At 59.6% G+C, this 111,055-nt stretch carries 114 protein-coding genes (2 of these 114 running past the window's edge); 55 read left to right on the top strand and 59 right to left on the bottom strand.

Annotated features, from left to right (window positions below; genetic code table 11):
* From R6X40_RS21605 to R6X40_RS21590, 4 genes are all read left to right on the top strand, one after another.
* Positions 1-883: the 3' portion of an ABC transporter ATP-binding protein gene (locus R6X40_RS21605; protein ID WP_318415917.1), read on the top strand. It extends 119 nt beyond the left edge of the window; the window shows 883 of its 1,002 coding nt (coding positions 120-1,002); its start codon lies off the left edge, out of view; its stop codon occupies positions 881-883.
* A gap of 239 nt (positions 884-1,122) precedes the next feature.
* A complete protein-coding gene (locus tag R6X40_RS21600) occupies positions 1,123-2,397 on the top strand; it encodes an efflux RND transporter periplasmic adaptor subunit (protein WP_318415916.1) in 1,275 nt (424 codons plus the stop codon).
* Positions 2,398-2,408: 11 nt separating this feature from the next.
* Positions 2,409-5,546 carry an efflux RND transporter permease subunit gene (locus tag R6X40_RS21595; protein ID WP_318415914.1) on the top strand — a complete coding sequence of 1,046 codons (3,138 nt, stop codon included), beginning with the start codon at positions 2,409-2,411 and terminating at the stop codon, positions 5,544-5,546.
* A gap of 47 nt (positions 5,547-5,593) precedes the next feature.
* The gene (locus tag R6X40_RS21590) at positions 5,594-6,235 is read left to right on the top strand and encodes a TetR family transcriptional regulator (RefSeq protein ID WP_318415913.1); all 642 of its coding nucleotides are present in this window, start codon (positions 5,594-5,596) and stop codon (positions 6,233-6,235) included.
* 6 nt (positions 6,236-6,241) lie between these two features.
* Here the strand turns inward: R6X40_RS21590 and R6X40_RS21585 are convergent, their stop codons facing one another.
* Together R6X40_RS21585 and polA are read right to left on the bottom strand one after the other, a co-directional pair.
* Positions 6,242-7,225, bottom strand: a complete 984-nt coding sequence (locus tag R6X40_RS21585; protein WP_318415912.1) for an isopenicillin N synthase family dioxygenase — start codon at positions 7,223-7,225, stop codon at positions 6,242-6,244.
* Between the two features lie 84 nt (positions 7,226-7,309).
* The gene (gene polA, locus R6X40_RS21580) at positions 7,310-10,330 is read right to left on the bottom strand and encodes a DNA polymerase I (RefSeq protein ID WP_318415910.1); all 3,021 of its coding nucleotides are present in this window, start codon (positions 10,328-10,330) and stop codon (positions 7,310-7,312) included.
* Positions 10,331-10,759: 429 nt separating this feature from the next.
* Between polA and aspT the strand changes: the two genes are divergently transcribed.
* The 4 genes from aspT (at position 10,760) to R6X40_RS21560 (ending at position 15,890) form a co-directional block, all read left to right on the top strand.
* Entirely contained in the window at positions 10,760-12,433 is a 1,674-nt protein-coding gene (gene aspT / locus R6X40_RS21575; protein WP_318415908.1) for an aspartate-alanine antiporter, read from the top strand.
* Between the two features lie 465 nt (positions 12,434-12,898).
* Positions 12,899-13,330: a MarR family transcriptional regulator gene (locus R6X40_RS21570; protein ID WP_318415907.1), complete on the top strand. Its 432-nt coding sequence runs from the start codon at positions 12,899-12,901 to the stop codon at positions 13,328-13,330.
* Between the two features lie 85 nt (positions 13,331-13,415).
* Complete coding sequence (locus tag R6X40_RS21565) at positions 13,416-14,825, top strand: dipeptidase (RefSeq protein WP_412178437.1); 1,410 nt, start codon at positions 13,416-13,418, stop codon at positions 14,823-14,825.
* A 102-nt stretch (positions 14,826-14,927) separates the two neighbouring features.
* Positions 14,928-15,890 (top strand): lysylphosphatidylglycerol synthase domain-containing protein, encoded by a 963-nt coding sequence (locus tag R6X40_RS21560; RefSeq protein WP_318415903.1) that lies wholly within the window; start codon positions 14,928-14,930, stop codon positions 15,888-15,890.
* Between the two features lie 13 nt (positions 15,891-15,903).
* Here R6X40_RS21560 and R6X40_RS21555 read toward each other — a convergent pair whose 3' ends face one another.
* Both R6X40_RS21555 and R6X40_RS21550 read right to left on the bottom strand, forming a co-directional pair.
* Positions 15,904-16,392, bottom strand: coding sequence for a hypothetical protein (locus R6X40_RS21555; RefSeq protein WP_318415902.1), 489 nt, complete (start codon positions 16,390-16,392; stop codon positions 15,904-15,906).
* 244 nt (positions 16,393-16,636) lie between these two features.
* On the bottom strand, positions 16,637-16,846 hold the full coding sequence (locus R6X40_RS21550) for a cold-shock protein (RefSeq protein WP_056338617.1): 210 nt from the start codon (positions 16,844-16,846) through the stop codon (positions 16,637-16,639).
* Between the two features lie 390 nt (positions 16,847-17,236).
* Here R6X40_RS21550 and R6X40_RS21545 point away from each other — a divergent pair, with 390 nt between their 5' ends.
* Positions 17,237-17,392: an entericidin gene (locus tag R6X40_RS21545; RefSeq protein WP_318415897.1), complete on the top strand. Its 156-nt coding sequence runs from the start codon at positions 17,237-17,239 to the stop codon at positions 17,390-17,392.
* 77 nt (positions 17,393-17,469) lie between these two features.
* Here the strand turns inward: R6X40_RS21545 and R6X40_RS21540 are convergent, their stop codons facing one another.
* The 3 genes from R6X40_RS21540 to R6X40_RS21530 all read right to left on the bottom strand — a co-directional run bounded on the left by R6X40_RS21540 (position 17,470) and on the right by R6X40_RS21530 (position 18,372).
* Positions 17,470-17,664, bottom strand: a complete 195-nt coding sequence (locus tag R6X40_RS21540) for a hypothetical protein (RefSeq protein WP_318415895.1) — start codon at positions 17,662-17,664, stop codon at positions 17,470-17,472.
* Positions 17,665-17,783: 119 nt separating this feature from the next.
* The gene (locus R6X40_RS21535; protein WP_318415893.1) at positions 17,784-18,110 is read right to left on the bottom strand and encodes a hypothetical protein; all 327 of its coding nucleotides are present in this window, start codon (positions 18,108-18,110) and stop codon (positions 17,784-17,786) included.
* 115 nt (positions 18,111-18,225) lie between these two features.
* Complete coding sequence (locus R6X40_RS21530; protein WP_318415891.1) at positions 18,226-18,372, bottom strand: hypothetical protein; 147 nt, start codon at positions 18,370-18,372, stop codon at positions 18,226-18,228.
* Positions 18,373-18,782: 410 nt separating this feature from the next.
* On the opposite strand from R6X40_RS21530, the gene R6X40_RS21525 reads away from it, so the two are divergent.
* A complete protein-coding gene (locus R6X40_RS21525) occupies positions 18,783-21,029 on the top strand; it encodes a transglycosylase domain-containing protein (protein ID WP_318416040.1) in 2,247 nt (748 codons plus the stop codon).
* 67 nt (positions 21,030-21,096) lie between these two features.
* On the opposite strand, the gene R6X40_RS21520 is transcribed toward R6X40_RS21525, so the two are convergent.
* From R6X40_RS21520 to R6X40_RS21510, 3 genes are all read right to left on the bottom strand, one after another.
* The gene (locus R6X40_RS21520; RefSeq protein ID WP_318415890.1) at positions 21,097-21,465 is read right to left on the bottom strand and encodes a hypothetical protein; all 369 of its coding nucleotides are present in this window, start codon (positions 21,463-21,465) and stop codon (positions 21,097-21,099) included.
* Positions 21,466-21,554: 89 nt separating this feature from the next.
* Entirely contained in the window at positions 21,555-21,923 is a 369-nt protein-coding gene (locus R6X40_RS21515) for a hypothetical protein (RefSeq protein WP_318415888.1), read from the bottom strand.
* Between the two features lie 3 nt (positions 21,924-21,926).
* A complete protein-coding gene (locus R6X40_RS21510; protein WP_318415886.1) occupies positions 21,927-22,586 on the bottom strand; it encodes a hypothetical protein in 660 nt (219 codons plus the stop codon).
* Positions 22,587-23,087: 501 nt separating this feature from the next.
* Here R6X40_RS21510 and dnaK point away from each other — a divergent pair.
* The 4 genes from dnaK to R6X40_RS21490 all read left to right on the top strand — a co-directional run bounded on the left by dnaK (position 23,088) and on the right by R6X40_RS21490 (position 27,909).
* Positions 23,088-25,010, top strand: coding sequence for a molecular chaperone DnaK (gene dnaK / locus R6X40_RS21505; RefSeq protein WP_318415884.1), 1,923 nt, complete (start codon positions 23,088-23,090; stop codon positions 25,008-25,010).
* Between the two features lie 150 nt (positions 25,011-25,160).
* Positions 25,161-25,694, top strand: coding sequence for a GNAT family N-acetyltransferase (locus R6X40_RS21500; protein ID WP_318415883.1), 534 nt, complete (start codon positions 25,161-25,163; stop codon positions 25,692-25,694).
* 244 nt (positions 25,695-25,938) lie between these two features.
* Positions 25,939-27,066, top strand: a complete 1,128-nt coding sequence (dnaJ, locus tag R6X40_RS21495) for a molecular chaperone DnaJ (RefSeq protein ID WP_318415882.1) — start codon at positions 25,939-25,941, stop codon at positions 27,064-27,066.
* A 123-nt stretch (positions 27,067-27,189) separates the two neighbouring features.
* On the top strand, positions 27,190-27,909 hold the full coding sequence (locus tag R6X40_RS21490) for a glutathione S-transferase (protein ID WP_318415880.1): 720 nt from the start codon (positions 27,190-27,192) through the stop codon (positions 27,907-27,909).
* 5 nt (positions 27,910-27,914) lie between these two features.
* Here R6X40_RS21490 and R6X40_RS21485 read toward each other — a convergent pair whose 3' ends face one another.
* From R6X40_RS21485 to R6X40_RS21475, 3 genes are read right to left on the bottom strand one after another with little or no spacing between them, the layout of a single operon-like run.
* A complete protein-coding gene (locus tag R6X40_RS21485) occupies positions 27,915-29,456 on the bottom strand; it encodes a DHA2 family efflux MFS transporter permease subunit (RefSeq protein ID WP_318415879.1) in 1,542 nt (513 codons plus the stop codon).
* A gap of 5 nt (positions 29,457-29,461) precedes the next feature.
* Positions 29,462-30,664 (bottom strand): HlyD family secretion protein, encoded by a 1,203-nt coding sequence (locus R6X40_RS21480; RefSeq protein ID WP_318415878.1) that lies wholly within the window; start codon positions 30,662-30,664, stop codon positions 29,462-29,464.
* Complete coding sequence (locus R6X40_RS21475; RefSeq protein ID WP_318415876.1) at positions 30,657-31,118, bottom strand: MarR family transcriptional regulator; 462 nt, start codon at positions 31,116-31,118, stop codon at positions 30,657-30,659. The genes R6X40_RS21480 and R6X40_RS21475 overlap by 8 nt, the downstream gene beginning before the upstream one ends.
* A 216-nt stretch (positions 31,119-31,334) precedes the next feature.
* Between R6X40_RS21475 and recF the strand changes: the two genes are divergently transcribed.
* Genes recF through R6X40_RS21460 form a run of 3 tightly spaced genes read left to right on the top strand, consistent with a single transcriptional unit; the run spans position 31,335 to position 33,699 of the window.
* On the top strand, positions 31,335-32,459 hold the full coding sequence (recF, locus tag R6X40_RS21470) for a DNA replication/repair protein RecF (RefSeq protein WP_318415875.1): 1,125 nt from the start codon (positions 31,335-31,337) through the stop codon (positions 32,457-32,459).
* 11 nt (positions 32,460-32,470) lie between these two features.
* Positions 32,471-33,232 carry a molybdopterin-synthase adenylyltransferase MoeB gene (locus R6X40_RS21465; protein WP_318415873.1) on the top strand — a complete coding sequence of 254 codons (762 nt, stop codon included), beginning with the start codon at positions 32,471-32,473 and terminating at the stop codon, positions 33,230-33,232.
* Positions 33,229-33,699 (top strand): GNAT family N-acetyltransferase, encoded by a 471-nt coding sequence (locus R6X40_RS21460; RefSeq protein ID WP_318415872.1) that lies wholly within the window; start codon positions 33,229-33,231, stop codon positions 33,697-33,699. Before R6X40_RS21465 ends, R6X40_RS21460 begins: the two co-directional genes overlap by 4 nt.
* 4 nt (positions 33,700-33,703) lie before the next feature.
* Here R6X40_RS21460 and R6X40_RS21455 read toward each other — a convergent pair whose 3' ends face one another.
* Positions 33,704-34,708 carry a D-glycerate dehydrogenase gene (locus R6X40_RS21455; RefSeq protein WP_318415870.1) on the bottom strand — a complete coding sequence of 335 codons (1,005 nt, stop codon included), beginning with the start codon at positions 34,706-34,708 and terminating at the stop codon, positions 33,704-33,706.
* A 197-nt stretch (positions 34,709-34,905) separates the two neighbouring features.
* Between R6X40_RS21455 and R6X40_RS21450 the strand changes: the two genes are divergently transcribed.
* Complete coding sequence (locus tag R6X40_RS21450; protein WP_318415869.1) at positions 34,906-35,445, top strand: SH3 domain-containing protein; 540 nt, start codon at positions 34,906-34,908, stop codon at positions 35,443-35,445.
* Between the two features lie 51 nt (positions 35,446-35,496).
* On the opposite strand, the gene R6X40_RS21445 is transcribed toward R6X40_RS21450, so the two are convergent.
* Positions 35,497-36,489, bottom strand: coding sequence for an adenosine kinase (locus R6X40_RS21445; protein WP_318415867.1), 993 nt, complete (start codon positions 36,487-36,489; stop codon positions 35,497-35,499).
* 117 nt (positions 36,490-36,606) lie between these two features.
* On the opposite strand from R6X40_RS21445, the gene R6X40_RS21440 reads away from it, so the two are divergent.
* Both R6X40_RS21440 and R6X40_RS21435 read left to right on the top strand, forming a co-directional pair.
* Positions 36,607-37,251, top strand: coding sequence for a TetR/AcrR family transcriptional regulator (locus R6X40_RS21440; RefSeq protein ID WP_318415866.1), 645 nt, complete (start codon positions 36,607-36,609; stop codon positions 37,249-37,251).
* A gap of 102 nt (positions 37,252-37,353) precedes the next feature.
* Entirely contained in the window at positions 37,354-38,523 is a 1,170-nt protein-coding gene (locus tag R6X40_RS21435) for an MFS transporter (protein ID WP_318416038.1), read from the top strand.
* A gap of 7 nt (positions 38,524-38,530) precedes the next feature.
* Here the strand turns inward: R6X40_RS21435 and R6X40_RS21430 are convergent, their stop codons facing one another.
* The gene (locus R6X40_RS21430) at positions 38,531-38,956 is read right to left on the bottom strand and encodes a VOC family protein (RefSeq protein WP_318415864.1); all 426 of its coding nucleotides are present in this window, start codon (positions 38,954-38,956) and stop codon (positions 38,531-38,533) included.
* Between the two features lie 83 nt (positions 38,957-39,039).
* Here R6X40_RS21430 and R6X40_RS21425 point away from each other — a divergent pair, with 83 nt between their 5' ends.
* Complete coding sequence (locus R6X40_RS21425) at positions 39,040-39,618, top strand: TetR/AcrR family transcriptional regulator (protein ID WP_318415863.1); 579 nt, start codon at positions 39,040-39,042, stop codon at positions 39,616-39,618.
* Here R6X40_RS21425 and nth read toward each other — a convergent pair.
* Positions 39,611-40,375, bottom strand: a complete 765-nt coding sequence (gene nth, locus R6X40_RS21420; protein ID WP_318416036.1) for an endonuclease III — start codon at positions 40,373-40,375, stop codon at positions 39,611-39,613. The genes R6X40_RS21425 and nth overlap by 8 nt on opposite strands.
* 22 nt (positions 40,376-40,397) lie before the next feature.
* Between nth and R6X40_RS21415 the strand changes: the two genes are divergently transcribed.
* Both R6X40_RS21415 and R6X40_RS21410 read left to right on the top strand, forming a co-directional pair.
* Positions 40,398-40,895, top strand: coding sequence for a DUF2244 domain-containing protein (locus R6X40_RS21415; RefSeq protein ID WP_318415861.1), 498 nt, complete (start codon positions 40,398-40,400; stop codon positions 40,893-40,895).
* 64 nt (positions 40,896-40,959) lie between these two features.
* Entirely contained in the window at positions 40,960-41,832 is an 873-nt protein-coding gene (locus tag R6X40_RS21410) for a bifunctional helix-turn-helix domain-containing protein/methylated-DNA--[protein]-cysteine S-methyltransferase (protein WP_318415859.1), read from the top strand.
* 56 nt (positions 41,833-41,888) lie between these two features.
* Here R6X40_RS21410 and R6X40_RS21405 read toward each other — a convergent pair whose 3' ends face one another.
* The 6 genes from R6X40_RS21405 to mepA form a co-directional block, all read right to left on the bottom strand.
* Entirely contained in the window at positions 41,889-42,524 is a 636-nt protein-coding gene (locus R6X40_RS21405) for a 2,3-bisphosphoglycerate-dependent phosphoglycerate mutase (protein ID WP_318415857.1), read from the bottom strand.
* Positions 42,525-42,552: 28 nt separating this feature from the next.
* Entirely contained in the window at positions 42,553-43,371 is an 819-nt protein-coding gene (dapB, locus tag R6X40_RS21400; protein WP_318415855.1) for a 4-hydroxy-tetrahydrodipicolinate reductase, read from the bottom strand.
* Between the two features lie 16 nt (positions 43,372-43,387).
* Positions 43,388-45,199 carry an ABC transporter ATP-binding protein gene (locus tag R6X40_RS21395; protein ID WP_318415853.1) on the bottom strand — a complete coding sequence of 604 codons (1,812 nt, stop codon included), beginning with the start codon at positions 45,197-45,199 and terminating at the stop codon, positions 43,388-43,390.
* A 103-nt stretch (positions 45,200-45,302) separates the two neighbouring features.
* Positions 45,303-46,328 (bottom strand): glucokinase, encoded by a 1,026-nt coding sequence (locus R6X40_RS21390; protein WP_318415851.1) that lies wholly within the window; start codon positions 46,326-46,328, stop codon positions 45,303-45,305.
* A gap of 48 nt (positions 46,329-46,376) precedes the next feature.
* Positions 46,377-46,757 carry a methylglyoxal synthase gene (locus R6X40_RS21385; protein WP_318415848.1) on the bottom strand — a complete coding sequence of 127 codons (381 nt, stop codon included), beginning with the start codon at positions 46,755-46,757 and terminating at the stop codon, positions 46,377-46,379.
* Positions 46,758-46,871: 114 nt separating this feature from the next.
* Complete coding sequence (mepA, locus tag R6X40_RS21380; protein WP_318415846.1) at positions 46,872-47,936, bottom strand: penicillin-insensitive murein endopeptidase; 1,065 nt, start codon at positions 47,934-47,936, stop codon at positions 46,872-46,874.
* Between the two features lie 225 nt (positions 47,937-48,161).
* On the opposite strand from mepA, the gene R6X40_RS21375 reads away from it, so the two are divergent.
* From R6X40_RS21375 to R6X40_RS21355, 5 genes are all read left to right on the top strand, one after another.
* Positions 48,162-49,988 (top strand): extracellular solute-binding protein, encoded by a 1,827-nt coding sequence (locus tag R6X40_RS21375; protein WP_318415844.1) that lies wholly within the window; start codon positions 48,162-48,164, stop codon positions 49,986-49,988.
* A 246-nt stretch (positions 49,989-50,234) separates the two neighbouring features.
* Complete coding sequence (locus R6X40_RS21370; RefSeq protein WP_318415842.1) at positions 50,235-51,320, top strand: microcin C ABC transporter permease YejB; 1,086 nt, start codon at positions 50,235-50,237, stop codon at positions 51,318-51,320.
* Positions 51,320-52,477, top strand: coding sequence for an ABC transporter permease (locus tag R6X40_RS21365; RefSeq protein ID WP_318415840.1), 1,158 nt, complete (start codon positions 51,320-51,322; stop codon positions 52,475-52,477). Before R6X40_RS21370 ends, R6X40_RS21365 begins: the two co-directional genes overlap by 1 nt.
* A gap of 8 nt (positions 52,478-52,485) precedes the next feature.
* Positions 52,486-54,114 (top strand): ABC transporter ATP-binding protein, encoded by a 1,629-nt coding sequence (locus R6X40_RS21360; protein ID WP_318415838.1) that lies wholly within the window; start codon positions 52,486-52,488, stop codon positions 54,112-54,114.
* 11 nt (positions 54,115-54,125) lie between these two features.
* Positions 54,126-55,085 (top strand): glyoxylate/hydroxypyruvate reductase A, encoded by a 960-nt coding sequence (locus tag R6X40_RS21355; protein ID WP_318415837.1) that lies wholly within the window; start codon positions 54,126-54,128, stop codon positions 55,083-55,085.
* Here the strand turns inward: R6X40_RS21355 and R6X40_RS21350 are convergent, their stop codons facing one another.
* The 4 genes from R6X40_RS21350 to xseA all read right to left on the bottom strand — a co-directional run bounded on the left by R6X40_RS21350 (position 55,086) and on the right by xseA (position 58,567).
* Positions 55,086-55,940, bottom strand: a complete 855-nt coding sequence (locus R6X40_RS21350) for an NlpC/P60 family protein (protein ID WP_318415836.1) — start codon at positions 55,938-55,940, stop codon at positions 55,086-55,088.
* Between the two features lie 6 nt (positions 55,941-55,946).
* Complete coding sequence (locus R6X40_RS21345; protein ID WP_318415835.1) at positions 55,947-56,297, bottom strand: MarR family winged helix-turn-helix transcriptional regulator; 351 nt, start codon at positions 56,295-56,297, stop codon at positions 55,947-55,949.
* An 85-nt stretch (positions 56,298-56,382) separates the two neighbouring features.
* A complete protein-coding gene (locus R6X40_RS21340; protein ID WP_318415833.1) occupies positions 56,383-56,973 on the bottom strand; it encodes an NAD(P)H-dependent oxidoreductase in 591 nt (196 codons plus the stop codon).
* A 1-nt stretch (position 56,974) separates the two neighbouring features.
* Positions 56,975-58,567, bottom strand: coding sequence for an exodeoxyribonuclease VII large subunit (xseA, locus tag R6X40_RS21335; protein WP_318415831.1), 1,593 nt, complete (start codon positions 58,565-58,567; stop codon positions 56,975-56,977).
* Between the two features lie 196 nt (positions 58,568-58,763).
* Between xseA and R6X40_RS21330 the strand changes: the two genes are divergently transcribed.
* Entirely contained in the window at positions 58,764-58,997 is a 234-nt protein-coding gene (locus tag R6X40_RS21330; RefSeq protein ID WP_318415830.1) for a hypothetical protein, read from the top strand.
* Positions 58,998-59,069: 72 nt separating this feature from the next.
* Here R6X40_RS21330 and R6X40_RS21325 read toward each other — a convergent pair whose 3' ends face one another.
* Complete coding sequence (locus tag R6X40_RS21325) at positions 59,070-60,056, bottom strand: Gfo/Idh/MocA family oxidoreductase (protein ID WP_318415828.1); 987 nt, start codon at positions 60,054-60,056, stop codon at positions 59,070-59,072.
* A 173-nt stretch (positions 60,057-60,229) separates the two neighbouring features.
* On the opposite strand from R6X40_RS21325, the gene R6X40_RS21320 reads away from it, so the two are divergent.
* Both R6X40_RS21320 and R6X40_RS21315 read left to right on the top strand, forming a co-directional pair.
* Positions 60,230-61,180 (top strand): aldo/keto reductase, encoded by a 951-nt coding sequence (locus R6X40_RS21320; RefSeq protein WP_318415826.1) that lies wholly within the window; start codon positions 60,230-60,232, stop codon positions 61,178-61,180.
* Between the two features lie 20 nt (positions 61,181-61,200).
* Entirely contained in the window at positions 61,201-61,644 is a 444-nt protein-coding gene (locus R6X40_RS21315; protein WP_318415825.1) for a GNAT family N-acetyltransferase, read from the top strand.
* On the opposite strand, the gene R6X40_RS21310 is transcribed toward R6X40_RS21315, so the two are convergent.
* Positions 61,641-62,258, bottom strand: coding sequence for a hypothetical protein (locus R6X40_RS21310; RefSeq protein ID WP_318415824.1), 618 nt, complete (start codon positions 62,256-62,258; stop codon positions 61,641-61,643). The two genes, R6X40_RS21315 and R6X40_RS21310, sit on opposite strands and share 4 nt — an antisense overlap.
* Positions 62,259-62,408: 150 nt before the next feature.
* Between R6X40_RS21310 and R6X40_RS21305 the strand changes: the two genes are divergently transcribed.
* Positions 62,409-62,768: a nuclear transport factor 2 family protein gene (locus R6X40_RS21305; RefSeq protein WP_318415822.1), complete on the top strand. Its 360-nt coding sequence runs from the start codon at positions 62,409-62,411 to the stop codon at positions 62,766-62,768.
* Positions 62,769-63,429: 661 nt separating this feature from the next.
* Here the strand turns inward: R6X40_RS21305 and R6X40_RS21300 are convergent.
* The 7 genes from R6X40_RS21300 to infC all read right to left on the bottom strand — a co-directional run bounded on the left by R6X40_RS21300 (position 63,430) and on the right by infC (position 70,879).
* A complete protein-coding gene (locus tag R6X40_RS21300) occupies positions 63,430-64,620 on the bottom strand; it encodes a TCR/Tet family MFS transporter (protein ID WP_318415820.1) in 1,191 nt (396 codons plus the stop codon).
* Positions 64,621-65,182: 562 nt separating this feature from the next.
* A complete protein-coding gene (gene pheT, locus R6X40_RS21295; RefSeq protein ID WP_318415818.1) occupies positions 65,183-67,609 on the bottom strand; it encodes a phenylalanine--tRNA ligase subunit beta in 2,427 nt (808 codons plus the stop codon).
* Positions 67,610-67,644: 35 nt separating this feature from the next.
* Positions 67,645-68,274, bottom strand: a complete 630-nt coding sequence (locus R6X40_RS21290) for a 3'-5' exoribonuclease domain-containing protein (protein ID WP_318415816.1) — start codon at positions 68,272-68,274, stop codon at positions 67,645-67,647.
* Positions 68,271-69,356: a phenylalanine--tRNA ligase subunit alpha gene (gene pheS / locus R6X40_RS21285; protein ID WP_318415815.1), complete on the bottom strand. Its 1,086-nt coding sequence runs from the start codon at positions 69,354-69,356 to the stop codon at positions 68,271-68,273. Before pheS ends, R6X40_RS21290 begins: the two co-directional genes overlap by 4 nt.
* Positions 69,357-69,463: 107 nt before the next feature.
* The gene (gene rplT, locus R6X40_RS21280; protein WP_113245493.1) at positions 69,464-69,868 is read right to left on the bottom strand and encodes a 50S ribosomal protein L20; all 405 of its coding nucleotides are present in this window, start codon (positions 69,866-69,868) and stop codon (positions 69,464-69,466) included.
* 38 nt (positions 69,869-69,906) lie between these two features.
* A complete protein-coding gene (rpmI, locus tag R6X40_RS21275; protein WP_112644609.1) occupies positions 69,907-70,110 on the bottom strand; it encodes a 50S ribosomal protein L35 in 204 nt (67 codons plus the stop codon).
* A gap of 232 nt (positions 70,111-70,342) precedes the next feature.
* Positions 70,343-70,879, bottom strand: coding sequence for a translation initiation factor IF-3 (gene infC / locus R6X40_RS21270; RefSeq protein ID WP_113245492.1), 537 nt, complete (start codon positions 70,877-70,879; stop codon positions 70,343-70,345).
* A 218-nt stretch (positions 70,880-71,097) separates the two neighbouring features.
* Here infC and R6X40_RS21265 point away from each other — a divergent pair, with 218 nt between their 5' ends.
* Together R6X40_RS21265 and R6X40_RS21260 are read left to right on the top strand one after the other, a co-directional pair.
* Positions 71,098-71,901: an alpha/beta hydrolase gene (locus R6X40_RS21265; RefSeq protein WP_318415812.1), complete on the top strand. Its 804-nt coding sequence runs from the start codon at positions 71,098-71,100 to the stop codon at positions 71,899-71,901.
* Between the two features lie 223 nt (positions 71,902-72,124).
* Positions 72,125-72,745 carry a transglutaminase-like cysteine peptidase gene (locus tag R6X40_RS21260; protein ID WP_318415810.1) on the top strand — a complete coding sequence of 207 codons (621 nt, stop codon included), beginning with the start codon at positions 72,125-72,127 and terminating at the stop codon, positions 72,743-72,745.
* 65 nt (positions 72,746-72,810) lie between these two features.
* On the opposite strand, the gene R6X40_RS21255 is transcribed toward R6X40_RS21260, so the two are convergent.
* Both R6X40_RS21255 and mbfA read right to left on the bottom strand, forming a co-directional pair.
* Entirely contained in the window at positions 72,811-73,203 is a 393-nt protein-coding gene (locus R6X40_RS21255; RefSeq protein ID WP_318415809.1) for a glyoxalase superfamily protein, read from the bottom strand.
* Between the two features lie 142 nt (positions 73,204-73,345).
* Positions 73,346-74,329, bottom strand: coding sequence for an iron exporter MbfA (gene mbfA / locus R6X40_RS21250; protein ID WP_318415808.1), 984 nt, complete (start codon positions 74,327-74,329; stop codon positions 73,346-73,348).
* Between the two features lie 148 nt (positions 74,330-74,477).
* On the opposite strand from mbfA, the gene R6X40_RS21245 reads away from it, so the two are divergent.
* Positions 74,478-75,314 (top strand): lipo-like protein, encoded by an 837-nt coding sequence (locus R6X40_RS21245; protein ID WP_318415806.1) that lies wholly within the window; start codon positions 74,478-74,480, stop codon positions 75,312-75,314.
* Here R6X40_RS21245 and R6X40_RS21240 read toward each other — a convergent pair.
* On the bottom strand, positions 75,309-76,550 hold the full coding sequence (locus R6X40_RS21240; RefSeq protein WP_318415804.1) for a cyclopropane-fatty-acyl-phospholipid synthase family protein: 1,242 nt from the start codon (positions 76,548-76,550) through the stop codon (positions 75,309-75,311). The two genes, R6X40_RS21245 and R6X40_RS21240, sit on opposite strands and share 6 nt — an antisense overlap.
* A gap of 85 nt (positions 76,551-76,635) precedes the next feature.
* Positions 76,636-77,502, bottom strand: a complete 867-nt coding sequence (locus tag R6X40_RS21235; protein ID WP_412178436.1) for an EamA family transporter — start codon at positions 77,500-77,502, stop codon at positions 76,636-76,638.
* Positions 77,503-77,735: 233 nt separating this feature from the next.
* Here R6X40_RS21235 and R6X40_RS21230 point away from each other — a divergent pair, with 233 nt between their 5' ends.
* Together R6X40_RS21230 and R6X40_RS21225 are read left to right on the top strand one after the other, a co-directional pair.
* Entirely contained in the window at positions 77,736-77,987 is a 252-nt protein-coding gene (locus tag R6X40_RS21230) for a GlsB/YeaQ/YmgE family stress response membrane protein (RefSeq protein WP_113314651.1), read from the top strand.
* A gap of 21 nt (positions 77,988-78,008) precedes the next feature.
* On the top strand, positions 78,009-78,338 hold the full coding sequence (locus R6X40_RS21225) for a hypothetical protein (RefSeq protein ID WP_318415801.1): 330 nt from the start codon (positions 78,009-78,011) through the stop codon (positions 78,336-78,338).
* A gap of 75 nt (positions 78,339-78,413) precedes the next feature.
* Here R6X40_RS21225 and efp read toward each other — a convergent pair whose 3' ends face one another.
* Entirely contained in the window at positions 78,414-78,983 is a 570-nt protein-coding gene (gene efp / locus R6X40_RS21220) for an elongation factor P (RefSeq protein ID WP_318415800.1), read from the bottom strand.
* A gap of 193 nt (positions 78,984-79,176) precedes the next feature.
* On the opposite strand from efp, the gene epmA reads away from it, so the two are divergent.
* On the top strand, positions 79,177-80,247 hold the full coding sequence (epmA, locus tag R6X40_RS21215; protein ID WP_318415798.1) for an EF-P lysine aminoacylase EpmA: 1,071 nt from the start codon (positions 79,177-79,179) through the stop codon (positions 80,245-80,247).
* Positions 80,244-81,302, top strand: coding sequence for a lysine-2,3-aminomutase-like protein (locus R6X40_RS21210; protein WP_318415796.1), 1,059 nt, complete (start codon positions 80,244-80,246; stop codon positions 81,300-81,302). The genes epmA and R6X40_RS21210 overlap by 4 nt, the downstream gene beginning before the upstream one ends.
* On the opposite strand, the gene R6X40_RS21205 is transcribed toward R6X40_RS21210, so the two are convergent.
* The 3 genes from R6X40_RS21205 to R6X40_RS21195 all read right to left on the bottom strand — a co-directional run bounded on the left by R6X40_RS21205 (position 81,299) and on the right by R6X40_RS21195 (position 84,208).
* Entirely contained in the window at positions 81,299-82,396 is a 1,098-nt protein-coding gene (locus R6X40_RS21205; protein WP_318415795.1) for a helix-turn-helix transcriptional regulator, read from the bottom strand. The genes R6X40_RS21210 and R6X40_RS21205 overlap by 4 nt on opposite strands.
* 187 nt (positions 82,397-82,583) lie before the next feature.
* Positions 82,584-83,249: an OmpA family protein gene (locus R6X40_RS21200; protein WP_318415794.1), complete on the bottom strand. Its 666-nt coding sequence runs from the start codon at positions 83,247-83,249 to the stop codon at positions 82,584-82,586.
* Positions 83,250-83,419: 170 nt separating this feature from the next.
* The gene (locus tag R6X40_RS21195) at positions 83,420-84,208 is read right to left on the bottom strand and encodes a DUF4394 domain-containing protein (protein ID WP_318415793.1); all 789 of its coding nucleotides are present in this window, start codon (positions 84,206-84,208) and stop codon (positions 83,420-83,422) included.
* A gap of 240 nt (positions 84,209-84,448) precedes the next feature.
* Here R6X40_RS21195 and R6X40_RS21190 point away from each other — a divergent pair, with 240 nt between their 5' ends.
* Both R6X40_RS21190 and R6X40_RS21185 read left to right on the top strand, forming a co-directional pair.
* The gene (locus R6X40_RS21190) at positions 84,449-85,000 is read left to right on the top strand and encodes a sigma-70 family RNA polymerase sigma factor (RefSeq protein WP_318416032.1); all 552 of its coding nucleotides are present in this window, start codon (positions 84,449-84,451) and stop codon (positions 84,998-85,000) included.
* Entirely contained in the window at positions 84,997-85,725 is a 729-nt protein-coding gene (locus R6X40_RS21185) for an anti-sigma factor domain-containing protein (protein ID WP_318415792.1), read from the top strand. The genes R6X40_RS21190 and R6X40_RS21185 overlap by 4 nt, the downstream gene beginning before the upstream one ends.
* Before the next feature lie 58 nt (positions 85,726-85,783).
* Here R6X40_RS21185 and R6X40_RS21180 read toward each other — a convergent pair whose 3' ends face one another.
* From R6X40_RS21180 to R6X40_RS21170, 3 genes are all read right to left on the bottom strand, one after another.
* A complete protein-coding gene (locus R6X40_RS21180; protein ID WP_318415791.1) occupies positions 85,784-86,161 on the bottom strand; it encodes a hypothetical protein in 378 nt (125 codons plus the stop codon).
* 159 nt (positions 86,162-86,320) lie between these two features.
* On the bottom strand, positions 86,321-86,851 hold the full coding sequence (locus R6X40_RS21175) for a GNAT family N-acetyltransferase (RefSeq protein ID WP_318415790.1): 531 nt from the start codon (positions 86,849-86,851) through the stop codon (positions 86,321-86,323).
* 5 nt (positions 86,852-86,856) lie between these two features.
* The gene (locus tag R6X40_RS21170) at positions 86,857-87,432 is read right to left on the bottom strand and encodes an XRE family transcriptional regulator (protein ID WP_318415788.1); all 576 of its coding nucleotides are present in this window, start codon (positions 87,430-87,432) and stop codon (positions 86,857-86,859) included.
* A gap of 218 nt (positions 87,433-87,650) precedes the next feature.
* Here R6X40_RS21170 and R6X40_RS21165 point away from each other — a divergent pair, with 218 nt between their 5' ends.
* From R6X40_RS21165 to R6X40_RS21150, 4 genes are read left to right on the top strand one after another with little or no spacing between them, the layout of a single operon-like run.
* Positions 87,651-88,931 carry an MFS transporter gene (locus R6X40_RS21165; protein WP_318415786.1) on the top strand — a complete coding sequence of 427 codons (1,281 nt, stop codon included), beginning with the start codon at positions 87,651-87,653 and terminating at the stop codon, positions 88,929-88,931.
* 58 nt (positions 88,932-88,989) lie between these two features.
* Positions 88,990-90,816 (top strand): translation elongation factor 4, encoded by a 1,827-nt coding sequence (gene lepA, locus R6X40_RS21160; protein ID WP_412178432.1) that lies wholly within the window; start codon positions 88,990-88,992, stop codon positions 90,814-90,816.
* A 56-nt stretch (positions 90,817-90,872) separates the two neighbouring features.
* A complete protein-coding gene (locus R6X40_RS21155; RefSeq protein ID WP_318415784.1) occupies positions 90,873-91,103 on the top strand; it encodes a type II toxin-antitoxin system CcdA family antitoxin in 231 nt (76 codons plus the stop codon).
* Positions 91,103-91,402 carry a CcdB family protein gene (locus R6X40_RS21150; RefSeq protein WP_318415782.1) on the top strand — a complete coding sequence of 100 codons (300 nt, stop codon included), beginning with the start codon at positions 91,103-91,105 and terminating at the stop codon, positions 91,400-91,402. The genes R6X40_RS21155 and R6X40_RS21150 overlap by 1 nt, the downstream gene beginning before the upstream one ends.
* Here R6X40_RS21150 and R6X40_RS21145 read toward each other — a convergent pair.
* From R6X40_RS21145 to R6X40_RS21135, 3 genes are all read right to left on the bottom strand, one after another.
* Positions 91,399-91,860, bottom strand: coding sequence for a GFA family protein (locus R6X40_RS21145; protein ID WP_318415781.1), 462 nt, complete (start codon positions 91,858-91,860; stop codon positions 91,399-91,401). The two genes, R6X40_RS21150 and R6X40_RS21145, sit on opposite strands and share 4 nt — an antisense overlap.
* A 115-nt stretch (positions 91,861-91,975) precedes the next feature.
* Positions 91,976-92,671, bottom strand: coding sequence for a pentapeptide repeat-containing protein (locus R6X40_RS21140; protein ID WP_318416030.1), 696 nt, complete (start codon positions 92,669-92,671; stop codon positions 91,976-91,978).
* Positions 92,672-92,859: 188 nt separating this feature from the next.
* Positions 92,860-93,606: a type 1 glutamine amidotransferase gene (locus tag R6X40_RS21135; RefSeq protein WP_318415778.1), complete on the bottom strand. Its 747-nt coding sequence runs from the start codon at positions 93,604-93,606 to the stop codon at positions 92,860-92,862.
* A gap of 188 nt (positions 93,607-93,794) precedes the next feature.
* Here R6X40_RS21135 and rbfA point away from each other — a divergent pair, with 188 nt between their 5' ends.
* The 9 genes from rbfA (at position 93,795) to R6X40_RS21090 (ending at position 102,334) form a co-directional block, all read left to right on the top strand.
* Entirely contained in the window at positions 93,795-94,199 is a 405-nt protein-coding gene (gene rbfA / locus R6X40_RS21130; protein WP_318415777.1) for a 30S ribosome-binding factor RbfA, read from the top strand.
* Positions 94,199-94,654: a hypothetical protein gene (locus tag R6X40_RS21125; RefSeq protein ID WP_318415775.1), complete on the top strand. Its 456-nt coding sequence runs from the start codon at positions 94,199-94,201 to the stop codon at positions 94,652-94,654. Before rbfA ends, R6X40_RS21125 begins: the two co-directional genes overlap by 1 nt.
* A 3-nt stretch (positions 94,655-94,657) precedes the next feature.
* Entirely contained in the window at positions 94,658-95,593 is a 936-nt protein-coding gene (gene truB, locus R6X40_RS21120; protein ID WP_318415773.1) for a tRNA pseudouridine(55) synthase TruB, read from the top strand.
* A gap of 161 nt (positions 95,594-95,754) precedes the next feature.
* Complete coding sequence (locus R6X40_RS21115) at positions 95,755-97,479, top strand: sensor histidine kinase (protein ID WP_412178431.1); 1,725 nt, start codon at positions 95,755-95,757, stop codon at positions 97,477-97,479.
* Positions 97,480-97,537: 58 nt separating this feature from the next.
* Complete coding sequence (locus R6X40_RS21110; protein WP_318415770.1) at positions 97,538-97,870, top strand: SH3 domain-containing protein; 333 nt, start codon at positions 97,538-97,540, stop codon at positions 97,868-97,870.
* Between the two features lie 178 nt (positions 97,871-98,048).
* Positions 98,049-98,318, top strand: a complete 270-nt coding sequence (rpsO, locus tag R6X40_RS21105) for a 30S ribosomal protein S15 (protein ID WP_318415769.1) — start codon at positions 98,049-98,051, stop codon at positions 98,316-98,318.
* 362 nt (positions 98,319-98,680) lie between these two features.
* Positions 98,681-100,813 carry a polyribonucleotide nucleotidyltransferase gene (gene pnp / locus R6X40_RS21100; protein ID WP_318415768.1) on the top strand — a complete coding sequence of 711 codons (2,133 nt, stop codon included), beginning with the start codon at positions 98,681-98,683 and terminating at the stop codon, positions 100,811-100,813.
* 169 nt (positions 100,814-100,982) lie between these two features.
* Positions 100,983-101,999 carry a class I SAM-dependent methyltransferase gene (locus tag R6X40_RS21095; RefSeq protein ID WP_318415767.1) on the top strand — a complete coding sequence of 339 codons (1,017 nt, stop codon included), beginning with the start codon at positions 100,983-100,985 and terminating at the stop codon, positions 101,997-101,999.
* 95 nt (positions 102,000-102,094) lie between these two features.
* Entirely contained in the window at positions 102,095-102,334 is a 240-nt protein-coding gene (locus tag R6X40_RS21090) for a hypothetical protein (RefSeq protein ID WP_318415766.1), read from the top strand.
* 4 nt (positions 102,335-102,338) lie between these two features.
* Here the strand turns inward: R6X40_RS21090 and R6X40_RS21085 are convergent, their stop codons facing one another.
* The 6 genes from R6X40_RS21085 to fabA all read right to left on the bottom strand — a co-directional run bounded on the left by R6X40_RS21085 (position 102,339) and on the right by fabA (position 107,597).
* Positions 102,339-102,734 (bottom strand): type II toxin-antitoxin system HicB family antitoxin, encoded by a 396-nt coding sequence (locus tag R6X40_RS21085; RefSeq protein WP_318415765.1) that lies wholly within the window; start codon positions 102,732-102,734, stop codon positions 102,339-102,341.
* 2 nt (positions 102,735-102,736) lie between these two features.
* Complete coding sequence (locus tag R6X40_RS21080) at positions 102,737-102,919, bottom strand: type II toxin-antitoxin system HicA family toxin (RefSeq protein WP_318415764.1); 183 nt, start codon at positions 102,917-102,919, stop codon at positions 102,737-102,739.
* Between the two features lie 91 nt (positions 102,920-103,010).
* On the bottom strand, positions 103,011-104,897 hold the full coding sequence (gene htpG, locus R6X40_RS21075; RefSeq protein WP_318415763.1) for a molecular chaperone HtpG: 1,887 nt from the start codon (positions 104,895-104,897) through the stop codon (positions 103,011-103,013).
* A 102-nt stretch (positions 104,898-104,999) separates the two neighbouring features.
* Positions 105,000-105,806, bottom strand: coding sequence for an enoyl-ACP reductase FabI (fabI, locus tag R6X40_RS21070; RefSeq protein WP_318415762.1), 807 nt, complete (start codon positions 105,804-105,806; stop codon positions 105,000-105,002).
* Between the two features lie 4 nt (positions 105,807-105,810).
* Positions 105,811-107,034, bottom strand: a complete 1,224-nt coding sequence (gene fabB, locus R6X40_RS21065) for a beta-ketoacyl-ACP synthase I (RefSeq protein WP_318415761.1) — start codon at positions 107,032-107,034, stop codon at positions 105,811-105,813.
* Between the two features lie 47 nt (positions 107,035-107,081).
* Positions 107,082-107,597 carry a 3-hydroxyacyl-[acyl-carrier-protein] dehydratase FabA gene (gene fabA, locus R6X40_RS21060; RefSeq protein ID WP_318415760.1) on the bottom strand — a complete coding sequence of 172 codons (516 nt, stop codon included), beginning with the start codon at positions 107,595-107,597 and terminating at the stop codon, positions 107,082-107,084.
* Between the two features lie 320 nt (positions 107,598-107,917).
* Here fabA and irrA point away from each other — a divergent pair, with 320 nt between their 5' ends.
* A complete protein-coding gene (gene irrA, locus R6X40_RS21055) occupies positions 107,918-108,337 on the top strand; it encodes an iron response transcriptional regulator IrrA (RefSeq protein ID WP_318415759.1) in 420 nt (139 codons plus the stop codon).
* A 35-nt stretch (positions 108,338-108,372) separates the two neighbouring features.
* Here the strand turns inward: irrA and R6X40_RS21050 are convergent, their stop codons facing one another.
* From R6X40_RS21050 to R6X40_RS21040, 3 genes are all read right to left on the bottom strand, one after another.
* A complete protein-coding gene (locus R6X40_RS21050) occupies positions 108,373-109,008 on the bottom strand; it encodes a trimeric intracellular cation channel family protein (RefSeq protein ID WP_318415758.1) in 636 nt (211 codons plus the stop codon).
* A 94-nt stretch (positions 109,009-109,102) separates the two neighbouring features.
* The gene (locus tag R6X40_RS21045; RefSeq protein ID WP_318415757.1) at positions 109,103-109,891 is read right to left on the bottom strand and encodes a YdcF family protein; all 789 of its coding nucleotides are present in this window, start codon (positions 109,889-109,891) and stop codon (positions 109,103-109,105) included.
* A 154-nt stretch (positions 109,892-110,045) separates the two neighbouring features.
* Positions 110,046-111,055 carry the 3' portion of a TMEM43 family protein gene (locus R6X40_RS21040; protein WP_318415756.1) on the bottom strand. Its footprint extends 175 nt past the window's final position, so only the last 1,010 of its 1,185 coding nucleotides appear in the window; the start codon falls outside the window, past its right edge — the gene reads right to left on this strand; it ends in the stop codon at positions 110,046-110,048.

The raw sequence follows: 111,055 nt of genomic DNA, 5'->3' as shown, positions 1-111,055 counted from the left end.
CGGCAAGTCGACCCTTCTGCGCGTCATCGCTGGTCTTGAAGACGCGACATCCGGAAGCGTCCAGATCGACGGGCAGGAAGTGGTCACCACACCGCCGGCCAAGCGCGGTATCGCCATGGTGTTCCAGTCCTACGCGCTTTATCCGCACCTGACGGTGAAGGACAATATGGGCCTCGGCCTCAAGCAGATGGGCGCTCCGAAGGCCGAGGTTGACGCCAAGGTCGGCAAGGCATCCGCGATGCTGTCGCTGGAACCCTATCTCGCCCGCCGCCCGGCCGAACTGTCCGGCGGCCAGCGCCAGCGCGTCGCCATCGGCCGCGCCATCGTGCGTGAACCAAAACTGTTCCTGTTCGATGAGCCGCTGTCCAATCTTGACGCAGCACTACGCGTCAACACCCGTCTCGAAATCGCCCGGCTGCATCGCAGCCTGAAAGCGACGATGATTTATGTAACGCACGATCAGGTCGAGGCGATGACGCTTGCCGACAAGATCGTCGTCCTCAATGCCGGCCAGATCGAGCAGATCGGTTCGCCGATGGAGCTCTATAACAAGCCCGGAAACACCTTCGTCGCCGGTTTCATCGGCTCACCGCAGATGAATCTCGTCGAGGCGGGCAAGCTTGGAGATACCGAGGCAAAGACCGTCGGTATTCGGCCGGAGCACATCACGCTCTCGCGCGAAAACGGCGACTGGAAGGGCAAGGTCATCCATGTCGAGCATCTCGGTGCCGACACGATCCTCTATCTGGAAACCGAGGTCACCGGCCTGCTCACGGTTCGCCTGTTCGGCGAACACAAATACGATGTCGATGACATCGTCTACGCGACCCCGGACAAGGCTTCGATGCACCGTTTCGGTGCCGACGACCGGGTTCTTCGCTGACCCGATAAGGCCTTTTGTTTCCGAACGATGACGAAAGTTGTCGTTCGGTAACGTTTTATTGTGCGCTGCATCATCGCCTTGCGCTGCTTCCGGTTTTAACATACGTATCTGTTTGTATAATTGATACGTTGGCGGTTCTGTCCCGGAAATCCTTCGTATCACATTGATTTTCATGAACTTCCAGCAGCAGCTGATCTCTTTGAAAAAAAGATGATCGGTCGTGCGGCTGGACTTTGCGTATGGAACCAAAGATGCGGATGAACCGACCGATATTGGCTGCAACAGCGGCTGCTCTGATGATTATTTCGGGGTGCCAGAAGGAAGACAGCGAGAAGCAGGCGGCTCCGTCCTACCCGCCGCCGCAGGTCTCGGTAATCACAACGAAGACCGAATCTCTGCCGATCACCAACGATCTGCCGGGGCGTATCGCTGCGACCCGTATCTCGGAAGTGCGTCCGCGCGCCACCGGCATCGTCATCGAGCGCGTGTTCGAGCAGGGCTCGCATGTGAACGCCGGCGACGTGCTCTACCGGATCGATCCGTCGTCGTTCAAGGTTCAGGTCGAAAGCGCCGAAGGCACGCTGCGCCGCGCAAAGGCGGTTCAGCTGCAGGCCAAGCAGGCGGCTGATCGCCAGGAGCAGTTGAAGAAGTCCGGCGTCGCCACCGGCCAGACCTATGATGATGCGATTGCACAGCTGGCGCAGGCCGATGCCGATGTGGCGATTGCAGAGGCGGGCCTCGCTGCCGCCCAGCTCAATCTGCAATATACCAACGTGACGGCGCCAATCAGCGGCCGGATCGGCCGGGCGCTGATCACCGAGGGTGCGCTTGTCAGTGCCAACGGGTCTGAAAACCTGGCAACGATCCAGCAGCTCGATCCCGTCTATGCCGACTTTACTCAGTCCGCGACCGACCTCATCCGTCTGCGCAAGGCGCTGCAGGATGGTGCGCTGGCGGGCAACAAAGATGAAGCCAAGGTCAATCTGATTATGGACGACGGTAGCGCCTATCCGCATGCCGGAAAACTGCTGTTTTCGGAGGCCGCTGTCGACGAGACCACCGGCCAGGTCACGTTGCGTGGCGAATTCCCCAATCCGGACGGCGATCTGCTGCCTGGTATGTATGTACGCGTGCTGGTGCAGCAGGGTGTCGAGAAGAACGCCATCGCGGTGCCGACCCAGGCCGTGCAACGTGACACATCGGGCAATGCGCAGGTCTATGTCGTCAAGGACGACAAGACGGCTGAACTGCGCACCGTGTCTGCCGGTCATGTTCTTGGCGATCAGTGGATCATCCGCAACGGCCTGAAAGCTGGCGAGAAGGTCATCGTCGAAGGCTTCCAGAAGGTTCGCCCGGGTGCGCCCGTTGAACCAACAGACTGGAAGGCCGCTGATGCCAAGCCTGCAGCCGACGTAAAACCGGCGGATGCGAAGCCTGCCGCTGAAAAGACGAGCACAGACGGTGCCGCTGCAAAGCCGGCGGAAGACGCCAAGCCTGCCGAACAGGCTAAGTGAGGATCTGATCGATGCCTAGTTTCTTTATCGACCGGCCGATCTTTGCGTGGGTCGTCGCGCTTTTCATCATGATCTCCGGTATCATCGCGTTGCCGCTGCTGCCGATTTCGCAGTATCCGAACGTCGCACCACCGCAGATCTCCATCAACACCAGCTATCCCGGCGCGTCCTCGGAAGAAACGTACCAGAGCGTGACGCGGCTCATCGAAAATGAGCTGAACGGCATCGAAGGCATGCAGTATTTTTCGTCCACGTCCAGCGCCGCTGGCAGTGTATCGATCAACGTGACCTTCGCTCCGGGCACGGATTCCGGCGATGCCTCGATCGACGTGCAGAACCGCGTTCGCCGCGTTGAAGCCCGTCTTCCCGATTCCGTGCGCCAGCAGGGCATCGAGGTTGAGGAAGCCGGCTCCGGCTTCCTGATGATCATCGCGCTCACATCCACGGACGGGTCCATGGATGCGGTTTCGCTCGGCGACTATCTCAGCCGCAACGTGCTCAACGAAGTCCAGCGTGTCGAAGGCGTTGGCCGGGCACAGATGTTTGCCACCGAGCGCGCCATGCGTATCTGGCTCGATCCGGACAAGATGCGTGGCCTCAACCTGACGGCCGCCGACATCAATGCGGCGATCACTGCACAGAATGCCCAGGTTGCCTCCGGAAGCATCGGCGCCCAGCCGAACCCGATCACCCAGCAGATCAGTGCCCCGGTCCTCATCAAGGGCCAGCTCACCTCGGCTGAAGAGTTCGGGGCGATTATCCTGCGTGCCAATCTCAACGGCTCCGCCGTCCGCCTGCGCGATGTCGCCCGCATCGAGATCGGCGGTCAGGATTACAGCTTCTCGACACGCCTGAACGGCAAGCCGTCCGCCGCTATTGGTGTGCAGTTGACGCCGACCGGCAACGCGCTTGCCACCTCCACGGCCATCAAGGCACGCATGGATGAACTGGCAACGTTCTTCCCGCCGGGCGTCGAATATTCCATTCCGTACGATACGTCACCGTTCGTGGCGATCTCCATCGAAAAGGTTCTGCATACGCTGCTTGAAGCAGTGGCGCTGGTGTTCCTGGTGATGTTCCTGTTCCTGCAGAACATTCGCTACACTATTATTCCGACGCTTGTCGTTCCCGTCGCGCTGCTGGGCACGTGTGCGGCCATGCTTGCCATGGGCTTCTCGATCAACGTTCTGACCATGTTCGGGATGGTGCTCGCCATCGGTATTCTCGTCGACGACGCGATCATCGTCGTTGAAAACGTCGAGCGCATCATGTCCGAAGAAGGGCTGACGCCGAAGGAAGCGACACGCAAGGCGATGAAGCAGATTACCGGTGCCGTTATCGGCATCACGCTGGTTCTGTCTGCCGTGTTCATTCCGATGGCCTTCTTCCCCGGCGCCGTCGGCGTCATCTACCAGCAGTTCTCGCTGACCATGGTGGTCTCCATCCTGTTCTCGGCGCTGCTTGCCTTGACGCTAACGCCGGCATTGTGCGCTAGCTTCCTCAAGCAGGTTCCGAAGGGCCATCATCACACCAAACGCGGCTTCTTCGGCCTGTTCAACCGTGGTTTCGACAAGACTTCGCACGGCTATAGCGGCTGGGTCGCCAGCATGGTCACGCGCACAGGCCGCTTCATGCTGATCTATGTCGTGCTGCTCGGTGGGCTCGTTTATCTGTTCATGCAGTTGCCGTCCTCCTTCCTTCCGGATGAAGACCAGGGTTTCGTCATCGTCAGCATGCAGTTGCCGTCGGAAGCCACCGGAAACCGCACGACCGAGGTTATCGAGCAGACGGAAGCGATCTTCAGCAAGGAACCGGCTGTCGAACGTATCATCGCCATCAGCGGCTTCTCGTTCTCCGGTACTGGTCAGAATGCCGGCCTCGCGTTCGTGACGCTGAAGGACTGGTCGGAACGCGGACCAAATGATGTTGCCTCCGTCATCGCCGGCCGGGCATCGGGCGCCATGTCCCAGATCAAGGATGCGATCAGCTTTGCGCTGTCGCCGCCGCCGATCCAGGGCCTCGGCACGTCCAACGGCTTCGAGTTCCGCCTGCAGGATCGTGGCGGGCAGGGGGCTGCGGCACTTGCGGCAGCGCGTGATCAGCTTCTGGGCCTTGCGGCGCAGAGCAAGCTCATCTCCGGTGTGCGTGTTGACGGCCTGCCGGATGCGGCACAGGTCAACCTGCTCATCGACCGTGAAAAGGCCAATACGTTCGGTGTTGCCTTCGCAGACATCAACTCGACGATCTCGACCAATCTCGGCTCGTCCTATGTCAACGACTTCCCGAATGCCGGGCGCCTGCAGCGTGTGACGGTGCAGGCTGACGAGAACCGGCGCATGCAGACGGCCGACCTTCTGAAGCTCAATGTGCGCAACAGCAATGGCGGCATGGTGCCGTTGTCGGCCTTCGCCAGCATCGAGTGGACAAGCGGTCCGACGCAGACGGTCGGTTATAACGGCTATCCGTCCGTCCCGATCAGCGGCCAGGCCAATGCGGGCTATTCTTCCGGTGAAGCGATTTCCGAAATGGAACGTCTCTTTGGAGAGCTACCACCTGGCTTCGGCTATGAGTGGACAGGCCAGTCCCGTGAGGAAATCGCGTCGGGCACACAGGCGCCGCTTCTCGTCGCGCTGTCATGCCTGCTGATCTTCCTGTGCCTTGCAGCTCTCTATGAAAGCTGGAGCATTCCGGTGGCGGTGATGATGGTGGTGCCACTTGGCGTCATCGGCGCTGTTCTGGCCGTGATCCTGCGGGACATGCCGAACGACGTGTACTTCAAGGTCGGCCTGATCGCGATCATCGGGCTATCGGCGAAGAACGCCATCCTGATCATCGAGTTCGCCAAGGAGCAGATGGAAGCAGGCAAACCGTTGCTGGATGCCACTATCGAGGCGGCGCATCTGCGCTTTCGCCCGATCCTGATGACCTCGCTGGCCTTCACCCTTGGCGTGCTGCCGCTGGCGATTGCCACCGGCGCAAGCTCGGGCAGCCAGCGCGCCATTGGTACCGGCGTCATGGGTGGCATGATCTCTGCGACGGTGCTCGCCATCTTCTTCGTCCCTGTCTTCTTCGTGTTCGTCATGAAGCTGTTCGGGAGAACGACGTTGAAGCCGATCGGCGCGGAAACGACCGCCACGCCAGCGGAATAGTGGAAGCGGCCCGCCGGAAGGCGGGCCTTTTCTTGGGGGAATAGGCGATGCGTAGAACCAAGGCGGAAGCGGAAGAGACCCGCAACAGCATTCTCAGCGCGGCAGAGCGAGTGTTCTTCGAAAAGGGCGTGGCCAACGCATCCCTGGATGATGTCGCCAAGGCAGCCGGTGTGACGCGCGGTGCCATCTACTGGCATTTTTCCAACAAGACCGATCTGTTCCTCGAACTCTACAACACCGTGACCTTGCCGCTGGAAGACATGATTGTTCGCGATACCGAACAACCGGCCGGCGAGGTGCTCAGTGTTATCGAGAAATCGGCCGGCGATTGGCTGGAGGGACTGGCTGCCGACGAGCATCGTCAACGTATCTTCACCATTCTTCTGCGTTGCCCCTATGGCGACGACCTGCTTCCGGTTCTGGAAAAGCAGCAGGAAGTGGATGACCGCCACACCGTCATGCTTGACAATGCTTTTGCCAAGGCAAAGAGCGAGGGTTTCCTCAACGGAAACTGGACCGCACAATCCGCAACCAAGGCCCTGCGCTGGATGATGGAAGGTCTCTGCAGCGAGTGGCTTCTTTTCGGCCGCCGCTTTGATCTGGCGGCCGAAGGCAAGGACGGACTGAGGCGGCTGTTCGGCAGCTTCCAGCCTGTACCCGAAAGTGTCAGCGCAGCCGCCGTTAGTTGAGAAACATCACGCCGCAGTCGCCTTGAATTTGCTCATCAGGTAAGGTCCCGAAAGTACAGGTCCGTATTTCGCGGTCTCGCCCTCATTCAAGCAGGCGTCGAGCACGTTGATTTCCGCGTCCCAATTGGGTTGGTGGAAAAAGGCCAGCGATTGCCGCCGCGCCATGCCGCCTTCCTCGGGCGAAGGATTGACGACGCGGTGCAGCGTTGAAACCCAGCGGTCATTCGTCCAGCGGGCCATCAGGTCACCAATATTGATCACGAAAGCGCCGGGGATCGGCGGCACGGGCGTCCATTCGCCATCCGGCGTGATCAGCTCCAGCCCCTTTGATCCGGGCTGCGGCAAAAGGATCGTCAGGCTGCCATAATCGGTATGGGCACCCGCGCGCAATTGGCCCGGTTTTGGCGGCACATGCTGTTCTGGATAATTGAGTGCGCGCAGCGCGCTGACCGGCGTGTCGATGAAGCCTTCGAAATAGGTTTCCGGTAGATTCAACGCGACGGCGAAAAGCCGCATGATGCGCGCGGCGAGATCTTCAAGCGATGCGTAGTAAGCCTTCCAGGCATCGACAAAACCGTCGGGCCGCTCCGGCCAGATGGTTGCCGCATAGCAGAAGGCCAGCGCTTCAGGATCGGTGATCGAGGCAGGCTGCTTGAGCGGGCCGCCATTGAAGCTTTCTTTCAGGTCCGGAGGGCTATCGACATCGCGTGATTTTGCCAGCGCTTCCAGCTCAGGCCCCAGATAACCATACGGATAGCCCTTGTAAGGCGCCCGGGCATTTTGCTTTTCTTCGGGCAGCAGGTCGAAAAACGCATGCGCCTTGGCCCAGACCGCATCAATAACCGCTTGCGGCACACCATGATTGCTGATCGCCAGAAAGCCGGTCGTTCTGCAGATTTCGTCGACCTGCTTACCCAATTCCCGTTTCCCGGCGCCATCCGTTTTTTCGAAGGCGCCGAGGTCGAAAACAGGAAATTGTGACGGGGACATATCAATGACTCCAATGCGTTATGAGGATCAAAAAACCCATCATGCAGCCGGAGAGCCGCAGTGCCAAGTCGCGGCTTCTTGCCGTCAGTGCGCTTCGTCCCAATTGTGGGCAGCACGAGCATCGACCTTCAGCGGAACTTTCATATCGAGCGCCGGCATCGCGGCGTTCTCCATGATAGAGACGACCAGCGGGATCGTCCGCTCGACATCGGCATCCTCGACCTCGAAGATCAATTCGTCGTGCACCTGCAGGAGCATACGTGCACGCTGTGACAGCCCAGCCTGCTCGAGTGCCGGTTCCATCTTCACCATCGCCCGCCGGATGATATCGGCGGCCGAGCCTTGGATTGGCGCGTTGATCGCGGCGCGCTCGTTGAAGGCGCGGTGCGAGGGGTTGGACGAACGGATATCCGGATAATGCGCCCGGCGGCCGAAGATGGTTTCCACATAGCCGTTTTCGCGGGCGAAAGCCTTGGTGCTTTCCATATAGTCGCGGATGCCCGGAAAACGTTCAAAATACTTCTTGATGTAATCGCCGGCTTCCGAGCGCTCGATCGATAGCTGGTTGGCAAGGCCGAAAGCCGAGATGCCGTAGATGATGCCGAAGTTGATCGCCTTGGCGCGGCGGCGGATTTCGCTGGGCATGCCTTCGACCGGGACGCCGAACATTTCCGATGCGGTCATCGCGTGGATGTCGATGCCATCGGCAAAGGCTTGCTTCAGCTGCGGGATCTCAGCCACATGGGCAAGCACGCGCAGTTCGATCTGGCTGTAGTCGGCCGAAACCAGCTTGTGGCCCGGCGTCGAGATGAAGGCCGTCCGGATTTTGCGGCCTTCGGCGGTGCGCACCGGAATGTTCTGCAGGTTAGGCTCGGACGAGGAGAGGCGTCCGGTGGTCGTGGCGGCCAGCGCATAGGACGTGTGGACGCGCTTCGTCTCCGGGTGCACGAAACCCGGCAGGGCGTCGGTATAGGTGGACTTGAGCTTGGTCAGCTGGCGCCAGTCGACGATCTTGCGCGGTAGCTCATGGCCTTCCAAAGCGAGCTCTTCGAGGACCTGCGCCGAGGTTGACCATTGCCCGGTCTTGGTCTTGGCGCCACCCGGAAGGCCGAGGCGTCCGAACAGGATATCGCCAAGCTGCTTCGGCGAGCCGATATTGAAGCTTTCACCGACGAGGCCGTAGATTTCGTGTTCGAGACCGGCGGCACCCTGCGCCAGTTCGCCGGACAGCCGCGACAGGATCTGCCTGTCGATGGTGATGCCCCGTTCTTCCATCCGCGCCAGAACCGGCACCAGCGGCCGCTCCAGACGCTCATAGACGGCATTCAGGTTCTTGGCGGCGAGGCGAGGTTTCAACACCTGCCAGAGCCTGAGCGTCACATCGGCGTCCTCGGCCGCATAGGCAGTTGCCTTGTCGATATCGACATAATCGAAGGTGACCGACGATTTGCCGCTACCAGCGACATCTTTGTAGGGGATCGGCTGATGGCCAAGCCATTTTTCCGACAGCGAATCCATACCGTGCGTTCCGGCGCCGGCATCAACCACATAGGACATCAGCATCGTGTCATCGAAGCTGACAATGCTGACGCCGTGGCGTTTCATCACCAGGTAATCGTATTTGAGATTCTGGGCGATCTTGAGAACCGATGGATCCTCGAGCAGATCCTTCAACCGCTCCAGTGCGGCGGCGGCCGGGATCTGGTCTGGTGCGAGTTTCACTCCGTCGCTGAAGAGATCGTTGCCGCCGGTCTTGTGGAGCAGCGGCACATAGGCGGCGCGGATATCGGTGCCGGACGGGTTTTTGCTGTTGTCGGCGATTGCAAGCGAAAAGCCGACGAGTTCCGCCTGCATCGCATCAAGCGAGGTGGTTTCCGTGTCGAAGGCGACAAGGCCAGTCTCGCGGGCGGCGGCAATCCAGGCATCGAGCGTAGCGATATCGCGGATGGCGATATAGGAACTGCGGTCGATTTTTGCTGCAGCGAAAAGCTCGGCGCGCGATTGTGCCAGGGTTTGCGGCGTCGCGAGCGCGGGGCCGCCATCCTGAACGGTGGAAAGCGAGGCGGCCGCTTCGGCAGCGCTGCCAAGCGCCGGTGATTTTGCCGATGACAAGGCCGATGGAGCAGAAGAAGCCTCGCCTTTGTCGAGATCAGGCCCACGTGCTTGTGCGCCCCATTCAACAGGAACCGTGGCCGGGTCCACAGCGTCCGCATCCGTCTCGGTGGCGGCGGCAACGCGACGGGTCAGCGTGGTGAATTCCATCGTCTTCAGGAAGGCGACGAGTTTCGGTCCGTCCTGCGCATGCAGCTCGAAATCGTCAAGCGGCACGTCGATCGGCGTGTCGGTCTTCAGCGTCACCAATTGGCGCGAAAGACGGGCAAGCTCGGTATTGGCAATGATGTTTTCGCGGCGCTTCTGCTGCTTGATTTCGCCAGCGCGGGCAAGCAGCGTATCGAGATCGCCGAATTCTTCCAGCAGCTGTGCTGCGGTCTTCGGGCCGATGCCGGGGATGCCGGGCACGTTGTCGGTTGAGTCGCCGGTCAGTGCCTGAAGGTCGATCATCTTCTCCGGTGGCACGCCCCATTTCTCGATCACTTCCGGGATCGAAATCTGTTTGTCCTTCATGCTGTCATACATCGACACATTGGCCGTCACGAGCTGCATCAGGTCCTTGTCGGAGGAGATAATCGTGACATCGGCACCCGTCGCCTCCGCCATCCGCGCATAGGTGGCGATCAGGTCGTCGGCCTCGAAACCTTCCTTCTCGATGCAGGGCAGGTTGAAGGCGCGGGTGGCGTGGCGGATCAGCCCGAATTGCGGGATCAGGTCTTCTGGCGGCGCGCTGCGGTTCGCCTTGTACTGATCGTAGAGTTCGTTGCGGAAAGTCTTCGACGAATAATCGAAAATCACGGCAAAATGGGTTGGTGTTACCCCGACGGAGGTGTCGCGCGCATCGGTCAAAAGCTTCCACAGCATGTTGCAGAAACCAGAGACAGCATTGACCGGCAGACCATCCGATTTGCGGTTGAGCGGCGGGATGGCGTGGAACGCCCGGAAAATGAACCCGGAGCCGTCGACGAGGAAGAGATGATCACCTTTTTTCATGGCGACAAGGGATAGCGCGGGCCGCGGTGGCCGTCCATATTTCATTCCGGAGCGACGAGAAATTTTACACCGGCCGCCAATGCGGCCTCCTGATTGGGGATATCGTCCCATCCAATCGCGATCAAACGCGGTCTGCCGCGAGGGTGGGAATGAGTAATCTGCAAGGTTGCGATCGAAGGCGTTGTTTCATGCGACGGGCAGGAGCTTGACGTGGAACGCGCAGAGCTTAGTGTACCCGTAAGCCGTGTATTATACGCCACTTCAGGAGTTTTTGAGGCGCAAATATAATGTCCATCCTGACCGCAATGCCGTCGCTGCTTTTGCCTGACAAGAGCTGGTACGGCACCTTCCGATTGGTTTTGTAGCCTCGTTTCTCAATTTTGACCGCATGTCTCCAAGTCCCCTCGCTCACAGGCACTGGATCTGTTCATGTCGTTGCTCTCCGATCCCATCATCGCCTTGTTCGTATCGCTCTCGCTTGGCTTTCTAATTGGCAAATTGCGTGTCGGTCCTATCCAGCTTGGAGGGACGTGCGGAACGCTGTTTGTGGCCCTGGCGATCGGTCAATTGGGGGTGCAGATCGGCCCTGATCTCAAAAACGCGGCATTCGCTCTTTTCATCTATGCACTTGGCTTCTCAGCTGGACCACAGTTCTTCACCAACATCCGCGGCGGATGGCGTTATGGTATTTTTTCGATCATCGAAGTTGTCTGCGTCCTCGCGCTGATCGCCATCGCTGTGCTTATTTTTCATTTCGACGTCGGCACGGCCGCAGGGCTTTTCGCGGGAGCCGCGACAGAATCGGCCGTTGTTGGCACGGCATCAGAGGCGATTGCCCGCCTCGCGCTTTCCGGGCCAGAGATCCAGCAGCTGCAGGCCAATATCGCAACGGCCTATAGCCTCACCTATCTCTTCGGACTCATTGCGATCGTGGTTTTCACAACGCAGATTGCCCCGTTGCTGCTGAAAATCGACCTGCGGAAGGAAGCGCAAGACCTCGCGCGTAAACTGGGGGCGACCGATGACGATGAAGAGCAGGCGGAAGGCCTTCCGGCATTTGTCGGGCGCGCTTTCCGTGTCGGGGGTGCCGCAGGCCAAACAGTGGGCGAGTTCGAAAAAAGCCGGGGTTGGGCGGTTGCGATCGAGCGCCTGCAGCGCGGCGGCGACATTCTTGAAACGACGCTCGACCTGCTACTGCAGCCCGACGACATCGTGTTTGTCCGCGGACGCCGCAACGCGGTGATCGCCGTCCGGGATCGCCTCGGTGACGAAGTGCCGGTCCCGCAAGGAACAAATTTCGCGCTCGCAACCCGGGATGTCGTTCTGGTGCGAAAGGACGTTTTTGGGCGACAAATCCGGCAACTGAGACAGCTGGCCTCGCCTGAACTGCAGCGCGGCATATTCATATCCCATGTTCGGCGGATGGGACAAAATATCCCTGCTTTGTCGGGTACGATTTTGCAGCACGGGGATATCGTCACGCTTTATGGCCCGGAGCAAGCCATAGAGCGTGCCGCACACGAACTCGGCAAGCCCGTGCCTCCGGGCGAACGTACCGATTTCATATTCCTCGGCCTTGGCCTCGCACTCGGGCTCGTGATTGGGCATTTCCATCTGAAGATTGGCGCCCTTGAACTGGGGCTTGGCGCCGGTGGTGGCGCGTTGATCTCCGGACTCGTCTTCGGTTGGTTGAATATGCGCAACCCGACGCGTGGTGGGCTGCCACCGGCCGCTGCCGATTTTGCCAAGGACTTTGGCCTTGCAACGTTCATCGCATCGATAGGCCTCAGTGCCGGCCCCGACGCCATCAAACTCATCAAGGAATACGGGCTGATCCTGCCCATTCTCGGATTGCTGGTTTCTTTTCTGCCAGCCGCCGTTTCGCTGTTTGTCGGCACGAAGCTGATGAAGATCGAAGCGCCGATTCTTCTCGGCGTGATCGCCGGGCAGCACTGCAGTACTCCCACCATCAGCGCGCTCGTCTCCCAAGCCGGAAACTCGACGCCCGTGATCGGCTATACGGTCACATACGCGATCTCCAACGTTTTACTGCCGCTAATGGGGCCTGTTGTGGTTGGTTTGGTCATGGCCCTGACAGGATAGTTTGTGGTCGATCAGTCGTATATTCCAAGCTGTCGACCGGGAAAAAAGTAGACAACGAGAAGGCATCTCCCTCCTCGAAACCGCCGGTTTAAGCTGGCAAGGATTCCCTGAGGCTTAATATTGAGGGCCCTCACAGGAACGTTACCAATTTGTAATGCGACCGTCAGGCAGAGTCCCTTGAAAAGCCACATTTGGAACCACAAATACCAATCAACGGCACCTGAACAAGCCGTCATCTGGTCAAGGCCTGTCCCCCGCCGACGCCAGATGTAAGGACAAAGGCCTATCCCCCCTCTCCGGGCCTTTGTCCAATTTATAACAAGAACCGCCGTGGCCCCGCCTCCGCCATGGCGGTTTTTGTTTGTGCATCCGGCGAGCATCACATCCGTGTGAAAACCCATTGTCTGCCGGTCCATCGCTCGCAATGTAACTTGTGTTCCAGCTTGGGGAGAGGTACCCATAGACATGGCCTTCGACCGTATGGATTCAGCAACATACCTGTCCAGCCTTCTGGCGAAAAGCTTCTCCCGCGCCCTGCAGGAGAGAGGCCAGAAACTCGGCTTTGCCCCCGGCCAGTTTCCAGTTCTTCTTGAGCTGTGGAGCGAGGAGGGGCTGACCCAGAAACAGTTGCTCGACCGCCTCGACATCGAGCAGGCAACGATGGCCAATACTTTGGCCAGGATGGAGCGGGACGGACTGGTCCTGCGGAAGAAGCACCCGACCGATAAACGCGCGCAGCAGATTTTCCTGACCACCAAGGCGAAGGAGATGGAGGGCGAGGCGAAGGAGGCAGCGCTTGCCGCCGATCAATCCCTGTTGTCCGGCTTCCGTCATTTCGAACGGGAACTCATGCTCCAGTATATGCGCATGGCGATCGCCAATGGCGCCCAGAGCTGACGGCTTTTGCCATTCCGGCGTGGTCATGATCCATCAATCAAAATATTTTGCTTAAAGCGGCGCCAATCTTTGTCTAGGTTCCGGCCTGACAACGAAGGATTCGGACATGACAGACACGGCCAGCATTCTCACCCGCGCGGACGACAATCTCCCCAAGAGCCTCGATCGGCTATTCGATCTGGTCCGTATCCAGTCGATTTCCACCGATCCCGCCTACAAGGCGGAATGCCGCAAGGCGGCGGAATGGCTGGTCGCCGAGTTGACGTCCCTGGGGTTCGAAGCGTCGGTGCGCGACACGCCCGGTCATCCGATGGTGGTTGCCCACCATGCAGCCGCCAAGGCTGGTGCACCGCACGTGCTGTTCTACGGTCATTACGATGTTCAGCCGGTCGACCCGCTCAATTTGTGGGACACGGCTCCGTTCGAACCGTCGATCAAGGAACTTGATGGCGGCCGCAAGGTGATCACCGGGCGCGGAACCGCCGACGACAAGGGGCAGTTGATGACCTTCGTCGAGGCCTGCCGTGCGTTCAAGGACGTGAATGGTGCGCTGCCTTGCGAAGTGACCATCCTGTTCGAGGGCGAGGAGGAGTCCGGCTCGCCGTCCCTGAAGCCGTTCCTGGAAGCGAACGCGCAAGAACTCACGGCCGACTATGCGCTGGTCTGCGACACCAACATGTGGGACCGCGATACCCCGGCAATCTCGGCGGGCCTGCGAGGCCTCGTCGGCGAGGAAATCGTCATCACCGCTGCCGACCGCGATCTGCATTCCGGTTATTTTGGTGGTGCCGCCGCCAACCCGATCCATATCCTGTCGCAGATTCTCGCCGGGCTGCACGACGAGACGGGCCGGGTCACCCTGGACGGGTTCTACGAAGGTGTTGAGGAAACCCCGACGCAGATCAAGGCTGCCTGGGACACGCTGGGTATGACGACGGAAAAATTCCTCGGCGAAATCGGCCTTTCGATTCCATCGGGCGAAAAGGGACGGTCGGTCATGGAGCTCACCTGGGCGCGGCCGACGGCAGAAGTCAACGGCATCTGGGGCGGCTACACCGGCGAAGGCTTCAAGACCGTCATTGCGGCGCAGGCGTCTGCCAAGGTTTCGTTCCGTCTGGTTGGCGCACAAAGCCCGGAAAAGATCCGGGATGCCTTCCGCGCCTATGTTACCTCGAAAATCCCGGCCGATTGCTCGGTCGAATTCCACAAGCATGGCGGCTCGCCGGCAATCCAGCTCCCTTACGACTCTGCGCTGCTGAACACTGCAAAGTCGGCTTTGTCAGACGAATGGCCGAAGCCTGCGGTTCTGATCGGCATGGGCGGTTCGATCCCGATTGTCGGTGATTTCCAGAAGATGCTCGGCATGGAATCGCTTCTGGTGGGCTTCGGCCTGTCAGACGACCGGATTCATTCGCCGAACGAGAAATACGAGCTGCAGTCCTTCCACAAGGGCATCCGTTCCTGGATACGGATTCTCGACGCGCTCGCGGTTTAAGGAACGCCGTTAACGGTTAGCACCCTTGACCGGGCCGGTCGGGGGTGTTCTTTTCGGCCAGATGACATTTTGCCAGTTACAGATTTCAAGAATACTTGCCTCATGAAAACAGTACGCAAACTTGCCTGGCCGGTAATCGGGCTCGCCGCGATCGTGTTTTCGCTTTATGGCCTCTATCATGAGCTTCACGGCCTTTCGGCCGCCGATTTCATGGAGAGCCTGAAAGCCGTATCGCTGAAGAGTTGGTTATTGGCCGCCGCCGCAACGCTTGCCGCCTATGCGGCGCTGGCAGCTTATGATCACTTGGCGCTCGAGCATCTCGGCCACAGGATTTCGCTGTGGTTCATCACCGTCTGCTCTTTCACAGCCTATGCGTTGTCGCATACGGTCGGGGCCTCGGTCTTTTCAGGTGCCGTCGTACGTTACCGTGCCTATGGATCGAAGGGGCTCACTGCCGGGGAAACCGGCATTCTCGTCGCGTTCTGCTCTTTCACATTCGCGCTGGGCACGTTGATGCTGGCAGCCATCGTGCTTTTGGTCGAGCCGGAAATCACCGCCCGCTTCGCTGCTTTCCTGCCAATCGGGGCTTCCATCTCGACTGGACTGATCATTTTGGCGCTGATCGCGCTTTATGTCGTCGGCAGCCTCGTCGGGTGTCGGCCTTTGAAAACCCGCTGGTTCCGGCTGGAATATCCGAAACCGTCATTGGCGCTGCGCCAGCTGGTGATCGCTCCCGTTGAATTGATTGCAGCTGCCACCATCATCTATTTCGCTCTGCCGGAGGCCGGTAATCCTGGTTATATGGTTATCCTAGGGGTGTTTCTCGCATCGTTCTCGGCAGCCCTTCTCTCGCATGCACCGGGCGGCCTTGGCGTTCTGGAACTGGTGTTTATCGCGGCACTGCCTGAAATGGATCCGGCCGGTGTTCTCGCGGGTCTCGCCATCTTCCGCCTGTTCTACCTGATCATCCCGTTCCTGATCGCGCTCACTGTTGTGGTCATTTTCGAACGCGGCCAGTTTCTCGCCGGACGCAAAGCCGAGACGGGCGAAAACAACAGCGGCTGATCCTGCCCTTGCACTATGACGGTGAATGGCAGACTTTCGGTAGCGCTTTTTCCAGAGGGCCTGCGACCTTTTCAAGCTCCGCGCTCTCGATCTGCAGCGGCGCGAATGGCGGCTCCTGAATGGCGGCATTGACGATGCGGGTGATGTAGCAGCCGGCGAAGATCTTTTCCTTGCCGCCCTTTTCCGTCGATTTGATTGCGACCGGAACCGGGGCGTAGATACTGCCGGCAGCCCCTTCCTGCGTCACGGTACCGATCAGCACCTGAACATCCACAGTCTTCTCATAGCCCTTTACGAACGTGTCGTAGCTATCGGCCGGTTCGCTGAAATAGCTGTAGGCGCGGGCATATTCGTGGCGATTGATGGCATTGTAGAGCGAGCGGATGAGAGCCGGTCCGTCAGAACGCTCATCGATATAGGCCGCTTGATCCTGAGCACCGGCGTGAAGGGCCGAGCTCGTTATAACCGCAACCGTGGAAAGAAGAATGAGAATGGCTTTCATGCACACAACTCCTGCTATTTACAGTGAGTTTCATTGTGGATGAGGCGATTTGAAGGTGCGGGACCGTTTCAGCCAAACAAAACTGCTTGGCCATTAGTCCGCTGCTGGAAAAGTAGAATCCGGAAAAACAAAAAGGCCGGGAAAACCCGACCTTTCACAACACGCTTCGACACTTTCGCCAGTACATCCGTGGTCAACCGCGGAAGCGCGTTTCTCCGGCGCGGATTATCGCGCCAGATTTATATCAAGCAGCCTGCAGGTTGTCTGCAGACATCTTGCCGGACTTGCGGTCCTTGACGAGCTCGAAGCTGATCTTCTGGCCGTCATTGAGGCCACGCATACCAGCGCGCTCAACAGCAGAAACGTGTACGAAAACGTCCTGGCTGCCGTCGTCTGGCTGGATGAAGCCGAAGCCCTTTGTGGAATTAAACCATTTTACTGTGCCAGTGGCCATAACGATCCCTTTCTCTAGCAAATTATGTTGAACCATCCCGTAAAACGTTACGGAAAAGCTTTTGTTCGAATCTGAAGGAAAGTTCGTCCGATTGCGCACAAGTCGCAAAAACCAAAGTCATCTAACAAATATCGACCAAAGCTCAAATAGGTTACCGAGGCCCGTCAGTCAAGTTTTATTATTCTCATTTCGCTATATTCACTGTTTTCATTAGGTTTTATAAGGCGAAATTGCGTGTTGGGACGCGCTCTTTTTTGATTCAGCAGCGGAAATTATTTGTCGCGATGATGATCTGCGGAATAGATATAACGTATTTTCCGGGCTCCCGGTTGATTTATCTGACCGCAGCGTCATGTCCTGTTTATCACTGTTTTGAGTGGAGGACCGAGAATGCCGAAGTTCGTTATCGCTGCCGTGTGTCTGGGCCTATTTGCCCTTTCCGGATGCGCCAACACCGTCCAGGGTATGAAGCGCGATGGTGTGCAGACCAGCCATGCGCTGGACGATGCAACCCACCGCATTGCGCGTCGTGCCAACGCAAACTGACGGAAGACACTCTACGGCAAGCTCATCATGCGGCCGCGACCAATTGCGGAAAAATAGTCGTGTTCTGCTACCGTTGTTCAGTTTTGTGCGCCTTGGGAAATGGGAACAAGCAGTCCGGCAAGCGCTTTCAGAACAGGTCTGCGGCGGGGCGCTTCCGGCACGTCGCGAATATTTCTCAGTATCGCCTGACGGCGTGCAGAGATATCGAACGCTTTTTCCGCCTCGGACAAAAGCTCGTCATTTTCCGAATTGAGATGATAAATCTGGCCCATGGTAATCCACTATTTGATGTCCGGATAACCGGAATCGAGGGAAAAGGTTCCGGTTGTTTCAAGAAAAAGGCCCCGAAAACGGAGCCTTTTGACTGTGCTGTTGATTGCCGGTCCGTGCGCTACCAATAGCGGCGGCGTGGCGGCTCCGGGGCCTGCCGGGATACGCTGCCAAGCAAAAAGCCGATCGCTCCCCCGACAAGTAGCGCGAGGGTCAACGCGCTTCCCGCTGCAGCCGGATGCTCTCTTGCGGTCTGTGCGATGGCGCTGCCTTCCGCGCGGGCGACGTTCGCCGCTTTTCTGGCTGCGGGTGCTGCAGCGTCGATGACACTGGATGCCCGGTCGCGAACATCGCTATAGGCCTGCGCGCTTTGGGCGCTGACGATTTTGGAAAGGCGCGCCACTTCGGCCCGCAATGATTCAATATCGCTATTGGTTGTTTCTGCCATCACTGGTTCTCCTGTTGCCGCCTGCCAAACGACTTGGCCGGCGGAATGGTTCCCGACAATGGAAAGTCTGTTGTGCGGCACGTCAAATCAGCAGTGCCGCGCAATGTGTGAAGACTTAAACGCTGACGCGTCTCGCATGCTTGTCCGCAGCCTTTTTATCGCCGCTCGCCTGGTCGAGGATGTCGCGGGCATCTTCAACGGATATCCGGTGCTTCTTTGCGAAAGAGATCGGTTCGTAGGGCTTGTCTGCTATCGTCGACATTGATGATCTCCTTGGATCGTTGTTTGAAACCGCTGAAACGCTGCCAGTCACAACCGTGGCTTTCCCACTGTTGGGACGGTTTCGCTGAAGAGTTGGCGGGCTGGATCAGAAAATTAAGGACATGCCTGTCGCATGTTCCAAGAAACTGGCGAGCGGATTCGAGTTGGCCGCGCTGAAGCGATGTAAATGCTTCAGGCATCGCAGTCGGTGCCGGATCATTACATGGCCATTCTTGCCACATTAAGCAAGTGCAGCCGCGCGCCCGCGCTCTGGCGCGCCCAAAAGCTTGAATTTAACGCCCCCTTAAATCGCCGCATTTACACTTCATCGCACGGTGCGAAATCGTGCGTTGCGGTAAAGGTGCCGTCTGCGATCCTCAAAACGCCCAGCTGGAGCAGACCCACCGCGACATGGCAGGAAATCGGACATCAGGGCAGAGGATAGAACCTTCCTTCGAAGGTGGACGCAGTCGCGATGACGGCGATCTGAGCATGAATGCGGGCGAACGTGTCAGCGGCGGCGGCGGCAAGAAATCCGGCGGTTCGAAGCCATCAGCGAAGAAGACCAGCGAGCGGAAAACCCGCAGGCGGGGCGGTTCGCGGGGCGGGGGAGGCCTGACGGGCCTGATCCGGTCACTGGTTTACTGGTGCGTCGTTCTCGGAATCTGGGGTGCCATCGGTGTCGGCGGACTGGTGCTCTACTACGGATCGCGCATGCCGAGCGCGACCACCTGGGCCATTCCGGACCGGCCGCCGAACGTCAAGATCCTTGCCGTCAGTGGCGACATCATCGCCAATCGCGGCACCACCGGTGGCGAGGCGCTGTCGCTCGAAAACATGTCGCCCTATATTCCGCAGGCCGTCATCGCCATTGAGGACCGGCGCTTCTATTCGCATTTCGGCGTCGACCCGCTTGGTCTGGCGCGGGCAATGCTGACCAACGTCACCACCGGGCGCATGGTGCAGGGCGGCTCGACAATCACCCAGCAGTTGGCCAAGAACCTGTTCCTCTCGCCGGAGCGTACGCTCGAGCGCAAAGTGCAGGAAGTGCTACTTTCCGTTTGGCTGGAGCAGAAATACACCAAGGACCAGATCCTGGCGATGTATCTGAACCGGGTGTTCTTCGGGTCCAATGCCTATGGCGTCGAAGCAGCCTCGCGGCGTTATTTCAACAAATCCGCCCGGGATGTGAACCTGGGCGAGGCGGCGTTGCTCGCAGGACTGTTGAAGGCGCCGTCGCGCCTGTCGCCGGCGCGTGATCCGAAGGCTGCGGAAGAGCGGGCCCAGGTCGTGCTCGGTGCCATGCGCGAGGAAGGCTTCGTTACTGACAGCGAAATCAAGACCGCGATGTCACAGACGCCGACCAAGGCAAAGAGCTTCTGGTCCGGAGCGCAATATTATGTTGCCGATATGGTCATGGATCAGCTGCCGGGCATGGTCGGCGAGATCAGCCAGGATCTGATCGTCGACACGACGCTCGACCTTAATCTGGAAAAGAAGGCCGAGGAAACACTGGCTGAAAGCCTCGACGCATCCGGGCAGAAGCTGGATGTCTCGCAGGCAGCGCTGGTCTCGATCGACGGCACCGGCGCGATCCGCGCCTTGGTCGGCGGCCGTGACTATGCCGAAAGCCAGTTCGACCGCGCCGTCAAGGCCAGACGCCAGCCGGGTTCGGCCTTCAAACCCTTCGTCTACGCTGCGGCGATGGAAATCGGCCGGACGCCGATGTCGATCCGCAATGACGCGCCGGTTAGGATCGGCAACTGGACGCCGGAGAACTACGATCAGAAATATCGCGGCGAAGTGACGCTTGCCAATGCGCTGGCCAATTCGCTCAACACTATCGCCGCCCAGCTGGTGATGGAGGTGGGACCGCAGAATGTCATCAAGCTGGCGCGCCGGCTCGGCATCGAATCCGAAATGCAGTCCAATGCCTCGATCGCGCTTGGAACCTCTGAGGTCAGCCTTGTTGAGCTGACGTCAGCCTATGCGCCGTTCATGAACGGCGGCTTCAAGGCGACGCCGCATGTGATCCGGCGAATTTCGACGGCTGACGGCACTGTTCTCTATGAAAACACCTATGACAATCCGCCCAGGGTGCTCGATCCTGCTGTTGTCAGCGAGATGAACCAGATGATGGTCGGGGTGATCGATCATGGTACCGGCAAGGCCGCCCGGCTCAAGGGTTGGCAGGCAGCCGGCAAATCGGGCACCACCCAGTCATTCCGCGATGCTCTGTTTGTCGGATTTACCAACAACCTGACGACCGGGGTCTGGTTCGGCAATGATGATGGCAAGTCGATGAAGAAGGTTACCGGCGGCGGTCTTCCGGCCAAGGCGTGGCACGATTTCATGACGGCAGCCCACGAAGGCCTGTCGCCATCCCCCATTTTCGGGACGACTGGGATCCAGCCGACATTCGACGACAATCAGGCCGCACCCGAAAGCGTTGGCGATGTTATCTCCGGCACGTTCGGCAATGGGGCGGCGGATGAATTTCCGCGGGCACCCGTCGCCAACGGACAGACGGCTGGCACGCAGGATTTCGATCAGCCGGCGCAGGCGGCAAATTCCGGGCTTACACCACCGGCCGATGTCGGCGAGACCACTGGTGCGACCCGCCGCACGACCCTGTTCGACATCCTGACCGGCGGTTGAGCCGCAACTGCAGTTTGGTGCTCCTGACGATGGGGGTCATGCATGACAGAGTCAATTTGAACAGTCGCTATCCCCAAGCGATGACAACATTTTCTGGCTCGGTAGGGTGATCGATCCAGACCCGAATCCGGGTTTTCGCGGATGGTACGCGTGAAATAGCGAATTGAGGGTTATTTGCATCAAATAAAATAATCTCGTTGTTGGGTGTGTTCAGAATCCCGTCGAAATCAGGCTTCCGTTTCTCCTCAATCTCGGAGGCTGGTCCAAACGTCACGTGCGTGTCCCCGTCGTTCCAATAGAGCGCGGGAATGAGAATGCAGTCTTTTGACGAAAGGACACCTCGCCTATCCATGTGCGTCGGAATATCGACATTTCGACGGCCTGCAACGTAAAAGCTCACATATTCCGGGGCTATCGACAGGTGTTGCACGGTCATGGCGTTAAGCCTTTTTCTTCTTAAAAGGTCCGCCTTGCGGCTGACTGAGGACACAACGGGAATGTCCAGAAGGCCGGATCTCGCTGTCCCTAACCCCATGCGATGGTGACATTTTCGGGCTCGCTGGGATGGTCGATCCAGATTCGGATACGTGTTTTTTGGGAAGGCACGTGAGCACTGGCGAATTCAGGCTCGATGGCATCAAATAAAATCAATTCGTTATTGGGGGTGTTCAGAATGCCATCGAAATCTGGCTTTCTCGTTTCTGTAATTTCTAAAATCGGTCCGAATAGCACAGAGGTGTCTCCGTCGTTCCAGTAGAGCGCAGGAACGTTGATGCAGTCAGGCGACGAAAATATTCCCTTCCTGTCCATATGAACAGGAATCTTGATGTTGCGACGACCTGCAACGTAGATGCTAAGATATTCAGGGGCAATTGTGAGTTTTTTTACGGACATCGATTAGTAACTTTCCCGAGATATCAAACCACCTTGTGATTTACTGCACGACCAGCAATGCGGATAAATTCTACTTGGTTTGCCAAGCGATTTTGGCACCTGATGATCACCAATAAAATGACCGCGCTTAGTCCCCGATGTCTTTGTACCACACCAGTGGCATCCGTAGGTACGGCCGATGCGATCAATTTCCGCCTGTTCCCTCCTAGTCGGCCGCCTGTTGGTTGCTGGCGCCGCAATCCATTCCTTTGCATAGGGGCCGATGCCGGTCCGCGGCAGCCGCAACTGGAGCGCGCGGAGCATCGCCTCCTGTGCTACGGATTCATTGGCGCGTATCAGCCCCTCGACCGTCTCATAGGCTTGCGGAGTTGGCCGCCAGTTCGGGTCACGTCTTTGAACGGCGCGTAGCGCTTCCTGCATCCGGCCGATACTGACCGCCAGCCGCGCTTCCTGCCCGGGCGTAACGGGCTGCCATCTGTCGAGAATACGGACTTGTCCCGCGCCACGAGGCCCGCGGCGGTTGACGTGGATCGGCCGGCTTTCGGAACCGCCTCCGGCCCATTGTCCGCCGTCGGGATTGCCGGCCGGCACCCGCGGCTGCTCGGGGCGAAAACCGGCCTTCCATTCCAGGCATAAAGTCAGCGCTCGAATTTCAACGGCCATCGCCGCCTGCCGGTAGCTCAGTTGTGGCAGGCTCAGGTCTGCCGGTTCTGTCGAAATCATTGGCCACGCCATCCGTTTTCTAATTCAGCCGGATAATTGTGCGTGGCGCAGAGGCGGCGGGGATAAATTCAGGTGGAAAAAAACCGGCGAAACACTTATCTTCCGGTCAACCCAATGAACATGTGATGATTTTCCTGCAGCAGACGATCACGTCGATACCGCCATGCCTGCTGGACGTCCCCGCTGTTCTGGAGCGGGAACAGCAATCGCCTTGTAGAAAGGATCGCTGATTTCTGTAACGGCGCGCGATGCTTCGTCATAATAGACGTTGATTTCCTCGGCTTCGTGGCGTTCTCATGCCTTGCAGTCCGAAACACTGGTCCTTATATACGCCCCATCACCGTAGCTATTCGCTGCGAATATTCCACAGACCATCCCGTTAGGGGCTGTCGCATGAATGCCTGACCGGGTTCTGACAGTCCGCTGCAAGGAGAGAATTACATGGCTAAAGTAATCGGTATTGACTTGGGAACGACCAACTCCTGCGTCTCCGTCATGGACGGCAAGGACGCGAAGGTCATTGAGAATGCGGAAGGTGCACGCACCACGCCGTCGATCGTTGCATTCAACGATGATGGCGAGCGTCTGACCGGCCAGCCGGCCAAGCGTCAGGCCGTCACCAACCCTGAAAACACACTGTTTGCGGTCAAGCGCCTGATCGGCCGCCGTTACGACGACAAGTTCGTCGAAAAGGACAAGGCCCTCGTTCCTTACAACATCGTCAAGGGCGACAATGGCGACGCATGGGTCGAAGCGCAGGGCAAGGGTTATTCCCCGTCGCAGATCTCCGCCATGATCCTTCAGAAGATGAAGGAAACTGCCGAATCCTATCTCGGTGAAAAGGTCACGCAGGCCGTTATCACCGTTCCGGCTTACTTCAACGACGCACAGCGCCAGGCAACCAAGGATGCCGGCCGTATTGCTGGTCTTGAAGTTCTGCGCATCATCAACGAGCCGACCGCTGCGGCCCTCGCTTACGGCCTCGACAAGAAGGACGGCAAGACCATCGCCGTTTACGACTTGGGCGGCGGTACGTTCGATATCTCGGTTCTCGAAATCGGCGATGGTGTCTTCGAAGTGAAGTCGACCAACGGCGACACCTTCCTCGGCGGTGAAGACTTCGACATGCGTCTGGTCGAATATCTCGCAGCTGAGTTCAAGAAGGACCAGGGCATCGACCTGAAGAACGACAAGCTTGCTCTGCAGCGCCTCAAGGAAGCTGCCGAAAAGGCCAAGATCGAACTGTCCTCGTCGCAGCAGACCGAAATCAACCTGCCGTTCATCACGGCAGACGCCACCGGTCCGAAGCACCTGACGATGAAGCTGTCGCGCGCCAAGTTCGAAAGCCTGGTTGACGAGCTGGTTCAGCGCACTGTTGCACCGTGCAAGGCAGCCCTCAAGGATGCCGGCGTCACTGCAGCCGAGATCGACGAAGTCGTTCTGGTCGGCGGCATGAGCCGCATGCCGAAGGTACAGGAAATCGTCAAGCAGCTGTTCGGCAAGGAGCCGCACAAGGGCGTCAACCCGGATGAAGTGGTCGCCATGGGCGCCGCCATTCAGGCCGGCGTTCTGCAGGGCGACGTCAAGGACGTTCTGTTGCTCGACGTGACCCCGCTATCGCTCGGCATCGAAACGCTGGGTGGCGTCTTCACCCGTCTGATCGAGCGCAACACGACGATCCCGACGAAGAAGTCGCAGACCTTCTCGACGGCCGAAGACAGCCAGAACGCCGTCACCATCCGCGTCTCGCAGGGCGAGCGCGAAATGGCGCAGGACAACAAGCTGCTTGGCCAGTTCGACCTGGTCGGCATTCCGCCGGCACCACGTGGCGTTCCGCAGATCGAAGTGACCTTCGATATCGACGCCAACGGCATCGTTCAGGTTTCGGCCAAGGACAAGGGCACCGGCAAGGAACATCAGATCCGGATCCAGGCATCGGGCGGTCTGTCCGACGCGGATATCGAAAAGATGGTCAAGGATGCCGAGGCCAACGCCGAGAACGACAAGAAGCGCCGTGAAGGTGTTGAAGCGAAGAACCAGGCCGAAAGCCTGATTCATTCGTCGGAAAAGTCGCTGAAGGAATTCGGTGACAAGGTCACGGAAGTCGAGCGCACCGCGATCTCCGACGCGATCGCTTCGCTGAAGACTGCTGTCGAAGCCTCCGAGCCGGATGCTGAAGACATCAAGACCAAGACCCAGACGCTTCTCGAAGCCTCGATGAAGCTTGGTCAGGCGATGTATGAATCGCAGCAGACCGAAGCTGCCAATGCCGATGCAGAGGCTGATGCAGCTCGCGACAGCGACATCGTCGATGCCGACTATGAAGAAGTCAAAGACGACGACGACCGCAAGAAGTCCGCATAAGTCTTCTTCGAATACCAAACCAGAAAACCCGGAGCCGAAAGCTCCGGGTTTTTTATTTTCAGCGATTGAGTAGCTGGCCCTACGGCGACTGTTGAAAGGCAGGGCGTTCCAAGGCAGATTGTGGCGGTAGCCAATCCAATCGAGGGCGGAATGGAAGTCTCGATTGTTGACAGCGAATCTGCAGCGCGGCACCTTAACCAACTTGCGGCGCTTCTTCTCCGAAGCGTTGAGGACGGCGCGGTTGTGGGATTTGTCTTGCCGTTCACCCGGAAGCAGTCGGAGGCCTATTGGGAAAGCATCTTTAGCGCTGTTGCGCAGCACGAGCGATTGCTTTTCTGCGCCACCATCGATGGGCAGATTGTCGGAACCGTTCAACTGTACCTGTCGCCGGAGCCGAACGCCCCGCATAGGGCAGAGATTTTCAAATTGCTCGTCCATCGCGATTTCCAGGGCAGAGGCATCGGCACTGCTCTGATGCTGGCCGTAGAAGTGGAAGCGATACGGCTGGCGCGTAATCTACTCATGCTCGATACAGTTATGGGTGGGGCTGGTGAACGGCTTTATCGCCGGTTGGGCTGGCAGGAAATTGGCATCGTTCCGCTTCATTTTGTTGATCCCTCCGGTGTTCCCAAGGCATCGGTCTATTTCATGAAGTTTCTTGATCTTCGCCACGATGATGTGTGAGCAAAGTCTGAGAGGCCGTTCAGCAACTGGGGTCAATCAATTTCCATCCGGAATCGGCGCTGCCGCAAGGCGCAGGACGAAGGTAAAACGGCTTGATTCGGTGCTTTTCCGATAAAAAGCGGGCCAGACGGTGTATTGCCTATGGTATCGCGCTTGAAGGTTTACTAAATCCTGTTGCAAGGAAATTTGGCGACCGCCGGGCGGCCGGTTTTGACGCGCCTATTCAACAGGACAATCTGCAAGTATGAAACGTGATCTTTACGAAACGCTCGGCGTTGCGAAAACAGTAGACGAGAAGGAGCTCAAGAGCGCTTTCCGCAAACTCGCAATGAAGTATCACCCGGACAAGAACCCTGGTGATGCGGAAGCTGAAAAGACGTTCAAAGAGATCAGCCTGGCCTACGAGGTGCTGAAGGACCCGCAGAAGCGGGCCGCCTACGACCGTTATGGCCATGCAGCGTTCGAACAGGGCGGCATGGGAGGTGGCGGCGGAATGGGCGGCGGTGCCGGTGGTTTCTCCGATATTTTCGAAGACATCTTCGGCGAGATGATGGGCGGCGGCCGGCAGCGGCGGTCATCCGGTGGCCGCGAGCGTGGAGCCGACCTGCGCTACAATATGGAAATTTCGCTCGAGGAAGCCTATGCTGGCAAGACGGCGCAAATTCGTGTCCCGACCTCGATCACCTGCGACCTTTGCACGGGTTCGGGCGCCAAGCCCGGCACCAAGCCAACCACCTGCGCCACCTGCCAAGGGTCCGGCCGTGTCCGTGCTGCCCAGGGCTTCTTTTCGATCGAGCGCACCTGCCCGACCTGTCAGGGGCGCGGCCAGACCATTGCCGACCCCTGCGGTAAGTGCCACGGCCAAGGCCGTATCATCGAAGAGCGCTCGCTGTCGGTCAACATCCCGGCCGGGATCGAAGACGGCACGCGCATCCGGCTGTCCAATGAAGGTGAGGCGGGCCTGCGTGGCGGACCTTCGGGCGATCTCTATATTTTCCTCTCGGTCAAGCCGCACGAGTTCTACCAGCGCGATGGTGCCGATCTCTATTGCAGCGTGCCGATCTCGATGACGACAGCGGCCCTTGGCGGCAAGTTCGACGTTGCGACGCTTGACGGTACCAAGTCCCGTGTCTCGGTGCCTGAGGGCACACAGGCCGGCAAGCAGTTCCGTCTGAAGGCCAAGGGCATGCCGGTGCTGCGCTCCAGCCAGGTCGGCGATCTCTATATCCAGATCCAGATCGAAACGCCGCAGAATCTCACCAAGCGTCAGCGCGAGCTTCTGCGCGAGTTCGAGGAACTGTCGTCGAAGGAAAACAATCCGGAATCGGCGGGCTTCTTTTCCCGCATGAAGGATTTCTTCGACATCGAATGATCCTCGCGATCAGCGACTGGTCGAACAGATTATCAGCAATATATCTAAGCCGGAGGCAGCGCTGCCTCCGGCTTTTTTGTTTGTGCGGTTGATGCTCGATTCAACCCAACACCAAGGTGCACCATGACCTACGAACTCTATTATTGGGACGGCATCCCTGGCCGGGGCGAATTCGTCCGTCTGGCGTTGGAGCAGGCTGGCGCCGATTATGTCGACGTCGCCCGAAACGATGGCGGCATGGCGCGGATGATGGCGATGATGAAGAACAGGACGGCGGGCGTTGTGCCGCTTGCGCCGCCCTTCCTGAAGGACGGAGATCTCGTCATCTCCCACGCGGCCAACATTCTGCTCTACCTTGGAAACCGGCTTCGGCTCGCACCCGAGGATGAGGCCGGGAGGATAACAACGCACGGTCTGCAGCTTGCCATCACCGATTTCGTCGCTGAAATTCATGACACCCATCATCCGATCGGCGTGTCGCTTTACTACGAGGATCAGAAGGACGAAGCGTTGCGGCGCACCGAGAACTTTCTTGACGAACGGCTGCCGAAATTTCTTGGCTATTTCGAAAAGCAGCTGGCGAAGAACGGGCAAGGGCAGATCCATGCCATCGGCGATATGCTCACCTATGTCGACCTGTCACTGTTCCATCTTGTCGAGGGTCTGCGATACGCTTTTCCAGCCGCGATGACGGCGGCCGAGCCTGACTACCCGCTTCTTGTTGCGCTGAACGCGCAAGTCCGAAAATTGCCGCGGATCAGCGCCTATATTGCCTCGGACCGCCGGCTTGCCTTTAACGAACAAGGCATTTTCCGGTATTACCCGGAACTTGACCGGGGTTAGAGCCGCTATTCCATCACCGCACTATGGTCGATTGCCGGTGGGGCTTTCGGCTTGCGCAGCAGGAAGACCAGCGGCATGACGGCCAGCGACATGATCATCAAGAGCTTGAAGTCGTCCATATAGGCAATGATCGTCGCCTGCAGCGTAATGATGCTGTCGAGCGAGGCGCGCCCCACGGCGGTCATCGGATCAAGCGCTGCAGCGGCCGGTGCCTGGAAGGCGTGGTTGAACGGCGTCACATAGGCAGCGATCGATGCGTGGTTGACCTGCGTATTCTCGATCAGCAGCGCTGAGACGACGGCAATGCCGACGCTGGAGCCGATATTGCGCGAGAGATTGTAGAGCCCGGTGCCGTCGCCGCGCATTTCGGCCGGCAGCGTGGCAAAGGCAATCGTCGTCAGCGGCACGAACAGGAAGCCGAGCCCGGCGCCCTGTATGAAGCCGACGGATATGATCGTCCATTGCGAGACATTCGGCGTCCAGCCGATCATGTCGTACATCGCCCAGGCGGTGATCGCCAGGCCGGTGAACAACAGGATGCGCGTATCGACCTTGCCGATCAGGCGGCCGACGACGAACATGCAGACCATCGTGCCAAGCCCGCGCGGGCCCATGACGATGCCTGCAGTGACGACGGGATAGCCCATCAGCGACTGCAGATAGGGCGTCATCAGCGCCAGCGAGGCCAGATAGGTGACACCAACGACGAAGATGAACAGCATGCTGACGGCAAAGTTCTGGTCGAGGAACAGGCGTGGATTGATGAAGGATTTCTCAGCCGTCAGTGTATGGACCACCAGCAGATAGAAGGCGCTGGCGCAAACGACAGCCTCGATCAGGATCTCGCCGGAGGAAAACCAATCCAGCTGGCCCCCGCGATCGAGAAAAAGCTGCAGCGAGGCGATGCCGAGACTGAGCATGCCGAAGCCGAACCAGTCCAGCTTCGCCTGTGTGTCGAGCTTGGTTTCCTTGACGAAGATACTGATGCCCGCAAAGGCCAGCGCGCCGATGGGCACATTGATATAGAACACCCAGCGCCAGCTGATGTTTTCGGTCAGCCAGCCGCCGATCACAGGGCCGAGCACCGGCCCGACCATGACCGAGACGCCAAACAGCGCCATCGCCGATCCGCGCTCCTCGGTCGAATAGATGTCCAGCAGAATGCCTTGCGACAAGGGAACGAGCGCCGCACCGAACAGCCCCTGCAGCAGCCGGAAGCCGACGATTTGCGGTAGCGATTGGGCGAGGCCACAAAGAACGGATGCAACGACGAAACCGACGATCGCCACCAGCAACACGCGCTTGCGGCCGAACTTTGCCGCCAGAAATCCGGACGGCGGCGTCATGATCGCGGCTGCGACGATATAGGAGGTGAGCACCCAGTTGATCTGGTCTGCGCTTGCCGCCACGCTGCCCTGAATATAGGGCAGCGCCACATTGGCGATGGTCGTATCCAGAGCCTGCATGATCACTGCAAGGATGATGCAGGCCGTGATGGCGCCGCGATTGGCGACAGGCGTCGTTGCCGCAGAGGCGATGCTGCTCATGGCGGTTACTCGTGGGCGTGGGCGGTCGAATGGCCGAGAAGTTTCTGGATCATATCCGGCAGGCCACGTGCCCGGCCGGTATCGACGGCAACCAGCGTGCTCATGCCGACGCGTAGCGGCGGCTTGCCGGCCGTGTCATCGATGGTGACACGCATCGGAATGCGCTGGACGACCTTCACCCAGTTGCCGGATGTATTCTGTGCCGGAAGCAGGGCAAAGCTCGCGCCGGATGCCGGGCTGACGCTGGCGACCTTGCCCTTCCATTCGACGCCCGGATAGGTGTCGACCGTGATCGTCACCGGTTGGCCCGGCTTCACATAGGTGAGCTCGGTTTCCTTCGGATTGGCTGCGATCCACATGTTCTTGGTGGAGACCAGCGAAAAGGCCTGCTGTGCGGCATCCAGATAGCTGCCTGGCTGCAGCGCATTGACGTTGGTGACCACGCCGTCGAACGGTGCGCGCACCGTCGTGTCGTCCAGCTGCCTCTGCGCGTCATCGACGGCGGATTTTGCTTCGAGATAGAGCGGGTTCTGTTCGATAGGCTGGTTGGCATCGCCGCCCAGCTGGGCCAGTGTCGTTTGAGCCTGGGCCTGGGCAACGGCAACCTTCTGCTTTGCAGCTTCAAGGTTGTGCTTGGCGTCGTCATAGGTCGCGTGGGAGGCGGCGGCATTGGAGATCAATGTCTGCTGCCGGTCGAAAGCCGTCTGATAATAGGGAATATCGGCTTCGACCTGGGCGATCTGCGCCAGCGTCTGGGTATAGCTTGCCTTGAGGTTCAAAAGCGCGTTGCGGGCGGCGGCAAGCTTGGCCTCGGCGCCTTCCAGCGTAATGCGGAACGAATCCGGCTTCAGCTGGAACAGCACCTGACCGGCTTTGACCTCCTCGTTCTCGTGAACATTGACAGAGGCAACGGTGCCGGCGACGTCGGTCGAAACACCGACCATGTCTGCCTGCAGGTAGGCATTGTCCGTTTCCATGATCTGGCCGCCGGTCACATAGAAGTAGCCGCCGGCAATGAGGGCGATCGGCAGCAATGCAAACAGGATCGGCCGCTTCATGCTGCGGCGCTGGCGAACGGTGCCGACGGAGGGGGCAGGGTCTGTCGATGCCGGTGGTGCCGTGTTGATCTTTGCCTCAGTCGTTACGTCCTCGGATGTTTCGAGGCCATTGGCATTGGCGGGTACGCGGAGGGAGGATGTGTCAGCCATGATGGGTTTCTTTGTCGGCCGGCGCGCGGCAGGCCTGCAGGAGGTTGGATTTCATCAGGTCGAGAATCGCGACGAGTTTTTCGCGGTCCTCGTCAGGAATGTCTTGCAAGGCTTCGGAGCGCGTTGCGTCACCGATGGCGCGCATGTCGGACAAAAGCCCGCGCGCCAGTTCGGTCGTGTAGAGAAGCGAGATGCGGCGGTCTGTTTCGTGCCGCCGCCGTTCAACGAAGCCGCGGTCTACCAGCTTGTCGAGCACGCGCATCAGAGTGATGGGCTCGATTTCCAGGAGCTCGGCAAGGCCGCTCTGGTGGATACCTTCATTGCGCGCCAGATAGGCGATCGTCTGCCATTGTGAACGCGTCAGGCCCATATGCTTCGCGCGCTGCTCGAAGCGCTTGCGCAGCAGCCGGGCAACGTCGTGAAGCAGAAAACCCAAAGTCGGGGTAAGATTCATGAAGGGAGTGCCATATCATTAGCATACATAAGATAAGCTATCTTATTTGAGTATTCGCACCTGCGCAATTAGGCATGTGTGCATTGCGGCAATTTTTCTGTCACAGTTCGGTGATCTGCGCCGCCGCCGCCTGTCGTTTGAGATGCGCCGATGTTCCGCCTTGCCATCGGCCTCCTCTCGGCTTAGCTCTCACCGGGACACGCAACCGGATTCCCCATGCCGCACAAGGTTTCTCTTTCCCGTCTGAAGCTCAGCGATTTCCGCAACTATGCTGGACTGTCGCTTGATCTCGACGCTCGCCATGTGGTGCTGACCGGCGATAACGGTGCGGGCAAGACCAACTTGATGGAAGCAGTCTCTTTCCTGTCGCCGGGGCGCGGGTTACGCCGTGCCGCCTATGCCGATGTGGCGCGGGTCGGTGCCGAAACCGGCTTCTCGGTGTTCGCCGAACTGGAGGGCATGGATGGCTCGGTCGAGATTGGTACGGGCACGGCGGGCACTGATGAGGGCCAGACACGCCGCCTGCGGCTGAACGGCACGACTGTAAAGACGGTCGATGAACTGCTCGATCATTTGCGCGTCCTCTGGCTGACGCCGGCGATGGATGGGTTATTCACTGGCGGTTCGGGCGACCGCCGCCGATTTCTAGACCGGCTGGTTCTGTCGCTCGATCCCGAGCACGGCCGACGCGCGACCGATTACGAGCGCGCCATGCGCAGCCGCAACAAGCTGCTGTCGGAGGGCCGACCCGACCCGGTCTGGCTGACGGGACTTGAGCGGCAGATGGCTGAGCTTGGTATCTCGATGGCTCTGGCCAGACAGGAAATGCTTGGTCTTTTGGCGGGGCTTGTCGACAAAAACCACGAAGGCGGCGTCTTTCCGGCTGCCGATCTGGCTCTTTCCGGCTTTCTCGACGGCGAGTGGCACCGTCCGGCGTTCGATCTGGAAGAACAATATCTGGAGATGATGAGAAGCGGCCGCTACCGCGATGCTGCGGCCGGCCGCACGCTGGACGGTCCGCATCGAAGTGATCTGCTGATCCGCCACCGTACCAAGAACATGGAAGCCGCACGCTGCTCGACCGGCGAACAGAAGGCGCTTCTGGTCGGCCTGATTCTCGCCCATGCCCGTCTGGTCGGCAATATGACCGGTCATGCGCCGGTCCTGCTGCTGGATGAAATCGCGGCGCATCTTGATGAGGGCAGGCGGGCGGCCCTGTTCGATCTGGTCGATGATCTCGGCGGCCAGGCTTTCATGACCGGCACAGACCAGTCAATGTTTTCAGCCCTTGGTGACCGTGCGCGTTACCTCACCGTTGCCAACGGCACCGTTTCCGGGTGAAGTTCGATATCATGAGCAAACAACCTCTGAATTCTGAAGAAATCCAGCGTTATGCCCGCCACATCATCTTGCCGGAGATCGGTGGGGCCGGACAGCAGGCACTGAAAGCGGCGCGCGTGCTGGTCATCGGTGCCGGCGGTCTTGGTGCTCCGGTCCTGCAATATCTCGCCGCCGCCGGTGTCGGTACGCTGGGCATCGTCGATGACGATACCGTCTCCCTGTCCAACCTGCAGCGCCAGATCATCCACGGCACACCGGATATCGGCCGCGCCAAGGCTGACAGCGCCACGGATGCACTCCAGCGGATCAATCCGCATGTGGATGTGATCCGGCATGCGGAGCGTCTGGAGGTTGCTAATGCCGAGGCGCTGTTCTCCGGCTATGACATCGTCGTCGATGGCTCCGACAATTTTTCTACTCGATATCTCGCAGCCGACACGGCAGAGCGTCTGGAAATCACCCTCGTGACCGCCGCCGTCGGCCGCTTCGATGGCTCCCTTACGGTTCTCCAGCCTTGGAAAACAGCAGCTGGCGGTCGCCTCAACCCGGGCTATCGCGATCTGTTTCCACAAGCGCCGCCGCCAGGCGTCGTGCCTTCCTGTGCCGAGGCCGGTATTGTCGGCGCGTTAACTGGCGTTCTCGGTACATTGCAAGCTATGGAAGTCATCAAAGTCATTACCGGCGCAGGCGAACCGTTGGTCGGCCGTCTGCTGATGTATGACGGACTGGCCGCGCGGTTTGAGACCATCAAATACAGCCGGAAAGCGCGATGAGGCCTCTGCCAATCGACGATGCCTTCGGCGATTGGGATGCGCTTCTGGAGCTTATCCTTGCCTCCTTCGCCTACATGCAGCCCCGCATCGATCCACCATCCTCCGCATTGCTGCTGACGCTTCCTTTGCTGATGGAAAAGGCGAGAGCGGAGACGGCCTATGCAGCCGTCGAGAACGGTAAACTGCTGGGCTGCATCTTCTGCAAGCCGGAACCGCCCGATTGTCTCTACATCAGCAAACTCGCTGTCGTGCCGGATGCGCAAGGCAAAGGTATCGGTCGATTGTTGCTACAGGCAGCCGAGGCCCATGCCGCCGCGAGCGGGTTGTCTTGCCTGCGCCTCGAAACGCGGATTGAGCTGACCGAAAACCATCGCATTTTTGCAAAATGGGGTTTCGTGCAGACCGCGCAAGGATGCCATCCCGGTTTCACCCGTCTGACCTTCATCGAGATGCGCAAAACGCTTTGAGCGTTTAGGCTCGGCCGGGTAAAACCCGGTCTGGCGGCCGGTGTCCATCGAAGAAGGTGCGGATGTTGATCACCACCTTGTCGCCCATGTCGATCCGGCCCTCGAGAGTCGCCGAACTCATATGTGGCAACAGCACGACCTTGCCTTCGCTGGCAAGCTTGACCAGCTTCGGGTTGACGGCCGGTTCGTTCTCGAACACGTCGAGCCCGGCCCCGGCGATCTTGCCTTCCCGCAGGCATTTGATCAGTGCTGCCTCATCGACAATGCCGCCGCGGGCCGTGTTGACGATGTAGCTGGTCGGCTGCATCAGGGCCAGGCGGCGCGCTGACAGCAGGTGATAGGTCGCGGGTGTAGACGGACAATTGACCGAGACGATATCGACGCGGGCGAGCATCTGGTCGAGGCTGTCCCAATAGGTCGCCTCCAGCCTTTCCTCGGTCTCCGTGCTGACGCGATGGCGGTTGTGATAGTGGATCGAAAGTCCAAAAGCCTTGGCGCGGCGGGCAACGGCGGTGCCAATACGGCCCATGCCAACAATCCCAATGCGCTTGCCGGAAATACGGCGCCCGAGCATCCAGGTCGGCGACCATCCGGCCCATTCCTCTTTCCTGTCGGTAAGGATCCGCGACCCTTCGGCCAAGCGGCGGGGCACGGCGAGAATGAGCGCCAGTGTCATGTCGGCCGTATCTTCGGTCAAGACGTTCGGCGTGTTGGTGACGGTGATCCCCTGACGCGCGGCGGCATCGACGTCGATATGGTCGACACCATTGGAAAAGCTGGCAATCAGTTTCAGCTGCGGTCCGGCCTGCTCGATCAGTGCGGCGTCAATCCGGTCGGTGAGGGTTGGAACCAGAACGTCGGCGCGCTTCACCGCCGCCACAAGTTCGGGCTGCGTGCGCGGCGTGTCGTCGATGTTGAGTTCCGCGTCGAACAGTTCGCGCATGCGCGTCTCAACCACATCCGGCAGTTTGCGCGTGATATAGACCTTGGGTTTTTTCTTCGCGGTCATTGCTGCCTGCTTCGCCTTGTTGACGGGTTTTTAACCAAGATGAGTGATCGTTCTCCCTGCAGTTCCATTTTCTACCAGACCCGGTGGGGAAGACAAACAAAACTCTAGAAGTTCCCGGACGATTTGCTTGTCTTCGACAGGGTCGGTCAGAGATTTAACTGCAAGCTTCTGAATCTTTTTGGAAAATGGATTTTGTCATGCGTCAGTTCCTTTCCAGGCTCGCTTTCGCCATCGCAGTTGCCCTGTCCCTCGTCACGATCGAGGCCGCGCCGGTCTTTGCCCAGGCGGCAAAGGGCGCCAGCGGGTTGCCGTTGCCGCGCTTCGTCAGCCTGAAATCCAAGAGCGTCAATCTGCGCGTCGGCCCGAGTGTCGATTATGCGGTGGCCTGGCGTTACCTTCGGGCGGGTGTTCCGGTCGAAGTGACGCAGGAGTATGACAACTGGCGCAAGATCCGCGATGCCGACGGCACCGAAGGGTGGGTCAATCAGGCGCTGCTTTCGGGTGATCGAACTGCGGTTACTGCTCCCTGGATGCGCGGCAAGGGCGAGGGCGTCTTCGTCAACATGCGGCGCGATCCGCAGTCGGGCGGTGCTATCATCGCGCGCATCGAGCCGGGCGTCGTCGTTCATGTCGGCGAGTGCAATGGTGACTGGTGCCGTGCAGAGACGCAGGGTGCCGAAGGCTGGATTTCGCAGGGCGAAATCTGGGGCGCCTATCCGGGCGAAGCCTTCAAGTAGAAATTCGCCCGAACAGATTTTCGCTCGAAAAGAGCTATGAAAAAAGGCCGGTCAGAGCAGACCGGCTTCCTTTGCTGCTGCAGACAGCGAGATCATCGGGCGCGGGCCGATCTGCTCGATGACAATGCCGGCGGCCAGGCTGCCGAGCTTGCCGCAATCGGCCAATGTCCGGCCGGTCGTGTAGCCATGCAGGAAGCCGGCGGCATAGAGATCACCCGCACCTGTCGTGTCGACAACGCGGCTGACCGTCGTTGCCTCGATCTTGACGCGTTCATCGCCCCTGACGACGATCGAGCCTTCTTCGCTCAACGTCACTGCAGCCAGTTTGCAATCCTTGGAGATCATGGCGAGCGCCTGCTCGAAATCTTCCGTCTCATACAGCGCCAGGGCTTCTGCACGGTTGGCAAAGACGATATCGACGGTGCCGGATCGCATCAGGTCGAGAAATTCGGCCCGGTAGCGGTGGACGCAGAAGCTGTCGGACAGCGTCATCGCCACTTCCCGGCCATTCTCGTGGGCGATGCGGGCGCATTCGCGGATCGCGTCCTTTGCCAGCGGCGGGTCCCACAGATAGCCCTCGAAATAGGTAACGGCCGCGTCCGCCACCACCGACGGCTCGACGTCATTGGGGCCGAGCTCGACACAAGCGCCGAGATAGGTGTTCATCGAGCGTTCGCCGTCTTCGGTAACGAAGATCATCGAGCGGGCCGTCGGCGGAAGATCGTCGAGCGGCTTGGTCTCGAAATGCACGCCTTGGGCGCGAATATCGTGGGTGAAGATCTCACCCAGCTGGTCGTTGGCGACTTTACCGAAATAGGCAGCCCGGCCGCCGAGGTTGGCAATGCCCGCTGCCGTATTGCCAGCACTGCCGCCGGACGCTTCCAGTGCCGGGCCCATGCGCGAATAGAGCAACTCGGCCCTGTCGGCATCGATGAGGTTCATCGCGCTCTTGATGATGCCGTTGTGGACAAGGAATGCGTCGTCGCAGCGCGCAATGATATCCACAATCGCATTGCCGATCGTGAGCACGTCGAATTTTGTCATCCGGAAACCGCCTGGATTGTTTGTGTCAGTCGGTGTCCGGTAATAGCGGATTTCCGGGACTTTGGAAGCGGAAAGCGAAAAAGAACTGCTACACGCAAATTTTACTTGATATAGGAAATGATCATTTCCTATATGGCAAGCATGAAAACGATGACTGAAACAACGCAAGACCAACGCCCGCGTGGCCGCCCCCGGGAGTTCGATGCCGATGCCGCGCTCGAGCGCGCCATCGATGTTTTTTCGGTGCGCGGTTACCATGGCACGTCCATTGGCGATCTTTCGGATGCGATGCAGTTGACGCCGGGCAGCATCTACAAGGCCTTCAAGGACAAGCGCGGCATTCTACTCGCCGCATTTGACCGCTATCGCGTCTTGCGCAGCACGAAGCTCAAGGCGGCGATAGCGCCCTTTCTGCTGGGCCGCGACAAGATCAGTGCCGCCCTGCAATTTTATGCCGAGGCTGCCCATGGCGAACTCGGTCAGCGCGGCTGCCTTGTCATAGCCACGGCAGCCGAACTTGCCGCGTCCGATCCGGTGGCGGCGGAGCGCGTCGATGTCGCACACGCGACCAATGAAGCTGTCATAAAGGACTGCATCCTGCTGGGCCAAGCGGATGGATCGGTATCCGCCGACATCGACGCCGCCGGCACAGCACGCGCGCTGCTCTGCTTGCTGCAGGGCATGCGCATCGTTGGGAAAACCGGCCGCAGCCGCGCGGAGATGATGGCGGTCGCGGATGTGGCAATGAACCTGCTGGGCTAACTGCTTTAAACTTTTCAAGACATGGATTTGGAGACGACCGTGACCAGTATCGAAGCCTCAGCTGAAATAAGCCCCCAATCCAAAGCCATCGAACCCGAAGCCATGTCATCGGCGATGATGTTCCTTCTGGCCACCGCGTGCGGGCTGATCGCCGCCAACCTTTATTACGCGCAGCCCTTGATCGGCCCAATCAGCGCGTCGCTCGGCCTGTCTCCCGGCGCTGCCGGATTGATCGTCACGCTGACGCAGATCGGCTATGGTCTTGGCCTTCTGTTGATCGTGCCGCTGGGCGACCTCTTTGAAAATCGCAAGCTGATCCTCTCGGTCATGGCGCTCGGAACCGTGGCCGTGGTCGGGGCAGGCCTTGCCTCCACGCCGCTGCCGTTTCTGGCCTCGGCCTTTTTCATCGGGCTCGGCTCCGTCGCCATCCAGATCATCGTGCCCTATGCGGCGCATATGACACCGGAAGCTCATCGCGGCCAGGCTGTCGGCAATGTCATGAGCGGCCTGATGGTCGGCATCATGCTGGCGCGTCCGGCCTCGAGCTTCATTGCCGAGTTCCTGCCCTGGCACATGGTCTTCTTCATCTCGGCTGCCGTGCTGGTCGTTCTCGCTGCGGTGCTCTCTCGCGCCTTGCCGCCGCGCATTCCGCAGACGGGATTGAGCTATGGTGCGCTGCTGAAATCGATGGGCCGGCTGGTCGCAACGACGCCGATCCTGCGCCGCCGTTCGCTGTATCACGCCTTCATGTTCGCCGCCTTCAGCCTGTTCTGGACGACAACGCCGCTGCTGTTGTCAGGACCGGAGTTCGGCCTGTCTCAAGGTCAGATCGCGCTGTTTGCGCTGGCCGGTGCGGCAGGCGCCATCGCCGCGCCCATCAGCGGGCGGCTTGCCGACAAGGGCTGGAGCTACACCGCCACGCGCCTGTCGATGATCTCAGTCGCGGTCGCCTTCCTTATCACCCATGTTGCCCCTGATGGGTCGATGTGGGCGCTCGGCCTTCTGACTTTCGCTGCGATCCTGCTGGATTTCGGCGTCACGACCAATCTGGTGCTTGGCCAGCGGGCCATCTTCGTGCTCGGCGCCGAGTACCGTAGCCGCCTGAACGGGCTCTATATGGCGACGTTCTTTGCCGGTGGCGCCATCGGCTCGGCGCTTGGCGGCTGGCTGTATGCTCAAGGCGGCTGGTGGGCCGCCTCGATGCTCGGTCTTACGCTGCCAGTTTCGGCACTCGTCTATTCTCTGACGGAGCGTAGGCCGGCTTCGGCCTGAATGCGGATCAAGCGGGAAGCGCGGTTGCGTCATACTGCGCAGCAAACTCCGCCGTCGGCGGAATCGGCTTGATCACGTCGATCAATACGCCGTTTGGGTCGGCGGTGATGAAATGCCGCTGGCCGAAATCCTCGTTGCAAATCGCCTTCAGGATCGGCAGTCCGGCGGCGAGGAACTGCGCGTAGAGTGCATCCGGATCCTCCACTTCGAAGTTCAGCAGGAGACCGGAAACGGTTCCGCGGCCGATTTCCGGAATTGTTTCGTGGTTACCGTCCAGGATGGCCAGCGTCACATTTTCATGGTCGGGCGACTGGAGGTGCACATACCAGTCGGCTGTAAATAGCGGTTCGAAGCCAAAATTCTGGATGTAGAAATCAGCGGTTGCGCTGACATCCAGGCTCATGATGACGGGATAGTAGCTGGTGATTTTCACGTCTTTTCCTCCGTGTAAAATTGACATACAGTCTGCATGTTTTTTGAGGTAACATACATACAGATTGTATGTAAAGGTGGAAAATGCGGCGCAGCAATCAGGAACGAAGTGGAAGCATGCGCCTCGCATTGATGGCGGCGGCACGCGGGCTTTTCGTCGAGAAGGGCTATGCGGACACCGCAACGCCTGACATCGTCAGCGCCGCTGGAGTGACCCGCGGCGCGCTCTATCACCATTTTGAAGACAAAAAGGCGTTGTTTTCAGCCATTGTCGCGGAAGAAGCGCGGCAGGTGAGTGCGGAGATCGAAGCCAGATCCGCCCCGTCGACCAATGAACGCGATGCCATTCTTGACGGCGCGCGAGGATATTTCGATGCGATGGCGGTGCCGGGCCGTACGCGCCTTCTGCTGTTGGAAGGCCCGGCCATTCTCGGCCTTCACAGCCTGCAGGATATCGATGCCGAGAATGCGGAAGGAAGTTTGAAGGCGGGACTGGCAGTCCTGTTTGCAGCGAACGGCAAGGATGCAATTCTCCTGGACGCGTACGCCCAGCTTCTTTCCGCTGCCTTCGACCGTGCGGCACTGGCGATCGAAGCAGGTGGCAGGCGCGATGACTACGAGACGGCCATTGCCGCCCTGATCGACGGCATCTCGGTCAAATGATCTGCTGCGGCAGTTCCACCAGTGGCGCCGGCATCTCGCTGGTCTTTTCGGCTGCCTTGCAGATGTCGGCAATCACGCAGCGCTGACATTCCGGCTTGCGTGCCTTACAGCAATAGCGCCCGTGCAGGATCAGCCAGTGATGTGCATGGTAGAGATAATGATCGGGAATGATCTGCATCAACTGGGCTTCGATCTCGTCCGGGGTCTTCCCCGGTGCCAGACAGAGCCGGTTGGCAATGCGGAAGATGTGCGTATCGACAGCCATGGTCGCCTGTCCGAACGCCATCGACAGCACCACATTGGCGGTCTTCCGGCCGACGCCGGGCAGCGCGATCAACTCCTCTCGGGTGCGCGGCACCTCGCTGCCGAATTCTGCGATCAGTTTCTCGCTGAGTGCGATGACGTTCTTCGCCTTGTTGCGATAGAGCCCGATGGTCTTGATATACTCGCGAACCTGGTCTTCGCCGAGCGCCACCATCTTTTCCGGCGTGTCGGCAGCGGCGAAAAGCGCCCGTGTCGCCTTGTTGACGCCCGCATCCGTCGCCTGCGCCGAAAGCGCCACGGCAACGAGCAGCGTGAAGGGATTGACGTGCTCCAACTCGCCCTTCGGCTCAGGCCGCTGGATCGAGAAGCGGCGGAAAATCTCCTCGATTTCCGCTTTGCTGTAGATGGTCTTGGGCTTCGTCTTGGCGCGTCCGGTTGTCGCGGATTTCGCTTTCACCGGCTGGATTGCTGATTTTGGCTTCACGTTTCTCATCATGCATCTATAGTCATTCGTCATGAACGATGGCAACGCCAAGAGGGTGACTGAGGAGCAGCCGGTTTTCGCAGCCGAGCTGACACCCTACCGTTCACTCGGGATCAAGGGCTTCAAGGTCTTCCTGCTCATCGCCGCTCTGATGAGCCTCGTCCATATTTTCGTTTTCGTCGTCATCGGTGCCTGGCCGATCGTCTTCTTCTTCGGGCTGGATTTCTTGTTGCTGTTCGGCGCGTTCTGGCTGAACTATCGCTCAGCCCGTGCCCGCGAAGAAATCAGCGTTTCCCGCACCGACGTCGCCGTGCGCAAGTTCAACCCGGCCGGCCGGATGACCGAATACAGGTTTAACCCCTTCTGGACGCGGTTCAATATATCCCGCCACCAGGAAATCGGCATTGTCTCCATGCAGCTCAGCGACCGGCAGCGGACGACCGATATCGGCTCCTTCCTAAACCGCGACGACCGCGAAACCTTCGCCGCCGCCTTTTCCGGCGCGCTGGCAACGGTGAAACGCCGCTAGATCAAGAATCGGGTGGCGATACCCCGGTTGGAATGATTATCTCTGACATCAAGGAGATAGGATTATGGACATCAAGACATCGAAGCCCACCGATATCACGCCGCATGGCAGCGACTATGAGACCGTCAGCCGCGTGGTCGAGTTGCTGACCGAAAACTATCGCGATCAGCCGTCTCTCGACACCATCGCCGGCGATCTCGGCCAGTCGCCGACCCAGCTGCAGAAAACCTTCACCCGTTGGGCCGGGCTGTCGCCAAAGGCGTTTCTGCAGGCGGTGACGCTGGATCACGCCAAGCGCCTGCTGCGACAAGAGGAACTGCCGCTTCTGGAAACCAGCTTCGAGTTGGGCCTGTCCGGTCCCTCGCGCCTGCATGATCTGTTCGTCACCCATGAGGCGATGTCTCCCGGCGAATGGAAGCTACGTGGCGGCGGTCTGACCATTCGCTACGGGTTCCATCCATGCCCGTTCGGCGTGGCTTTGGTGATGGTCACCGATCGCGGCCTTGCGGGTCTTGCCTTCAACGATGCGGGCGATGAGAAGGCCAGTTTCGAAGACATGGCCAGCCGCTGGCCGAATGCCCAGTTCATCGAAGACAGCGCGGCGACGGCAGGTTATGCGGCTCGTATTTTCGATGCCAGGGAATGGAGCGCGGAAGAACCGCTACGCGTCGTTCTGATCGGCTCCGATTTCCAGATTCGCGTGTGGGAATCGCTTTTGAAGATCCCGATGGGCAAGGCAGTTACCTATTCCGACATCGCCTGCGATATTGGCCAGCCCACCGCCTCGCGCGCCGTCGGTGCAGCCGTCGGCCGCAACCCGATCTCGTTTGTCGTGCCCTGCCACCGGGCGCTCGGCAAAAGCGGTGCCCTGACCGGCTATCACTGGGGCCTCACCCGCAAGCGGGCGATGCTCGGCTGGGAAGCAGGCAAGGTCTGACATTAAAAAAGGGCCGCTCGAGCGGCCCTTTTACGGAATTCGTCAAATGTCGGCGCTCAATGCGCGCCGGACATGTCGCCAAGCACTTCCTTGGAAGCGACGGTGGAATCGGCCTTCAGCTTGTAGACCATCGGCACGCCGGTCGCGAGGTTAACCGAGAGGATCTGTTCGCGGTCGAGCCGGTCGAGAACCATCAGCAGTGAGCGCAGCGAATTGCCGTGGGCGGCAACCAAAACCTTCTGCCCGGCCAGAACGCGCGGCAGGATGTCGGTCATGTAATAGGGCCAGACGCGAGCGCCGGTGTCCTTCAGGCTTTCGCCACCCGGCGGCGGTACGTCATACGAACGGCGCCAGATATGGACCTGCTCCTCGCCCCACTTGGCCCGGGCGTCGTCCTTGTTGAGACCGGAGAGATCGCCGTAATCGCGCTCGTTCAGCGCCTGGTCCTTGATGGTCTCCAGATCGGGCTGGCCGAGATTGTCGAGGATGAGCTTCAGCGTGTGCTGGGCGCGCGTCAAAACCGATGTGAAGGCGACATCGAACGTGATGCCATAGTCGGCAAGTGCCTTGCCGCCGGCATTGGCTTCCTCGATGCCGAGTGGCGTCAGGTCGGGATCCTTCCAGCCGGTAAACAGGTTTTTCAGGTTCCAGTCACTCTGGCCGTGACGCACAAGGACGAGGGTGCCGCTCATAGAAATTCCTCCGGGGAGTTTGAAAGTTTCAGGACAGCCCGAGCACATCGAGCATGGAATAGAAGCCGGGTTTCTGGTTGCGAGCCCAGAGCGCAGCGGTAATGGCGCCACGGGCAAAGATCGCCCGGTCGGTCGCGGAATGGGACAGCGTCACTTGCTCGCCTTCGCCGGCAAGGATGACGGAATGCTCGCCGATGACAGAGCCGCCGCGCAGAGTGGCAAACCCGATGGTCCCGGCAACGCGCGCGCCGGTATGGCCATCGCGCACTCGCACGGAATGTTCGGCAAGACCAATCTCCCGGCCCTTGGCCGCCGCTTCGCCAAGCAGCAGTGCCGTACCCGAAGGCGCATCAACCTTGTGCTTGTGGTGCATTTCGAGGATTTCGATGTCCCAGCTTTCCGGACCGAGCGCGCGCGCCGCCTGTTCCGTCAGCACGCCGAGAAGGTTGACGCCGAGACTCATATTGCCGGATTTGACGATGCGGGCATGGCGGCCGGCTGCCTTGAACTTCTCCTCGTCCCCCACCGAGCAGCCGGTAGTGCCGATGACATGGACAATACGAGCCTGCGCTGCGAGACCGGAAAATTCCACCGAGGCGGCAGGCGAGGTAAAGTCGAGCACACCTTCTGCCTCGACAAAGGCTTCGAGCGGCTTGTCGGTGATCACAACACCGGTCGGTCCAAGGCCGGCAATTTCGCCGGCATCACGTCCAACGAAAGGAGAACCGGCGCGCTCGATGGCGGCAAACACGGTCGCGCCGGGCATGGCATTGATGGTGCGGATCAGCGTCTGGCCCATTCGGCCAGCAGCCCCGACCACCACGAGTTTCATGTCCGTCCCGCTCATGCCTGCCTCAGTTCTCTCAGATCAAGGTTTCGGCTTCCGCGATCGCTTGCGATCCCGTTGTGCCCTGCAGATTGTGGAGGCGAGCGTAAAGGCCGTCGCTACGCTGCGCAAGCGCCTCATGCGTACCTTCCTCGACCACCAGCCCGTCCTTCATGACGATGATCTTGTCGGCATTGACCACGGTCGACAGACGGTGAGCGATGACAACGACGGTGCGGCCGCTCATGGCGTGATCGAGTGCCTTTTGAACCGCTGCTTCCGATTCCGTATCGAGCGAGGAGGTCGCTTCATCGAGAAGCAGGATCGGTGCCTGACGCACCAGCGCACGCGCGATCGACAACCGCTGACGTTGGCCGCCGGACAAGGTTATGCCGTTTTCGCCGACAGGTGTGTCGTATCCTTGCGGCTGCATCAGGATGAAGTCATGCGCATAGGCCAGTTTCGCGGCCTCCTCGACTTCGGCATCCGTCGCTGTGGGACGGCCATAGCGGATATTGTCGCGGATCGAGCCTTCGAACAGATAAGGCTGCTGCGAAACATAAGCGAGCCCGTTTCGCAGCGATTGTTTGGTGACATGGGCGATGTCCTGCCCGTCGATCAGGATTTCACCGCCAGAGGGATCGTAGAAGCGTGGAATGAGACTGATAACGGTCGATTTTCCGGCCCCGGACGGTCCAACGAGCGCTGTCGTTTTTCCACCCTCGGCGACGAAGTTGACGCCCTTGAGGATATCGCCGCCCTCGGCGTAGCTGAAGCGCACGTTCCGGAATTCGATCTTGGCTGCATCGAGCGCGAGGTCGCGGGCATCCGGCAGGTCCCGCTGATGCGGCACCGTGTCGAGAATTTCGTAGATCATCTTTGCGTTGACGACAGCGCGTTCCAGAGAAACCTGCAGTCTGGCTAGGCGCCGTGCCGGATCATAAGCCATCAGTAGCGCCGTGACGAAGGCGAAGAAAGCACCCGGCGGCACGCCATTATAGATCGAACGGAAGGCGGCATAGGCAAGCACACTGGAGATGGCAAAACCGGCAAAGGTTTCCGTCATCGGCGAAGTGCGTTCGCTGAGGCGGGCGATGCGGTTTGCCCGGTTTTCGGCCCGGTCGATGATCGCTTCGACCTTGTTCTTCAGTTGCTGCTCCATCGTGAAGGCCTTGACGATGGTGATGCCCTGGATGGTTTCCTGCATGGCGCCGAGAACATGGCTGTTGATTTCGACCGATTCGCGCGTTGCCTGCCGCAGACGGCGGGAAACGTAACGGAGACCGATCAGCAAAGGCGGCGCCACGGCGAAGACGATAAGCGTCAGCAGCCAGTCCTTGCTGATCATGACGCCAATCAAGGCGATCAATGTCAGGAGGTCACGGGCGAGCGAGGTCACCGTCATATTCAACACATCGCGGATGCCCGAGACGTTCTGGCTGATTTGTGCAGAAACGCGCGCCGAGCGCGTATCGCTGAAAAAGCCGACGCTCAGCGCCATAAGGTGTGTATAGAGCCGTCGCTGATAGGTGGCGACGATGTTGTTGCCGATTTTGGAGAGCGCGACAGCCTGGCCATAGGTCGCAAAACCGCGCAGCACGAAGGCCAGGAAGATCGCACCGCAGATATACACAACGATGTCCGCCCGCTTGTTGGCGAAGGCTTCGTTGATCACCGATTCCATGATCCAGGCGGTAAAGGCGGTGCTGGCAGCGACGACGATAAGGCACGCGATGGCGAAGATATAGCCGCGAATATGAGCGCGCCCGTTTTCGGCAAAAACTCGCTTCAGAACGCTGGTAATAGTCTCGCGATCTACGGCGGGCAGCTTTGTCTTGGCTTGTTTCAAGCTGGTTTCCTTAAAACCCGGCGCATGCTTTAAGGCGCCTTATTTCACCGGGCTCTATAGTACCTTGATCCCTGTTTGGCGAGTCTAAGCCGCGTCCCAGGTTTCAAGTTCTCCAGCGGCGTCCCTCCGTTGCCACACCAAAGCGTGATGGCGTGCGCGAATAGGCGGCAAGACCGGACAGTGCGGCAGTCGGGTGGGTAACCACGAAAGTCGGGATGGTCTTGAGCAGTGCCGAGTGTGGCGCCTTGTCTTCGAAGGCCTGGCGGAATTCCGGTTTTTTCAACGCCGGCAGGATTTTTTGTGAAATGCCACCGGCAAGGAACACGCCGCCCCGCGCCATGAAGATCATTGCCATGTCACCGGCGACGCGGCCAAGATAGGTTGAAAACAGCGAGATTGCTTCGAGGGCCGCTTCATCGGTGCCTGCAAGTGCATTGGTGGTCACTGCGGCCGGATCCGCCAGTTTCGGATCCCACGCCTTTGATTCGCAAACGGCGCGGTAAATGTTCATGATACCGCGGCCGCACAGCAGCTGTTCTGCGGAGATGCGGCCTTCGATCGGCTCAAGGAAAGGCCAGATCTGATAGTCGCGCTCAGTGCGCGGGCCGACATCGACATGGCCGCCTTCGCCGGGAACTGGAAACCAGGTGTGCTGCGCATGGATAAGGCCCGCAACGCCAAGGCCGGTACCCGGCCCCAGCACAGCGCATGAGGCGGATTCGAGGATGGTGCCGGGGCCGATCTGTTCGCGGCCTTCGTCGCCGATCGAGGCGATGGCGAGCGCTTGCGCCTCGAAATCGTTGATGATGATCACGTCTTCCAGCGACAGCGCCGTCAGCATGTCTTTCGGCTTGATCACCCAGCCGGCGTTGGTGAGCGGTATATCGTCGCCCTTGACCGGGCCGGCCACCGCGATGATCGCCGAGCGCGGCTGGACCGACGTCTTGTCGAGGATGCTGGTCTGCAGCGCTTCCTCGATGCTGGCATAGTTCGTCGTTGGAATGATCGGAAACAGCTTCGGCTCGGCAAAGGCGTCGATCAGCAGCGCGAACCGGGCGTTGGTTCCGCCGATATCGCCGATCAGGATCGGAAAGGTGAGGCCGCTGTCGGTATCTGGGAGCATTGGCATGGAGGGTTCCGTTGTGATCGTGCGGACTGAAGGCTGACAGGAGCTGTATCAGGGTTGGTTGAAGTCGATCAACCGTTCTGCCGTCGCCCGGTTCAGCGCCATGGGAATATCGTAGACGGTGGCAAGCCGCATCAGCGCCTTGACATCGACATCATGCGGCATGGCGGTCAGGGGATCGACGAAGAAAATCAGCATATGCACATCGCCCGTGGCGATCATCGCGCCGATCTGCTGGTCGCCGCCAAGAGGGCCGCTCTTCAGCCGGATCACATCGAGGCTGGGACAGGCCTCCTGTACGCGCCCGCCGGTGGTGCCGGTGGCAACGATTTTCCAGCCGGAAAAGACCGCCTCGTTGGCCTGCGCGAACGCGGCCATGTCGTCTTTCTTCTGATCGTGGGCAATCAGCGCCACGCATGTCTGGCTGGTCATCACAGAACTCCCGGCATCACGCCGACCAAGAAAAGCCTCGAATTAAATCGATTTGATTTTCTGTACAGCACAGTTCGGCGCTTGAAAAGCGCCGAAAGCTACAGCGTCCCAAGCCTATTGCAGGGCAGGACGGGCCAAGGGAATTGGGATGTCATTGTCCGGCAGGTCGCTGTTCCCCGCGTGAATGGCCTGCTGGATCGCAGCATCGCCAGCCGCCGGCTGCGGCGCCACATAGGCCGTGCCGAACGTGGCCGACTGTTCGGAGGCTGCAGGCGCTGCGAGCAGGGCAGTACAGGCTTTCGGCAAATCGGAAAGCATTGTGAACCGTGGTTTTACCGGTTTTGCATTCGGGTCTTTTTTCGGTGTGGCCCAGGGTTCCTTGGTAAACCACCAGGCAAGCGACTTGTCACACCCGTCGCCGTTTGCGACCGGCGCCTGCGCCTTGCAGCTCGGTGTTCCCGGCGGGCAGAACATGCGGATATGAAAGTGCTCGTCGTGGCCATAGACCGGGCGCACCTTGCCGAGCAGATCGCGGTCGCCGGTCCATGTCTCGCACAGCTTCTTCTTGATCGCCGGGTTGACGAAAACGCGCTCCACCTGCGGATAGCTCGCCGCCTGCATCACCAGCTTGGCATGGGTCGGTGTCCAGCGGGCCGGGTTGACGGTCAGGAACTTGCTCTTGTCGAGCATCGAGATGAACGGCATGTCCTCGCGCGTCTGCACGGAAAGCGACTGCGCGGGCTTGGGCTGGAACCAGATATCCGCGTCGAGCCCTATCTGATGGGAGGCGTGTCCGGTAATCATCGGCCCGCCACGCGGCTGCGAAATGTCGCCGATCAGGATACCGGACCCCCATCCAAGCTGAACCGCGTCCTGGGAGAACTTTTCAAGCAGCTGGATCATTGCCGGATTGCCCCAGCGGCGGTTTCGCGACAGACGCATCGCCTGCCATGTCGGCCCGTCGGTCGGTATCGCCACGGCGCCGGCCATGCAGCCCTTGGCATAGAATCCGATCGGGTTTGCCGCCGCCTCGCTTGGAAGCTTGACCTTGCCGAAAATCTGCTTTGCAGGTGTATCGTCAGCCGCTGCTGCATCTCCTGCAACAAGGCTCAGCCCAATCAGGCCAGCCAGTGTAATTGACCCTAGATGCTGAAGAAAGCCTGCTTTTGTCGGTGTCATATGCCGTCCGTTTCTTGATAACGCGTGGCAATCCGCGCACAAGCGATGCCCAATTGCGATTTGCCGCACCGACACTGACACGCCCTCTTTGTGTCAGCCTTGCGGGACACACAACCGTGACCCAAAAAAAAGGCCCGATTTGAGGCAGCTTCTGTCAATTGCCCGGATTTTGCCTATTCTGTCGTTCAAGTAGCGAAAAATGAAAAACGGAAGAGGCGAATTGGCATGAATTTCAGACGCGCACTGGCTTTGGCAGCAGCCATCCTCCTGGTAACTGGACCGGTGGTGGCTCAGGAGCCGGTCTGGCGAATTGGCGTTTCAACGATCGGCGAACTGAAACACAAGGACGGGTTTGCCCGCTTCGATTACGTCAATCCGGCCGCTCCTAAGGGTGGCGAACTGAAACTTTCCGAAAGCGGAACCTACGACACGTTCAACCCGATCCTCTCCAAGGGCGAGGCGGCTGCTGGTGTCGCGTCTCTCGTTTTCGACACGCTGCTGAAATCCGCCGAGGACGAGATCACGACATCCTACGGCCTTCTCGCAGAGGGCGTTGCCTATCCAGACGACATCTCGCAAGCGACCTTCCGGCTTCGTGCCGAGGCGAAATGGGCGGACGGCAAACCGGTGACACCGGAGGACGTGATCTTTTCCTTCGACAAGGCAAAGGAGCTCAATCCACTCCTCAGCAACTATTACCGGCATGTGGTTTCTGCGGAAAAGACCGGCGAGCGTGATGTCACATTCCGTTTCGACGAGAAGAACAATCGTGAGTTGCCGAACATTCTCGGTCAGTTTCCCATTGTGCCGAAGCATTGGTGGGAAGGTGACGATGCGAAGGGCAACAAGCGCGATATCAGTCGGACGACGCTGGAGCCGGTCATGGGCTCCGGCCCCTACAAGATTGCATCGTTCCAGCCAGGTGGCTCGATCCGCTTCGAATTGCGCGACGACTATTGGGCCAAGGACCTCAACGTGAATGTTGGCCAGAACAATTTCGGCACGATCACGTACACGTTCTTCAGCGACAAAACCGTGGAGTTCGAGGCGGTTCGTGCCGGCGATGTCGATTTCTACCGCGACAACAGCGCCAGCCATTGGGCGACGGCCTATGATTTCCCAGCCGCGAAGGACGGCCGTGTGGTCCGCGAGGAGATCGCGAATCCCTTACGTGCCGCCGGCATCATGCAGGCTTTCGTGCCGAACATGCGCCGCGACAAATTCAAGGATCAGAAGGTGCGCGAGGCGCTGAACTACGCCTTCGATTTCGAGGATCTGAACCGCACCCTCGCCTACAACGCCTACCAGCGGGTCGATAGTTATTTCTGGAACACCGAACTTGCCTCTTCCGGCCTGCCGGAAGGCCGCGAGAAGGAGATTCTCGAGGCGCTGAAGGACAAGGTCCCTGCCGACGTTTTCACCACGCCCTATACGAATCCGATCAACGGCGATCCGCAGAAGGTGCGCGGGAACCTGCGCACAGCGCTCGCGCTCTTCAAGGAGGCTGGTTATGAGCTCAAGGGCAACCGGCTGGTCAATACGAAGACCGGCGAACCCTTCAGCTTCGAAATCCTTCTTTCCAACCCGTCCTTCGAGCGTACGGTCTCGCCCTTCGTCAACAGCGTGAAGAAGATCGGCATCGATGCCCGCATGCGCACCGTCGATGCCTCGCAATACACCAATCGCGTTCGAAGCTTCGACTATGACATGATCTACGGCATCTGGGGACAGACACTGGTGCCCGGAAACGAGCAGGTCGGATATTGGGGCTCGACCTCGGTCGATGAGCAGGGTTCGAGTAACTATGCGGGCATTGCCGATCCGGCAATCGACGAGCTCATCCGCAAGATCATCTTTGCGCCGAACCGGGAGGAGCTTGTGGCAACCACACGGGCGCTCGATCGCGTGCTTTTGGCGCATCACTATGTCGTGCCACTGTTCTATTCCAAGGCTCAGCGCGTCGCTTACTGGACCCACCTGACCCATCAGGAATTGCCCTATTACGGGATGGGCTTTCCGGATGTCTGGTGGTCGAAAAACGCCGTGAAATGAACCGGGGCTTGCGCCGGAAGGCTGGCTGGGCTCCATATAGCGATGACGAATCACCCCCGCCGCCCGTCGGCGGGGCCTGCTGGTCCACGGGGTATGCGTGGCGGCAAAACGGGAAGGGTTGGGCTTGACCGACTGGATATCCACGCTGCATGCGAAAGCACTTTCAGCAAAAGGGCGGAGTGTTTTTGCACCCGCAATTGCACCGGTACGAGAAGACCGACAGCAAATCCCGGCGGGTAGCCGCTGATGGGTGCCTATATCCTGCGGCGCATTCTTTTGATGATCCCGACGATCATCGGAATTATGGCCATCTCCTTCGCCGTCATCCAGTTCGCACCGGGTGGGCCCGTCGAACAGGTCATTTCCGATCTGAGCGGCCAGAACCAGGGTGGCGACCGCCTCTCCGGTAGCAGCGGCGATCTCGGCCAATCTTTCGGCGACGATGGAGGCAAATACCGCGGTGCCCAGGGGCTTGATCCGGAGTTCATCAAGAAGCTGGAAAAGCAGTTCGGCTTCGATAAGCCGCCGCTCGAGCGCTTCGGCCAGATGATGTGGAACTATATCCGGTTCGATTTCGGCGAGAGTTTCTTCCGCAACACGTCTGTGATCGACCTCATCCTGCAGAAGATGCCGGTTTCCATCTCCCTTGGCCTCTGGATCCTGTTGTTTTCCTACGCGATCTCTATCCCCCTTGGGATCAAGAAAGCCATTTCCGATGGTTCAACCTTTGATGTGTGGACGTCCGGCGTCATTATCGTCGGCTACGCGGTGCCTGGCTTCCTGTTCGGTATCCTTTTGATCGTGCTCTTCGCCGGCGGTTCGTTCCTCGACTGGTTCCCGCTGCGTGGCATCGTTTCGGACAATTTCGCCCAATTGAACTGGTGGCAGAAGATCCTCGACTACTTCTGGCATATGACGCTGCCGCTCATCACCTTGCTGATGTCGGCCTTCGCAACGACGACGCTACTGACCAAGAACTCCTTCATTGACGAGATCAAGAAGCAGTACGTGACCACGGCACGGGCCAAGGGGTTGAACGAACGTCAGGTGCTTTATGGCCATGTCTTTCGTAATGCCATGCTGATCATCATTGCCGGCTTTCCGGCCGCCTTCATTACCGCCTTCTTCACCGGCTCGCTACTGACGGAATATATCTTCTCGCTCGATGGCCTCGGCCGTCTCGGCTATGACTCCATCGTCAAGCGCGACTACCCGATCGTTTTTGCGACGCTCTATATCTTCTCGCTGATGGGGCTGTTCGTTAGCCTGCTGTCCGATCTCATCTACACCTGGGTCGATCCGCGCATCGACTTCGATAGGAGGGACGTCTGATGGCTGCTGACATCGTCTCTGCCGATCCAACCTTGGTGACCGGCCGTCCCCCGGGCCGCCTGTCGCCGGTCAATCGCCGCCGCTGGGATAACTTCAAGGCCAACCGCCGTGGTTTCTGGTCGTTCTGGATCTTCCTTGTTCTGTTCGGTCTCAGCCTTGGTGCCGAGTTCATTGCCAATGACAGGCCGATCCTCGTTTCCTACAAGGGCGAGCTTCTGGTGCCGGCGCTGATGCAGTATCCGGAGGAGAAATTCCTCGGCGATATGGGTTTCCTGGCCATCACCGATTACGGCGCGCCGGAAATCTCCGACGAGATCAAGGCGAATGGCTGGATGATCTGGCCGCCGATCCGTTATTCCTATCAGACGGCCAATTCCAACATTCCGCACTCGGCACCAACCAAACCCTTTTGGCTGATGGACAAGGCGGAGCGTTGCTCCGGCTATCCGCAGGGCGAGAACGATCCCGGCTGCACGCTCGGCAATCTGAATTGGCTGGGCACGGACGATCAGGCGCGCGATGTCGCGGCCCGCATGATCTACGGCTTTCGCGTCTCCGTGCTCTTTGGTCTGTGCCTCACCATTCTCTCTGCCGTCGTCGGTGTTACCGCCGGTGCCGTGCAGGGTTATTTCGGCGGCTGGACCGACCTTCTCATGCAGCGCTTCATCGAAATCTGGTCATCGATGCCAGTGCTCTATATTCTCCTGATCATCGCCGCGATCCTGCCGCCAGGCTTCTTCATCCTGCTTGGGATCATGCTTTTATTCTCCTGGGTCGGCTTCGTTGGCATCGTCCGTGCCGAGTTCCTGCGGGCGCGAAATTTTGAGTATGTTCGCGCCGCCCGGGCGCTGGGTGTGAACAACCGGACGATCATGTTCCGCCACCTTCTGCCCAATGCCATGGTGGCGACGCTGACCTTCCTGCCGTTCATTCTCTCCGGCTCGATCACCACGCTGACCTCGCTCGATTTCCTCGGCTTCGGCATGCCGCCGGGCTCTGCTTCGCTGGGTGAGTTGATTAGCCAGGGCAAATCCAACCTGCAGGCTCCTTGGCTCGGGCTGACCGCCTTCGTCGTCATGTCGGTGATGCTGTCGCTGCTGATCTTCATCGGCGAAGCCGCCCGCGATGCCTTCGATCCGAGAAAGACGTTCCGATGAGCGCCGCAATGACAGACACACTGCTTTCCGTGCGCAATCTTTCGGTTGCCTTTCACCAGGGTGGCAAGACATCGACGGCGGTGGATGGCATTTCCTTCGATATCAAGCGCGGCGAAGTGGTGGCGCTGGTCGGTGAATCCGGCTCGGGAAAATCGGTCTCGGCCAATTCCATCCTGAAACTTCTGCCCTATCCGGCCGCCAGCCACCCGAGCGGCGAAATCCTCTTCAACGGTAAGGATTTGATGACGGCCTCGGATGCGGAGTTGCGCCAGGTGCGCGGCAACGACATTACGATGATCTTCCAGGAGCCGATGACATCGCTCAACCCGCTGCATTCGATCGAGCGGCAGATCGCCGAAATTCTCGATCTGCATCAGGGCATCACCGGAGCGGCAGCGCGCACCCGCGTGCTGGAATTGCTCAATCAGGTCGGTATTCGCGAGCCGGAAAAGCGCCTTGCCGCCTATCCGCACGAGCTGTCCGGCGGTCAGCGTCAGCGCGTCATGATCGCCATGGCGCTGGCCAACCGGCCAGAACTCTTGATCGCTGATGAGCCTACCACCGCGCTCGACGTAACCGTGCAGGCGCAGATCCTTGAGCTTTTGAAAACGCTCAAGGACGATCATGGCATGTCGATGCTGTTCATCACCCATGACCTCGGCATCGTCCGCAAGATCGCCGACCGCGTCTGCGTCATGACCAAGGGCAAGATTGTAGAGACCGGCCCGACGGCCGAGATTTTCGCCAACCCGCAACACACCTATACACGTCACCTGCTGGCCTCCGAGCCGAAGGGCGTGCCGCCTGTCTCCGATACGACGAAGCCGGTGGTCATGCAGGCGCAGGATATGAAGGTGTGGTTTCCGATCAAGGCCGGGTTTCTGCGCAAGGTCGTTGATCATGTGAAGGCGGTCGATGGTATCGACCTGACGCTAAGAGCCGGCCAGACGCTTGGCGTCGTCGGTGAATCCGGCTCCGGCAAGACCACGCTTGGACTGGCGCTGACGCGTCTGATCTCGTCGAAAGGCCGCATCAGCTTCATCGGCAACGACATAGCCGGTTATTCTTTCAAGCAGATGCGCCCCTTGCGTAACCGCATGCAGATCGTCTTCCAGGATCCCTTCGGTTCGCTCAGCCCGCGCATGGCAATCAGTGACATCATCGCCGAAGGCCTGAAGGTGCATGAGCCGGCGCTCTCCGAGAAGGAGCGCGATGCGCGCGTAGCTGCCGCCCTCGAAGAAGTCGGCCTCGATGCGGCAACCCGCTGGCGTTATCCGCATGAATTCTCCGGCGGCCAGCGGCAGCGTGTTGCGATTGCCCGTGCCATGGTACTGAAGCCGAAATTCGTCATGCTCGACGAGCCGACTTCGGCGCTCGACATGAGCGTGCAGGCGCAGGTGGTCGATCTGCTGCGCGATCTGCAAGCAAAGCATTCGCTCGCTTACCTCTTCATCAGCCATGACCTGAAGGTCGTGCGTGCCCTTGCCAACGACATGATCGTCATGCGCCTCGGCAGGGTCGTCGAGCAGGGGCCGTCCGAGCGGATCTTCACCGCGCCGCAGGAAGATTACACCAAGGCGCTGATGGCCGCCGCCTTCAACATGGAAGCGGTCGATGTGCCCGCCGTCCGCCAATAGAGTTAGTTGTCATGCCGTCCAAAAGTCCCGTCATCGTCGATCTGAAGTTCATTCCGCGCGAAGTGGAGGAGGGCCTGAAGGGCGCCTTCCCCGGGCGTGAAATCCTAAACCTCGCCGACCCCGCCCATAAGGGCCGCGATCTCTCTGGCATCGATTACGCCGTCGTCTGGAAATCAGACCCGGACCTGTTTTCCCGTGCGCCGGACCTGAAGGTCGTGTTCTCAGGCGGTGCTGGGGTCGATCACGTGCTGACGCTGCCGGGCCTGCCGGATGTGCCGTTGGTCCGTTTCGTTGATCGCAGCCTGACGACACGGATGGGCGAATGGGTGGTCATGAATTGCCTGATGCACCTGCGTCAGCACCGCGCCTACGAGGCGCGGGCGAAGGCGCATGTCTGGGAGGATCTTAGCCAGCCGGAAGCAGCCGATGTGACCGTCGGCATCATGGGGCTTGGCATTCTCGGTCAGGATAGCATTCGCAAACTCGGCGTCCTGGGCTTTAGGACGATCGGCTGGTCGCGGTCGAAAAAGGTGATCGATGGTGTCGAAACCTTTGCTGGCGATGAACTGGACGCGTTCCTGGCGAGGACCGACTTCCTCGTCAGCCTGCTTCCTTTGACGGCGGAGACAACAGGCATTCTGAACGCCTCTCTCATTTCAAAGCTCAGCCGCAAGGGGCCTTTTGGCGCACCGGTTGTGATCAATGGCGGCCGTGGCGGCAGTCAGGTTAGTGCCGATATCGTCGCTGCGCTCCAGTCCGGTGTTCTCGGCGGCGCCTCGCTCGATGTGTTCGAACAGGAGCCGTTGGACAAGAACAGCCCGTTCTGGGACATGGACAATGTCTATGTCACGCCGCATGTGGCCGCTTCGTCAGACGTGAAAGCACTGTTTGTGCATGCCGAACAGCAGATGGACCGCTTCGAAAGCGGTCTGCCGCTGGAGCATTTGGTGGATCGCCAAGCCGGCTATTGATCAGGGACGGCGGAAACCGGTCGGCTTGTTGTACAGCCACCCAATCCGCTGGATCGATTCTTCCAGGCCCTCATGCGAAACGGTCATCGTATGGCCGTTGGCATGCAGCAGGGTCTTTTCGTCTTCCATGATCGCCACATGGCCCTTCCAGAATACGAGGTCGCCACGCTTCAGTTCGCTGCGGTCAATTTCGGTACCGAGGCCCTTGGCTTGCATGTCCGTATCGCGCGGTGCAGCCCTGCCGGTCATCATCATCGATAGCTGCACCAGGCCGGAGCAGTCGATGCCGAAGCCGGAGCGGCCGCCCCAGAGATAGGGGGTCTCCAGAAATCGCTCGGCAACAGCGACGTAGTCGCCGGACAAAGGCTGCCCCACTTCGGCGCAGTGATTGGCAATCACGGCCTGTCCGCCTTCAAGCAGGAAATAGCGTGTGCCGCGTGTCTCGCGCTCGTCGATGACCGCAATCCGGTTGCCCATCGACAGCGCCTGCACAGTCGGAAATTTCAGGTCCGGCCCAGAATAGATAAATGTGCGGGGCGCGGTCACGATATGGGTCAGGCTGCGCACGACGGGCGAAACGGCGTAGTCCGGGATATAGCCGACATAGTCATCGAAATCCGCCTTCACCCAGGCCCACCCAGCATCCGTATCGAGCACGCGGACAGTTTCTCCGAGCAACAGCTCGGTATCGGTGCCGCATTCCAGCTCCGGGCGCGCCCGCATCTGGACGACGGGCACGCAGATGATCCCCGCGGTTCCGCTGACGTAATTGGGCGCCTCGACGACGCCGCGCAGGCGTTCCTCGGCAAGATCGGTGCGATAGGCGTTCAGGCGGCGGTCGGGAATATCAAGCATGGTTTCTCAGATAGACAGTTTGCGCCCTTGATCAATGATCAAGTCGCCAAGTTTTTCAAGATAAAGCGCACCATCGACCGTGCGCTTGATGATCACATTGCGTTTGTCGCGGTCGTCGCGGGCCCGGGTCACAAGCCCGAGATCGCCCATCGTGTCGAGCGCGCGGGTGATAACAGGCTTGGTGACACCGAGAATTCCGGCGAGCCCGCGCACCGTGTGAGGCGGTGGAACGAGATAGATATGCAGCAGGATGGAGATTTGCCGGAGCGTCAGGTCGCGATTGTCGATCCGTACCTGTTCAAGCGAAACGCTGTGCCAGAGATTCAATGCCTGCGAAGCTGATAATTCCACCGGCATTGGGCGCCCTCGGTTCAATCAGCTTCTGTTTTAGCGGTGAGACCGTTACGGAACCGTTTCTTTTCGCGTAAGCCTCGCGACGATCTCAAATCTGCGCGATGGCTTTTTCGATCCTTGCCAGATGCGCGGCACGTTGCACTGGCGTTACCCGGTCCATGTCATGCAGCGAGATCATCCGGAATTTGACATCCTTGGCGCAGAACGCCGCGATCCCGCGTTTCAACAGGCGCCGCACCGGGTTGCCCATGTAGAGCTTGACGACCCACCAGGGCGAACCTGTGGTTGTCAGCGCCCAGAACAGTTTGATGTTTGTCAGGCGCGGTAGGATGCGGCCGCCGGATTGCTCGTGGTCGAAGGCGACGCCCGGCGCAAAGACCCGGTCGAAGAAGCCCTTGAGAATCGCTGGAAAATTGAACCACCATTGCGGAAACACCAGGATCAGCCCATCGGCTGCCTGCAGCCGCGCCACGATGCCGTCGACCGCCGTGGTGTCATAGGGCGTATCGAAATAACCGCGCCGTTCCTCTTCCAGTAGACGCGGATCGAAGCCTTCCCGGTAGAGATCGAGCAGATCGACGCTATGGCCGCTTTTCTCCAGCGCGGCCTTGGCCGTGGCGGCAACGCCTGCGGCAAAACTGTCGGTGAGCGGGTGGGCGAGAACGAGAAGAATGCGCATCCTAGAACAGGCTGCCTTGTTTCGTCGGTGCCGCAGCCGGCGGCTTGTCGGCGCGTTTCTTTGCCGGCTGTGCTGGCGGCGTAGCGCTGCCCTCGGCCGTCACCGCATTGATCGAACCATCGGAAAATTCGATGGCGATCGTTTGGTTGAGAGACAGTGCCGCCGCGCCCTTTACCGGCAAACCCGTCTCGTCACGCACCAGCGCATAGCCGCGCTTCAGCACGTTGCGATAGGACAGCGATTGCAGGATTCGGTCATGTGCAGTCACTGCGCTGCGCCGGCGGCGCAGGTCGGCCAGAAGCGCGCTGTCGGCTCTGCCGGAAAGACCGGTCAGGCGATCCTGCGAGCGGTGTATCTGGCTCAGCAAACGGGCAGGCAGGGTGCGCAGGGCGGCATCGGCCGATGATACCCGCGATGCAGAGCGCTGCAGCAAGCGCTCGACGATACGCTCGGCACGGATCATCCGCTCGCCAAGCTTCTGTCGCCGTTCGTTGATCCGGTTCGACAGGACGTCGGGCCTCAGATGCGCGGCGATCCGCTCGAAGGCCCGCCGCTTGTTGGCGGTGTTCATCTGTAGCCCGCGTCCCAACCCTGCCGATGCCTCGTCGAAGCGGCGGCGCGGTAGAGCCAGCAATTGATCAAGCGAAGGCAGGGCACGGGTCAGCGCCCGCACGCTCTGCCGGCGATTGTCCATCTGTCGCCCGACGGCCGATTTCAGCCGTGCGGACAATGCCGAGGTGGCAGCCTCCAGATCCGCCTTTACCGGCACGGCCATTTCAGCGGCACCGGTCGGTGTTGGCGCCCGCTGGTCGCTGGCATAGTCGATCAGCGTCCAGTCGGTCTCATGGCCGACGGCCGAGATCAGCGGGATCTGCGAGTTCGCTGCCGCTCGCACCACGGCTTCGTCGTTGAACCCCCAGAGATCTTCAAGGCTGCCGCCGCCGCGTGCGACGATCAGAACGTCCGGCCGGGCGATCGGGCCGCCTGCGGTAAACGCGTTGAAGCCCTCGATCGCCGCAGCCACCTCGTTGCCCGAACCTTCGCCCTGCACACGCACGGGCCAGACGATGACGTGAACGGGAAACCGGTCGGAGATGCGGTGGAGGATATCGCGGATAACGGCGCCGGTGGGCGAGGTGATGACACCGATGACTTTCGGCATATAGGGCAACGGCCGCTTGCGCGACGGATCAAACAATCCCTCGGCACCAAGCTTGCGCTTGCGTTCCTCGATCAGCGCCATCAAGGCGCCGGCGCCGGCCGGTTCCAGCGTTTCGATGACGATCTGGTATTTGGAAGACCCCGGAAATGTCGTAACCTTGCAGGTGGCAATCACTTCCATGCCCTCTTCGGGCCGGAACTTCAGCCGGCTCATCGTGCCCTTCCAGATGACGGCATCGATGCGGGCCTTGTCGTCCTTCAGGGAAAAATAAGCGTGACCCGAGGAATGCGGGCCACGGTAGCCGGAAATCTCGCCGCGCACCCGCACTTGGTCAAAGGCCTGTTCGACCGTCCGCTTGATAGAGCCGGACAGTTCGGAGACCGAATATTCGGCGAGATTGGAGGGCGAATCGGATTCGAAGAACGAGCTCATCTAGCTATTTTGCCGTGCGCGGCGGCGGATAGCCAGCCTTTGGCGCCGCTCTCAACAAAGCTTTCACCATACCGGCGTTTTCATGGCTTCCAAACCGCGCACACAGCGTCCGAAGCGTTGAAATTTAAGTCAATTTTAGCGCTCCCGGCCCAGTGTTACCGCATTGTGGCTATGGCGGGAGGGTCGGATGATAATCTTGACCGCATTTGCAATCGGATTGTTGGCGGCGGGCACGCGCTCGCTGATTTGTTATTGCGTGACACCCTGGCTGATCATTCTTGCCTTTGCCCTGGCGGCGGTCTGTTCACTGGGGAACGTGTCGCTGCTCGCACTCGGGCTGGCGATCCTGGCATATAATGCAGGCATGGCCGCGGCACTTCTGATGGCGCTGGCTATAGCGCTGGTCGTGGAACTGCGCTCCGAGGCATAGATATTCCGGGTATGCCGGCCACGCAAACCCGCCGCGCTGTCGCCGGCGGGTTTCTGTTTGCTGTAAAGTGGCTCAAACCGGCTCCCAGCCATCCTTCTCGCTGGCGCGGTAGATGGCGTCGATCAGTTTCTGGTTGTTGACGGAGCTTTCCAGCGTCACGACTTCTTCCGTCTGGCCCTTCGCGGCGCGCGAAAAGGCCTCGGCCTCCAGCTTGTACTGGCGCGCATCCTGGAAGCGGAAAAGCTGCGACTGCGAATGGTTCTGGTTGGTCAGTTCCAGCTCCTCGGCGCCGTAACGGTCGGCGTTGAAGGGGGATTTGACCTCGATGAAGCCCTTGTCGCCGTGGAAGACCATGATCTGACGGGCTGCAAGCTGGGTCGAGATGTAGAAGCTCAATTCGAAATCGCCGAAATCAGCCCGGACGCTCGAATAGATGTCGGTGCCGAATTCCGGATCGCGGTCGGTGTTTGCCTGGACGCGGAGCGGCTCCTTGCCGGTGACGAAACGCGTCGAGATCGTCGGATAGACGCCGATATCCGGCAGTCCGCCGCCGCCGAGTTCCGGCATGTTGCGCATGTTGCCGGCATCGCGGTTGTAGTAGGTAAAGGCGCCCTGCACATGCCGCAGCTTGCCGATCGCGCCTTCGTTGATCAACGAACGCACCTTGTGCCAGACGGGGCTGTAGGTGACCATGAAAGCCTCGGAGATGAGAACCTTGTTGCGGTCGCGCGCCTCGATCACGGCATCGATTTCCGAAGCCTTCAGGGCCATCGGCTTTTCGCAAAGCACGTGTTTCCCGGCATTGGCGGCCTTGATCGTCCATTCGATGTGCTGCGAGGTCGGGAGCGGAATGTAGACCGCGTCGATCACGTCGGAGGCCAGCATCTCATCGTAGGAGCCGAAGGCATGCGGGACCGAAAAGCGATCGGCCATGTCGCGGGCCTTGGAAAGGTCGCGGCTGGCAATCGCCGTAACGACGCAGTTTTCAGCGTCCTGAATGGCTGGAACAACGAGTTCGCGGCCGATCTTGGCCGTCGACAGAATACCGAAACGCAACATGATGTGTCCTCTCCGTTTTGGCGGCACAGTATCCCCGAGGTACGTGCCTATCAAGCTATCCATGCCGGAATAAAATTGGCGCCCTGCATGTAAAAGCGCTGTACCCGGCCTATGTCCTTGGTGCAGACTTCAAGCCTCCCAAGCGATGATCCCAAACAATCTGGAGCGACCCCATGCAAAAGCGAACCCTTGGCCGCACGGGCCTGCCGATCGCACCGCTGGTCTTCGGCGGCAATGTCTTCGGCTGGACCGCCGACGAAAAAACATCCTTCCAATTGCTCGACGCCTTTTTCGATGCAGGCTTCAATGCGATCGATACTGCAGATGTCTATTCCTCCTGGGTTCCCGGCAATGTGGGGGGCGAGTCCGAGGTGATCATCGGCAAGTGGCTGAAACAGTCGGGCCGCGCCCGGGACGAAGCCATCATCATCACCAAGGTTGGCTCCGAAATGGGGCCAGGACAGAAGGGGCTGTCGCCCAAGTGGATTATGCAGGCGGTCGAAGATTCCCTTCGCCGGCTACAGACCGATCACATTGATGTCTACCTCTCTCATTGGCCAGATGACGAAACACCCTATGAGGAAACGCTTGGCGCTTACGAAAAGCTTCTGCAGCAGGGCAAGATCCGCCATGCCGGCGCTTCCAATCTGAATGCAGCGCAGATGCGCGCCGCACTGGATGTTTCCTCAAGTCAAAGCCTGCCGCGCTATGATGTGCTTCAGCCGGAATATAATCTCTACGACCGACCCTCCTTCGACGGGCCGTTGCGCAATCTATGCATTGCAGAAGAGATCGGCGTCATCAGCTATTTCGGTCTGGCGCGCGGCTTTCTGTCGGGCAAGTATCGCTCGCACAAAGATCTCGAAGGGTCCGCACGCGGCAGCGGCGTCGGCAAATATCTCGATGGACGCGGCATGCGTATTCTCGGAGCGCTGGACGAAGTGGCAGCCGATACCGGCAATACGCAAGCGGAGATCGCCTTGGCCTGGATCATGGCGCGCAAAGGAGTAACGGCTCCGATCGCCAGTGCCACCAGCCTGAAGCAGCTTGAAAGCCTGGCGAAATCAGCCTCGATCACTCTGTCCGACGAAGCCTGCAAGCTGCTGAACGAAGCCAGCGAATAAATGCAATGGGAGGATAGACCATGGCGGTCGAGATACGCGACGCAGCTGCAGGCGATGAAACGGATTGGCGCGGACTCTGGGCCGGCTATGTCGCCTTCTACAAGGTAGCCGTATCTCAGGAGGTGACGGCGACGACCTGGGCGCGGATCATCGACCCGGCGACACCACTGTTCATGCGGGTCGCCGTTCTGGATGGCCGGGTTGTCGGCTTTGCGATCTGCCTTTTGCACGAAGCAACCTGGGTCAAGGAGCCGGTCTGCTATCTGGAGGATCTGTTTCTGGACGAGTCCGCTCGTGGACAGGGCATCGGCAAGGCGTTGCTTGATGACCTCGTCACCAAGGCCAGAACCAACGGCTGGGCGCGCCTCTACTGGCACACCGACGAAGGCAACGAGACGGCGCGAAAGCTCTACGATCACTATACCGAGGCGGACGGCCATGTCCGCTACCGGATGAGTTTCTAGGTTCTGAGATCCGGAAACCCTTTGTAAAAATCCGCATGGCTGCCCGTATGGTTGGTCATGCCTGGCTTTGTCAGCAGCCCGGCCGGTGCGATATAGCTGCGGATGCGCCGGAGCGGCCGTTCGTGCCACTGGATGTTGACCGCCCAGAGTTTCGGAAAGAAACAAAGCGAGGCATAGGGCAGGTGGTCATGGATCCACCAGGCCAGCGACTGCCAGCCGCCGAGTGTGTCGCGCCGGTCGAAGACCCAGGGAACAACGATGCAGGCCGTGGCGCCCATGCAGCCGTCGGCGTCGCGCATGTCCCAGATGTGATCGGCCGCAGTGGCGGCATTGGTCGAGCAATTCAGCTTGTTGCGATTGCCGAATTCGTTGACCGAGCGCGCCCGGTAGCCGGACCGGATATGCAGGCGCCCGAACGTCCGCTGCAGTGGCTCCAGCAATTCTTCGCAAAGCTTCGTTCCGGCGGCGATTGCCAGTTCCGGATCATCGGGAATATTCGGCATCCCATAGAAATCGGCGATTTCCGAATGCAGGAAATCGCGCAGAAAGAAATTCTCCGACAGCCGCGCCCGGCCCATATCCTCCAGTGCTTTCATCGATCCCGGCTTTTTCATCGCAAGCTCCTCGGTTTTGGGCAAGACTATGCCGGGGGTAACCAGTGATCCACCCGTTTTCCGCGCATCAGGTCTTGAGCAATCCGCCGTCTCGCCTTCATTCGACCGCGCCTTCGTGCTAGGATCGCGCCTTCAGCAAGGGAGAGAAGCATGTCCGATGAGCAGTCCATTGGCGCAGTCGTTCACCTCTATGTCGATGGCATGGCGTTCTGCAACGAAGCGGCCTTGCGCAAGGCCTTCCATCCGGATGCCAAGATTATCGGCCATTATCAGGGGGCGGTCGAATGGATGTCCCGTGACGATTTTATTGCCGCCATCCTCGCCGAACCGCCAGCCCCTCCCGGAACCCAGCCCCTGATGGATATCGAGATCACCGATATCGAAGGCGATGCCGCCTTCGTCAAGGTCACGGACGAATTCGCCGGCATGCGGTTTACCGATTACCTGTCGCTTCTGAAGATCGACGGCCGCTGGGTGATCGTCAACAAGCTGTATCATCTGCACCGGTAAGTTTGTTGGCCAAGGGTTGCTGCGGTTCTTGTTGTCCCTTCAGAGCGGCTGCCGAGCCCTCAACACCTCAAGCCACGCCCGGAAAATCCGCCGTGGGTTTGACTGCCGTTCGTCTACTTGGCCGGGGCGCTGAAAAGTGCCGGGACAAAGTTATTTTATATGACGCCTTCCAGCGCCCCGTTCAGTGTTCGCCGATGGCCAACTCCGGTTTCTCTGCGGGGATGACGGCGCCCTTTTGATACGGGGTGACGCTGGCGTTTTGCCGCCGCGCCAGGAAAGATATCGCTTTCGCAATACCAGTCGCCGGTCCTCATGTGTACCTCACAGGCACGCCCCGCCATTTTGCAGGCGGGAGGGAAACCACTTTCTGATCATCCACCGGACAAAGGCTTACGTCTGTCCCTTCTCCGGCACCGGCCCTGCCCCACCGCTACGCCTAGCGGTCTCGCCGATGACAGGACGCAATGATGATGGCACAGGTTTCGATGGCGGGGATTTGCGGGGATGATTTTTTTTGAGGGAGAGATTTTTCCGGTCTGGCGGGGCCGCCAGACCTTCCGTCATCCCCGGATCAAGCCGGGGATGACGGAAGCAAGGGCATGATGCGCTGTGGGTGTGTCCCCGCGGACCTGCCTCCGGCTTGCTCCGGAGGGCTACAGCCTCACTGCGCCCGAGCCATGGGTGGCTTTAATCGCAGGCCAAGCACCAGCAGCATCCCGATCGCGTAGACGGCGACGACGGATAGCCAGATCGCACCGGGCCATTGCGCCCTGAAGACGAAGTAGAAGCTCGAGAAAGCCAGCGGTGCCACGATCGAGGCGAGGCTGACAACCGATGCCAGCACACCCTGGAACTGGCCTTGCTGGCTCTCGTCCACTTGTTGGGTTGCGAGAGACTGCAGCGCCGGTACTCCGATGCCGCCTAGCGCAAAGACGGGCATGATCGCGAAGATCATCCAGCTCTGGGTGGCGAACGCCATCACGATCAATGCGATGCAGGTACAAGTGACCCCGGTCAGAATGGCAGCCCGTTCGCCGAGTAGCTTTACGGCCGGACCGGGAAGAAATGCCTGGGCAAGTGTCTGGCAGACACCGAAGGCACCGAGCGAAAGGCCGATCCAGAGCCCGTTCCACTGGAACGCATCGCTTCCCCAGAGCGCCCAGCACGTGCCATAGGCCTCGCCGGTGGCGCTGAAGATGAAAAAGATGAAGATGATCAGCAGCACGCTCTTCATCGAGAACACCCATCGCAGGGGCCGAAGAGGATTGAGTGTGCCCAGATCGATTTTCTCTCGGCTGGGCGTGCGTGACTCCGGTAGCACAAAGAATGCAAGGAGAAGGTTGCAGGCGTTCAGAGCCGCCGCCGCAATGAACGGCAACCGCAGCCAATGATCGCCAAGCACACCGCCGAGAATGGGGCCGATGATGAAACCGATGCCGAACATGGCGTTGAACAGGCCAAAGCGGCGGGCACGCTTATCCTGCGGGGAAATGTCGGTGATGTAGGCCATTGCCACGGCAACGTTGGCACTCGTCAACCCGGCAATGGCGCGGCCGATCAGCAGCATCCAGAGATTGGAGGCGAAGGCCAGAAAGAGATAGTTTATGGCAGCACCCGCGAGTGAAATCAGGAGCACGGGCCGGCGGCCCAGCCGGTCGCTGAGAGCGCCGAGCACCGGCGCAAAAATGAACTGCATAACGGCGTAGAGAGCAGTCATCGTGCCGATATAGGGCGCGACGTTCTGGTTGTGGGTGACCTCCTGCAGCAGCGAAGGCAGGATGGGAAAAATGAGACCGATGCCGATAGCATCGAGGACAATGGCGGTAAAAATGACAATAAGTGGCCTGTTCATGGGCGCGATCCGATCGACGCAGACATGCGGGCGCCAGCGGCGCCGATGACTTGCGATGAGGCCTGACGGAAGTCAGGCATGTGGTTTCTGGGAAACGCTGGCCGATCCGTGCCAAATGCGCATGGATGGCGTGTGCTTGACCGCCTGGACGACAATTCGTCCACCTGTTTACTCCGCTACTGAGCGGATCAAGGAAAGCGGTCGCTTTTCGCGACTATCGCTCAATACGCCCGACGATTGCGCGTGGCAAGTCCCTTTCGTCGACGATGCCGACGGTATTATGAGGCGCTTTGGGGGAATCTCGGCAGTGCCGCTTTCTCTTTCCAAACGCACGCGCGATCGGAGCGAATGCAAAGTCCCGTCTCCGGGCTGGCCGGTGAACGGGTTATGGACAACGGCATTGAGGCAGTTGGGGGACCTGCGGCGGCCGACAGTGGCAGGTTTGGTGTCCGCTTTCGGCAGACACCAAATTCCTTGCGGCATTCATCGCCGGTAGGTGGCGACTACGCGCGCCTCCGGCCGTCGGAAAGGGCGGAAAGGCCGCCCCTCCATATATTGGCCCTTAAGCCCGCAGAACGCCGCCTGTGTTCTTCGTCACATTGGCGATGATCTTGCCGGTCAGGGCTTCAAAATCTTCGTCCGTCAGCGTGCGGTCTGCTGGTTGGATGACGACTTCGATGGCGACGGACTTCTTGCCTTCGCCGACCGATGCGCCCTCGAAAATGTCGAAGACATTGACGCCGGTGACCAGCTTGCGGTCGGCGCTCGATGCGGCCTTGAGGATCGCACCTGCTTCGACGGTTTTGTCGACCACGAAGGCGAAGTCGCGCTTGACAGCCTGGAACGGCGAAAGCTCCAGCGCCGGCTTGGTGCGGGTGGCCTTCTTCTTCGGCTCGGGCATGGCGTCGACATAGACTTCGAAGCCGCATAGCGCGCCGGAAACATCGAGCGCTTCCAGAACCTTCGGGTGGAACTCGCCGAAATAGCCGAGGATGATCTTCGGGCCGAGCTTGATCGTGCCCGAACGGCCGGGATGATACCAGGAGGGACCGCCAGCTTCGAACTGGACATTGCCCATCGGCACGCCGCAGGCTTCGAGAACGGCAATGGCATCAGCCTTGGCATCGAACACGTCGACCGGCTTGCCGCCGCCCTTTGCTGCATTGGACCAGGAACGTCCCGCACCGGCGAGCGATGCGGAGCCGCGGCGGATACCGCCAGCGACCCGGCGCTGACCGGCCGGTGTATCGTTCTCATAGGTGCCGGAGACTTCGAAGATCGCCACGTCGCCAAAGCCCTTGTCGGCATTGCGCTGCGCAGCCGTCAGAAGGCCCGGCAGCAGCGATGGCCGCATGTCGGACATATCAGCGGCAATCGGGTTCGCCAGCGAAAGGCTTTCCGCACCACCGCCAAACAGCGTGGCCTGTGCCTTGGAGATGAATGACCATGTAACGGCCTCCATCATGCCGCGGGCCGCCAGCGACCGCTTGGCCAGCCGGGTGCGGATCTGCAGGGTCGTCAGGATCTTGCCGTTGACGGCGCCGAGGCTTTCGATCGGCTGCGGCTTGATATTGTCGACGCCGTGGATACGCATGACCTCTTCAACGAGATCGGCCTTGCCATCGACATCCGGCCGCCAGGAGGGGACGGAGACCGAGACGCGTTCGCCGTTGCCTTCGACGCCGAAGCCGAGACCTGTGAGGATCGAAATGGCTTCAGCCGAGCCGACCTCAAGACCGGTCAGGCGCTTGACTTCCGATACCGGGAAATCGACGATCTTTGCTGTGTAGCCGGCATAACCGACCACATCCGTCCTGGCTGCCGTGCCGCCGCAGATGTCGAGGACCAGCTGCGTGGCGCGCTCTAGACCAGCAACCATATATTCCGGATCGACGCCGCGCTCGAAGCGATAGCGTGCATCGGTGATGATGCCGAGTGTGCGGCCGCTCTTGGCGATGTTCATGGGATCCCACAGAGCGGATTCGATCAGCACATCGACGGTGTTCTCGTCGCAGCCGGAATGTTCGCCGCCCATGATGCCGCCGATCGACTCGATGCCGCTGTCATCGGCAATCACGACATTGGCAGGCGACAGCGTGTATTCGCGTGTGTCGAGCGCCAGAACCTTTTCGCCGGCGACTGCGCGGCGGACGGTCAGGTTGCCCTTGACCTTGGCTGCGTCGAAGACGTGCAGCGGCCGGCCCTGGTCGAAAGTCATGTAGTTGGTGACGTCGACGAGCGCGTTGATCGGGCGAAGGCCGATGGCAAGCAGGCGCTGCTGCATCCATTTCGGGCTCGGGCCATTCTTGACGCCGCGCACGAGGCGCAGTGCAAAACCGGGGCAGAGATGGGCGTCGCCGCCAAGGTCCAGCTGCACCTTGGTGGTGGTTTCGCCCTCAACCTTGAAAGTGGGCTGCGGCGCTGTTTTCAGCGTTCCCAGACCGGAGGCGGCCAGATCGCGGGCAATGCCGTAGATCGAGGTGCAGTCCGGGCGGTTCGGCGTCAGATTGATCTCGATGATCGGATCGTCGAGCCCGGCATAGGCGGCAAAGCTGGTGCCAACCGGCGCATCTTCCGGCAGGTCAATGATGCCATCATGGCTGTCCGACATCTGCAGTTCTTTTTCCGAGCACATCATGCCGTGGCTTTCGACGCCACGGATCGTGCCGACGGCGAGCGTCACGTCGATGCCCGGAACATAGGCGCCGGGGGCAGCAAAGGCACCGATAAGGCCAGCGCGCGCATTCGGCGCACCGCAGACGACCTGGATCGGGACACCGGCACCGGTATCGACCATCAGCACGCGCAGTTTGTCAGCCTGCGGATGCTTTTCCGCCGAAACGACCTTGGCGATGACGAACGGCTTGAACGACGCCTTGTCATCGACATCCTCGACCTCCAGCCCGATCGACGTCAGGCGCTCGCAGATCTGTTCAAGGGTGGCATCCGTTTCCAGATGGTCTTTCAGCCAGGAGAGTGTGAATTTCATTGATCCGTCTTCCGTGTAATCGGTTTTGCGTTCGCTTAGGTATCGCTGCGCTTCAGGAAATCATGTGTGTTGGGCGGAAGCTCGCGCGCCACGGCGAAAAGCCTGGCGAGCAACGAAGCGTAACCGCGTGCATCGTCGATGGCGCGATGTGTGTGTGGGTGATGACCTAGCCACTCGGCGGGGAAGGTAATGTTCCCTTCGTGCGGAGAGGTCCAGCCGAAGACACCAGACATATACGTACCGATATCCAATGGACTGCCATTGAAGATGCATCGTCCCCAATAGGGCACGTCGAGCAAGAAACAATCCGCAAAGGCACGCAGGTAATTGTCCATCCAGATTCCGTCAAATATGACCGGTCTGGCGGCGAATGACCGGCTTCCGGGAAAGCTCTCAACCCAATCCGCATATTGTTTCATGACGACGCCCGGATCCTGCGGATCCTTGGTGGCAGCTTCCCATGCCTCCGGTTGGGTATCCCACCATTTCATGGTGCGGGTATCCGGCGACCGGTCACCGCGCGGCTTCAGAACAGCCTCGAATTCCCCACACAATTCGCCATCTTCGCGGAGCACGACGCTCGCAAAGCTCAACATCGAACTACGCGAGGGATCGGGTCCATCGCATTCGATATCGGTGACGAAATAGTGAGCGAGGCTGGTCACGCGCTCAACCCGCCAAACAGCGTCGGCATGTCGAGTGGGCGGAAGCCGTAATGGCTCATCCAGCGCACGTCGGCGTCGAAGAAGTTGCGCAGATCCGGCATGCCGTATTTCAGCATGGCGATGCGGTCGAGGCCCATGCCCCAGGCAAAGCCCTGGTAGACGTCGGGATCGAGGCCGCCGGCGCGCAGCACGTTCGGATGCACCATGCCGCAGCCGAGGATTTCCATCCAGTCGGTGCCTTCGCCGAACTTGACGATCGGGCCGGAGGAACGGTCGCACTGGATGTCGACTTCGAACGACGGCTCGGTGAACGGGAAGAAGGATGGGCGGAACCGCATCGTCACGTCGTCCACCTCGAAGAAGGTCTTGCAGAACTCTTCGAGGATCCAGCGCATGTTGGCGACGTTCGACTTGGTGTCGACGACGAGGCCTTCGACCTGATGGAACATCGGCGAATGGGTGGCGTCCGAATCCTGCCGGTAGGTCTTGCCGGGGATGATGATGCGGATCGGTGGCTTCTGCGCCTCCATCGTGCGGATCTGAACCGGCGAGGTATGCGTGCGCAGAACCTTGCGCTCACCCTTCTCGTCCGGATTGAAGAAGAACGTGTCGTGCATTTCGCGGGCCGGATGACCTTCGGGGAAGTTCAGCGCGGTGAAATTGTAATAGTCGGTCTCGATGTCCGGACCTTCGGCAATCGAGAAACCCATGTCGGCGAAGATTGCGGTGATTTCGTCGATGATCTGGCTGATCGGATGGATGCGGCCGCGCTCGGCAGGCGATGAGCGCACCGGCAGCGAGATATCGACAGTCTCGCGAGCAAGACGCTCAGCTATCGCTGCGTCCTTCAGGGCTGACTTGCGGGTGGCGATGGCTTCGAAGACATCGGTCTTCAGCGCATTGATCGCAGCACCGCGCGTCTGGCGCTCTTCCGGCGACATGGTGCCGAGCGTCTTCAGAAGCTCGGAGATCGAGCCCTTCTTGCCGAGTGCGTTGACCCGGACGGCTTCGATGGCCGCCTCGTCGCTGGCTCCGGTCACTTCAGCCAGCAAATTCTCTTTCAGTGCTTCCAGATCGGACATCGTTCAATTCCCGGTTCATTCCCGTGATCGGTCAAAGAAAAACCCGCGCCAGCCGAGCCAGCGCGGGTTTCCCAACTAATATTGAAAAGGCTTGGGAAGCGCTGGTCTTAACGAACCGCGCTTTCAAACTCGTTCTTGGTGCCGGCTTCCTTGAGGTAATCCAGCGCCTTCTTCGCAGCGGCGATCAGTGCGCCGAATGCTGCGGGCTCATGGATAGCCATGTCGGAGAGAACCTTACGGTCGACTTCGATGCCAGCCTTCGACAGACCGTCGATGAAACGGCCATACGTCAAGCCATGTTCGCGAACGGCAGCGTTGATACGCTGGATCCAGAGAGCGCGGAAGTTGCGCTTGTTGACCTTGCGGTCGCGATAGGCAAAAGCCTTCGAGCGATCCACAGCAGCCTTGGCTGCGCGGATGGTATTCTTGCGGCGGCCGTAGAAGCCCTTGGCTGCCTTGAGTGTCTTCTTGTGCTTGGCGTGGGAAGTTACGCCGCGTTTTACACGTGCCATGATATGATCTCCTTAAAAATCCAAAAGTGCCTGAAGTCTTAGAGACCGTTGGGCAGGTAGTTCTTGATGACCTTCTTGCCATCTGGCTCTGCCAGCACCATCGTGCCACGTGCAGTGCGAATGAACTTGTTGGACCGCTTGATCATGCCATGGCGCTTGCCTGCGGCAGCTGCCATCACCTTGCCAGTCGCGGTGATCTTGAACCGCTTCTTGGCCGAGGATTTCGTCTTCATCTTGGGCATTTTGCTACTCCATTTTTGTTGATTTCGAAACGAACTGACGAGGTTCGTCTCCAGCGTAAAGAACAGCCACGGCATGCCCTGCCGGACCGTTCGGACGGGGGCTTGTAACTGAAGCGCCCTCAAAGTGCAATGGGATTCCGGAAAGAGCCCGATAATTCCCTATTGCCGGTCATTACAATGAAAAAGCCGCCAGTCCGGCGGCTTCATCAACTGTGATCCTGGAAAGAGGTGCTTACCTCGGAGCCAAAACCATCATCATCTGGCGGCCTTCCAGCTTCGGCTCGGCTTCGACCTTGGCAATCGCCGTGGTGTCTTCCTTTACCTGAAGGAGCAGTTTCATGCCCAGTTCCTGGTGCGCCATTTCGCGTCCGCGGAATTTCAGGGTCACCTTGACCTTGTCACCCTCTTCGAAGAAGCGGTTCATCGCGCGCATCTTCACGTCGTAGTCGTGCGTGTCGATGTTCGGACGCATCTTGATCTCCTTGATCTCGATGATCTTCTGCTTCTTACGCGCTTCTGCGGCCTTCTTCTGCGTCGAGTATTTCAGTTTGCCCAGATCAAGGATCTTGCACACCGGCGGTTCCGCGTTCGGCGAGATCTCGACGAGGTCAAGACCCAGTTCTTCCGCCATGCGGAGCGCCTGTTCGGTGGGAATGCTGCCGTGGTTAACACCTTCGGCGTCGATGAGCTGAACCCGGAGGGACCGGATTTCCTTGTTAGAGCGGGGCCCGTCTTTGACAGGGGCGTCCGTTTTGAACGGTCTGCGAATGGTCGTACTCTCCTCGAGCTGTTACGAATGCAATGTCGGATAGTAGCGCTTTGTCCCGGCAAGAATGCCGTCCAACTGCCGCTTGGTCTTCATGTGTAAATTGCTGCGGAAAAGTCAATAACACAGCTCTTCACGAAAATCACCACCTGTCAGGCATTCGGAGAATCTGTTTTAGAAAGAAAATCAGCGGGAAGCGCTCAGAAATAGGGAAAAGTCGTATGTCATTGCCAGTCTTGAACGCCGAGCCGGACACTCTCGAAGTCGGCCATGGTAGCGAATCGCGCCGTATCGCCATGCGCGTCCTGCCGGCGAAAAGCGGCAATACCTTGCCGACGCTGGTCTGGCTCGGCGGTTACCGCTCCGACATGACAGGCACCAAGGCGGTGGAGTTGGAGCGCCATGCAGCAGCATCCGGTGCTGCCTGCATCCGGTTTGATTATTCCGGTCATGGCGCATCAGGCGGCGCCTTTACCGATGGCACGATTTCCAGATGGCTGGAGGAAAGCCTCGCGGTCATCGACCATCTGGGGCCGGAGCGCATGGTGCTGGTCGGCTCATCCATGGGATGCTGGGTGGCGTTGCGGCTGATTGCCGAACTGCGCGCCCGCGGCGACGCCGCGAAGGTTGCCGGTCTGGTGCTGATCGCGCCGGCGCCGGATTTCACCAGCGACCTGATCGAGCCAAACCTTTCGGACGCCGAACGGCAATCGCTTGCCGACCGTGGCTATTTCGAAGAGCCGACGCCCTATGGTCCGGATCCGAATATCTTTACTGCCCTGCTGATCGAGGATGGCCGCCAGAACCGGGTCATGACCGGCATCATCGAGACCGGCTGCCCGGTGCATATCCTGCAGGGCATGCAGGATCCCGACGTTCCCTATGGCCATGGCCTGAAGTTGATGGAACACCTGCCATCGGACGATGTGGTGATGACCCTGATCCGTGATGGCGATCACCGTCTGTCACGGCCGGAGGATATCGAACGGATTCTCTCCGCCGTTGCCGCCATATCTGCCGGCTAAACGCCTGAAATCCTACTCCGAAAGGCGTTACTAGGCATTTTAACCATATCCGGCGATCCCCGATTCTCCAGATTGACTCCGCTTCGGCCGCGCTGTTAACTCTTTGTTAACGATTAGAGCGGCGCGCGGCGGAGTTTCACCGCGAAAGCTGACGGTAGTTTCAGGCTTTCGCGGGGGTTCTTTCTGGAGTGTTTCAGAAGAAGCCGCGCCACAGGGGACACGCATGGCGCAGTTGATGGGCATCAGGAAAGTGGTCGTTGCATTTGCGGCTGTTTTCGTTTCGGCAGGCGCCGCAATCCCGGCGCCGTCGGCAACTGCGCTGTCGATGCAGACCGGCGCCATCACCTCGCAGCCGATCGGCCATTACGAATTCTGCCAGACCCACCGCCCGGAATGCGAGATCAAGACCAAATCGACGGCCGCGCCGCGCGTCACTGATTTCGGCTGGTCGGTCATCCGTCAGGTCAATCTTGCGGTTAACCGCGAAATCACTCCGATGACTGACATGGACCAATTCGGCAAGGACGAGGTTTGGTCCTATCCCGACGGTGCTGGCGATTGCGAAGATTTCGTTCTCCTGAAGCGCAAGCGCCTGATGGAAAAAGGTTTCTCTCCCTCTGATCTGCTGATTACCGTTGTCCGCAAGCCGGATGGCGAAGGCCATGCTGTTTTGACCGTGCGCACCGCCCAGGGTGACTTCATTCTCGATAACCTAGAAAATGAAGTGAAGATCTGGAGCAAGACACCTTATCGCTTCCTCAAGCGTCAGGCCTCGTTCAACACCGGCCGCTGGGTGACGATCGAGAACGGTGCGGAAGTGCTGGTCGGTTCGGTCGGAAACTAACTGTAGCCAACACATAGATTTTAAGAAGGGCGCGCCCTGAAGGGGCCGCGCCCTTCTTCTATATATCAGCTTGGTTTCGCCGGTAGCACCTGACCGACATCAATCCGGTTGCCGTCCGGATCTTCGAAGACAAAGGCACGAAGGCCATAGTCCTTGTTCTGGAGGCTTTTGATAATGCGCAGTCCATGGCTCTGGCATATCGCATGCAGTGCATCGACATCCCCCACCATCATGTGCGCCACGTTGAAGGTTGCGGCCTTGTGATGGGGCTGCAAGGTGAGATGCAGTTCGGCCTGATCCCGCGCTAGGATCATGAAGCCGACCGGATCGCCGTTTTCGAAGGTTTTCCGGAAACCGAGGACATTGACGTAGAAGTCATGGGCTTTGCCCACGTCCTTGACCGGGAGCATGGCGGCAATTCGCCCGAAGGCAATACCGTGATCGGCGATGTCATGCATCGCTTCACCTCAGATTTGGGAGAATTCCGGGAGCCAGACGGGCAGTGCCGCATGAGACCCGTACTCCTTTTTTCGATCGATGAGACGGTGCTCACGCCCTCCAGCCTGTAACAGGAAAACCCTGAGCGGCAAAGTATTTCGCTCAAGCGTTGCCGATCAAGACACCAGCAGCGAGCACCAGTCCGCCACCAAGAACCACCTGGAAGGCGGCGCGTAAAAACGGAGTTTCCATGTACTTGTTCTGAATGAAGGCAATGGCCCAGAGTTCGAAGAAGACGATGACGGCGGCGGTGATTGTCGCGGTCCAGAAATGCGGGATGAGATAGGGCAGGGCGTGACCGAGGCCGCCAAGCGTCGTCATGATGCCGCAAGCAAGGCCACGTTTGAGCGGCGAGCCACGGCCCGAGAGCTTGCCGTCATCATGCGCTGCTTCGGTGAAGCCCATGGATATGCCGGCGCCAACGGATGCGGACAAGCCAACCAGAAAGGTCTGCCACGTATCCTGCGTGGCAAAGGCGGCGGCGAAAATTGGCGCCAGCGTCGAGACCGAGCCATCCATCAATCCGGCGAGTCCCGGCTGCACGTAGGTCAGCAGGAACTGGCGGTGCGCGGCTTCATCTTCTTTTTTGCGCGCGCCTTCCGGCACATGCTTGTCTGTCAGCATACGGGCAATGTCCTCATGCCCTTGTTCGGCCAGTGCCAGATCGCCGAGCAATTGCCGGGTTGCCGCATCGGATGTGTTCTTGGCCGCCTCGACATAGAAATTGTAGGCCTGCGTTTCCATCGTCTCCGCCTCGCGCCGCATGGCGTCAAGCGACTGGTTGTGGCGCAGCCAGTCCGGCTTGCGGGTAAGGAAGCCTTTGACATGTTCGCGCCGGATCAGCGGAATGCGCTCGCCGAACCGGCGGCGATGCATATCGATCAGCATGGTCTTGTGAGCATTTTCCACCTCGCCCATGTCTTCAAAGACCTTGGCGGAATCCGGGTACCTGTCTTTCAGCGCATCGGCATAGGCAAAATAGATGCGGCTGTCGTCTTCCTCGGATGAAATGGCCAGCGCCAGAACCTCCTGTTCGGATAGGGAGGACAACGGACGTTTGGAGCGCGAAAGCAGGCGGGAAAACATGATAGGGGCAACCTAGTTTAGAATAGTTCTAAACTTAGAACTGCTTCACGCGAAGGTCAACCCCAAACGAGGACTGTGACTCGACAGATGGCAGGATAAATTCCTACATAAACAGCAGGATGAACGCCCGGAAGAAAGCTGCTTGCGAATGAATCCGCTTCTGACCAGCAAGGACACGCTTCTCGATCGCCTCGGCATGGCGATGGCCGGAAGACTGACGGCGAGGACCTCGGGCTATGAACCCTATACGCCGTCCGATCCGGAAACGCTGGCGCGGACGCTGCGGCCGGGAGATATTCTACTGATCGAGGGCAATCACAAGATTTCGAACACGATCAAGTATCTCACCCAGTCGACATGGTCGCATGCGGCCTTCTTCGCCGGCGATGAAATCCCGCTGACGCTCGATCAGGCAACGCTGCCGGTCATCGATCGCCCGCAGCTTATCGAGGTCAATCTGGGCGAGGGTTGCGTTGCGGTGCCGCTCAGAAAATACTGCACCTATAACACCCGCATCTGCCGGCCTGTCGGGCTGACGCCGGACGATCGCAATTCGGTTCTGTCCTTCATGATCTCACGGCTCGGCCTGAAATACGACATGAAGAACATTCTCGACATGCTGCGTTATTTCATGCCGACACCACCGGTTCCCGTGCGCTTTCGTCGCCGGATGCTGGCCTTCGGGTCCGGCGACCCGACACGCGCCATCTGCTCGACGCTGATTGCACAGGCTTTCGAACAAATCCGCTATCCGATCCTGCCGGAAATCACCCGCGCCCCGGGCCGGGCTGCAGCGACATCGACCTATTCCCGCGCCGAGATCCTGCATATACGTCATCATTCGCTCTATACGCCGCGCGATTTCGATCTTTCGCCCTATTTTGCCGTCGTCAAGCCGACACTCGAATACGGCTTTGACTACAAGCGGCTACAATGGCAGGGAGACGACGATCAGGCTGTCATCGAGAAAGCCAGCCCCTCATAGAGTGATATTCAGCGTCTGCTCGCGCACCATGTAGGCCTTCTGGCGGTCGGTGATGTAATCGCGCACGATCGGTGCCGCATCACGGCTCCGCGACAGCTGCATGTGAAACACCAGCTGGCTGCCGGTGCGGAACATCATCTCACAGCTGACCAGGTAGAATTCCCACATGCGGGCAAAGCGCTCGTCATACATCTCGACGACCTTGTCGCGGTTCTTGTCGAAGCGCTCGACCCAATGCTTGAGCGTCGTCGCATAATGGACGCGCAGGAATTCCAGATCGCTGACCCATAGGCTGTTGCGCTCGACCACCTCGAAAACCTCCGACAGCGCGGGGGAATAGGCGCCGGGGAAGATGTATTTACGCAGCCAGGCGCTGGCCATGCCGGGCGGGCTCATATGGCCGATGGAATGCAGGACGGCGATACCGTCGTCAGGCATCAAGGCATTCAGCTTCTTGAAATATTCATCGTAGTGGCTGACACCGACATGCTCGAACATGCCGACGGAAACGATGCGGTCGAAGGTCTCGTTGACCTCGCGATAGTCGCGCAACTCAAAGCGGACGCGGCCTTCGAGCCCGGCATCCTTGGCGCGCTGCGTCGCCAGCGCCTGCTGTTCCTTGGACAGCGTAACCCCCAGCACTTCGACATCTTCGAGCTGGGCGAGATAAAGCGCCAGATCGCCCCAGCCGCAGCCGATATCCAGCACCTTCATGCCGGGCCGCAGGCAGAGCTTGGACGCGAGCAGTCTCAGCTTGTTGCGCTGCGCCTGTTCCAGCGTCTCGTCCGGTTCGCGGAAATAGGCACAGGAATAGAGCATGTGCTCGTCGAGGAAGAGTTTGTAGAATTCGTTGCCGAGGTCGTAGTGGTGGGAGACATTGCGCTGTGCCTCGCCCTTGACGTTGGACTGCTGGCGTTTGCGGAAGCGCATCTTGATGGCGCGCAGCGCCTTCTGGATGGGGTAAGAGCCGAGCGACAGCCTGTTGATCGAAAACAGTGTGAGGAAATCGCGTAAGGTCGAACCTTCTTCGAAGCGCAACGTACCATCCATATAGGCCTCGCCGGCGGCCAATTCGGAATTGAAGACGAGACTGCGGTAGAGTTTGCGATCGGTCAACCGCATCGTCACTTCCGGACCGGGCTCACCCTTGAAAACATGGGGCTTGCCATCGGCGTCGATGACGGTCAGCTGGCCTTTGCGAATGAAAGCTTTCATCATATGCGATAGTGGAAACATGCACACCTCGATGGAAAAAGCGACGCTTGCGAAGCACCACTCTATCACCGGGTTTGCAAAAAGCGCGCCAATAATTCCGGCTTGTTCACCGGCCCGTCGCGGTGGCTCCAGCACTGGCGGCAACGACGAGAACGGTGCCGGTGATCTGCAAGGCGGTCATCGGCTGGCTGAGCACCAGAAAGCCAGCGATAGCGCCAAGCGCCGGTTCAAGGCTCATCAAAATGCCGAAGGACGACGTGCTCATCCGGCGTAGCGCGATCATTTCCAGCGCATAGGGGATGAGGGGTACGAGAAGGGCAAGTCCGGCGATGGTGACAACGCCCTCCATCGTCATTCGTGGCAGGTCGAGCAACCCGAATGGGGTGGCAACGATCGCGGCGACGATCAGCGACATGGACAGACCTTGCAGACCTTCGAAGGCGCTGCCCGCCTTCTTCATCAGGATGATGTAAAGCCCCCAGCCAGTGGCGGCACCAAAGGCAAAGAGGACGCCGGTGGTGTCGCCGATCCAGCCGTTACCGTCATGGGCCAGAAGCAGCACACCGGCTCCGGCGATCAGCGGCCAGACCAGCCGCCAGCCGAGGCCGAAGGCGAAGGTGGCAACAGCGAGCGGACCAAGGAAGTCGATGGCAACGGCAAGGCCGAGCGGAATGCGTTCGATTGCCGCGAAGAAACACAAGGTCATCCCTGCCATGCAGGCACCCAGCAACCCCGCCATCTGCCACTGCGCCCGCGAATAGTGAAGCATGGGTGGGCGCACTATGATGGCAAGTAGGGCGGCGGCCCAGATCAGGCGCAGCCAGGTCGTGCCGAAAGGACCATAGGCGGCAATCGCCGGTGCTGACAGCGCGGAGCCGAACTGCACGCTCGACATCGATAGGAGACACATCAGGCCGCCGCTCAGCGCAGCTGTGGTGCCAACGTTCGGCAGCGTTGCCGCAGGCGGAACGATGCTCTCGTTTGCATGGGCTGGTGCCGTTGCCTGTTGATCCAAGACGTCCTCCTCCAGAGGCGGTGCGGATTTCGCTCCGACCGGCTCTACCGAATGCAGAGCCCTGCGGCAAATTCATATTTGTGGGGGTTAATTAAGCGTATTTGATAATGCCCACGGAACGCGTGGAACATAATGGGGGGCAGTTCGTTATCTGTTGCAGCAACAACTTTGTTTTAAGCGAGGGCAAACACATGGACGTTAACGGCGTAGGCTGGATCGCGGCAATCATCATTGGCGGCTTTGCCGGATGGATGGCGGAACAGTTCATGAAATCCAACATGGGCCTGTTCATGAATATTATTCTCGGCATTGTCGGCGCGATCGTCCTCAATGCCATTCTTGCCTTTGCCAACATGGGTTTCACCGGCTGGCTGGCATATCTGGTCATCGGCTTCATTGGCGCCTGCATTCTCATTGCCGTCGGCCGCGCCGTGCGCCGATAACGCCTTCAAAAGGAGACGATTATGCTGACATTCGCAGCCGAAGGCAGTGGTCATGGCAAGCTGGAAATCAACGGGGGTTCCCAGCCGGTTTCCTATGAACTGGTTGAAGCCCGCGAGGAAGACGATAGCCGTCAGGTCCGTATCCGTCTGAACGCACCGCGAGACTGGCTTTTGAAACAGGGTTTCAACGGCGAAGCGGTTCTTGTGCGTGACAACGGTTCGCGCATTGCGGTCCGGCGGGAAGGCGGGCTGGATGTCGATGACAGCGTTTCCGTGACGCTGGAAGGCTATGACGATACGCATGGCGACGCTGACGACGTGTTGGATGCCTATCCGGAATTGAAGCACTGACGTTCCGGTTTATTGCCGAAACGAAAACGGGCGCGGTTTGAAACCGCGCCCGTTTTGCATTCAAAATATCAAGGATCAGTCCTTGGCGCGTTCCACATAGGAAGCATCTTCCGTCAGGATGACAACGCGGGTGCCGACGCCGATATGCGGCGGAACCATTGTGCGCACGCCGTTGGACATGATGGCCGGCTTGTAGGAAGACGATGCCGTCTGGCCCTTGACGACCGGCTCGGTCTCGATGATTTCCAGCGTCATGCGGGTCGGCAGTTCCAGCGCCAGCGCGATACCTTCAAACATCTTCAGCTGAACGACCATGCCTTCCTGCAGATAGGCCTTGTCATCGCCGATGACGTCAGGCGAAACGGCGACCTGGTCGTAGGTCTGCGGATTCATGAAGTGGAAGCCTTCGCCGTCTTCATACAGAAAGGTGTGGTCGCTGTCTTCGACGAAGGCGCGCTCGACCTGTTCGGTGGTGCGCCAGCGCTCGGAGACCTTCACGCCATCGGAAATGCGGCGCATGTCCACCTGGGTGACAGGCGTGCCCTTGCCGGGGTGAAAGTTCGCGGCGGTCAGAACGGCATAGAGCTTGCCGTCCACTTCAAGAACATTACCCTTGCGGACCGAAGAGGCGATTACCTTGACCATAAGTCTTCCTTGTAACTGAGCTGGATGCGTCGTAGAGGAGCGCACGAAATATGCGCGTCACAGACGCCAGAATGCGTTTTCGGGCCGCACCTATCCTATATTTGGGCAAATTGCCAGTGTGACGGCGGATCAGGCTCGAAGAAACGCGCATTTGCGCGCAGCAATGACTTGCCGAGATGGACATAGGACCGAGATGCTTGCTGCTTCCCCTTGGTGGACCCCGGATGTCCATGCCGACCGCCGTGGTTTCCTGATCGGCCGCAACCGGATTCAGGCGGGGCTGCGCGGTTTCTTTGCAGATCGTGATTTTGTCGAGGTCGATACCGCGACGCTGCAGGTATCTCCCGGCAACGAGGCGCACCTGCATGCCTTTGCAACGCAGGCTATCCATCATGATGGCAGCACGGCGCCGCTCTATCTCCACACCTCACCGGAGTTCGCTTGCAAGAAATTGCTTTCGGCCGGTGAGCCGCGCATCGCCTGCTTCGCCCATGTCTATCGCAATCGTGAGCGCGGCCCGCTGCACCACCCGGAATTCACCATGCTGGAATGGTACCGGGCCGGCGAGACTTATGAAGCGCTGATGCGTGACTGCGCACAAATGCTGGGTCTTGCAGCCGAAACGGTGGGGGCAAAGCAGCTGACCTATCGCGGCGCGCTGGCGGATCCGTTTGTGGAGCCACAGCGCATCACCGTTGCCGAGGCGTTCGAGCAGTTCGCGGGTGTCGATCTCCTGTCGTCCATCGACCGGAGTGGCGAAACCGATCGGGAGAGCCTCGCTGATACCCTGCGCGCTGCCGGACTGCGGGTCGCTGACGATGATACCTGGGCCGATATGTTCAGCCGTGTGATCGTCGAGAAGGTCGAGCCCAATCTCGGTTTCGGCCGCGCGACAATCCTCTACGAATATCCCGTCGCCGAGGCGGCGCTGGCTCGGCCGACGACTCATGATGCGCGCGTCGCCGAACGGTTCGAGCTCTATGCCTGCGGCGTCGAACTGGCCAATGCCTTTGGCGAGCTGACCGATGCCGCCGAGCAGCGCCGCCGCTTTGGCATGGAGATGGCTGAGAAACAGCGCGTCTATGGCGAAACCTATCCCCTGGACGAGGACTTTTTGCGCGCGCTCGAGATCATGCCGCAGGCCAGCGGCAGCGCGCTCGGCTTCGACCGGCTGGTGATGCTGGCCACCGGGGCATCGCGGATCGACCAGGTGATCTGGGCACCGGTCGCGGAGACCGAGGCCATGAGTGAGGGCCGTCAATGACCGCGCTCCGTTCCCTGAAGACGATCGATGACCTGGAGGGCGCAGGCTTGGTTTCCCCCAGCCATCGCGCCGGGCTGGATGATGTCGCCGCCCGTTACGCGGTCGCCGTCACGCCGGCGATATCCGCGCTGATCGATCCCAACGACCCCAACGATCCGATTGCCCGGCAATTCATTCCTGATGCGGCGGAGCTGCTTCGCCTGCCGGAAGAGCGCGAGGATCCGATCGGCGATGCGGCGCACAGTCCCGTCGAAGGCATCGTGCATCGATATCCGGATCGCGTTTTGTTAAAAGCCGTGCATGTCTGCCCGGTCTATTGCCGGTTCTGTTTTCGCCGCGAAATGGTGGGGCCGCAGGGGCTCGGCACACTTGCATCACAGGCGATGGACAATGCGTTTGCCTATATCGCCGGGCATCCCGAGATCTGGGAGGTCATTCTCACCGGTGGTGATCCTCTGGTGCTCTCGCCGCGCAGGCTGGCATCGCTCATGGAGCGGCTGGCATCGATCGATCACGTGAAGATCGTCCGTTTCCACACGCGCGTTCCCGTGGTCGAGCCGGAGCGTGTCGATGACGCCCTGATTGCTGCACTCAAGGCCAGCGGCAAGACCACCTATCTGGCGCTGCACGCCAATCATCCGCGCGAACTGACTGCCGACGCGCGCGCCGCCTGCGCTCGCCTGATCGATAGCGGCATCGTCATGGTCAGCCAGTCGGTGCTGCTCAAGGGCGTCAACGATGATCCGGAAACGCTGGCGGCGCTGATGCGCGCCTTCGTCGAAAACCGCATCAAGCCCTATTACTTGCATCATCCGGATCTGGCGCCTGGAACCAGCCATTTTCGTCTGACGATCGAGGAAGGGCAGGCGCTGGTTGCCGCGTTGCGCGGCCGTGTCTCCGGCCTCTGCCAGCCCGTCTATATCCTCGATATTCCTGGTGGCCACGGCAAGACGGTGATCAGCGCCTCGACCATCGAGGATAACGGTGGTGGCTGCTATACGGTGTCGGATTTCAACGGTGCCGAACATGCTTACCCGCCCGGCCAGCCTCTCTAAAGACGGATCTTACCGAACAGCGCGCTCAGTTCGGATTGCCGGCCGGTGCCGGTTTTCTGGAATATCGAGCGGATATGGCTTCGGACTGTTTCATGGCCGATACCGTGCTGACTGGCGATATCGACGGCGCTCATGCCGCTGGCAACGAGCAGCGATATCCGCGTTTCGGCGGGGGTAAGGTCGAAGAGCGCCATCAGCGTTTCCGGATTCTGCCGCATCTCGTCGTCCGGATCCTCGATCAGCGCCACAGCGCTGGAATGCGAAAATACATCAGCAAGCTGCGTGCCAAACCGCTCAAAACGGACAATGAGGGGCCGTCTGCCGATGCGCGACAGGCGAATGGCAGACAAGGTGTCTGCGGTTGGTCCGGGTGTCTGCAGAGCGATTTTGAGCTCTCGCTGGAAGCGTGCAGTTTCATGCGCGGAGCCGGCGCGTACTTCGCCCCTCGAAATGCGCAAATCTTCCGAAAGCAGCGCATCGGCTTTCGGGTTGGTCAACGTGACGAGGCCTTTCCGGTCGAAGAAGATGCAGCCGATATTCGAGGTCTGGAAGGCCGCAGCCATGCCTGTAATCTTGCTGGCGTCGATCTGTTGGGCAAGCTGAACCGCGGTCAGCAGCCGCGTCCGGATGGCATGAAAGTGCGGGATGTCCGCTGCCTGTGGGGAATCATCAGCCAAACGGTTCTGCAGAACGAAATATAGCGCATCCTTGCCCCTGGAGATATCCATTAGAACGCAATCACCAACGCCGTATTTTCTCATGAATTGATAGTATTCATGATGCTCGAACTGCTCCTTCGAGACGGCCTGGGCTTCAAGCACCACACCGGAACGCTGAAGCGGCTGCAGAAGGTTGGCGCGAAAATCTCGCGACGCCCAGTCGTCGCGCACATAGCCCTCCAGAAGCATATCGAGTTTTTCTGTTCTGAGCACAGCGCCGAATGTGCCGCGTCCGGACGGCTCCATGATGTTGATACCCAGAGCACCGCTCGCCCTGCTGATGGCTTCGATCGTCGGCAGCCACAGGGAGGGTTCAAAAATTGCAGCCTGGACCTGATCCAGGGCTTGAGAGAGAAGTTCAGCGTTAACGCGCATTCGAATCTGCTCACATTCGCAAGAGCCAACCTTAAGTTTGCGGGGCTGCTCGCGTCAATGGCGCAGGGGTGGGCATAGATGCACGATGATCGCCCCATTTTTGGTTCAATGCGGAACGGACGGAAATTTGCACATAAAAAAACCGGCCACTTTGCAATGGCCGGCTTTTTTAAACCTATACGCTGGATCAGCCTTGTTTGATCGGCGCGATCGAGATTTCAACACGGCGGTTCTGCGCGCGTCCTGCCGGGCTGCCATTCGATGCGACCGGGCGGTCGGGGCCGTAGCCGACGGCCGACATACGGCGCTGATCGACGCCCTGCGAGCTGAGATAGTTGGCGACCGAGATGGCGCGGCGCTCCGAGAGGCCCTGGTTGTAGCTGGCACTACCGGTTGAATCGGTATGGCCATCGACATCGACAAGCGTCTTGTTGAACTTGCGCAGCACGATCGCGACCGAGCTCAGTGTCGGATAGCCTCTGGGGCTTATCTGGTCCTGATCGGTGGCGAAGGTGATGTTTTCCGGCATGTTGAGAACGATGCGATCGCCGACGCGGGTGACCGAAACGCCGGTGTTCTGCAGCTGCGCGCGCAGCTCGGATTCCTGGCTGTCCATGTAGTTGCCGATCAGGCCGCCGCCGAGTGCGCCGATGCCGGCGCCAACAAGGGCCGCATCGCGGCGTCCGGCAGAGCTGCCGCCGACCAGAAGACCGGTCGCGGCACCGAGGCCCGCGCCGATCAGCGCGCCGCCGGCGGTGTTCGACATTTTCTGCTCGCCCGTATACGGGTCGGTCGTGGTGCAGCCGGAAAGATAGACTGCGGCGATGGCCAGTACGGCGATTTTCTTGATCATAGAATCAGAGGTCCCCAAATGGTGCTTCCTTTGCTTCATACTACTGATTGCGGCAGGAAGATGAAGAGCAAGCCTTTTGGGAGATGAACTTTCTGTTTCCGGTCGTGGTTCGCAGCTCTTTCAGAGCCGCTCAGGCCGGTATTGTTACCGGCCTGAGCGCTTGATGATCGTTACATTGCCGGCAGGACGGTGATGTCGCGGATGGCGCCGGTAGCACCAGTGACCTCGCCCGCTGCAGTGGCAGCGCCGGTTTCCAGGTTGACGGTGTAGAGCTTGGTACCATTGGCAAGCCAGGCGGTATTGGTTCCATCCGCCGTGGTCTGGACGTCGAAGGCGAAGGTCGGTGCCGCGCCGTCGATGCCGAGCTTGCCGATCGCGGCCAGCGTGCCGTCATTCGGCTTGGTCTGCTTGATCAAAGCACCGATCGTCGCATCGATATTGTACATCCCAGTCTTTTCCGGCTTGCCGTGCGAGTTGATATAGGCAGCCGCGACGATGTTCGGCGCTTCGCCCTTGTGCATGTCGGTTTCCTCGAAGGCGAGTTTGCCGTCGACGGTGACTTCGCCGGTGTCGGGATGAACACGGTGATTGGTCGTGCCAGTCATGAAACGCAGCCGGTCGGCCATCGGATTGAAATCGACCACCACAGGTTTGTCGTCGATGGCAAGCGGCGTGTTCATCTTGGCGACGACCGTAGCCGCGCCAGTTTCGAGATCGATCGTGACGATCGTGCTGTCTGGCGTCACGCCGATGACGGTTTTGTTGGAGGGGCGATAGTCGATGCCGACGAGGCTATCGACGCCGGTCACATCCATCGTCTTCGTCACCGTCGGGCTTGCGGTGTCGAACATGATCAAGGTCTTTTCGCCGACAAGACCGACAACCGGCGCTGCTGCGCCGATGGTTGCGCTACCGAAAAGCACGGTCGAGGCGATCAATGCAGTCTTCATGGTCTTCATCCGAAGTCTCCTTTGTTGTCTGAAATCGTCAACGGAAGCGGCATCTCAGGCAGCCATCCAACGGGTAGACACGCGGGGTGCCGTGTTTGGATGCAGCCAGTAAAATTTTATTTTCGCGAAATGCATCCAGAGATCGCTCTGGCGGGTAAAACGCCTATGTTGACACTCAAGCAGGGCCCGTCGATGGGATTGATGCAACCAAAACGCCATAGCGGCGGCGAGGGAGACAGCGGGAGCGGGATGCAGGAACACCAGGAAAGATTGGCGGATGCGCTGGCCCGTTGCGCAAAGGGTGATCGCAATGCGCTTCGGACGATCTTCGAACTCGAAGGCGCAAGGCTCGTCGCCGTTGCCCAGCGCATCCTGCGCCGGCGCGAACTGGCCGAAGATGTCGTGCAGGAGGCCTTCATTCAGATTTGGACCAAGGCCGGGCAATATGCGCCGGACCGGGGATCGGCGCGTGGCTGGATCTACGCGATTGCCCGCAACCGCGCGCTCAATCTGGTGCGCGATGGCAAACGTCTGGAGTTTACCGAGCCGGACAATCTGGCCGACCTGCATGATGCCGAACACATGGACCATGCCGCCAATGTCTGGGCCGATCTCGACCGCCAGAACAGATTGCGCGAATGCCTGTCGCGGCTCGATGAGACCAAGCGCCGGAGCATCCTGATGGTCTATCTATCCGGATATACCCATGGCGAGATTGCCGGCCGGCTGAACGTGCCGCTTGGCACGGCCAAGGCCTGGGTTCGCCGCGGATTGGCCTCGCTTCGGGAGTGCATGGCATGAGCGTCGTCAAGCAGGATATCGATGAACTGGCCGACGAATATGTACTCGGCCTCCTGGATGCAGCCGATCACGCCCGTGTTGACATGGAAATCGAAACCGACGCTGCCTTGCGTGCCGCTGTCGCTGCAAGCCGTGACCGTTTTCTGGCGCTCGATCTTCTGGCAAAGCCGGCTGCCGAGCCGGAGGGCTTGTGGGGCCGCATTGCGGCGACGCTCGAAGACCCAAAGGCTGGAAAGCCGGTAGTGGCTGCCCAAGACGTTCCTCAGGCCACGATCTATCCGGCCAACGATAACGGTAGTGCCGGATGGCGCCGGGCAGCGCTGTCCGGGATTGCTGCGTCGTTGCTCCTGGCGGTTGGTCTGGGCTGGAGCCTGCTGTCGCAGCCGGAGCCGCGTGTTGTTGCCGTCTTGCTGGATACGGCGGGAGAGCCACAGGCGATCGTCGAGGATTTCGGCAATGCGTCGGCACGGGTGATGCCGCTTGTTGATTTCAAGGTGCCGGAAGGGCGCATCATGCAGGTCTGGACGCTTCCTTCCAAGGACCTGGGGCCTGTCTCGTTGGGCCTTCTGCCGCGTTCGGAAAACATGGTCCTCAATGGCCCGGCCCTGCCGCCGCCGCAGGAAGCGCAACTTTACGAGATCACGATCGAGCAGGCTGGCGGCTCGCCGACCGGCCGGCCGACTGGCCCCATTCTGGTCAAGGGCTTTGCCAAGATGCCACGTTGAATGTGGCAAGACTGTCGGGTGCTTCGGTCTGGAGCACCCGACAGTCTTGTTTGATTGATTATTGCGTCAGGTCGATTTCTTCGGTGTTGCCGCCCGTGCAGGTGTAGCAGCAATCGGTGCAGGTTTCGGCGTTGTCCGGACCGGTGCCCCAATAGGTTTCCTTGTCGCCGGAAATCCAGGCGCCGTAGCAGATCTTTTCGCCCTGGTCGCAAGACAGCGGAATCTGCTTGGTTTCGCCGTCGTCCAGCAGGTAAACTTGGTTCTTGCCCGGCCAGACATGGTCGCGATCCTGGCTGTAAAGCTCGACTTCGACGGCATTCGGATGGCTGTTCTTCATCTCGAAGGTAACATCGGCTGCCGAGGCAACCGAGATGCCGCCGAGAAGCATGGCGATGGAAAGCACGGCCAGACCCGCGCGCTGACGAATAGTTTTCATAGTTTCCCCTTTGAATCTCTGCCCTTAAGCAGAACATGAGCTAGCACGAACATAAGGGGCGCGGAATGGCCCGGCGACGCTGAAGATGTCATTTTTTCCCGGGCCATATGGCCATTTTTGGTGACGAAAGCAGGTGGAATGCCCGTGGCGCGCTGCAAGTCAATCGCTCGCAAGCGACTTGTAGAAAAATGTCGAGCCGCAATAGCTGCCATCCGGCATCAGCGCATATTTCGGAATGACACCGACGCGCTGCCAACCGTATTTTTCATAGATGGTCTCGGCTGGACTTCCGGTTGCCGTGTCGAGCACGAGAACGTGCCTTCTATGTTTTATTGCCTCAGCTTCGGCAGCATCCATCAGTAGACGCGAAAGGCCAAGACCACGCGCCTTTCGATGAACAAGCAGCTTCTTCAGGTCGGCGCGATGCGGCTGGTTCGGCATCATGCCGATACCGAGTTGAACCGTGCCGAGGATTTCGCCGTCCGTCTCGGCGGTGATCAGCACCGTGTTACCCTCAGCGACTGCCTTGGCGACCCCTTGCCAGTAGGGGATCGCGTCCTGCTGCGTATAGGGCGACATGAAGCCGACGGAGGCGCCGCCCTCGACGCAGTCGGACAGGATGTCCGCAAGCGCCGGCAGGGCGGCGGTCGCTTCGGAAGGCGTGAGTGTACGGATCGTGATGTTGGGCATCTGGATTAGACTTTGCTGCGGTTGAGGATGATGGCGTAGCGCGCAGGCTTGCCGTGCGGATTGTGAAAGATGTGTGCTTCGGCGAGCCGCATGAACAGGCAGTCGCCCGCTTCCAGCACATGTGTCTGGTCGCCAGCGGTCATGGTCAGTCGTCCCTCGAACAGCCAAAGATGCTGGGTAAGGCCAGCGTCGAACTGCTGCTGCTCGAACATGACGCGCCCGCCCGGTGGAAACTCGACCTCGACGATATCGACCGGTGAACCGGTACCATCCGGTGAAACCGAGCGGCGCAGATAGCCGGTCTCCGGATCGCGCCAGACGCGCTGGTCCTTTCGGCGCGAGAGGGGATCGCCGGTGCTTTCGCCATCGGCGAAAAACCGTGACAATGTTGTGCCCAGTGCGCTGCACAGCCGGGCGAGAAGCTGGGCCGTCGGGCTTGCCTCGCCGCGTTCGATGCGCGAGATCATCGCCCGGCTGACACCGGCGCGGGTAGCAAGATCGTCAAGCGTCATCGTCTGAGACAGCCGGAGGGATTTCAAGCGTTCGGCAATATCGGTTTCGAAATGATCTGAATTTTCCATTATAAGAGAATTGTCGCTTCTTATAGTAGAGTCAAACGGAAATCCTGGCGCGCTCCAAATAAATCCGCAGCATGCCGCTTTGACGACATCAAAGCGCTGTGGCTATTGATAGTCTGGTATCCATGCGGACCAATCGGGAAACCGCCATTTGATCAATGTGTTAGCAGATGCTTGAGCAGGTGCCTCCCGTGGCGGCCTGATGCAGTTTGAGAGGGCGGATGGCGGCGATAGAAGAGATCAGATCCGAGCAGCCGCGGGCATCCGTGCTGTCGATCGCCAGCATCGTTGCCTCAATGGCCTGCGTCGGCATCGGCAATGGCATGATGTTCGCCTATGTGCCGTTCCTTCTGGCGAAAGGCGACAGCCCGCCATGGGTCGCAGGTGCGGCGGTAACCGCTCTTGCGTTCGGTGGTCTCGCGGGGTGCGTCGTTGCCGGGCCGATGATCCGAAGGGTCGGCCATGCACGGGCGTTTTCCTGCTCGATGGCGCTGGTGTTGCTTTCGGCCTTTCTGATTGCGCTCGGTTTTCATCCGTTGCTCTGGGTTTTTGCGCGCGGCGTCTATGGTGCAGCGGGCAATATCAATTTCATCATCTCGCTGAGCTGGCTCAACCATGCCAGCGCCAACAGCTGGCGCGGCAAGGCGATGTCGGTGTTCTACATGGTCTATGTCATCGCCATCGGTCTCGGCGCCTGGCTGTTTGGCCAGATCCCGGCGGAAGGCAACCTAGCGCCGCTGCTCACCATCTTCTTCACCACCATGGCGATCCTGCCGATCGGCCTGACGCGTCTGCCCAATCCGCCGCCGCCGGCCAAGGTCAGCGTCGATGTGCCAATGGTCTGGCGCAATTCCCCCGTTGCCTTCGTCGGTGTTCTCGCCGCTGGTGGGCTTTCCATGGCCGTGCAGGGCTTTACGCCGATCTATGCCGCCGCCAATTCGGTCACCCAGGGCGATGTCGCATTGCTGATGCTGGTCATGCAGTTCGGGCTAATCTTCATCCAGTATCCGATGGGCGTGCTGTCGGACACAATCGACCGGCGTATCGTGCTGATCCTCGTCTGCCTGCTGATTTCAGCCGCTGCCGTGTTGGCGCTCAGTGTCTCGTTTGCCAACCTGATCCTGCTGATGCTGGTCTTTGCCGTTTTCGCCGGTGCCGTCGAAACCGTCTACTCGATCGCCAATGCCCATGCCGATGATCGCACCGCGCCAGCCGATTTCGTACCGCTCGCCTCGACGCTTCTGATGTGCTGGTCGATCGCCGCCACGATCATTCCCTTGTCGATCACGTTACTGACGCCGGTGTTCGGGCCGAAGACCTTCATCTATGCGGCCATGGGCACGGCGCTCGCTTACGCAGCCTTCGTGACCGTGCGCCTGAAATTCCGCGAAACGGTGCCGCCGCATCTGCGCGAGAACTTCGAGATGAAGAGCGCACAGATGCCGAATGCCGGTGCGATGGTTGAGGGAGATCCGGTTGCGGGCGATATCCGGCAATTATAGTGAACAAAGCCTGCATTTCCCGCTTTGCGGCGGTTGATACCGCTGCTATATGCGGCCCATGAGCACAACACCTTCACAGACGCCCCTGTCGCACATCCGCAATTTCTCGATCGTCGCGCATATCGACCATGGCAAGTCGACGCTGGCTGACCGGTTGATCCAGTCGACGGGCGGCCTTGCCGCGCGCGAAATGTCGGAACAGGTTCTCGATAGCATGGATATCGAGAAGGAGCGCGGCATCACCATCAAGGCGCAGACCGTGCGCCTGCATTACGTCGCCAACAATGGCGAGACCTATGTCCTCAACCTGATCGACACCCCCGGTCACGTCGACTTCGCCTATGAAGTCTCGCGTTCGTTGTCGGCCTGCGAGGGCTCGCTGCTGGTGGTGGACGCGTCGCAGGGCGTCGAAGCCCAAACGCTTGCCAACGTCTATCAGGCGATCGACAACAACCACGAGATCGTAACCGTCCTCAACAAGATCGACTTGCCGGCCGCCGAGCCCGACCGCATCCGCGAACAGATCGAGGAAGTCATCGGCATCGACGCGTCGCAGGCCGTGTTGATCTCGGCCAAGACCGGCCTCGGCATCCCCGATGTACTCGAAGCGATCGTGCATCAGCTACCGGCACCAAAGAGCGAAGCAGGGGCCAATGGTCCGCTGAAGGCGCTGCTGGTCGATAGCTGGTATGATGCCTATCTCGGCGTCATCGTTCTCGTGCGCGTTCTCGACGGCACGCTGAAAAAAGGCATGACCGTGCGGATGATGGGCGCGGATGCAAAATATCAGGTAGAGCGTGTCGGCGTCATCACGCCGAAGATGGTCAATGTCGAGGCGCTCGGCCCCGGCGAGATCGGCTTCATCACGGCCTCGATCAAAGAAGTGGCCGACACCCGCGTCGGCGATACCATCACCGAAGACAAGCGCCAGACGGCGAAGATGCTACCAGGCTTCAAGCCGGCCCAGCCAGTCGTCTTCTGCGGTCTCTTCCCGGTCGATGCCGCCGATTTCGAGGACCTGCGCTCCGCCATGGGCAAGCTGCGCCTCAACGACGCCTCCTTCTCCTTTGAAATGGAATCGTCTGCAGCGCTGGGCTTCGGTTTCCGTTGCGGCTTCCTCGGGCTGCTGCATCTCGAAATCATCCAGGAACGCCTCGAGCGCGAGTTCGATCTCGACCTGATCGCAACGGCTCCGTCCGTCGTCTACAAGCTGTTCATGAACGACGGTACAGAGCGGGAGCTGCACAATCCGGCTGACATGCCGGATGTCGTCAAGGTCGCGGAAATCCACGAGCCCTGGATTCGCGCGACGATCCTGACGCCAGACGACTATCTCGGCGGCATTCTGAAGCTGTGCCAGGATCGGCGCGGCTTGCAGATCGAGCTCACCTATGTCGGCAAGCGCGCCATGCTGACCTACGACCTGCCGCTTAACGAAGTCGTGTTCGATTTCTACGACCGGCTGAAGTCGATCTCGAAGGGCTATGCCTCGTTCGACTATCACCTGAGCGACCACCGCGAAGGCCATCTGGTCAAGCTGTCGGTACTGGTCAACGGTGAACCCGTCGATGCACTGTCGATGATGGTGCACCGCATGGCTGCTGAACGGCGCGGCCGCGACATGTGCGAAAAGCTCAAGGATCTGATCCCCAAGCACATGTTCAAGATCCCGATCCAGGCCGCTATTGGCGGCAACGTCATCGCCCGCGAAACCATCTCGGCGCTGCGTAAGGACGTGACGGCAAAATGCTACGGCGGCGACGCCTCGCGCAAGCGCAAGCTGCTCGACAAGCAGAAGGCCGGCAAGAAGCGCATGCGCCAGTTCGGCAAGGTGGACATTCCACAGGAAGCATTCATCGCAGCGCTGAAGATGAGCGACGAGTAAGACTTCTCTTTCATCGGGTATGCGCATATATTAGGCGCATACCCGATGGAGAGTTTATGTCTCAGTCCGCCCGCAAATCTGCCAATCTGTCTCTCGATAGCAGTCTCGTATCGCAGGCCCGTGACCTCAAGATCAATTTGTCGCGTGCGGCGGAGGATGGCATCGAGCGCGCCGTCAAGGCTGAGCAGGAACGTCTCTGGCGGCTCGAAAATGCCGAGGCAATCCGGCTAGAGAACGAATATATCGAAAAGCATGGCTTACCCTTGGCGAAATATCGCCAATTCTGATGGCCAGATTCCAAGTCTACCGGCTGAAGTCAGAACCCATCTTGGCCATTGATCTACAAGAAAACATACTTGGCGACCTGCCCTCCAAAGTGATGGTGCCTCTGTATCCGGTGGGCGACATGTCCTGGTCGATTTCCCGGCTCAATCCCCGTTTCCTGATCAACGGAGAGCATTACGTCATGGCGACGCAACGTATCGCGGCGGTCCCCATATCTGAAATCGGAGAGACCGTGGCCGACCTCGCCGGTCATGCGGACGCCATCACCGGTGCCACGGATTTTCTGTTTCAGGGATTTTAGGCGGACGCTGCCCGCGCGGCAAATTCCTGCATCAGCCCCTCAAAGGCCTCCATGGGTGGAAATGTCTCGTAGGAGTGCACGGCACCGGTCTCGGCAAAGGCCAGTTTCTCGCTGGTGAAGGTCTCGACGAAAGGGGAAACTCCGCTTGTGTCATCCAGCATGGTGGCGCGCAGGTTGACGAACCAGTCCATGCCTTGAGGGCGGGTGAACATCCAGGTCATGCAGTGCGGGCAGAAATAGTGGCGGTCGGCACCGTGAAGGCCGCCGATCACCGGTTCGCCGGCAATGACTTCAAAACCCTCGGCCGGGATGGCGGCACTCAGCGAATAGGCGCTGGAGGACATTTTCTGGCAGCCGGTGCAGTGGCAGGCCATGGTCAGGAACGGCTGCGCGCTGATTTTTAACCGCACCTGGCCGCAACGGCAGCCACCTTCCTGAGGGATAGTCACTTTGCTCATGATTCGCTCCTCCGATTCTGCCGTTGAACCTAGCTGAGAAGCCTCTCTTGTCCAGTGGCGCCGCTGGCCGAAGCGGCCCCAAGTGCTGGATGGGCCGTACAATTCATTAGCCGGCTCAGTCCGAGGCGCAGGGCCATGCCGTTGGTGTGGTCAGTCCTTCCGGTAGCTTCGTTTCCTTGTCGCCGCAGGCCAGATCCACCTGGGCCTGTTCGAGACCCTTGGCTGCGGAGAGATCCAGCCCCTCGATATGGGTGAGGAACATGAAGGCCTGATCGAAATCCAGCGGCCCTTCAAAGGTCGCGCCGCTGAGATTGGCGCGCGACAGGTTGGCCAGCGAAAAGCGCGTACCGGTCAGCACCGCACCCTTGAACAGGACACGGCCAACTTCCGCCTTTTCAAAATTGGCGCCGGTCAGATCAGCGCCGCTGAAATCGGCGCGCTGCAGTTCGGCGCCGGCAAACGAGGCGCCGTTGGCGGCAATGTTGGCAAAACTTGAGCGATAGGCCTCGACACGGGCGAAATTGGCCTTTTCAGCTCTGGCCCCGGCCAGCCAGGCGCGCACCAGATTGGCCTTTTCGAGGTTGGCCGATGTCAGGTTCGAGCCGCTAAGGTCAGTCAGCGAAAAATCCGTGCCGGAGAGGTTGGCGCCTTCGAGTTCGCTGGAGGGCAGCATCAGGTTCTTCTTGGTGCACTCGCTCCAGTCCAGCCCCGGCTCTGGCGTGCTGCCGCAATAGGCGGCAATCGCCGGCGAAGACGCGGCAAAAAAAGTTGCCAGCACAACGGCCGGAAGCAATGCGGCGGCGAGCGCCATTGTCTGTCGGGTCTTGCCAGTTGCCGGGGCAGCCCGGCGGCCATGCCTGGTGGAAAAAATCGTCATGCGCTTCTCTGCTCCTCCGTCCGCCTCAGCCGGGCAAACGTCTTGCGCTTATAACAGTGTGTCCCGTTGTAGTAGATAGGAACCGCAGACCCTCGGGGCAAACGGCGGAACACGTTTATGTGTCAGGCGCTCACGCCGGCCATTTCCGGAGTGTCAACACCGCCTGCGTGCTGGATCGTTGCAACCCAGGCGCGGGCCAGCGCCAATCCGGCTTCATCCGCCTGCTGCGCATGCTTTGCGGCATGCTGAGGGTAGTGCGGCAGCCAGTCAGGATTCAGCCGGTTGATCACGCCTTCGAAGGTTCGGTTCCAACCCTCGACAACAGATGCTCCCGCCTCGAAATGAAACTGCATGCCATAGGCAGCGCGGCCGATGCGGAAGGCCTGATTGGCAACGGCCGGGTTTTGGGCCAGATGCACGGCGCCGGGTGGAAGCGTGAAACTGTCGGAATGCCATTCAAAGCTTTTGAAGGCGGAGCCGGCGGCGCTCAGCACCGGATCGCGTTTGCCTTCCGCCGTCAGTTCGACGCCATGCCAGCCGAACTCCCGCGTTCTACCGAGAAGATTGTCGCCGCCGTGGGCGCGGGCCAGAAGCTGGCTACCGAGGCAGATGCCGAGCACAGACTTACCGGCATCGGCAAAGGCGCGCATCAATCGGGCAAGCTCCGGCAGGTAGGGATGAATGTGGTCGTCGACCGCACTTTGCTCTCCGCCAAGCACGACGAGGGCATCATGACCGTGGATGTCACCGGGCAGCGCTTGGCCGGTGAACGGCTGGCACAGGTCGATCTCGGCGCCTGATTCCTGCAGCGCCAAGCCAACCTGTCCAAGGTCGGAATGTGCCATGTTTTCAACCACCAGAACCCGCATCCTGTCTCCACTTGCTTGCAATTTCGATCAGGTTGACCACGCCCCGTGCCGCGTTTCAAGGGGGTTGCAGCCCGATTTCACTGCTGGCGAGGCTGGAGGAATGGCCGGAAAGCCTTGACCTTTTGGCCTGAAAGTAGCATTGGACCGCCTTGGTCGCGTTCCTTGAAACGCCAGACATCGGAAAAACCATGAGTAAAGTGACTTCCTCTGCCCCCTCGCAGCGCATGCTGAGGGTCGGCGAACAGGTTCGTGCAGGCCTGACACAGGTGCTGCAGCGCGGCGAAGTGCGCGATCCGTTGCTCGAGACGACGGTGATCTCGATCTCCGAGGTTCGCATGTCGACTGACCTGCGCGTTGCCACGGCCTTCGTGACGCCGCTCGGTGTTGCCGATCATGCCAACGTTATCGAAGCGCTGAACCGCCACGCCAAATACATTCGCGGCCGTCTGACCCCGCATATCCGGCAGCTGAAATACATGCCGGAAGTCCGTTTCAAGGACGATACCAGCTTCGACAATTACAAGAAGATCGATGCGCTTCTGCGGTCTCCGGAGGTCATGCGCGACCTGAAGGATGAAGACGGCGAGGAGTGATGGCAAAGCACATCACTCTGGACGAACTCAATGCCTGGACGTTCGAGCAGCGCCAATCTTTCTATCGCAACGGACTGGCGCGGTTTGACAATGCCGAGGCTGTGCGCCTGATCGAAATGGTCGTCGCCTCCGGCCTGCCGTTTCGGAGCGGCAAGGAAATCGCCCACGGCGACCGCGAGATGAAAAAGCTCGAAGCCGTCGTCTTCTCGCCCTACAACGAGAAACTGCTGATTGAGGCCGCCGCTTCCGGAAAGCCGCCGCTCGGCGCCATCGAGCCCTTGCTGGCCGAAAGCCTGGGCGAAGATTACAGCATCGAAAACGGTGCCACCATTGCTGCCGGATACCTGATCGCCAGGCGGCTTTACGCCCTGGGATTTGAAAAGGGCAACAGCCAGAAAATGCCGGATGGCAGCGTTGCCAAGACTGCCGCGACGTTTCGTAAAAAAAGAGCCTGAACCATGTCAAAACCTCGCAAGCCCAAGGGCCGCCCGATTTCCGGCTGGCTGATCCTCGACAAGCCGCTGGATTTCGGCTCGACCGAGGCCGTGTCGAAGATCAAGTGGCTGTTCAAGGCGCAGAAGGCCGGTCATGCGGGTACGCTCGATCCGTTGGCATCCGGTATGCTGCCGATCGCGCTGGGTGATGCCACAAAGACTGTTCCCTATGTCATGGACGGCCGCAAAATCTATGAATTCGCCGTCGCCTGGGGCGAAGAGCGCTCGACCGACGACCTCGAAGGCGAGGTCACGCAGTCGTCTGATACGCGTCCCTCCGAGGAAGACATCCGTGCGTTGCTGCCAAACTATACCGGCGTGATTAGCCAGGTGCCGCCGCAGTTTTCAGCGATCAAGATCGACGGCAACCGTGCTTACGATCTCGCCCGCGAAGGCGAAACCGTCGATATCCCGGCCCGCGAAGTCGAGGTGTTTCGTCTGTCGCTGCTCGGTTGCACGACAAATCTGGCGCATTTCGAGATTGAATGCGGCAAGGGTACCTATGTGCGTTCGCTGGCACGCGACTTCGGCCGCGACCTCGGTTGTTTCGGTCATATCGCTTCGCTGCGCCGCAGCTTTGTCGCGCCTTTTGCCGAAGAGAGCATGGTGCCGCTGGCTGAACTCGTCGCGCTGGAAAAGATCGAAAGCGACGAGGAACGGTTGGAAGCGCTTGATGCTTTCCTGATCGATACCGGCGAAGCGCTGTCGAACCTGCCGCATATCGCCATCACCGAAGATCAGGCCCACCGCCTGAAAATGGGCAATCCGATCATCCTGCGCGGCCGCGATGCGCCGGCGTCTGAACCGGAAGCCTATGCGACCTCGCGCGGCAAGCTGGTTGCCATTGGCGAGATCGGCGAAGGCGAATTCCGGCCGAAGCGCGTGTTCGTCACCGGTTGAAACTTCACGGCCGTTCCATAGATTTCCTCACGCCGGATCGGTTGCCTTCATAAATTCGCTGGCGCATGGTCCGGTCTGTGATCGGGATTCGTACCTATGCCACGGTAACACGCGGCGGTACGTGATGGTGATACAGTGCCCCGGCGTGCGGGCCTGGGGCGGTGGATGAGGGACGCTTGAGCGACGGACAGGACAAAAAGAGCGGGCCGGGAGGTTCCTGGAGAACGCGCCTGCGCTCACGGCTGAGGCGGCCGCTGTCGTTCTATCTGACGGTGCTCGTGCTTGTCGCCATCGTCCCGTCCTTCGTATTCTCGATGATTATCCTGAAGCGCAGCATCGATGAGCAGGAGCGTGTCGTAACAGCGCTGCTCAAGGCGTCGACGGGATCCGTCACGCGTCTGGTCGAGCGCGAGGTCGACGGCATGTTGACCACCCTCAAGGTGCTGGCGGCAGCGGGCGCCAATGATGGCAACAATCTTTCTCAATTCTATGATCGCGCGCGCTCGTCGCTTGCGGACACGGACTCCAATCTCCTGGTGATCGACCGCGGGCACAATCAACTCTTCAACACGCGTGTCCCTTACGGCAGTCCGCTCGGCAAGGCATCCGATCCGCCATCGGTCGATCAGGCTTTTCGCAATGGCGGGCCTTACATTTCGAATGTCTTCTTCGGCAAGACGGCCCAAAAATGGGTGTTCAATGTCTATCTCCCGATCACCACGCCGCTCGGTAACAGCGATTATCTTCTGACACTGACGCGCAACGCGGAGAATATGTCGAAGGCCGTCAACCGCGATGTGCTGTCGCCCGGCTGGAATGCGGCCTTGCTGGATGGCGCGGGCAATGTCATCGCCTCGTCCGATCCAGGGCTCGCCACCGGCAAGCCGTTCTTCATGGAAATCGTTCCGGCCTTGCGCGTCGGTGTGGGTGATGCCGTCCATGATGGGGTGGAGTATCGGACCGTCACGGAATTTTCCGTGCTCACCGGCTGGAAGATCGTTGCGTGGGCAAAAAGCGCCGATGTCGATGCGCCCGCACTCTGGTCCTATCTCTGGCTATCCCTAGGTGGACTTCTCTTTGCCGGTATTGCCATAGCCGGATCCGCCACCATCGCCAGCCTTCTGACGCAGGGCGTCAAAGTTCTGGCCCGGGATGCGCATCTGCTGGGAGCAGGCCGGCCGATTGCACCGCGCAAGCACATGATCGCGGAAATCGAAACGGTATCGGCGGCTTTGGCTGAAGCAGCGCAGGCGCGCAGAAAGGCGGAGAACGAAATTCGCTTCTTGATGCGCGAGGTCGCGCATCGCTCGAAGAACCAGCTCACCGTCATCCAGTCGATGCTCAACCAGTCGCTCAACGCAGCCGAAAACCGGGTGGATTTCGCCGAAACCTTCCGCAAGCGTATTGCCGGCCTTGCCCGCTCGACCGACCTGATGATTGCCAATGCGGCTCAGGGCGTTGATTTTCGCGAACTGGCACAGAACCAGCTGCAGCCGTTCATTCCCGACGATCCGGAGCGGGTTCATCTGTCGGGACCGCCGGTGCGGCTGGATCCGCAGGTATCACAGACGCTTGGTATGGCCCTGCACGAGCTGGCGACCAATGCGACGAAGTACGGCGCGCTTGCCAATAGTAGCGGTTCGATCGATTTGCAGTGGTCGATTGCGGATGGGACGTTCCTGTTGGTCTGGAGGGAAAAGGGCGCCGATATCGATCCGGATACGGCCGGTAGCGTTCGCAAGGGCTTCGGCACCATGGTGCTGGAACGTATGCTCGGCATGGCGCTGGACGCCAAACTGGAGCGGGTCATGCACGCTGACGGGATCGAATGGCGCGTCAAAGTCCCGGATGAAAAGCTGAGTGCCAATCTCTCGGTCGCACCTTAGGCTTATTCTATGTGATCACGGCTTGCCGCGTCTTGGCCTCTATCTTGGAAGGTGTGCAATGCGACTGAACATCATTACGACGGCTATCGTCTCTGCAGTCATGCTGGCGGGCGGACCACCAGCGGCCTTTGCCGCCGAATGCGTGGTCGCAGACCCAACCGGCACGCCATTGAACGTCCGATCCGAGCCTCAAGGCGCTGTGCTTTCTACTCTCCGCAACGGTACAGCCGTTGAGGTCGTTGAACGGCAGGCGCTCGGCGGCAAGCGATGGGCTAGGATCGCCATTCGTGGCGAGACGGTGGGCTGGGTATTTTCGACCTATCTCGATTGCGCGATTGCAGGTGATCGCGGCAAGTCTGCCCCGATGCATCCGCGTACCCCGCCGCCATGATGGCAATCCAGGGGTTTTCAGGGTGCTTTATCCGCCCTCTTTCTTTTTAATGCCGGATGGTTTATAGGCAGCGCCAGCATCAGACCCCGCTCTCTGCGGACTTTTGCCTTCATGGCCGCAGCTAGACGACATCCCGGCTGCTGGCGACCAGAAATCCTAACATTGAAAGGATCACACGATGTCGATCACTGCAGAGCGCAAGGCTGCGCTTATCAAGGAATACGCAACCGTCGAAGGCGACACCGGTTCTCCGGAAGTCCAGGTTGCGATCCTCACTGAGCGGATCAATAACCTGACCGAACACTTCAAGGGCCACAAGAAGGACAACCACTCGCGTCGTGGCCTTCTGGCAATGGTTTCTACCCGCCGCTCGCTTCTTGACTATGTCAAGGGCAAGGAAGAGGCACGGTATACCAAGCTGATTGCTGCTCTCGGCATTCGCCGCTAAGCCTTACACCGGCGGGACCCTTCAACAAGGGGCCCGCCGGTTTGTTTTTTGCGGGATACATCCCGCGTTTACGCTTTCAAAAAGCCGAAACGGCGCTGTTGGAAGCGGACACCCTAGCAGACCGGATGGGCCGGTCCTGCGGAACCAACCGACGACCTGTCATGGGGCAGGATTGCAGGATGCTTCGGCGCTTGCGCGTTTTCCACGCACCGAAAGCATCAGGCTTTGAGGGAGCGGAACGAGCGCCAGCCGAATTTAGAAGCCTCCCGTTGTCTTGCCCGTGATGTGTCATATCAGCGGAAACACTGCCGCCCGCGCCAAACTGGCTGCGGCGCGGCATTGCCGCACACGAAGGACAAAGCATGTTCGATACCCACACAGTCGAAATTGAATGGGCAGGCCGCCCGCTCAAGCTCGAAACCGGCAAGATCGCCCGTCAGGCTGACGGCGCAGTTCTCGCCACCTACGGCGAGACCGTTGTTCTCGCCACCGTCGTTTCGGCCAAGTCGCCGAAGCCGGGCCAGGATTTCTTCCCGCTGACCGTCAACTACCAGGAAAAGACTTACGCAGCCGGCAAGATCCCAGGCGGCTATTTCAAGCGCGAAGGCCGTCCGTCGGAAAAGGAAACTCTGGTTTCCCGCCTGATCGACCGCCCGATCCGCCCGCTGTTTCCTGATGGCTACAAGAACGACACCCAGATCGTCGTCACCGTCATGCAGCATGACCTTGAAAACGATCCGGACGTGTTGGCCATGGTTGCTGCCTCCGCAGCCCTGACGATCTCCGGCATCCCTTTTATGGGCCCGGTCGGTGGCGCACGCGTTGGCTACATCAACGGCCAGTACGTTCTGAACCCGCATCTCGACGAAATGCCTGAGTCGATCCTCGACCTCGTTGTCGCAGGCACCCAGGACGCCGTCCTGATGGTTGAATCCGAAGCCAAGGAACTCAACGAAGAGATCATGCTCGGCGCCGTCATGTTCGGCCACAAGGGCTTCCAGCCGGTCATCGACGCGATCATCAAGCTCGCTGAAGTGGCTGCCAAGGAACCGCGCGACTTCACTCCGGAAGATCATTCCGAACTCGAAGCAGAAATGCTCGGCATGGCAGAGACAGAACTGCGCGCTGCCTACAAGAACACCCAGAAGGCTGAGCGTTACGCTGCCGTTGACGCCGTCAAGGCAAAGGTCAAGGCTCACTTCTTCCCGGAAGGTGCTGAGCCAAAGTATTCCAACGAAGTCATCGGCGCGGTCTTCAAGCACCTGCAGGCCAAGATCGTTCGCTGGAACATCCTCGACACCAAGAGCCGCATCGACGGACGCGATCTCGACACGGTTCGCAAGATCGTTTCCGAAGTCGGCATCCTGCCGCGTACTCACGGCTCGGCTCTGTTCACCCGCGGTGAAACGCAGGCGATCGTTGTTGCCACGCTCGGCACCGGCGAAGACGAACAGTACGTCGATAGCCTGACCGGCATGTACAAGGAAAAGTTCCTGCTGCACTACAACTTCCCGCCCTACTCGGTCGGCGAAACAGGCCGCATGGGCTCCCCGGGCCGCCGCGAAATCGGCCACGGCAAGCTCGCATGGCGCGCTATCCGTCCGATGCTGCCGGCTGCAGACCAGTTCCCCTACACGCTGCGCGTCGTTTCCGAGATCACCGAGTCGAACGGCTCGTCCTCGATGGCAACCGTCTGCGGCACTTCGCTCGCACTGATGGATGCTGGCGTTCCTTTGGCCAAACCGGTTGCCGGTATTGCTATGGGCCTGATCCTCGAAGGTGAACGTTTCGCCGTTCTCTCCGACATCCTCGGCGACGAAGATCACCTCGGCGACATGGACTTCAAGGTCGCCGGTACTGCCGACGGCATCACCTCGCTGCAGATGGACATCAAGATCGCCGGTATCACCGAAGAGATCATGAAGGTCGCGCTCAGCCAGGCGCAGGGCGGCCGCAAGCACATCCTCGGCGAGATGGCCAATGCCATCACCGAAGGCCGCAGCCAGCTCGGCGAATTCGCACCGCGCATCGAAGTCATGAACATCCCGGTCGACAAGATCCGTGAAGTCATTGGTTCGGGCGGCAAGGTCATCCGCGAAATCGTCGAAAAGACCGGCGCCAAGATCAACATCGATGACGACGGCACGATCAAGATCGCTTCGTCCTCTGCGAAGGAAATCGAAGCGGCCCGCAAGTGGATCCACTCGATCGTTGCAGAGCCGGAAGTTGGCCAGATCTACGAAGGCACGGTCGTCAAGACCGCCGACTTCGGCGCTTTCGTCAACTTCTTCGGCCCGCGTGACGGCCTCGTGCACATCTCGCAGCTGGCTTCCGATCGCGTTGCCAAGACCTCCGACGTCGTCAAGGAAGGCGACAAGGTCTGGGTCAAGCTGATGGGCTTCGATGAGCGCGGCAAGGTTCGCCTCTCCATGAAGGTTGTCGATCAGGCCACCGGCAAGGAAGTCGCCAAGGGCGAAGGCGAAGCTGCTGAATAAGCGTTTGGCTGATTAATCGACTACGGGCGCGGAGCGGATCGTTCCGCGCCCTTTCTTATTTTCCCTGAGAGCCGTCCGAACCGGATGTTTCTCGCTCCCTTTGCTATCGTTTGTCTTTTCGGGAAAATCGTTTCCCGCTTTTTCCAGGCAAACTTGAGGACCACCGACCATGAGCCGTGACACGCTGAAGACCCTTTTCCATCCCTTCGAGACTGGCGTCGTTCCTTCGCCTGCCGAAGGTGAGCGTGTTCTGTTTCTTGGTGCCGAGGCTGGCTACCGGCTGCCGGCGGAGTTTGCAGGCTCGATTGCCGCCGTTCAGGCCGCAAAGCCACTGTACAAGGCTCTGGAGGCCGCCAAGGTCGCCGTGACGCCGTTGATCGAGGGCGAGGACTATGATGCAGCGCTTATCCTCTGCGGCAAGCACAAGGGCGAGAACGAGGACCGGATCGCGGAAGCGCTGAAGCGCGTCAAGGTCGGCGGCCTGATCGTTGTCGCCGGCGGCAAGGATGATGGCATCCAGTCGCTGCGCAAGCGCGTCAACCAGCTCGGCTGGGGTGGCGATAGCCTGCCGAAATACCATGGCATCGCCTTCTGGTTCGGCCGTCCGGAAGACGCCAGCGATGTCGTCGCCAAATTTTCCAAGAAGCCGGTTCGTGTCGAAGGCCGCTTCGAGGCCGCACCTGGCATGTTCTCGCATGAGCGGATCGATGCCGGCTCCGAGCTTCTCGCCTCGCGCCTTCCCGACGACTTCAAGGGCCATGCCGCCGATTTCGGCGCTGGCTGGGGCTATCTGTCGGTCATGCTGGCCGAGAAGGCACCGAACCTGAAGGGTATCGATCTGTTCGAAGCCGATTATCATTCGCTGGAAGCCGCCCGGGCGAACCTGAAGGCCAATTGCCCGAACGTGCCGACCCGTTTCTTCTGGCAGGACCTGACCTCGGAAGAAACCCGCGACAAGTACGACCTGATCGTCATGAACCCGCCGTTCCACGAGACGCAGGCTGCCGATCCGGCACTGGGCGCTGCGATGATCAAGGCCGCGGCCAAGGCGCTGAAGATCGGGGGACGGCTCATGCTGGTCGCCAATCGCGGCCTGCCCTATGAGACCGTGATGCCCGAGACCTTCAAGGAATGGGGCGAGACCTGCCGCAATGCGCGGTTCAAGGTGCTCTGGGGCAAGCGCTGAGGCGCTTGCTTTTGCAATTGCTTTATTGACGAAACGGGTACACCTTTAGCTTTCGCACTTGCGTGATATCGCGCAGGCATCGATGGAGTGTGCCAATGGTTTCTAGCTATGGACACCGCCCGCCCGTCTCAGAGGGCGTCGCTGAAGTCATCGTCAAAGATATCAAGAGTGGAGAAGGCAAGAGCGGTGCTTCGGAGGTGCCTCTGGCCTTCCAGACCGGCCGCGCGCCTGTCGATCCCGCGGTTCTGGGCAATACCCGCAAGCAGATGACGCTGTTCGGCATCTTTGCTGTCGCGGTCCTGGCCATACTGCTCGTGGTCTGGTGGGCCGCCTGAGCCTTCAGGCGGCTTCGATTTCCTTACGGGCACAGCTGGCAAGAAAAGCCGAGCGTGTCAGGCCCCGTTCGCGGGCAGCCATGTCGATAGCGTCCAGCATCCCCTTTTCGAAGGTGACATTGGCGCGCACGATCCGGGTGCTGTCCTCTATAAAGGCAACGCGCATCAGGAAGGCGCCCGCGGCCAGTTCCTCGCGAATTTCCTCCCGGCGCATGATCTCGTCATGCGAGGAGGGGACAGGGACCGGCTGGTCCTCGGCCCACAACCGGATTGCCTCCACCGCGTTTGCGGTCAAATCCTCTTCTTCATCGGCGGCGGAGAAAACATCCGGCAGGTCCGGAAACCGCACGCCATAGGCGCTGTCCTTCTCTTTATGAACGAGAGCGATGAAATGTTTCATGGTCAAATCCATCCAGCCTGTTTTGCGATGGCACGCGCGGTCCCTGTCGGCAGATCCTTTTTCGGATGCGGCACGATAATTGTATTCGAGCCCTTGCGAAGTTTGTGATGTGAACCACTAATGGACACGATTTCAAATCCATCCGTCTTGAGGCGCTTGATAATCGCTTTGCTGTCCCGTTCCATCCTCGCACAATCCAACAAGGCCCAATGCGCAATATAATGCGTATTGGGCCTCAATGCAATATTTCTGGGATCACGCCGAAGCGCAGATGAATTAGCCCTTCAAAGCCCGCTCGAACAACCGTGACAAGCGCTCAGCGAAGGCGCGTGGGTCCTGGGGCTTGTCGCCGTCGAGGACGCGTGCCTGGTCGAGCAGGAGCTGGACGGCATCCGCGCGAAATTCGTCGCTGCCGCCAGAGGCAAGCGCCGAGATCAGACCGTGGCCCGGATTGATCTCGAGAACAGGCTTGGCGATCATGTCCAATCTGCCGGATCCCTGCAGCAGCTTCTCCAACTGACGGTCATAACCCTGTTCCGGTGCCACCAGGCAGACAGCGCTTTCCGTCAGGCGGTCGGATGCCCGCACGTCCGATACCGCATCGCCGAGTGTCGTCTTGGCAAAAGCGATGAAACCTGTGACGGCTTCAGACGTTTCCGGCGGGGCCGGCGTTTCGCCATCGGCTGTCGGCACCTGCGTCAGATCGGCAGCCCCCTGCGTGATCGACTTGAACGGCTTGCCCTCGAAATCCGGCGCGCCGGTGACCCAGAAGCTGTCGACGGAATCGGTCAGCAACAGAACCTCGATCCCGCGGGCGCGGAATCCTTCAAGCTGCGGCGAGGCCTTCAACCGATCGAGATTGTCGCCTGTCAGATAATAAATCGCCGCCTGCGCGTCCTTCATATCCTTGACGTAATCGGCAAGCGAGCGGGTCGCTTCATCGGAGGCGGTGGTGCGGAAGCGCGACAGGGCGATCAGCTGTGCCTTGCGCTCGAAATCGTCGTAAATGCCCTCTTTCAGCACGGCACCAAAGGCGTCCCAGAGCTTGGCAAAGGCATCGGTATCACTGTCGGCCAGCTTCTCGATGGCGGTCAGCACGCGGTTGGTCAGGCCCTTGCGAATGGCGGCAAGGGTCGGGCTTTCCTGGATCATCTCGCGCGAAACGTTGAGCGGCAGGTCGGATGTGTCGACAAGGCCGCGCACGAAGCGCAGATAGCGTGGCAGAAGCTCGGCATCGTCGGTGATGAAGACGCGCTTGACGTAGAGCTTCATGCGGCCCTTGGCGGAAGGATCGAACATGTCCATCGGCTTGGATTCCGGCACGAACGCAAGGCCGGTATATTCATGCCTGCCTTCGGCGCGGAAATGCACGGTCAAAGCCGGTTCATCGTAGTGGCCGGAAACGCCGCGATAGAAATCGGCGTATTCTTCCTTGGTGATCTCGTTACGGGCTTTCGTCCACAAAGCTGTGCCGTCGCCGATGCGCTCGGCGTCCGCGCCGGGCTTCTCGATCAGGTCGATCGGCACCGGCACGTGGCCGGACTGATCCTTGACGATCTTCTGTACGCTCCATTTGGATGTGTAGCTCTTGGCGTCGTCCATCAGATGCATGGTAATGCGGGTGCCGCGTGCCGGGGCATCCGTCAGATCGGCCTCGGAGACGGTATAGCTGCCCTTGCCGTCTGACGACCAGAGCCAGGCATGGGCGCTACCGGCGCGGCGCGAGATGACATCGACCTTGTCTGCGACCATGAAGGCTGAATAGAAGCCGACGCCGAACTGTCCGATCAGCTGGGCGCCTTCGCCAGCCTTTGCCGCCTCGACGCGCTCCATAAAGGCGCGTGTGCCGGAACGGGCGATGGTGCCGAGCGCCTCGACCATGTCGTCACGGCTCATACCGATGCCGTTATCTTCGACGATGAGCTGATTGGCGTCGGCATCGAGCGTCAGGGTGATACGTGGTGTCGGATCGTCCAGAAGCAACTCAGGCGCGCTGATGGCCTCATAGCGCAGCTTCTCGCAGGCATCGGCGGCATTGGAGATCAGCTCCCGCAGGAATACGTCCTTGTCGGAATAGACCGAGTGCACCATTAGATGCAGCAGGCGTGCGACATCGGCTTCGAAGACGTGATTTTCGATGGGTTTTTCAGCAGCATTGCTCATGCGAATTGTGCCTCAACGTGATTCTGGATGGTTTGCGCGCTCTGAACTGGCAAGTGCAGATGCAAAATTCAAGAGGCACGGAAAGGGATGGCGGTCCGGATTTTACTCCGAATCCGCCTTGGCCAATGTATCGAGCGCTGGCATCGAGGTGATGTTGTAGCCGGAGTCCACATAGTGGATTTCGCCGGTGACGCCGCTCGAGAGACCAGACAGAAGGTAGAGCGCCGAGTTGCCGACATCCTCGATGGTGACGGTGCGGCGGAGCGGGGCGTTCTTCTGCTGCCAGGAGAGCATGGCACGGGCATCGGAAATGCCGGCGCCAGCGAGCGTGCGGATCGGGCCAGCGGAGATGGCGTTGACGCGGATGCCGCGCGGGCCGTAGTCGCCAGCAAGATAGCGCACGGACGCTTCCAGGGCGGCTTTTGCGACACCCATGACGTTGTAGTTCGGCATGATGCGGGTGGAGCCGCCATAGGTCAGCGTCAGCATTGCGCCGCCTTCGTTCATCAAGTCTGCGGCGCGCTTGGCGATCTCCGTGAAGGAAAAGCAGGAGATGACCATGGTGCGGCTGAAATTGTCACGCGACGTATCGGCGTAAAGGCCCTTCAGCTCGTTCTTGTCGGAAAAGCCGATGGCGTGCACGACGAAATCGAGCTTGCCCCATTTTTCCTTGATCGCGTCAAAGGTCGAATCCACCGAAGCGATATCCTCGACATCGCAGGGGATGACGAAGTCGGAGCCGAGTTCGGCGGCGAGCGGCTTCACGCGCTTGCCGAGCGCTTCGCCCTGGTAGGTGAAGGCGAGTTCCGCACCTTGGCCAGCCAGCTTCTGCGCGATGCCCCATGCGATGGAGTGGCTGTTGGCCACCCCCATGATGAGACCGCGTTTTCCGTTCATGATACCGGTCATGGATTTATCCGTTGTGGCGCTGGAAAACGAGCGTGGCATTGGTGCCGCCGAAGCCGAAGGAGTTCGACAGAACGGTATCGATCTTGGCATTGTCGATGCGCTTGCGCACGATCGGCACGCCGTCGAATTCCGGGTCGAGTTCGGTGATATGGGCGCTTTCGCCGATAAAGCCGGCCTGCATCATCAACAGGCCGTAGATCGATTCCTGCACGCCCGCCGCACCCAGCGAATGACCGGTGAGCGACTTGGTCGACTGGATGGGGGGAATCTTGTTGCCGAAGACTTCGCGGATGGCGCCGATTTCCTTCGAATCGCCAACCGGCGTCGATGTGCCGTGCGTGTTGACGTAGTCGACTTCGCCCTTCACCGTCGCCAGTGCCTGACGCATGCAGCGGATAGCACCTTCGCCTGATGGAGCAACCATGTCATAGCCGTCCGAGGTCGCGCCATAGCCGGTGATTTCAGCGTAGATCTTGGCGCCGCGGGCCTTGGCATGTTCCAGTTCTTCCAGAACCAGAACGCCAGCACCACCAGCAATGACGAAGCCGTCACGGGAAACGTCATAGGCGCGCGAAGCGGTCGATGGTGTATCGTTGTACTTGGAAGACATCGCACCCATGGCGTCGAACAGGTTCGACATGGTCCAGTCGAGGTCTTCATGACCACCGGCAAACATCACGTCCTGCTTGCCCCACTGGATCATTTCCATGGCGTTGCCGATGCAATGTGCCGAGGTTGAGCAGGCCGACGAGATCGAGTAGTTGACGCCGTGGATCTTGAACCATGTGGCAAGTGTCGCCGATGCAGTCGAAGACATTGCTTTCGGCACGGCAAACGGGCCGATGCGCTTGGGGCTGTTGTTCTTCAGCGTGATTTCAGCCGCGTCAATCAGCGTGCGGGTGGACGGACCGCCCGAACCCATGATGATGCCGGTACGTTCATTGCCGCCGATATCCTTGTCTTCAAGACCTGAATCGGCAATCGCCTGCTTCATCGCAACGTGGTTCCACATGCCGCCTTGCGACAGGAAGCGGGCGGCGCGGCGATCGACAAGCTCGGTCGTGTCAAGCTTGGGTGCACCCCAGACCTGGCACTTGAAGCCATGCTCGGCAAAATCGTTGGAAAACGAAATGCCGGACTTTGCTTCACGCAGCGACGTGGTGACTTCCTGCGCATCATTTCCGATCGAGGAAACAATGCCCAGACCCGTGACAACAACCCGTCTCATGTGGATGACCTCTTCTTTAATCTAGCTGAGTGCGGCTATGCCGCGGTTCAGGCAGCTTTTTCTTTCGACAAACCGACACGAAGGTCGCTCGCCTGATAGATGGTTTCGCCATCGGCCTTCAGCCAGCCATCGGCCGTGCCAAGCACAAGGCGGCCGCGCATGACGCGCTTGAAGTCGATGCCATATTCGAGAAGCTTGGTTTCCGGGCGGATCATGCCCTTGAATTTCACTTCGCCAGTCGAGAGCGCCATGCCGCGGCCCGGCTCTCCGAGCCAGCCGAGGAAGAAGCCCGTCAGCTGCCACATGCCATCAAGGCCAAGGCAGCCCGGCATGATCGGATTGCCCTGGAAATGGCAAGGAAAATACCAGTCGTCGGGACGCACGTCATATTCGGCGCGTATGTAACCCTTGTCGAATGCACCGCCGGTTTCGGAGATGTCGGTAATGCGGTGAACCATCAGCATCGGAGGCAGGGGCAGCTGGGCATTGCCCGGTCCGAACAACTCGCCGCGACCGCATTTCAGGATCTCTTCATAATTGAAGCTGGATTGTCTGGTCGTCATGAACTGTCGTTTCCCCGCTACATCCGTTTTTGGTTGACTTGGTTTAGAGCAAGATGGGCACGAATTGAAGCTCCGGCATAACCGAACCTCACCATTTCGCATCTTCCTGTCCGGCCAAGCACAAGGCCTATTTCCGCCGTCGCATACATGATGGCTGCTGCAACGGCCAGAGATAATTGGCTTTTGCCCCAAGAATCAGGCGGTTTTTACCGTCATGATGCCTTGAGGGAGCTTGCGCACTATTGAAAGCATTCTCTGCAAAAGTTATATCGGCTCTGGAAGTGTGTTCTGCAATAGCTTGGAAATCTGGATCTGTCCGTATGACGACTGCCATCGAGATCTGTTCGGAAGAACGCCTGCGCCGCTCCGGCCTCAGGCCGACGCGCCAGCGTATGGCGCTTGCCGACCTGATCTTTGCCAAGGGCGATCGCCACCTGACGGTCGAGGAATTGCATGAGGAAGCGGTGACCGCCGGTGTTCCGGTGTCGCTGGCCACTGTCTATAATACGCTGCACCAGTTTACCGAAGCCGGCATGATCCGTGTCTTGGCCGTGGAGAGCGCCAAGACTTATTTCGATACCAACGTGTCCGATCATCACCATTTCTTCGTCGAAGGTCACAATGAAGTGCTGGACATTCCGGTCAACAGCCTGACGATCGGCAACCTGCCGGAGCCTCCGGAAGGCATGGAAATCGCCCATGTCGACGTCATCATCCGTCTGCGCCGCAAGCGCAGCTGATCCTTTTCTCTACATTACGTATCGTCGATGACATGTTACATCACGTCGTCGGGATGACGGCCGGGCCTCGGATCGCCTGTCGGTAGCGTCCAGCCGTATTTCAATGCACCACCGCGCACTGCAAAAGCTGTCATCACGCCGAGGCTTGATGCGATGAGCAGCGGGGCTCCGAACCAGGTGGCGCCTGTGAAGACACCCGCACCCGCCAGTGCGGCGGTCACATAGATTTCAGGCCGCAGCAGCACCGAGGGTTCGCCCGCCAGCAGATCGCGCAGGATGCCGCCGAAAGTTGCGGTCAGCATGCCGGTAACAAGGGCAACGAGAGGTGATCCCGTCGCAGCCAATCCCTTGGCAGCCCCCATGACGCTATATGCCGAAAGCCCGATGGCATCGAGCCAGATCAGGAACTTGTAGCGCGATTCCATCATATGGGCCGAGAAGAACACCAGAAGGCCCATGCAGCCGCAGACGAGCAGATAAATTGGATTGGTAACCCAGAAGACGGGGGTCGCGCCGAGGATGATGTCACGCAGGGTACCGCCGCCAATGCCGGTGACTGAGGCGAGGAAAATATAGCCGATGATATCCAGCTGCTTGCGCGAGGCAGCCAGCGCCCCTGTCGCTGCGAAAACCGCCACTCCGGCATAGTCGAGAATTTCCAGGATCGGCATTTTTCCCCCGCCAGAAATCTGGCCACCAAACAAATGGAGAAGGACCACAATGGTGCACTCGCGTCAACGGCAGGCCTGAAAGCAAGTCTCTTGACTATTGCGGAAAGAGAACGTGCGTCCGCCCGCTGATGAAATAGGCGACGAGACCTGTCCATTCCCGCATCGCCGTTGTCGTCAGCTGTGCGTTTAGCGAGGGCTGGCTGAAATCGGGTCCAAGGGTCGCATCGCCACTGGTGCGGTAATCCACCGGCCATGGCGTGACGGCAATGCCGAGCTTGCGAAACAGCCCGACGGATCGCGGCATGTGGAAGGCCGAGGTGATGAGGGCGCAGTTCGACAACCCGTTCGCTTCAAGCAGTTGCTTCGTATTGGCAGCATTCTCGAAGGTCGTGCGTGACTGGTCTTCGCGGATCAGCCGTTCGGGGGCGATGCCGAAGGTCGAGAAGAATGTTTCGGATGTCTGCGCGTCGCCATCATATTGCCCGCTAAACGAGCCGTCGCCGCCTGAGATCAGAATGCGCGCCGATGGGTAGGACTGGGCGAGCTTCAGGCCCTCGATGAACCTGTCCGCGGCCTGGTTGAGCTCGATGCCGCCCCGCTTGGCAATCACCTCGTTTTCAAAGGCGCCGCCAAGAATGATGATGCAGGAAAGGTCGGCCGGCAGGCTCGCGGGCCTTGGGATGCGGTTTTCCAGCACCTGAAGCATGACGGCGCCGGTACTGGTGAACAGGGTGAGGAAAAGCAACGTCGCGGCAAGCCCGGACAGGAACCGGTACAGCCTGCGGAAACCGGCGGCAGCGAAAAGGAAGCTCAGGATCAGGAGAGTGAAGATCAGCGATAGAGGCTGGGCAAGCAGCCAGAACAGTTTTGACGCGAGAAACATGAGGCCTGCTACCGTCTCTTCCAAGGGGTGTGATCGGGGAGGGCGAACCTAGCAGCCTAAGCCGGTATTGGCCAATGCAGTCAAATGCGGATGGAAAAAGGCCCGTGGCATGTCACCCGCCACGGGCCTTTTGGGTTATGAACAGTCCGCGCTTTCAGGCCCGGCCGAGCGTCGGTGGGGCTTGAACTGCAACTGTCTTGTTGCGCTTCAGATAGATCAGTCCGGCGGCAAGCAGGATGCCGACGGCAATAATGGCGATGGCCAGCACCGGCCGGTAGGCAATCCAGGCGATGGCGATGACCAGCGGTCCAAGGATCAGCGTCAGGATGATGGCGATGACCGAGGTGCCGAAACCGACGATCGAGCCGACGAACGGAATGACGTCGGCGATGATGCTAAGGATCGACAGCATCATGGCAAAGCCGATGAACATGCCGAGCAGTCCCCCGCCGCGAATGAGCCATGTGATCAGGGTGTTCTCGCTTTGGGCGGCGTCGAACATCTGGGGTGCATCGACCTTTCCGGCAGCGCTCAGGAACAGTTCGCGGCCGTTCGATGCTTTATAGTCTGTGACGTTTGCACCCTTCTGGGCGCCAACGAAGCTGGCTTCGGAAATGTCTTCACGGCTAAAGCTGATGCGCAGGTCGCCGATGGCCGGGCTTTGGCGGTTCTGCGACACGTAGATGGTGGTGCCATTGGCATTGACCGGCTTGTCGGAGCCAATCGCAGCCGTGACCTGGCCGATGACCTCGGGAGAAAGCTTGACCGGCGTTTCCGTGCCGAGATCGGCGACGGCCTTGCCATCGACGGTAAAGGCGCCAAGCGTTGCTGTCGCTACGGTGAAGCGGTCACCCTCGATCGGCATCTCGGGGTTCTGGTGCTGGTCGCTCTGTTTGAAATCGGAGGAATCGACCGGTTGCGTCCGCCATTCCTTCTTGTAGCTGTAGGTGGTGACGGTTTCTTCGCCGCCGCCGAGCGTCTTCTGGGTCTCGCTCTTGCTGTCTTCTATCCACTGGTACATCTCGACCTGACGGTTGAGACCTGCAGCGCCATCTGCCGAGACGCCCAGCATCGGGTCTTCAGGCGTTCCGTCCGGTTTAACCGGACCGGAAACATGGATGAGCTTGCCTTCATTGGCCGGGTCCACGGTGCCATTCTCGATCG

The organism is Rhizobium sp. PL01, from assembly GCF_033447125.1.
Lineage (GTDB): Bacteria > Pseudomonadota > Alphaproteobacteria > Rhizobiales > Rhizobiaceae > Pararhizobium.
The sequence above is the reverse complement of the archived record's forward strand: the minus strand, read 5'-3'. Positions and strand labels throughout refer to the sequence as shown.

What these genes read in the sequence shown, in the direction of transcription:
- R6X40_RS21600 (WP_318415916.1), top strand. Translation starts at nt 1,123, where the DNA reads ATGGAACCAAAGATGCGGATGAACCGACCGATATTGGCTGCAACAGCG.
- R6X40_RS21595 (WP_318415914.1), top strand. Translation starts at nt 2,409, where the DNA reads ATGCCTAGTTTCTTTATCGACCGGCCGATCTTTGCGTGGGTCGTCGCG.
- R6X40_RS21590 (WP_318415913.1), top strand. Translation starts at nt 5,594, where the DNA reads ATGCGTAGAACCAAGGCGGAAGCGGAAGAGACCCGCAACAGCATTCTC.
- R6X40_RS21585 (WP_318415912.1), bottom strand. Translation starts at nt 7,225, where the DNA reads ATGTCCCCGTCACAATTTCCTGTTTTCGACCTCGGCGCCTTCGAAAAA.
- polA (WP_318415910.1), bottom strand. Translation starts at nt 10,330, where the DNA reads ATGAAAAAAGGTGATCATCTCTTCCTCGTCGACGGCTCCGGGTTCATT.
- aspT (WP_318415908.1), top strand. Translation starts at nt 10,760, where the DNA reads ATGTCGTTGCTCTCCGATCCCATCATCGCCTTGTTCGTATCGCTCTCG.
- R6X40_RS21570 (WP_318415907.1), top strand. Translation starts at nt 12,899, where the DNA reads ATGGCCTTCGACCGTATGGATTCAGCAACATACCTGTCCAGCCTTCTG.
- R6X40_RS21560 (WP_318415903.1), top strand. Translation starts at nt 14,928, where the DNA reads ATGAAAACAGTACGCAAACTTGCCTGGCCGGTAATCGGGCTCGCCGCG.
- R6X40_RS21555 (WP_318415902.1), bottom strand. Translation starts at nt 16,392, where the DNA reads ATGAAAGCCATTCTCATTCTTCTTTCCACGGTTGCGGTTATAACGAGC.
- R6X40_RS21550 (WP_056338617.1), bottom strand. Translation starts at nt 16,846, where the DNA reads ATGGCCACTGGCACAGTAAAATGGTTTAATTCCACAAAGGGCTTCGGC.
- R6X40_RS21545 (WP_318415897.1), top strand. Translation starts at nt 17,237, where the DNA reads ATGCCGAAGTTCGTTATCGCTGCCGTGTGTCTGGGCCTATTTGCCCTT.
- R6X40_RS21540 (WP_318415895.1), bottom strand. Translation starts at nt 17,664, where the DNA reads ATGGGCCAGATTTATCATCTCAATTCGGAAAATGACGAGCTTTTGTCC.
- R6X40_RS21535 (WP_318415893.1), bottom strand. Translation starts at nt 18,110, where the DNA reads ATGGCAGAAACAACCAATAGCGATATTGAATCATTGCGGGCCGAAGTG.
- R6X40_RS21530 (WP_318415891.1), bottom strand. Translation starts at nt 18,372, where the DNA reads ATGTCGACGATAGCAGACAAGCCCTACGAACCGATCTCTTTCGCAAAG.
- R6X40_RS21525 (WP_318416040.1), top strand. Translation starts at nt 18,783, where the DNA reads ATGGCAGGAAATCGGACATCAGGGCAGAGGATAGAACCTTCCTTCGAA.
- R6X40_RS21520 (WP_318415890.1), bottom strand. Translation starts at nt 21,465, where the DNA reads ATGACCGTGCAACACCTGTCGATAGCCCCGGAATATGTGAGCTTTTAC.
- R6X40_RS21515 (WP_318415888.1), bottom strand. Translation starts at nt 21,923, where the DNA reads ATGTCCGTAAAAAAACTCACAATTGCCCCTGAATATCTTAGCATCTAC.
- R6X40_RS21510 (WP_318415886.1), bottom strand. Translation starts at nt 22,586, where the DNA reads ATGGCCGTTGAAATTCGAGCGCTGACTTTATGCCTGGAATGGAAGGCC.
- dnaK (WP_318415884.1), top strand. Translation starts at nt 23,088, where the DNA reads ATGGCTAAAGTAATCGGTATTGACTTGGGAACGACCAACTCCTGCGTC.
- R6X40_RS21500 (WP_318415883.1), top strand. Translation starts at nt 25,161, where the DNA reads ATGGAAGTCTCGATTGTTGACAGCGAATCTGCAGCGCGGCACCTTAAC.
- dnaJ (WP_318415882.1), top strand. Translation starts at nt 25,939, where the DNA reads ATGAAACGTGATCTTTACGAAACGCTCGGCGTTGCGAAAACAGTAGAC.
- R6X40_RS21490 (WP_318415880.1), top strand. Translation starts at nt 27,190, where the DNA reads ATGACCTACGAACTCTATTATTGGGACGGCATCCCTGGCCGGGGCGAA.
- R6X40_RS21485 (WP_318415879.1), bottom strand. Translation starts at nt 29,456, where the DNA reads ATGAGCAGCATCGCCTCTGCGGCAACGACGCCTGTCGCCAATCGCGGC.
- R6X40_RS21480 (WP_318415878.1), bottom strand. Translation starts at nt 30,664, where the DNA reads ATGGCTGACACATCCTCCCTCCGCGTACCCGCCAATGCCAATGGCCTC.
- R6X40_RS21475 (WP_318415876.1), bottom strand. Translation starts at nt 31,118, where the DNA reads ATGAATCTTACCCCGACTTTGGGTTTTCTGCTTCACGACGTTGCCCGG.
- recF (WP_318415875.1), top strand. Translation starts at nt 31,335, where the DNA reads ATGCCGCACAAGGTTTCTCTTTCCCGTCTGAAGCTCAGCGATTTCCGC.
- R6X40_RS21465 (WP_318415873.1), top strand. Translation starts at nt 32,471, where the DNA reads ATGAGCAAACAACCTCTGAATTCTGAAGAAATCCAGCGTTATGCCCGC.
- R6X40_RS21460 (WP_318415872.1), top strand. Translation starts at nt 33,229, where the DNA reads ATGAGGCCTCTGCCAATCGACGATGCCTTCGGCGATTGGGATGCGCTT.
- R6X40_RS21455 (WP_318415870.1), bottom strand. Translation starts at nt 34,708, where the DNA reads ATGACCGCGAAGAAAAAACCCAAGGTCTATATCACGCGCAAACTGCCG.
- R6X40_RS21450 (WP_318415869.1), top strand. Translation starts at nt 34,906, where the DNA reads ATGCGTCAGTTCCTTTCCAGGCTCGCTTTCGCCATCGCAGTTGCCCTG.
- R6X40_RS21445 (WP_318415867.1), bottom strand. Translation starts at nt 36,489, where the DNA reads ATGACAAAATTCGACGTGCTCACGATCGGCAATGCGATTGTGGATATC.
- R6X40_RS21440 (WP_318415866.1), top strand. Translation starts at nt 36,607, where the DNA reads ATGATCATTTCCTATATGGCAAGCATGAAAACGATGACTGAAACAACG.
- R6X40_RS21435 (WP_318416038.1), top strand. Translation starts at nt 37,354, where the DNA reads ATGTCATCGGCGATGATGTTCCTTCTGGCCACCGCGTGCGGGCTGATC.
- R6X40_RS21425 (WP_318415863.1), top strand. Translation starts at nt 39,040, where the DNA reads ATGCGGCGCAGCAATCAGGAACGAAGTGGAAGCATGCGCCTCGCATTG.
- nth (WP_318416036.1), bottom strand. Translation starts at nt 40,375, where the DNA reads ATGAGAAACGTGAAGCCAAAATCAGCAATCCAGCCGGTGAAAGCGAAA.
- R6X40_RS21415 (WP_318415861.1), top strand. Translation starts at nt 40,398, where the DNA reads ATGAACGATGGCAACGCCAAGAGGGTGACTGAGGAGCAGCCGGTTTTC.
- R6X40_RS21410 (WP_318415859.1), top strand. Translation starts at nt 40,960, where the DNA reads ATGGACATCAAGACATCGAAGCCCACCGATATCACGCCGCATGGCAGC.
- R6X40_RS21405 (WP_318415857.1), bottom strand. Translation starts at nt 42,524, where the DNA reads ATGAGCGGCACCCTCGTCCTTGTGCGTCACGGCCAGAGTGACTGGAAC.
- dapB (WP_318415855.1), bottom strand. Translation starts at nt 43,371, where the DNA reads ATGAGCGGGACGGACATGAAACTCGTGGTGGTCGGGGCTGCTGGCCGA.
- R6X40_RS21390 (WP_318415851.1), bottom strand. Translation starts at nt 46,328, where the DNA reads ATGCCAATGCTCCCAGATACCGACAGCGGCCTCACCTTTCCGATCCTG.
- R6X40_RS21385 (WP_318415848.1), bottom strand. Translation starts at nt 46,757, where the DNA reads ATGACCAGCCAGACATGCGTGGCGCTGATTGCCCACGATCAGAAGAAA.
- mepA (WP_318415846.1), bottom strand. Translation starts at nt 47,936, where the DNA reads ATGACACCGACAAAAGCAGGCTTTCTTCAGCATCTAGGGTCAATTACA.
- R6X40_RS21375 (WP_318415844.1), top strand. Translation starts at nt 48,162, where the DNA reads ATGAATTTCAGACGCGCACTGGCTTTGGCAGCAGCCATCCTCCTGGTA.
- R6X40_RS21370 (WP_318415842.1), top strand. Translation starts at nt 50,235, where the DNA reads ATGGGTGCCTATATCCTGCGGCGCATTCTTTTGATGATCCCGACGATC.
- R6X40_RS21365 (WP_318415840.1), top strand. Translation starts at nt 51,320, where the DNA reads ATGGCTGCTGACATCGTCTCTGCCGATCCAACCTTGGTGACCGGCCGT.
- R6X40_RS21360 (WP_318415838.1), top strand. Translation starts at nt 52,486, where the DNA reads ATGACAGACACACTGCTTTCCGTGCGCAATCTTTCGGTTGCCTTTCAC.
- R6X40_RS21355 (WP_318415837.1), top strand. Translation starts at nt 54,126, where the DNA reads ATGCCGTCCAAAAGTCCCGTCATCGTCGATCTGAAGTTCATTCCGCGC.
- R6X40_RS21350 (WP_318415836.1), bottom strand. Translation starts at nt 55,940, where the DNA reads ATGCTTGATATTCCCGACCGCCGCCTGAACGCCTATCGCACCGATCTT.
- R6X40_RS21345 (WP_318415835.1), bottom strand. Translation starts at nt 56,297, where the DNA reads ATGCCGGTGGAATTATCAGCTTCGCAGGCATTGAATCTCTGGCACAGC.
- R6X40_RS21340 (WP_318415833.1), bottom strand. Translation starts at nt 56,973, where the DNA reads ATGCGCATTCTTCTCGTTCTCGCCCACCCGCTCACCGACAGTTTTGCC.
- xseA (WP_318415831.1), bottom strand. Translation starts at nt 58,567, where the DNA reads ATGAGCTCGTTCTTCGAATCCGATTCGCCCTCCAATCTCGCCGAATAT.
- R6X40_RS21325 (WP_318415828.1), bottom strand. Translation starts at nt 60,056, where the DNA reads ATGTTGCGTTTCGGTATTCTGTCGACGGCCAAGATCGGCCGCGAACTC.
- R6X40_RS21320 (WP_318415826.1), top strand. Translation starts at nt 60,230, where the DNA reads ATGCAAAAGCGAACCCTTGGCCGCACGGGCCTGCCGATCGCACCGCTG.
- R6X40_RS21315 (WP_318415825.1), top strand. Translation starts at nt 61,201, where the DNA reads ATGGCGGTCGAGATACGCGACGCAGCTGCAGGCGATGAAACGGATTGG.
- R6X40_RS21310 (WP_318415824.1), bottom strand. Translation starts at nt 62,258, where the DNA reads ATGAAAAAGCCGGGATCGATGAAAGCACTGGAGGATATGGGCCGGGCG.
- R6X40_RS21305 (WP_318415822.1), top strand. Translation starts at nt 62,409, where the DNA reads ATGTCCGATGAGCAGTCCATTGGCGCAGTCGTTCACCTCTATGTCGAT.
- R6X40_RS21300 (WP_318415820.1), bottom strand. Translation starts at nt 64,620, where the DNA reads ATGAACAGGCCACTTATTGTCATTTTTACCGCCATTGTCCTCGATGCT.
- pheT (WP_318415818.1), bottom strand. Translation starts at nt 67,609, where the DNA reads ATGAAATTCACACTCTCCTGGCTGAAAGACCATCTGGAAACGGATGCC.
- pheS (WP_318415815.1), bottom strand. Translation starts at nt 69,356, where the DNA reads ATGTCCGATCTGGAAGCACTGAAAGAGAATTTGCTGGCTGAAGTGACC.
- rplT (WP_113245493.1), bottom strand. Translation starts at nt 69,868, where the DNA reads ATGGCACGTGTAAAACGCGGCGTAACTTCCCACGCCAAGCACAAGAAG.
- rpmI (WP_112644609.1), bottom strand. Translation starts at nt 70,110, where the DNA reads ATGCCCAAGATGAAGACGAAATCCTCGGCCAAGAAGCGGTTCAAGATC.
- R6X40_RS21265 (WP_318415812.1), top strand. Translation starts at nt 71,098, where the DNA reads ATGTCATTGCCAGTCTTGAACGCCGAGCCGGACACTCTCGAAGTCGGC.
- R6X40_RS21260 (WP_318415810.1), top strand. Translation starts at nt 72,125, where the DNA reads ATGGCGCAGTTGATGGGCATCAGGAAAGTGGTCGTTGCATTTGCGGCT.
- R6X40_RS21255 (WP_318415809.1), bottom strand. Translation starts at nt 73,203, where the DNA reads ATGCATGACATCGCCGATCACGGTATTGCCTTCGGGCGAATTGCCGCC.
- mbfA (WP_318415808.1), bottom strand. Translation starts at nt 74,329, where the DNA reads ATGTTTTCCCGCCTGCTTTCGCGCTCCAAACGTCCGTTGTCCTCCCTA.
- R6X40_RS21245 (WP_318415806.1), top strand. Translation starts at nt 74,478, where the DNA reads ATGAATCCGCTTCTGACCAGCAAGGACACGCTTCTCGATCGCCTCGGC.
- R6X40_RS21240 (WP_318415804.1), bottom strand. Translation starts at nt 76,550, where the DNA reads ATGTTTCCACTATCGCATATGATGAAAGCTTTCATTCGCAAAGGCCAG.
- R6X40_RS21230 (WP_113314651.1), top strand. Translation starts at nt 77,736, where the DNA reads ATGGACGTTAACGGCGTAGGCTGGATCGCGGCAATCATCATTGGCGGC.
- R6X40_RS21225 (WP_318415801.1), top strand. Translation starts at nt 78,009, where the DNA reads ATGCTGACATTCGCAGCCGAAGGCAGTGGTCATGGCAAGCTGGAAATC.
- efp (WP_318415800.1), bottom strand. Translation starts at nt 78,983, where the DNA reads ATGGTCAAGGTAATCGCCTCTTCGGTCCGCAAGGGTAATGTTCTTGAA.
- epmA (WP_318415798.1), top strand. Translation starts at nt 79,177, where the DNA reads ATGCTTGCTGCTTCCCCTTGGTGGACCCCGGATGTCCATGCCGACCGC.
- R6X40_RS21210 (WP_318415796.1), top strand. Translation starts at nt 80,244, where the DNA reads ATGACCGCGCTCCGTTCCCTGAAGACGATCGATGACCTGGAGGGCGCA.
- R6X40_RS21205 (WP_318415795.1), bottom strand. Translation starts at nt 82,396, where the DNA reads ATGCGCGTTAACGCTGAACTTCTCTCTCAAGCCCTGGATCAGGTCCAG.
- R6X40_RS21200 (WP_318415794.1), bottom strand. Translation starts at nt 83,249, where the DNA reads ATGATCAAGAAAATCGCCGTACTGGCCATCGCCGCAGTCTATCTTTCC.
- R6X40_RS21195 (WP_318415793.1), bottom strand. Translation starts at nt 84,208, where the DNA reads ATGAAGACCATGAAGACTGCATTGATCGCCTCGACCGTGCTTTTCGGT.
- R6X40_RS21190 (WP_318416032.1), top strand. Translation starts at nt 84,449, where the DNA reads ATGCAGGAACACCAGGAAAGATTGGCGGATGCGCTGGCCCGTTGCGCA.
- R6X40_RS21185 (WP_318415792.1), top strand. Translation starts at nt 84,997, where the DNA reads ATGAGCGTCGTCAAGCAGGATATCGATGAACTGGCCGACGAATATGTA.
- R6X40_RS21180 (WP_318415791.1), bottom strand. Translation starts at nt 86,161, where the DNA reads ATGAAAACTATTCGTCAGCGCGCGGGTCTGGCCGTGCTTTCCATCGCC.
- R6X40_RS21175 (WP_318415790.1), bottom strand. Translation starts at nt 86,851, where the DNA reads ATGCCCAACATCACGATCCGTACACTCACGCCTTCCGAAGCGACCGCC.
- R6X40_RS21170 (WP_318415788.1), bottom strand. Translation starts at nt 87,432, where the DNA reads ATGGAAAATTCAGATCATTTCGAAACCGATATTGCCGAACGCTTGAAA.
- R6X40_RS21165 (WP_318415786.1), top strand. Translation starts at nt 87,651, where the DNA reads ATGGCGGCGATAGAAGAGATCAGATCCGAGCAGCCGCGGGCATCCGTG.
- lepA (WP_412178432.1), top strand. Translation starts at nt 88,990, where the DNA reads ATGAGCACAACACCTTCACAGACGCCCCTGTCGCACATCCGCAATTTC.
- R6X40_RS21155 (WP_318415784.1), top strand. Translation starts at nt 90,873, where the DNA reads ATGTCTCAGTCCGCCCGCAAATCTGCCAATCTGTCTCTCGATAGCAGT.
- R6X40_RS21150 (WP_318415782.1), top strand. Translation starts at nt 91,103, where the DNA reads ATGGCCAGATTCCAAGTCTACCGGCTGAAGTCAGAACCCATCTTGGCC.
- R6X40_RS21145 (WP_318415781.1), bottom strand. Translation starts at nt 91,860, where the DNA reads ATGAGCAAAGTGACTATCCCTCAGGAAGGTGGCTGCCGTTGCGGCCAG.
- R6X40_RS21140 (WP_318416030.1), bottom strand. Translation starts at nt 92,671, where the DNA reads ATGGCGCTCGCCGCCGCATTGCTTCCGGCCGTTGTGCTGGCAACTTTT.
- R6X40_RS21135 (WP_318415778.1), bottom strand. Translation starts at nt 93,606, where the DNA reads ATGCGGGTTCTGGTGGTTGAAAACATGGCACATTCCGACCTTGGACAG.
- rbfA (WP_318415777.1), top strand. Translation starts at nt 93,795, where the DNA reads ATGAGTAAAGTGACTTCCTCTGCCCCCTCGCAGCGCATGCTGAGGGTC.
- R6X40_RS21125 (WP_318415775.1), top strand. Translation starts at nt 94,199, where the DNA reads ATGGCAAAGCACATCACTCTGGACGAACTCAATGCCTGGACGTTCGAG.
- truB (WP_318415773.1), top strand. Translation starts at nt 94,658, where the DNA reads ATGTCAAAACCTCGCAAGCCCAAGGGCCGCCCGATTTCCGGCTGGCTG.
- R6X40_RS21110 (WP_318415770.1), top strand. Translation starts at nt 97,538, where the DNA reads ATGCGACTGAACATCATTACGACGGCTATCGTCTCTGCAGTCATGCTG.
- rpsO (WP_318415769.1), top strand. Translation starts at nt 98,049, where the DNA reads ATGTCGATCACTGCAGAGCGCAAGGCTGCGCTTATCAAGGAATACGCA.
- pnp (WP_318415768.1), top strand. Translation starts at nt 98,681, where the DNA reads ATGTTCGATACCCACACAGTCGAAATTGAATGGGCAGGCCGCCCGCTC.
- R6X40_RS21095 (WP_318415767.1), top strand. Translation starts at nt 100,983, where the DNA reads ATGAGCCGTGACACGCTGAAGACCCTTTTCCATCCCTTCGAGACTGGC.
- R6X40_RS21090 (WP_318415766.1), top strand. Translation starts at nt 102,095, where the DNA reads ATGGTTTCTAGCTATGGACACCGCCCGCCCGTCTCAGAGGGCGTCGCT.
- R6X40_RS21085 (WP_318415765.1), bottom strand. Translation starts at nt 102,734, where the DNA reads ATGAAACATTTCATCGCTCTCGTTCATAAAGAGAAGGACAGCGCCTAT.
- R6X40_RS21080 (WP_318415764.1), bottom strand. Translation starts at nt 102,919, where the DNA reads ATGGAACGGGACAGCAAAGCGATTATCAAGCGCCTCAAGACGGATGGA.
- htpG (WP_318415763.1), bottom strand. Translation starts at nt 104,897, where the DNA reads ATGAGCAATGCTGCTGAAAAACCCATCGAAAATCACGTCTTCGAAGCC.
- fabI (WP_318415762.1), bottom strand. Translation starts at nt 105,806, where the DNA reads ATGACCGGTATCATGAACGGAAAACGCGGTCTCATCATGGGGGTGGCC.
- fabB (WP_318415761.1), bottom strand. Translation starts at nt 107,034, where the DNA reads ATGAGACGGGTTGTTGTCACGGGTCTGGGCATTGTTTCCTCGATCGGA.
- fabA (WP_318415760.1), bottom strand. Translation starts at nt 107,597, where the DNA reads ATGACGACCAGACAATCCAGCTTCAATTATGAAGAGATCCTGAAATGC.
- irrA (WP_318415759.1), top strand. Translation starts at nt 107,918, where the DNA reads ATGACGACTGCCATCGAGATCTGTTCGGAAGAACGCCTGCGCCGCTCC.
- R6X40_RS21050 (WP_318415758.1), bottom strand. Translation starts at nt 109,008, where the DNA reads ATGCCGATCCTGGAAATTCTCGACTATGCCGGAGTGGCGGTTTTCGCA.
- R6X40_RS21045 (WP_318415757.1), bottom strand. Translation starts at nt 109,891, where the DNA reads ATGTTTCTCGCGTCAAAACTGTTCTGGCTGCTTGCCCAGCCTCTATCG.